The organism is Paramesorhizobium endophyticum (genome assembly GCF_014640615.1).
GTDB lineage: Bacteria > Pseudomonadota > Alphaproteobacteria > Rhizobiales > Rhizobiaceae > Paramesorhizobium > Paramesorhizobium endophyticum.
In genome coordinates this window covers 1-101220 of record NZ_BMHH01000018.1, presented here as the reverse complement: position 1 = coordinate 101220, position 101220 = coordinate 1, and the positions used below count along the sequence as shown (strand labels likewise).

At 60.6% G+C, this 101220-nt stretch carries 99 protein-coding genes and 2 pseudogenes; 54 read left to right on the top strand and 47 right to left on the bottom strand.

Annotation, left to right across the window (positions count from 1 at the left end; all coding sequences use genetic code 11):
• Positions 1–167: 167 nt before the first annotated feature.
• Positions 168–872, bottom strand: a complete 705-nt coding sequence (gene ctrA / locus IEX53_RS18540; RefSeq protein ID WP_188825664.1) for a response regulator transcription factor CtrA — start codon at positions 870–872, stop codon at positions 168–170.
• A gap of 508 nt (positions 873–1380) precedes the next feature.
• On the opposite strand from ctrA, the gene IEX53_RS18535 reads away from it, so the two are divergent.
• Positions 1381–1770 carry a flagellar export protein FliJ gene (locus IEX53_RS18535; protein WP_188825663.1) on the top strand — a complete coding sequence of 130 codons (390 nt, stop codon included), beginning with the start codon at positions 1381–1383 and terminating at the stop codon, positions 1768–1770.
• A gap of 152 nt (positions 1771–1922) precedes the next feature.
• Here IEX53_RS18535 and IEX53_RS18530 read toward each other — a convergent pair whose 3' ends face one another.
• Positions 1923–2207, bottom strand: coding sequence for a GNAT family N-acetyltransferase (locus tag IEX53_RS18530; protein ID WP_188825674.1), 285 nt, complete (start codon positions 2205–2207; stop codon positions 1923–1925).
• A 119-nt stretch (positions 2208–2326) separates the two neighbouring features.
• Positions 2327–2602, bottom strand: coding sequence for a CtrA inhibitor SciP (gene sciP, locus IEX53_RS18525; RefSeq protein WP_068882250.1), 276 nt, complete (start codon positions 2600–2602; stop codon positions 2327–2329).
• Between the two features lie 298 nt (positions 2603–2900).
• Here sciP and mnmA point away from each other — a divergent pair, with 298 nt between their 5' ends.
• The 5 genes from mnmA (at position 2901) to IEX53_RS18500 (ending at position 7726) form a co-directional block, all read left to right on the top strand.
• Positions 2901–4079, top strand: coding sequence for a tRNA 2-thiouridine(34) synthase MnmA (gene mnmA / locus IEX53_RS18520; RefSeq protein ID WP_188825662.1), 1179 nt, complete (start codon positions 2901–2903; stop codon positions 4077–4079).
• A gap of 193 nt (positions 4080–4272) precedes the next feature.
• A complete protein-coding gene (locus IEX53_RS23985; protein ID WP_236016266.1) occupies positions 4273–4776 on the top strand; it encodes a pentapeptide repeat-containing protein in 504 nt (167 codons plus the stop codon).
• A gap of 57 nt (positions 4777–4833) precedes the next feature.
• Positions 4834–5508, top strand: a complete 675-nt coding sequence (locus IEX53_RS18510) for a DUF2268 domain-containing putative Zn-dependent protease (protein WP_188825661.1) — start codon at positions 4834–4836, stop codon at positions 5506–5508.
• A gap of 99 nt (positions 5509–5607) precedes the next feature.
• Positions 5608–6696 carry a YjgN family protein gene (locus IEX53_RS18505; protein WP_188825660.1) on the top strand — a complete coding sequence of 363 codons (1089 nt, stop codon included), beginning with the start codon at positions 5608–5610 and terminating at the stop codon, positions 6694–6696.
• Positions 6686–7726, top strand: coding sequence for a M48 family metallopeptidase (locus IEX53_RS18500; RefSeq protein ID WP_188825659.1), 1041 nt, complete (start codon positions 6686–6688; stop codon positions 7724–7726). The genes IEX53_RS18505 and IEX53_RS18500 overlap by 11 nt, the downstream gene beginning before the upstream one ends.
• Here the strand turns inward: IEX53_RS18500 and IEX53_RS18495 are convergent.
• Positions 7727–7913 (bottom strand): annotated as a pseudogene (locus IEX53_RS18495) (TrmH family RNA methyltransferase); the annotation flags it as partial.
• A 148-nt stretch (positions 7914–8061) separates the two neighbouring features.
• Between IEX53_RS18495 and IEX53_RS18490 the strand changes: the two are divergent.
• Positions 8062–8958 (top strand): DMT family transporter, encoded by an 897-nt coding sequence (locus IEX53_RS18490; protein ID WP_188825658.1) that lies wholly within the window; start codon positions 8062–8064, stop codon positions 8956–8958.
• Between the two features lie 32 nt (positions 8959–8990).
• Here the strand turns inward: IEX53_RS18490 and IEX53_RS18485 are convergent, their stop codons facing one another.
• Positions 8991–9875: a TrmH family RNA methyltransferase gene (locus IEX53_RS18485; protein WP_188825657.1), complete on the bottom strand. Its 885-nt coding sequence runs from the start codon at positions 9873–9875 to the stop codon at positions 8991–8993.
• 81 nt (positions 9876–9956) lie between these two features.
• A complete protein-coding gene (locus IEX53_RS18480) occupies positions 9957–10292 on the bottom strand; it encodes an ArsR/SmtB family transcription factor (RefSeq protein ID WP_188825656.1) in 336 nt (111 codons plus the stop codon).
• 614 nt (positions 10293–10906) lie between these two features.
• Here IEX53_RS18480 and IEX53_RS18475 point away from each other — a divergent pair.
• The 5 genes from IEX53_RS18475 (at position 10907) to IEX53_RS18455 (ending at position 16206) form a co-directional block, all read left to right on the top strand.
• Positions 10907–12502, top strand: a complete 1596-nt coding sequence (locus IEX53_RS18475; RefSeq protein ID WP_188825655.1) for an ABC transporter substrate-binding protein — start codon at positions 10907–10909, stop codon at positions 12500–12502.
• 64 nt (positions 12503–12566) lie between these two features.
• Entirely contained in the window at positions 12567–13574 is a 1008-nt protein-coding gene (locus IEX53_RS18470) for an ABC transporter permease subunit (RefSeq protein WP_188825654.1), read from the top strand.
• 7 nt (positions 13575–13581) lie between these two features.
• A complete protein-coding gene (locus IEX53_RS18465) occupies positions 13582–14505 on the top strand; it encodes an ABC transporter permease subunit (RefSeq protein WP_188825653.1) in 924 nt (307 codons plus the stop codon).
• Positions 14506–14509: 4 nt separating this feature from the next.
• Entirely contained in the window at positions 14510–15358 is an 849-nt protein-coding gene (locus IEX53_RS18460; RefSeq protein ID WP_188825652.1) for an ABC transporter ATP-binding protein, read from the top strand.
• Complete coding sequence (locus IEX53_RS18455) at positions 15358–16206, top strand: dipeptide ABC transporter ATP-binding protein (protein ID WP_188825651.1); 849 nt, start codon at positions 15358–15360, stop codon at positions 16204–16206. Before IEX53_RS18460 ends, IEX53_RS18455 begins: the two co-directional genes overlap by 1 nt.
• A gap of 263 nt (positions 16207–16469) precedes the next feature.
• Here the strand turns inward: IEX53_RS18455 and choV are convergent, their stop codons facing one another.
• The 3 genes from choV to IEX53_RS18440 form a co-directional block, all read right to left on the bottom strand.
• Positions 16470–17507: a choline ABC transporter ATP-binding protein gene (gene choV / locus IEX53_RS18450; protein WP_188825650.1), complete on the bottom strand. Its 1038-nt coding sequence runs from the start codon at positions 17505–17507 to the stop codon at positions 16470–16472.
• A 1-nt stretch (position 17508) separates the two neighbouring features.
• Positions 17509–18345: a choline ABC transporter permease subunit gene (gene choW / locus IEX53_RS18445; protein ID WP_188825649.1), complete on the bottom strand. Its 837-nt coding sequence runs from the start codon at positions 18343–18345 to the stop codon at positions 17509–17511.
• A 217-nt stretch (positions 18346–18562) separates the two neighbouring features.
• Positions 18563–19510 (bottom strand): choline ABC transporter substrate-binding protein, encoded by a 948-nt coding sequence (locus IEX53_RS18440; protein ID WP_236016265.1) that lies wholly within the window; start codon positions 19508–19510, stop codon positions 18563–18565.
• A gap of 400 nt (positions 19511–19910) precedes the next feature.
• Between IEX53_RS18440 and IEX53_RS18435 the strand changes: the two genes are divergently transcribed.
• Complete coding sequence (locus tag IEX53_RS18435; protein WP_188825647.1) at positions 19911–20873, top strand: small ribosomal subunit Rsm22 family protein; 963 nt, start codon at positions 19911–19913, stop codon at positions 20871–20873.
• 35 nt (positions 20874–20908) lie between these two features.
• On the opposite strand, the gene IEX53_RS18430 is transcribed toward IEX53_RS18435, so the two are convergent.
• The gene (locus IEX53_RS18430; RefSeq protein WP_188825646.1) at positions 20909–21484 is read right to left on the bottom strand and encodes a YdeI/OmpD-associated family protein; all 576 of its coding nucleotides are present in this window, start codon (positions 21482–21484) and stop codon (positions 20909–20911) included.
• Positions 21485–21586: 102 nt separating this feature from the next.
• Here IEX53_RS18430 and IEX53_RS18425 point away from each other — a divergent pair, with 102 nt between their 5' ends.
• Positions 21587–21799, top strand: coding sequence for a DUF4287 domain-containing protein (locus IEX53_RS18425; RefSeq protein WP_188825645.1), 213 nt, complete (start codon positions 21587–21589; stop codon positions 21797–21799).
• A 162-nt stretch (positions 21800–21961) separates the two neighbouring features.
• Here the strand turns inward: IEX53_RS18425 and IEX53_RS18420 are convergent, their stop codons facing one another.
• Both IEX53_RS18420 and IEX53_RS18415 read right to left on the bottom strand, forming a co-directional pair.
• Complete coding sequence (locus IEX53_RS18420; protein WP_188825644.1) at positions 21962–23272, bottom strand: hypothetical protein; 1311 nt, start codon at positions 23270–23272, stop codon at positions 21962–21964.
• Between the two features lie 114 nt (positions 23273–23386).
• Complete coding sequence (locus IEX53_RS18415) at positions 23387–23848, bottom strand: Lrp/AsnC ligand binding domain-containing protein (RefSeq protein ID WP_188825643.1); 462 nt, start codon at positions 23846–23848, stop codon at positions 23387–23389.
• A 205-nt stretch (positions 23849–24053) separates the two neighbouring features.
• Here IEX53_RS18415 and putA point away from each other — a divergent pair, with 205 nt between their 5' ends.
• Positions 24054–27170, top strand: coding sequence for a bifunctional proline dehydrogenase/L-glutamate gamma-semialdehyde dehydrogenase PutA (gene putA, locus IEX53_RS18410; RefSeq protein WP_188825642.1), 3117 nt, complete (start codon positions 24054–24056; stop codon positions 27168–27170).
• Positions 27171–27792: 622 nt separating this feature from the next.
• Here the strand turns inward: putA and IEX53_RS18405 are convergent.
• Positions 27793–28077, bottom strand: a complete 285-nt coding sequence (locus IEX53_RS18405) for a type II toxin-antitoxin system Phd/YefM family antitoxin (protein WP_188825641.1) — start codon at positions 28075–28077, stop codon at positions 27793–27795.
• A 276-nt stretch (positions 28078–28353) separates the two neighbouring features.
• Here IEX53_RS18405 and IEX53_RS18400 point away from each other — a divergent pair, with 276 nt between their 5' ends.
• From IEX53_RS18400 to IEX53_RS18380, 5 genes are all read left to right on the top strand, one after another.
• Positions 28354–30540 carry an anthranilate synthase gene (locus IEX53_RS18400; RefSeq protein ID WP_188825640.1) on the top strand — a complete coding sequence of 729 codons (2187 nt, stop codon included), beginning with the start codon at positions 28354–28356 and terminating at the stop codon, positions 30538–30540.
• A gap of 84 nt (positions 30541–30624) precedes the next feature.
• Positions 30625–31533 carry a cation diffusion facilitator family transporter gene (locus tag IEX53_RS18395; protein ID WP_188825639.1) on the top strand — a complete coding sequence of 303 codons (909 nt, stop codon included), beginning with the start codon at positions 30625–30627 and terminating at the stop codon, positions 31531–31533.
• Positions 31534–32071: 538 nt separating this feature from the next.
• A complete protein-coding gene (gene leuA / locus IEX53_RS18390) occupies positions 32072–33775 on the top strand; it encodes a 2-isopropylmalate synthase (protein ID WP_236016264.1) in 1704 nt (567 codons plus the stop codon).
• A 108-nt stretch (positions 33776–33883) separates the two neighbouring features.
• Positions 33884–34525: a hypothetical protein gene (locus IEX53_RS18385; RefSeq protein ID WP_188825638.1), complete on the top strand. Its 642-nt coding sequence runs from the start codon at positions 33884–33886 to the stop codon at positions 34523–34525.
• Positions 34526–34961: 436 nt separating this feature from the next.
• Positions 34962–35726, top strand: a complete 765-nt coding sequence (locus IEX53_RS18380; RefSeq protein WP_188825637.1) for an SDR family oxidoreductase — start codon at positions 34962–34964, stop codon at positions 35724–35726.
• Positions 35727–35959: 233 nt separating this feature from the next.
• Here IEX53_RS18380 and IEX53_RS18375 read toward each other — a convergent pair whose 3' ends face one another.
• Positions 35960–36895 (bottom strand): metallophosphoesterase family protein, encoded by a 936-nt coding sequence (locus IEX53_RS18375; RefSeq protein WP_188825636.1) that lies wholly within the window; start codon positions 36893–36895, stop codon positions 35960–35962.
• 50 nt (positions 36896–36945) lie between these two features.
• On the opposite strand from IEX53_RS18375, the gene IEX53_RS18370 reads away from it, so the two are divergent.
• Positions 36946–37416: an NUDIX domain-containing protein gene (locus tag IEX53_RS18370; RefSeq protein WP_188825635.1), complete on the top strand. Its 471-nt coding sequence runs from the start codon at positions 36946–36948 to the stop codon at positions 37414–37416.
• A 256-nt stretch (positions 37417–37672) separates the two neighbouring features.
• On the opposite strand, the gene IEX53_RS18365 is transcribed toward IEX53_RS18370, so the two are convergent.
• On the bottom strand, positions 37673–38347 hold the full coding sequence (locus IEX53_RS18365) for an OmpW/AlkL family protein (protein ID WP_373288686.1): 675 nt from the start codon (positions 38345–38347) through the stop codon (positions 37673–37675).
• Positions 38348–38866: 519 nt separating this feature from the next.
• Here IEX53_RS18365 and IEX53_RS18360 point away from each other — a divergent pair.
• Complete coding sequence (locus IEX53_RS18360; RefSeq protein WP_188825634.1) at positions 38867–39373, top strand: GNAT family N-acetyltransferase; 507 nt, start codon at positions 38867–38869, stop codon at positions 39371–39373.
• A gap of 160 nt (positions 39374–39533) precedes the next feature.
• Here the strand turns inward: IEX53_RS18360 and IEX53_RS18355 are convergent, their stop codons facing one another.
• The 4 genes from IEX53_RS18355 to IEX53_RS18340 form a co-directional block, all read right to left on the bottom strand.
• A complete protein-coding gene (locus IEX53_RS18355; protein WP_188825633.1) occupies positions 39534–41612 on the bottom strand; it encodes a glutamine amidotransferase in 2079 nt (692 codons plus the stop codon).
• Positions 41613–41674: 62 nt separating this feature from the next.
• A complete protein-coding gene (locus tag IEX53_RS18350; RefSeq protein WP_188825632.1) occupies positions 41675–44512 on the bottom strand; it encodes a DUF4159 domain-containing protein in 2838 nt (945 codons plus the stop codon).
• Positions 44509–45405, bottom strand: a complete 897-nt coding sequence (locus IEX53_RS18345) for a DUF58 domain-containing protein (protein WP_188825631.1) — start codon at positions 45403–45405, stop codon at positions 44509–44511. The genes IEX53_RS18350 and IEX53_RS18345 overlap by 4 nt, the downstream gene beginning before the upstream one ends.
• Positions 45405–46412, bottom strand: coding sequence for an AAA family ATPase (locus tag IEX53_RS18340; protein ID WP_188825630.1), 1008 nt, complete (start codon positions 46410–46412; stop codon positions 45405–45407). Before IEX53_RS18340 ends, IEX53_RS18345 begins: the two co-directional genes overlap by 1 nt.
• 299 nt (positions 46413–46711) lie before the next feature.
• Here IEX53_RS18340 and IEX53_RS18335 point away from each other — a divergent pair, with 299 nt between their 5' ends.
• The 4 genes from IEX53_RS18335 (at position 46712) to IEX53_RS18320 (ending at position 50291) form a co-directional block, all read left to right on the top strand.
• The gene (locus IEX53_RS18335) at positions 46712–47338 is read left to right on the top strand and encodes a DUF1285 domain-containing protein (protein ID WP_236016263.1); all 627 of its coding nucleotides are present in this window, start codon (positions 46712–46714) and stop codon (positions 47336–47338) included.
• 259 nt (positions 47339–47597) lie between these two features.
• Complete coding sequence (locus IEX53_RS18330; RefSeq protein ID WP_188825628.1) at positions 47598–48869, top strand: CCA tRNA nucleotidyltransferase; 1272 nt, start codon at positions 47598–47600, stop codon at positions 48867–48869.
• Between the two features lie 73 nt (positions 48870–48942).
• Positions 48943–49779, top strand: coding sequence for an ornithine lipid ester-linked acyl 2-hydroxylase OlsC (gene olsC, locus IEX53_RS18325; RefSeq protein ID WP_188825627.1), 837 nt, complete (start codon positions 48943–48945; stop codon positions 49777–49779).
• A 257-nt stretch (positions 49780–50036) separates the two neighbouring features.
• On the top strand, positions 50037–50291 hold the full coding sequence (locus tag IEX53_RS18320; RefSeq protein ID WP_188825670.1) for a YjhX family toxin: 255 nt from the start codon (positions 50037–50039) through the stop codon (positions 50289–50291).
• A gap of 286 nt (positions 50292–50577) precedes the next feature.
• Here the strand turns inward: IEX53_RS18320 and hemF are convergent, their stop codons facing one another.
• Positions 50578–51492, bottom strand: coding sequence for an oxygen-dependent coproporphyrinogen oxidase (gene hemF, locus IEX53_RS18315; protein WP_188825626.1), 915 nt, complete (start codon positions 51490–51492; stop codon positions 50578–50580).
• 159 nt (positions 51493–51651) lie between these two features.
• Between hemF and IEX53_RS18310 the strand changes: the two genes are divergently transcribed.
• Positions 51652–51912, top strand: a complete 261-nt coding sequence (locus tag IEX53_RS18310) for a hypothetical protein (protein WP_188825625.1) — start codon at positions 51652–51654, stop codon at positions 51910–51912.
• Positions 51913–52191: 279 nt separating this feature from the next.
• Here the strand turns inward: IEX53_RS18310 and IEX53_RS18305 are convergent, their stop codons facing one another.
• A complete protein-coding gene (locus tag IEX53_RS18305; protein WP_188825624.1) occupies positions 52192–52710 on the bottom strand; it encodes a tRNA (cytidine(34)-2'-O)-methyltransferase in 519 nt (172 codons plus the stop codon).
• Positions 52711–53088: 378 nt separating this feature from the next.
• Between IEX53_RS18305 and IEX53_RS18300 the strand changes: the two genes are divergently transcribed.
• The 8 genes and pseudogenes from IEX53_RS18300 (at position 53089) to IEX53_RS18265 (ending at position 66565) form a co-directional block, all read left to right on the top strand.
• Entirely contained in the window at positions 53089–54948 is a 1860-nt protein-coding gene (locus tag IEX53_RS18300; RefSeq protein ID WP_188825623.1) for an ABC transporter ATP-binding protein, read from the top strand.
• 360 nt (positions 54949–55308) lie between these two features.
• Positions 55309–57156: an ABC transporter ATP-binding protein gene (locus tag IEX53_RS18295; protein ID WP_188825622.1), complete on the top strand. Its 1848-nt coding sequence runs from the start codon at positions 55309–55311 to the stop codon at positions 57154–57156.
• Between the two features lie 239 nt (positions 57157–57395).
• Complete coding sequence (locus IEX53_RS18290; protein WP_188825621.1) at positions 57396–61802, top strand: autotransporter outer membrane beta-barrel domain-containing protein; 4407 nt, start codon at positions 57396–57398, stop codon at positions 61800–61802.
• Between the two features lie 562 nt (positions 61803–62364).
• Positions 62365–62738 (top strand): annotated as a pseudogene (locus IEX53_RS18285) (HVO_A0114 family putative DNA-binding protein).
• Positions 62739–63101: 363 nt separating this feature from the next.
• Positions 63102–63665 carry a ubiquinol-cytochrome c reductase iron-sulfur subunit gene (gene petA / locus IEX53_RS18280; RefSeq protein ID WP_188825620.1) on the top strand — a complete coding sequence of 188 codons (564 nt, stop codon included), beginning with the start codon at positions 63102–63104 and terminating at the stop codon, positions 63663–63665.
• 24 nt (positions 63666–63689) lie between these two features.
• The gene (locus IEX53_RS18275; RefSeq protein ID WP_188825619.1) at positions 63690–64973 is read left to right on the top strand and encodes a cytochrome b; all 1284 of its coding nucleotides are present in this window, start codon (positions 63690–63692) and stop codon (positions 64971–64973) included.
• 27 nt (positions 64974–65000) lie between these two features.
• Positions 65001–65864: a cytochrome c1 gene (locus tag IEX53_RS18270; protein WP_188825618.1), complete on the top strand. Its 864-nt coding sequence runs from the start codon at positions 65001–65003 to the stop codon at positions 65862–65864.
• A 155-nt stretch (positions 65865–66019) separates the two neighbouring features.
• Entirely contained in the window at positions 66020–66565 is a 546-nt protein-coding gene (locus IEX53_RS18265) for an adenine phosphoribosyltransferase (protein WP_188825669.1), read from the top strand.
• 93 nt (positions 66566–66658) lie between these two features.
• Here IEX53_RS18265 and IEX53_RS18260 read toward each other — a convergent pair whose 3' ends face one another.
• From IEX53_RS18260 to IEX53_RS18230, 7 genes are all read right to left on the bottom strand, one after another.
• Entirely contained in the window at positions 66659–67123 is a 465-nt protein-coding gene (locus tag IEX53_RS18260; protein WP_188825617.1) for a MaoC family dehydratase, read from the bottom strand.
• On the bottom strand, positions 67120–67602 hold the full coding sequence (locus IEX53_RS18255) for a MaoC family dehydratase (protein ID WP_188825616.1): 483 nt from the start codon (positions 67600–67602) through the stop codon (positions 67120–67122). The genes IEX53_RS18260 and IEX53_RS18255 overlap by 4 nt, the downstream gene beginning before the upstream one ends.
• 247 nt (positions 67603–67849) lie before the next feature.
• Positions 67850–68950: a redox-regulated ATPase YchF gene (gene ychF / locus IEX53_RS18250; RefSeq protein WP_188825615.1), complete on the bottom strand. Its 1101-nt coding sequence runs from the start codon at positions 68948–68950 to the stop codon at positions 67850–67852.
• Between the two features lie 98 nt (positions 68951–69048).
• Positions 69049–69489, bottom strand: coding sequence for a PIN domain-containing protein (locus tag IEX53_RS18245; RefSeq protein ID WP_188825614.1), 441 nt, complete (start codon positions 69487–69489; stop codon positions 69049–69051).
• The gene (locus IEX53_RS18240) at positions 69479–69706 is read right to left on the bottom strand and encodes a hypothetical protein (protein ID WP_188825613.1); all 228 of its coding nucleotides are present in this window, start codon (positions 69704–69706) and stop codon (positions 69479–69481) included. Before IEX53_RS18240 ends, IEX53_RS18245 begins: the two co-directional genes overlap by 11 nt.
• Before the next feature lie 78 nt (positions 69707–69784).
• Entirely contained in the window at positions 69785–70495 is a 711-nt protein-coding gene (gene pth, locus IEX53_RS18235; RefSeq protein ID WP_188825612.1) for an aminoacyl-tRNA hydrolase, read from the bottom strand.
• Positions 70496–70522: 27 nt separating this feature from the next.
• A complete protein-coding gene (locus tag IEX53_RS18230; RefSeq protein ID WP_188825611.1) occupies positions 70523–71152 on the bottom strand; it encodes a 50S ribosomal protein L25/general stress protein Ctc in 630 nt (209 codons plus the stop codon).
• 228 nt (positions 71153–71380) lie between these two features.
• On the opposite strand from IEX53_RS18230, the gene IEX53_RS18225 reads away from it, so the two are divergent.
• Positions 71381–71860, top strand: a complete 480-nt coding sequence (locus IEX53_RS18225; protein WP_188825610.1) for a VOC family protein — start codon at positions 71381–71383, stop codon at positions 71858–71860.
• A 1-nt stretch (position 71861) separates the two neighbouring features.
• Here IEX53_RS18225 and IEX53_RS18220 read toward each other — a convergent pair whose 3' ends face one another.
• On the bottom strand, positions 71862–72758 hold the full coding sequence (locus tag IEX53_RS18220; RefSeq protein ID WP_188825609.1) for a LysR family transcriptional regulator: 897 nt from the start codon (positions 72756–72758) through the stop codon (positions 71862–71864).
• Between the two features lie 106 nt (positions 72759–72864).
• Here IEX53_RS18220 and IEX53_RS18215 point away from each other — a divergent pair, with 106 nt between their 5' ends.
• The 8 genes from IEX53_RS18215 (at position 72865) to IEX53_RS18180 (ending at position 77854) form a co-directional block, all read left to right on the top strand.
• Entirely contained in the window at positions 72865–73383 is a 519-nt protein-coding gene (locus tag IEX53_RS18215) for a nuclear transport factor 2 family protein (protein ID WP_188825608.1), read from the top strand.
• A 31-nt stretch (positions 73384–73414) separates the two neighbouring features.
• Entirely contained in the window at positions 73415–73729 is a 315-nt protein-coding gene (locus IEX53_RS18210; protein ID WP_188825607.1) for an Atu4866 domain-containing protein, read from the top strand.
• A 24-nt stretch (positions 73730–73753) separates the two neighbouring features.
• Positions 73754–73978: a hypothetical protein gene (locus IEX53_RS18205; protein ID WP_188825606.1), complete on the top strand. Its 225-nt coding sequence runs from the start codon at positions 73754–73756 to the stop codon at positions 73976–73978.
• Between the two features lie 31 nt (positions 73979–74009).
• Positions 74010–74741 (top strand): SDR family oxidoreductase, encoded by a 732-nt coding sequence (locus tag IEX53_RS18200; protein ID WP_188825605.1) that lies wholly within the window; start codon positions 74010–74012, stop codon positions 74739–74741.
• Between the two features lie 71 nt (positions 74742–74812).
• Positions 74813–75136, top strand: coding sequence for an ArsR/SmtB family transcription factor (locus IEX53_RS18195; RefSeq protein ID WP_188825604.1), 324 nt, complete (start codon positions 74813–74815; stop codon positions 75134–75136).
• Positions 75133–75555, top strand: coding sequence for an SRPBCC family protein (locus IEX53_RS18190; protein ID WP_188825603.1), 423 nt, complete (start codon positions 75133–75135; stop codon positions 75553–75555). Before IEX53_RS18195 ends, IEX53_RS18190 begins: the two co-directional genes overlap by 4 nt.
• Before the next feature lie 44 nt (positions 75556–75599).
• Entirely contained in the window at positions 75600–75965 is a 366-nt protein-coding gene (locus tag IEX53_RS18185) for a DoxX family protein (RefSeq protein ID WP_188825602.1), read from the top strand.
• Positions 75966–76342: 377 nt separating this feature from the next.
• Positions 76343–77854: a helicase HerA domain-containing protein gene (locus tag IEX53_RS18180; protein WP_188825601.1), complete on the top strand. Its 1512-nt coding sequence runs from the start codon at positions 76343–76345 to the stop codon at positions 77852–77854.
• A 345-nt stretch (positions 77855–78199) separates the two neighbouring features.
• Here the strand turns inward: IEX53_RS18180 and IEX53_RS18175 are convergent, their stop codons facing one another.
• Positions 78200–79132: a ribose-phosphate pyrophosphokinase gene (locus IEX53_RS18175; protein WP_188825600.1), complete on the bottom strand. Its 933-nt coding sequence runs from the start codon at positions 79130–79132 to the stop codon at positions 78200–78202.
• Between the two features lie 210 nt (positions 79133–79342).
• On the opposite strand from IEX53_RS18175, the gene olsE reads away from it, so the two are divergent.
• Complete coding sequence (olsE, locus tag IEX53_RS18170) at positions 79343–80308, top strand: ornithine lipid hydroxylase OlsE (RefSeq protein ID WP_188825668.1); 966 nt, start codon at positions 79343–79345, stop codon at positions 80306–80308.
• 101 nt (positions 80309–80409) lie between these two features.
• Here the strand turns inward: olsE and IEX53_RS18165 are convergent, their stop codons facing one another.
• The 5 genes from IEX53_RS18165 to lgt form a co-directional block, all read right to left on the bottom strand.
• Positions 80410–80955, bottom strand: a complete 546-nt coding sequence (locus IEX53_RS18165; protein WP_188825599.1) for a hypothetical protein — start codon at positions 80953–80955, stop codon at positions 80410–80412.
• An 83-nt stretch (positions 80956–81038) separates the two neighbouring features.
• On the bottom strand, positions 81039–82190 hold the full coding sequence (locus IEX53_RS18160; protein ID WP_188825598.1) for a M24 family metallopeptidase: 1152 nt from the start codon (positions 82188–82190) through the stop codon (positions 81039–81041).
• A 10-nt stretch (positions 82191–82200) separates the two neighbouring features.
• Complete coding sequence (gene pgeF / locus IEX53_RS18155; RefSeq protein WP_188825597.1) at positions 82201–82992, bottom strand: peptidoglycan editing factor PgeF; 792 nt, start codon at positions 82990–82992, stop codon at positions 82201–82203.
• A gap of 265 nt (positions 82993–83257) precedes the next feature.
• Positions 83258–84337 (bottom strand): class I SAM-dependent methyltransferase, encoded by a 1080-nt coding sequence (locus IEX53_RS18150; RefSeq protein WP_188825596.1) that lies wholly within the window; start codon positions 84335–84337, stop codon positions 83258–83260.
• Between the two features lie 2 nt (positions 84338–84339).
• Positions 84340–85182 carry a prolipoprotein diacylglyceryl transferase gene (gene lgt, locus IEX53_RS18145; protein WP_188825595.1) on the bottom strand — a complete coding sequence of 281 codons (843 nt, stop codon included), beginning with the start codon at positions 85180–85182 and terminating at the stop codon, positions 84340–84342.
• Positions 85183–85329: 147 nt separating this feature from the next.
• On the opposite strand from lgt, the gene IEX53_RS18140 reads away from it, so the two are divergent.
• The 3 genes from IEX53_RS18140 (at position 85330) to IEX53_RS18130 (ending at position 86999) form a co-directional block, all read left to right on the top strand.
• A complete protein-coding gene (locus tag IEX53_RS18140; RefSeq protein WP_188825594.1) occupies positions 85330–85650 on the top strand; it encodes an accessory factor UbiK family protein in 321 nt (106 codons plus the stop codon).
• Between the two features lie 342 nt (positions 85651–85992).
• Positions 85993–86493 (top strand): type III secretion system chaperone family protein, encoded by a 501-nt coding sequence (locus IEX53_RS18135; protein ID WP_188825593.1) that lies wholly within the window; start codon positions 85993–85995, stop codon positions 86491–86493.
• A gap of 164 nt (positions 86494–86657) precedes the next feature.
• Entirely contained in the window at positions 86658–86999 is a 342-nt protein-coding gene (locus IEX53_RS18130; RefSeq protein WP_188825667.1) for a tRNA-binding protein, read from the top strand.
• A 287-nt stretch (positions 87000–87286) separates the two neighbouring features.
• On the opposite strand, the gene IEX53_RS18125 is transcribed toward IEX53_RS18130, so the two are convergent.
• From IEX53_RS18125 to IEX53_RS18105, 5 genes are all read right to left on the bottom strand, one after another.
• Entirely contained in the window at positions 87287–87595 is a 309-nt protein-coding gene (locus tag IEX53_RS18125; protein WP_188825592.1) for a HigA family addiction module antitoxin, read from the bottom strand.
• A 21-nt stretch (positions 87596–87616) separates the two neighbouring features.
• Entirely contained in the window at positions 87617–87895 is a 279-nt protein-coding gene (locus tag IEX53_RS18120; RefSeq protein ID WP_188825591.1) for a type II toxin-antitoxin system RelE/ParE family toxin, read from the bottom strand.
• Between the two features lie 40 nt (positions 87896–87935).
• Positions 87936–89276, bottom strand: a complete 1341-nt coding sequence (locus IEX53_RS18115; protein ID WP_188825590.1) for an ATP-binding protein — start codon at positions 89274–89276, stop codon at positions 87936–87938.
• Positions 89277–89494: 218 nt separating this feature from the next.
• Positions 89495–90199, bottom strand: coding sequence for a response regulator (locus IEX53_RS18110; protein ID WP_188825589.1), 705 nt, complete (start codon positions 90197–90199; stop codon positions 89495–89497).
• A 45-nt stretch (positions 90200–90244) separates the two neighbouring features.
• Entirely contained in the window at positions 90245–90742 is a 498-nt protein-coding gene (locus IEX53_RS18105) for a MarR family winged helix-turn-helix transcriptional regulator (RefSeq protein WP_188825666.1), read from the bottom strand.
• 354 nt (positions 90743–91096) lie between these two features.
• Here IEX53_RS18105 and IEX53_RS18100 point away from each other — a divergent pair, with 354 nt between their 5' ends.
• From IEX53_RS18100 to IEX53_RS18085, 4 genes are all read left to right on the top strand, one after another.
• The gene (locus tag IEX53_RS18100) at positions 91097–91987 is read left to right on the top strand and encodes a branched-chain amino acid aminotransferase (RefSeq protein ID WP_188825588.1); all 891 of its coding nucleotides are present in this window, start codon (positions 91097–91099) and stop codon (positions 91985–91987) included.
• A gap of 231 nt (positions 91988–92218) precedes the next feature.
• Positions 92219–92503, top strand: a complete 285-nt coding sequence (locus IEX53_RS18095) for a hypothetical protein (protein WP_188825587.1) — start codon at positions 92219–92221, stop codon at positions 92501–92503.
• A 231-nt stretch (positions 92504–92734) separates the two neighbouring features.
• Positions 92735–93460: a class I SAM-dependent methyltransferase gene (locus IEX53_RS18090; RefSeq protein ID WP_210311661.1), complete on the top strand. Its 726-nt coding sequence runs from the start codon at positions 92735–92737 to the stop codon at positions 93458–93460.
• Positions 93461–93515: 55 nt separating this feature from the next.
• Complete coding sequence (locus IEX53_RS18085) at positions 93516–94160, top strand: MBL fold metallo-hydrolase (RefSeq protein WP_188825586.1); 645 nt, start codon at positions 93516–93518, stop codon at positions 94158–94160.
• Positions 94161–94200: 40 nt separating this feature from the next.
• Here the strand turns inward: IEX53_RS18085 and IEX53_RS18080 are convergent, their stop codons facing one another.
• The 4 genes from IEX53_RS18080 to IEX53_RS18060 form a co-directional block, all read right to left on the bottom strand.
• Entirely contained in the window at positions 94201–94644 is a 444-nt protein-coding gene (locus IEX53_RS18080; protein ID WP_188825585.1) for a BA14K family protein, read from the bottom strand.
• A gap of 68 nt (positions 94645–94712) precedes the next feature.
• On the bottom strand, positions 94713–95219 hold the full coding sequence (locus IEX53_RS18075) for a BA14K family protein (RefSeq protein ID WP_188825584.1): 507 nt from the start codon (positions 95217–95219) through the stop codon (positions 94713–94715).
• Positions 95220–96077: 858 nt separating this feature from the next.
• The gene (locus IEX53_RS18070; RefSeq protein WP_188825583.1) at positions 96078–96293 is read right to left on the bottom strand and encodes a cold-shock protein; all 216 of its coding nucleotides are present in this window, start codon (positions 96291–96293) and stop codon (positions 96078–96080) included.
• 355 nt (positions 96294–96648) lie between these two features.
• Positions 96649–97584, bottom strand: coding sequence for a lytic transglycosylase domain-containing protein (locus IEX53_RS18060; RefSeq protein WP_236016261.1), 936 nt, complete (start codon positions 97582–97584; stop codon positions 96649–96651).
• A 153-nt stretch (positions 97585–97737) separates the two neighbouring features.
• Here IEX53_RS18060 and IEX53_RS18055 point away from each other — a divergent pair, with 153 nt between their 5' ends.
• The gene (locus IEX53_RS18055; RefSeq protein WP_188825581.1) at positions 97738–98193 is read left to right on the top strand and encodes a Kazal-type serine protease inhibitor family protein; all 456 of its coding nucleotides are present in this window, start codon (positions 97738–97740) and stop codon (positions 98191–98193) included.
• 18 nt (positions 98194–98211) lie between these two features.
• On the opposite strand, the gene IEX53_RS18050 is transcribed toward IEX53_RS18055, so the two are convergent.
• From IEX53_RS18050 to IEX53_RS18040, 3 genes are all read right to left on the bottom strand, one after another.
• Positions 98212–98679, bottom strand: a complete 468-nt coding sequence (locus tag IEX53_RS18050) for a hypothetical protein (protein WP_188825580.1) — start codon at positions 98677–98679, stop codon at positions 98212–98214.
• Positions 98680–98784: 105 nt separating this feature from the next.
• Positions 98785–99249 carry a hypothetical protein gene (locus IEX53_RS18045; protein WP_188825579.1) on the bottom strand — a complete coding sequence of 155 codons (465 nt, stop codon included), beginning with the start codon at positions 99247–99249 and terminating at the stop codon, positions 98785–98787.
• A gap of 135 nt (positions 99250–99384) precedes the next feature.
• Entirely contained in the window at positions 99385–99792 is a 408-nt protein-coding gene (locus IEX53_RS18040) for a winged helix-turn-helix transcriptional regulator (RefSeq protein WP_188825578.1), read from the bottom strand.
• Positions 99793–99908: 116 nt separating this feature from the next.
• Between IEX53_RS18040 and IEX53_RS18035 the strand changes: the two genes are divergently transcribed.
• On the top strand, positions 99909–100925 hold the full coding sequence (locus tag IEX53_RS18035; protein WP_188825577.1) for a zinc-binding alcohol dehydrogenase family protein: 1017 nt from the start codon (positions 99909–99911) through the stop codon (positions 100923–100925).
• Positions 100926–101220: the final 295 nt, after the last annotated feature.

The following is a 101220-nucleotide window of genomic DNA, read 5'->3' as shown; positions in this document are numbered from 1 at the left end:
CAATGTCATGCACCTTGTCCAGAAATTTAAACCGGACAGCAGTGGGACAAGCCCGAGGATGACGGCAGGACTACGCATTTTTTACAGCGTTTCAGTTGAGTTCTGACAGGCCATAAACGAGAAAAGCCCCTGTCGGGGCCTTCCAAATCAGCAATTGAAACGAGAGATCAGGCGATTTCGCGCATTTCGCTGGCGGTTTCCGGCTCGCGCAGCACATAGCCGCGGCCCCAGACCGTCTCGATGTAGCTCTGGTTGCCGGAGACGGCGTCGAGCTTCTTGCGCAGCTTGCAGATGAACACGTCGATGATCTTGAGCTCCGGCTCGTCCATGCCGCCATAGAGATGGTTCAGGAACATCTCCTTGGTCAGCGTGGTACCCTTGCGGAGCGAGAGCAGCTCCAGCATCTGGTATTCCTTGCCGGTCAGATGCACGCGCTGGCCGCCGACTTCCACCGTCTTGGCGTCGAGATTGACGACGAGGTCGCCCGTGGTGATGACCGACTGCGCATGGCCCTTGGAGCGGCGGACAATGGCATGGATACGTGCGATCAGCTCATCCTTGTGGAAGGGCTTGGTCATGTAGTCGTCCGCGCCGAAGCCCAGGCCGCGCACCTTGTCCTCGATGCCGGCCATGCCGGAGAGGATAAGGATCGGGGTCTTGACCTTGGAAAGGCGCAGGGTCCGCAGAACCTCATAGCCGGACATGTCCGGCAGGTTCAGGTCGAGCAGGATGATATCGTAATCATACAGCTTGCCGAGATCGACACCCTCTTCTCCGAGGTCCGTCGTATACACATTGAAGCTCTCCGACTTGAGCATCAGCTCGATGCTCTGCGCCGTCGCACTGTCGTCTTCAATCAAAAGGACGCGCATCTTTTTTAATCCTCTTTTCCGCCGCCGAAACAGGTTGATCCCTCAAAGCAGCACACGGAACAGTCGTTGCCTTTATGTGAAGGTTGCCAGCAAATGGTTAACAAAATCTGATTCCGCTTGGCAAGCGGGTTTCGATTTTAATTAAAAATTTGCCGTATTTATATGATTCACCTCGCAAAATCCCGTGTGAAAAATTTTCGTTTTCACATTAAGAACCTTCCTTAAGTGACTCATTCGACTCAGTGTTTTTATGTTGCTGGAAAGCCACACCGGATTTACCGAGCCTTAAGTCCTAACGCCTATGATTAATGCTGCTCGTAAAGAAAAGGTTACCGAACGGGCGAACCTTTAATTTTTTGTTGCGCTTCGGATGGGTGATTCTGATGCGCGGCGGGAGAGCGCTTCGAAACGTGAAACCCTTGGCCGGTTCCGTTTCGGGTCGAATTTTTAAAGCCTTCGAACGGCTCGTTGGGCGTTCCGAGGTTCCGGTGTTCAAGGAGTATTGCGTATGAAACCGCGTGAGAGCCTCGTGAGGCTTAAACTGTTCCAGGTGAAGGAGAAGCGCCGGCAGCTCGGCCAGCTCGATCTAATGATGGGCGAATTCGAGCGCATGGCTGGCGAACTCGACGCGCAAATCCAATCGGAAGAAAGGAAGGCGGGCATTACCGACATGTCGCACTTCGCCTATCCGACCTTTGCGAAGGCCGCCCGCCAGCGCCGCGACAACCTGTTCGTCTCGATCCGTGATCTGCAGGCCCAGAAGGAAGCCGCCGAGGCGGCCCTCGCTGAAGCCGAAGCGGAACTCGCGAAGGCGGAAGCACTGGAGAACCGCGACGGCAAGCCCCGCGACGTGGAAGAACGTCCGGCAACGGTCGACCGGCGTGCGATGATCGGCTGAGTATATCCCTCCCCCTTGCGGGGAGGGTGGCCCGTAGGGTCGGGTGGGGGTGGTGACGCTTGCGCCATCGCCTTGAGCAAAAGCGAAAACGTCACCACCCCCATCCGCCCGCTAACGCGGGCACCTTCCCCGCAAGGGGGAAGGAGGGGGCGTCACCGCTCCTGCAAAACGTCGCTCCAGTCGGGATGACGCGTGAATTGCACGCGCATGAAGGAGCACAGCGGCAGGATTTTCCAGCCATTTTTCCGCGCATCCTCCACCGCATGGACCGCCAGGGCCTGCGCTATGCCCTGGCCGCGCAACGCGTCGGGCACGCCGGTATGGTCCACGATGATGAGCCCGGCATTGACCCGCGAATAGGTCATCTCCGCCACGTGGCTTCCGATTTCCGCCACATAACGGCCGCCTGAGCCGGTTTCTTCCTTGCGGATCGTCATCTTTTCGCTCACGGCGACCTCCATTTTTCCTGGGAATCTATAGCCAAAACCAAAAATGGCCAGCCCAAAGGCCAGCCATCTGGTAATCATGGATATAAATCTATGATTAATAGCAATATTTAATGACGATATTGCTGGATTCGGGTCGTCCGAAGACCTGCGAGACCATGCTCGTCGATCGAGGATTGCCAGGATAGAAATTCCTCCACCGTCAACGTGTAACGCTGGCATGCTTCCTCAAGGCTGAGCAGGCCGCCGCGAACAGCGGCGACAACCTCGGCCTTGCGGCGTATGACCCAGCGCCGCGTATTGGCGGGGGGGAGATCGGCAATGGTCAGCGGGCTGCCATCGGGGCCGATAACGTATTTAACTCGTGGTCTTACCAGATCGGTCATTGTACTCTCTACACAACACTCAAGGACCTAATCGCCGATCACGATAAACACACAGCTTTAAAAATTGGCTAAGCACCCGGTAAGATACTGGTAACGAAACACTTTTCGTATCTTAATCTTTTTTTATTCAATTGCGGGCGGTTATATAAACTCGGATAGTTGCGCGCCGGCTCCTCGCGGGATATCGATGTCGCAAATGAACACGGCATCTTGGCAAACCGCCCGCATTCGGCCTATATACAGACATTATTATCGACTGAAGAAAACAGTGGGCACAGGCCCACGGACCGGTCCGCTCATGAAACTCAACAGCCTCGATCTGCCGGGAAAGCCGGAAGAAACCCGTATCGTCGTCGCCATGTCGGGCGGTGTCGATTCCTCCGTCGTGGCAGGAATCCTGAAACGCGAGGGTTATGACGTCGTCGGCGTGACGCTGCAGCTTTACGACCATGGCGCGGCGGTGCATCGCGCCGGCTCCTGCTGCGCGGGGCAGGATATCGAGGATGCGCGGCGTGTCTGCGAAGCCTTGAGCATTCCGCATTATGTGCTCGATTACGAAAAGCGTTTCCGCGAGGCGGTGATCGATCCGTTCGCTAACAGCTATGTCAGCGGCGAAACGCCGATTCCCTGCGTTTCCTGCAACCAGACGGTCAAGTTCGCCGACCTCCTGCAGACGGCGCAGGATCTGGGCGCGGCGGCGCTCGCCACCGGACATTATATCCGCAGCCATGCCAATGGGGCGCATCGCGCGCTCTATCGCCCTGTCGATACGGACCGTGACCAGAGCTATTTTCTTTTCGCGACCACGCAGGAGCAGATCGATTATCTGCGTTTCCCGCTGGGACATCTGCCGAAGGCGCAGGTGCGCGAAATCGCCGAGGAGATGGGGCTGGTCGTGGCGAAGAAGCAGGACAGCCAGGACATATGCTTCGTGCCGCAGGGCAAATATTCCGACATCATCGCCAAGCTGAAGCCGGAGGCGGCCAATCCCGGCGAGATCGTGCATATGGACGGGCGGGTGCTTGGGTCTCACGAGGGCATCGTGCATTACACCATCGGCCAGCGCCGCGGCATCGGCGTGGCGACGGGCGAGCCGCTCTATGTGGTGCATCTCGACGCCGCGCAGGCGCGCGTGATCGTCGGCCCGCGCGAGGCGCTGGAGACGCACAAGGTCTATCTTCGGAACGTCAACTGGCTGGGCGACGGAGCGCTGGAGGATATTCCGGCATCCGGTTTCGAGGTCTATGCCAAGGTTCGCTCCACGCGCCCGCCACGCCCGGCGGTGCTGCACCACGCCAATGGTGAAACCTGGGTGGAACTGGTGGACGGCGAAAGCGGCATCGCGCCGGGCCAGGCCTGCGTGCTTTATTCCGACGACACCAATGCCGCCCGCGTCTACGGCGGCGGCTTCATCGGTCGCTCCGAGCGCTCGCACCAGGCAGAGGAGATGCTGCGGCGGCTGACACAGGCGGCGTAAGGTGGCTTGATAGGCCAAGGGGATATTGACAATTCAATGCAGGCCTATAGATTTTTCAGTGGCCTGTGCAGCCTGCCGCTCGCCCCTATTGGTTGGTGAATGCACTTAAGGGTACCCACTTCGACCTCCAACTTCCGGAGCAGTCGGTCAGCAACGCGAGCACTGACATGAGACTGCCGACAAGGAATTTGGAATGTTCAATACCCTCAGCATTAAAGGCATGGCGAAGATCCTGCGACACGCTCTGCGTGATCGTCAAATCGAACTCTCTCATGGCGAGTGCCTGGAGGTCATCTCCAAGCTGTTCGGTCTGAAAGATTGGAACGCGCTTGCCGCGGCCATCGGGCAGAAAACGGCAGACAAACCACTATTCTTTGCGCCTGTCGGCGAAGAAATGAAGCTCCACAGGGCGACGCAAAAGCTGGATGTGAATGACACTGATCTCTCTGGATCCACGTTCAACGATGCGAATCTTTCCGGATCGACATTCAACCAGATCAATTTTTCGGGTGCCCGGTTTAACGACAGCAACATGAGCGGGTGGTACGTCAACGACGTAAATCTCTCAGGAAGCTGTTTTCATAATATAAATTTATCCGGTGCCGAGTTTGCAAATTGCCGGCTGACAGGCGCGACATGGGATGGTGTGCTCTTGGGCGATATGCTTGCGGCCTATAAAGCAGCCCGCAACGCTTGATATCGCTGGCAGCTTCGCGCCATATTCCCCCGACAATTCCATTGCCGGGGGAATCTCATGGATGGCTGGACATTGCACTGGCTGGAAGCGTCAGGCGAACTGGGCGGTTTCCGGGCGGAAATCATCGGGAATTTTGAAGCAGCCCGTCGCCTTTTATCGGCGTTCCTGGCGCCGCCGCGTCTCGATATCCTCGTTCAGCGGCTGACGGGCGAAACCATCCCGGAAATGGGTATCGTCGGCCACGCCTATCGGGGAACGCTGTTCGCGATGACGGTCGACCCGGACAACCTCAATTTCGCGGACAGCCTCGAAAACGGCGCGCTTCAGCGGCAGATTATCCACGAAGTCCATCATTGCATGCGCATGGCGGGGCCTGGCTATGGCTGGACCCTCGGGGAGGCGCTGGTGAGCGAGGGGCTTGCCGGCCAGTTCGTGTGCAAGCTGTTCGGATCGGCGCCGGAGCCGTGGGAGAGGGCAGTGCCGCTGGAACGGCTGCTAAGCAATCCTGTCGATATGAAAAGCTTGAGCGCGAAGGGTTACAATCATCCCGCATGGTTCTTCGGAACCGGCGCGTATCCTCGCTGGCTCGGTTATACCCTGGGATTCGAAATGGTGGGCAACTGGCTGAAAGAAGCGGGCGAAATCGACGCCGGGACTTGGATAACCGTTCCTGCTGCGACTGTGATCGAGGTTGCCGCGAAGAGCGAACTTATCCAGCCCTTCACGGATTGATAACTTCAACAGAAATGAATTTACCTGTTTGAGACAACTCAGGCTTGCATGCGCAAATGTCGCCGGATAGTAGGGCAAAACTACTATTCCGGAGGGGACATGAACTATATATCGACCGCTCAGGGCGCGCCGGTGGAGAGCCGGCTTGAGCAATTCCATTTTACCGGCAAGGCAGGGGAATATTTCGGCGTCTGGATCGTCAATGTGGTGCTGACGATCCTGACGCTTGGCATTTATTCCGCCTGGGCGAAGGTGAGGCGCGAGCGTTATTTTCACGGCAGTACTTTTCTTGCCGGATCGAGCTTCGAATATCACGCAAGCCCGAAGCAGATCCTGATCGGCCGGATTATCGTCTTCGCGCTGTTCCTGGCTTACAACCTCATCGTTACGATCTTTCCCCTTACGGCGGTGGTGTTCTTGCCGCTGTTTCTGATCGCCATGCCGTGGTTTATCGTGCGGGGATTGCGCTTCAATGCCCGGGTGACGAGCTATCGGAATGTCCGGTTCGATTTTGTCGGCGGTTATTGGGGCGCATTCAAAGCGATTTTCCTCGCAAGTCTCGTTGCCGTGATGTCACTCGGGATCATGGCGCCGTTCGCGTCGCGCTGGGCCTGGCGCTATATTCTGGACAATCTGCGGTATGGTGGGCGCCCGTTTGACAGCGATCCGCGTCTTGGCGACCTATACCGACAATGGCTGCTGCCGGCGGCTCTTACCGTCCTCGGCTTCGGGCTCATTCTCGTGCCGGCAGTGCTGTATCGTGATGCTGCAATTGTTCTCCTGGCGAAAAACGTTGCCCCCGACCATATTATCGGAGCGTATTACGCGGCGATCTACGGATGCCTCATAGCGCTCGGCCTGATTTACGTGGTTGCGGGACTTCTTTACCGCGCGGGCGTCCATAATGTCGTGCTGAACGCCACAGTTCTCGACGGGCACCATCGTTTCGTCTCGCATCTGGGACGGGGGCGTTATGCCTGGATCGCCATCACCAATTTCCTTGCAACCATCCTGACCCTTGGGCTGGCCCGCCCCTGGGCGGCGGTGCGCGTGGCGCGCTTTATTGCCGCAGCAGCGGCGATTCAGGTGCGCGGGCCGCTGGAGGATTATCTCAGCACCGTCAGCGATACGGGCACGGCGGTAGGTTCCGAGTTCATGGAAATGGAAGGCATCAGCCTTGGCATCTGACCAGATTGCGGGCGCCTGGTATCCGCCAAAATCCAGCCGCGCTGTGCCCGCCACGCTCGGAGTAAGGGAAGGGCAGGCGGCTGTGACGGGGGAGGCGGACGGGGGGCCTCTTGTCGTGGGCACTCTCGACGGGCTCAATGTTTCGAGCCGCGTCGGCTCCATTCCGCGGCGAATCACTTTTCGGGATGGCAGCCTGTTCGAGACGTCGGACAATGATGCGGTGGACAGCCTGCTTATGGGGCACGGAGGGCTCACCGTTCGCGCCATATATGAGCTCGAGCGATTTCACCTCCGGCTAGTGCTGTTCGTTGGGCTCGCCATCCTGCTTGCGGCTGTCATCTACCGCTATGCGGTGCCTGCCATGGTCGAGGTGGCCGTCGCGCTGACGCCGCCTGTGGCGCCTCAATTGATGAGCCGGGGTGTGCTGGCCTCGCTCGACCAGACGGTTTTCTCGCCCTCCAAGGTTGAGGCAGAGCGCCAGAAGCGTATATCGGAAGATTTCCGCTCGCTTGCGACCCTTACGGAGAAGGGCGTGGATGGCTACAGCCTGCAATTCCGCCAGGGCGGCATTATCGGGCCGAACGCCCTGGCATTGCCTGATGGAACGATCATTGTGACGGACGAACTGATGGCGCTGGCCGACGACGAGACGGTGCTGGGGGTGCTTGGTCATGAAATTGGCCATGTGGTGCACGAGCATTCGCTGCGCCGACTCTACCGGGCGGCAGGGGTTTCGGCGCTGATCATGCTGATCGGCGGTGATATCGGCTCCGGTATGGAAGACGTGCTGATGCAGGGCTCGGCGCTTCTGACCCTTTCCTATTCGCGCGAACAGGAAACAGACGCTGACCGCTACAGCGTCGAGCTTATGGCCAGGGCCGGGCGCGACCCAGCCGCCATCGTCCGCTTCTTCGAGATCATGCGCGACAGGCTTGGCGATGAGGGGCCACAGAATTTCCTTTCCACCCATCCGGCCACCGTTGACCGTATAGAGAAAGCGCGCCGCTATGTGGGGGAAATCGGGAATTAATCACCCAAACCGGCTGAAGCGGGAGAGAGCGATGCCGGAGGCGGTGGCGACGTTGAGGCTGTCGAACTGCGCTGACATGGGGATGCGGGCGGTGTTCAGCCGTTCGAGCAATGGCTTCGGCCTTGCGGTAGAGCGGGTCGCAACAGGTTTCGTCCTTCAGCACGCAATCGGCCTCGAAAGCGATGGCGGCTGACGCAGGCGGTCTGAGCGCTCGGGTGGGGAAACGCCTTGCGAAACCAGCGCCGCTGACGCTCGATAGTTCAGTCACCACCGAAGCATTTCATTCCGGTTCCCGCTAAAGGAAGAGGGTAGAACCACTTCAGCGGGAACAGGATATGAAGACAGCCAACACGAGCACGGCAACGGAACTGGCGTTGCTGCTGACGCTCTCGACGCTTTGGGGCGCGTCCTATACCTTCATCAAGATCGGCGTTGAAACCATACCGCCGATCACATTGATTGCTGTACGTACGCTGATCGCGGGTATCGTTCTCGTTGCTATCATTCGGCTCCGTGGGCGGAAACTTCCGAATGACCGCCGAATCTGGGTACGCTTCCTGTTCCAGGCTTGCCTCAATAGCGTTGTTCCCTTTACGCTGATTGCGTGGGCCGAGCAGACCGTGGAGGCGGGGCTCGCCGCGATTCTGAATTCCACTACCCCGATTTTTGCCTTCCTCCTGACGGCGCTGATCACGCGTCACGAAACTCTCCCGGCTCGCAGACTGTTCGGCGTTGTGGCGGGGTTGGCCGGAACATGCCTTGTTATCGGCATCGGGGCGCTCGACGGCTTCGGGCACGCGCTTTGGGCGCAACTTGCTATCGTCGCCGCGACGATCTGCTATGCCGGGGCCGCAATCTTCGGCAAGAATTTTGGGGGGCTCGATCCGATGATGCCCGCCGCCGGCTCATTGATCTGCGGCGCGATGATCCTTATCCCCGCCAGCCTTATAATCGATCACCCGTGGACATTGGCTCCAAGCCTCGAATCCGTTTTGGCGCTCCTTGCGCTTTCCATCTTTTCGACCGCGTTGGCCTTCGTGATCTATTTCCGGCTGGTTCAGACGCTCGGCTCGGTCGGAACGACGGCGCAAGCCTATCTCCGGGTTCCCATTGGTGTTCTGATCGGCGTCCTGTTCCTTGGAGAAACGCTTTCATCGACGGCTTGGCTTGGGCTGATATGCATAATGGCCGGCGTTGTTGCCATGACGCTGCCGCACCGAAAGTACGGATGAGCATTGCATTCAGGGGAACCAAAAACGCTCGATCACCCAAACCGGCTGAAGCGGGAGAGGGCGATGCCGGAGGCGGTGGCGACGTTGAGGCTGTCGAACTGCGCCGACATGGGGATGCGGGCGGTGTTGAGCCGTTCGAGCAGCGGCTTCGGCAGGCCTTCGCCTTCGGTTCCCATCAGCAATGCCTGCCGCGGGGCAGGGGGCACTTCATAGATGCTGCGCGCGCCCGAAGGACTCAGCGCCCATATCTCGAACTTTTCTTCAACCAGCGCGGCGATGATGTCATCGATCGAGCCGTGCCTGATATAGGGAACCTTGAGCGTGGCGCCCACCGAAACCCGGATTGCCTTGCGGTAGAGCGGGTCGCAGCATGTTTCGTCCATCAGCACGCACCCGGACTCGAAGGCGGCGGCGTTGCGGAAGATCGAGCCGACATTGTCATGGTTGGAGATGCCGCAGAGAACGGCGACGAGCGCCCGTTCCGGCAGGGCCGCGAGCAGTTCCGCGGGGGAGGGGATCGCCTTGCGTCGGCCCACCGCCAATATGCCGCGATGGACATGGAAGCCGGAAATCCGGTCCATGACCTCCTGCGGCACGCAATAGACAGGCAGATCCTCCGGGCAATTGCGCAATTGCTCCTCCAGGCCGCCCAGCCGGTTCTCAACGACGAGAATCGATTCCGCCTCGAACCGTGCAGGCAAATTTGGTCGCAAGTCCGGACGGAAAACCGCTTCACACTTTTCCTGGACTTGCTCCAGAAGCACGTTGAGGACGACCTTGCCCTCCGCGATGAAGCGCTGGCCGCGTCCGACCAGGTCCCGCTCGCGAATATCGCGATAGGGCGCAAGGCGCGGATCGCCGGCATCCTCGATTTTCAGAACACGCACGTGGGGATGAAAGCTGTTGTCTGCCTGCATCCATCCTCTTTAGAGCCGCATTTCAGCGACGCCAAGCGATTCTCTATCCTGTAAGAAATCTCGGCGTCCGTGGCTGCCGCGTCATTGCCGAATCGACTCGGCTGCGGACCTCGAATTCTCGTAAAGGCCGTCGAGCGTGGCGAGCATCTGCTCGATGCGATGTGACGACACCATATAATAAATCGTCTGCGCGTCACGGCGCGTCGTAACCAGATTGAGCGCCCGCAATTTCGCGAGATGCTGGGAAAGCGCCGACTGGCTGAGATTGACGGTCTTGGCCAGATGGCCCACCGACATCTCGTTCTTCAGCAATTCGCACAAGATAAGCAAACGCTTGTTATTGGCCAGGGCGGAAAGAAAGCCCGCCGCCTGATCAGCGTTTGCAACCAAATCCGCATAATATCTCTCGGATCTCATAAAGCCGTCCTACCCCCGTATGACTGCATGAAGTGTTGCTTGATAAGCGATTGCCGCGAAGCTTGTACACAACTAACGATAGAATTTTCAGTTGCAAGAGCCTAACACGACAAATCCCAATAATTTACTCACACCTGTCAGGTTGCCCGATCCATATCCCATTCCTCCCGTTCCGCCGTTTTCACGGCTTATAAGACAAAACTGTATCAGAACACAATTATTTTTTGAATAGAACTTTGTGCTTCGAGTCAAGTAGACTTAACAATAAAAGTAATTTTTGAAACATATTGAAACATATTTATGTATCTCCCTGTTTACTACTTCATAACGGATAAAGTTTCCATCGTAGAATGCGAGAGGTTTCTCACCTGCCCTCCTGCCGCTGTTCAGATTTTATTAACCGGCGTAGGGGCAATCATCGGTGATGTGAGTCCCAAATTTTCGCTCCCAATTGGTTTGGTAGAAATTTTTTCCACAGGTTACCCTTACGTCAACTGCAAATTTGTCACTTTCTTTCAATAATTGGGCTTGCAAAGAGTCGCGTCAGGAGCTTCCATGGGGCCAAGCTGCGGGCAAGGGGTGTCCGCGGCGCTAGTACCTCTTGGAGGCGGAAGATGAAAACTTACAAAAAAATACTGGCTGCGACGGCGATTTCGCTGTTGATGGCCGGGGGCGCATCGGCCAAGACGTTCGTCTATTGCTCGCCGGCCTCGCCGGAAGGCTTCGACCCGGCGGCCTACACCGGCGGCGACACCTTCGACGCGTCGGCCCATCCGGTTTACAACCGTCTTGCCGAATTCGAAAACGGAACGACGAAGGTCGTGCCGGGCCTTGCCGAGAGCTGGGAAGTCTCCAAGGACGGTCTCGAATACACCTTCCACCTGCGCAAGGGCGTGAAGTTCCATTCGAGCGAGCGTTTCACGCCGACCCGCGATTTCAACGCGGATGACGTGATCTTCTCCTTCGACCGCATGCGCAACAAGGATAATCCCTGGCACGCCTATACCGCCGGGATCACCTATGAATATTTCGACAGCATGGAGATGGGCACGCTGATCAAGGATATCGTCAAGGTCGACGATAACACGGTCAAGTTCGTGCTGAACCGCCCCGAGGCGCCGTTCCTCGCCAACATCTCGATGCCGTTCGCTTCGATCATTTCGAAGGAATACACCGACAAGCTCGCTGCCGAAGGCAAGCAGAGCGACCTCAACCAGTATCCGGTCGGCACCGGTCCGTTCCAGTTTGTCGCCTATCAGAAGGACGCTGTCGTCCGCTTCAAGGCCAACGACAATTACTGGGGCAACCGCCCGAAGATCGACGATCTGGTTTTCGCGATCACGACCGATCCGGCCGTGCGCGCCGAGAAGCTGAAGGCTGGCGAGTGTCATTTGATGTCCTATCCGGCTCCGGCCGACATCAAGGGCCTGCAGGCCAACCCCAACCTGAAGGTTGACGAGCAGGCCGGCCTCAACGTGGCTTACTTCGCGTACAACACGCTGAAGGCTCCGTATGACAAGCCGGAAGTGCGCAAGGCGCTCAACATGGCGCTCAACAAGCAGGCTATCGTCGACGCCGTGTTCCAGGGCCAGGGCCAGGTTGCCAAGAACCCGATCCCGCCGACGATGTGGGGCTATAACGATGCCGTCAAGGACGATCCGTACGATCCGGAAGCGGCCAAGAAGGCGCTCGAGGCTGCCGGCGTCAAGGACCTCAAGATGAATATCTGGGCGATGCCCGTGAGCCGTCCTTACATGCCGAACGCCCGCCGCGCCGCGGAACTGATGCAGTCGGACTTCGCCAAGATCGGCGTCAAGGCCGAGATCGTGTCGATGGAATGGGGTGAATACCTCAAGAAGTCGTCCGAGAAGGACCGCGACGGCAACGTGATCATGGGCTGGACCGGCGACAATGGCGATCCGGACAACTTCCTCGGTACGCTCCTCGGCTGCGCCGGCGTCGGCAACAACAACCGTGCGCAATGGTGCTACAAGCCGTTCGACGATCTGATCCAGAAGGCCAAGGTCACCTCCGACCAGGCCGAGCGCGCGAAGCTCTATGAAGAGGCTCAGGTCATCTTCAAGGAACAGGCGCCTTGGGCGACGCTCGCTCACTCGACGGTCTTCGTGCCGATGTCAAAGAAGGTCACCGGCTTCAAGCAGAGCCCGCTTGGTGACTACGTCTTCGACGGCGTCGACATCTCCGAGTAATTGTACCTAACACCAGCGGCCGGGAGCAGGGTGATACCCCTGCTCCCGGTCGGAGTTTATTTCCATGTTGCGTTTTGTTCTGAACAAGTTGGCGTATCTGGTGCCGACATTCATCGGCATCACCATCGTTGCCTTCGCCTTTGTGCGCGTCCTGCCCGGCGACCCTGTACTCCTGATGGCGGGTGAGCGGGGTGTGAGTCCCGAACGGCATGCCGAACTGATGGCGCAGTTGGGCTTCAATCGCCCGCTGTGGGAGCAGTATCTGAGCTATGTCTGGAATCTGCTGCACGGCGATTTCGGCCAGTCGATCGTCACCAAGAAGCCTGTCATCGCGGAATTCTTCACGCTGTTTCCAGCGACCGTGGAACTCGCCATCTGCGCGATCATACTCGCGGTGATCGTTGGCATCCCGGCGGGTGTCATCGCCGCCGTCAAGCGCGGTTCCTGGTTCGACCAGTCGCTGATGGGTGTAGCCCTTGTCGGCTATTCGATGCCGATCTTCTGGTGGGCGCTGCTGCTGATCATCTTGTTCTCGGGCATTTTGCAGTGGACCCCCGTTTCGGGCCGCATTTCGCTTCTTTACTATTTCCCCTCGGTCACCGGCTTCATGCTGATCGACAGCCTGCTGTCCGGCGAGAAGGGCGCTTTCGCCTCTGCGGTTTCTCATCTTATCCTGCCGACCATCGTGCTGGCGACCATTCCGCTGGCTGTCATCGCGCGGCAGACACGCTCGGCGATGCTGGAAGTGCTGGGCGAGGATTATGTGCGCACCGCGCGCGCCAAAGGCCTGCCGGTGCGCCGCGTCGTCGGGCTCCATGCTCTGCGCAACGCCATGATTCCGGTTATCACCACCATCGGCTTGCAGGTGGGTGTGCTGATGGCGGGCGCGATCCTGACGGAGACGATTTTCTCCTGGCCGGGCATCGGCAAGTGGATGCTCGATTCCATTTCGCGCCGAGATTATCCGGTCGTCCAGAGCGGATTGCTGATCATCGCGATCATCATCATGCTGGTGAACCTGATCGTCGATCTGCTTTACGGCCTCATCAATCCGCGTATCCGGCACAAGTGAGGGTATCATGACAGACACTGCCATTCAGCCGGAAGCAACGCAGCCGGACACCATGAGCAATGCCGGAAAAATGCGCGCCTTGCAGGATTTCTGGTTCTATTTCAGCGTCAATCGCGGCGCGGTCATCGGTCTTTTCGTCTTCGTGGCGCTTGTTCTCGTTGCCATCCTGGCGCCTCTTGTCGCGCCGCATAATCCGACGGAGCAGTTCCGCGAATTCATGCTGGCGCCGCCATTCTGGCAGGAAGGCGGCTCGACCCGGTTCCTCCTGGGAACGGACGCCGTCGGGCGCGACATCCTTTCGCGCCTCATCTATGGCGCGCAGTACTCGCTGCTGGTCGGCTTTATCATCGTCATTATTTCGATGTGCGTCGGCATCACGGTCGGCCTCCTCGCGGGCTATTTCGGCGGCAGCGTGGACTCGGTCTTCATGCGCATCATGGATGTGATCCTGGCGTTCCCGTCGCTGCTGTTGGCGCTGGTGCTGGTGGCGATCCTTGGGCCGGGCCTCACCAACGCCATCATCGCCATCACGCTCGTGCTCTTGCCACACTTTTCGCGCCTGACACGCGCGGCTGTGATGGCGGAGAAGAACCGTGAATATGTGACGGCGGCGAAGCTCGCGGGCGCGGGCAAAATGCGGCTGATGTTCAAGACCATCCTGCCGAACTGCCTTGCCCCGCTGGTGGTGCAGGCGACGATGTCGTTTTCCAACGCCATTCTCGACGTTGCGGCTCTTGGCTTCCTCGGCATGGGCGCGCAGCCGCCGACGCCGGAATGGGGCACCATGCTTGCCGAAGCGCGCGAATTCATCATGCGCGCCTGGTGGGTCGTCACTTTCCCCGGTCTTGCGATTCTCATCACGGTTCTCGCCATCAACCTGATCGGCGACGGCCTGCGCGATGCGCTCGACCCCAAATTGAAGAGGAGCTGACGGAATGGCTCTGCTCGAAATCAAGAACCTGACGGTTTCATTCCAGACCTCCACCGGCCAGTTCAAGGCGGTGGATGGCATCGACCTCTCCGTGGACAAGGGCGAGGTGCTCGCCATTGTCGGCGAGTCCGGTTCCGGCAAATCGGTCGGCATGCTGGCGATGATGGGCCTTCTGCCCAAGACGGCGACCATTACCGCCGATCTGATGACGTTCGACGGCAAGGATCTGCGGTCTTTAAGCGACAGCCAGCGGCGCGCCCTCATCGGACGCGATATGTCGATGATCTTCCAGGAGCCGGTTGCGAGCCTCAACCCGTGCTTCACGGTCGGCTTCCAGCTCGAGGAAGTGCTGCGCTTCCATATGGGCCTTGGCCGGGCGCAGCGCCGCAAGCGCGCCATCGAACTGCTCGAGTCCGTGGGTATCCGCGATGCCGAATCGCGGCTTGGCGCTTTCCCGCACCAGATGTCGGGTGGCCAGTGCCAGCGCGTAATGATCGCCATGGCGATTGCCTGCAATCCGAAGCTGCTCATCGCTGACGAGCCGACCACTGCGCTCGACGTGACCATCCAGAAGCAGATTCTCGACCTGCTCATGAACCTCCAGGCCGAGCATGGCATGGCGCTGATCATGATCACCCATGACATGGGCGTGGTAGCGGAAACGGCGGACCGCGTGATCGTGCAGTATAAGGGCCGTAAGATGGAGGAAGCCGACGTGCTTTCGCTGTTCGAGGCGCCGAAGAGCCCCTATACACGGGCGCTTCTTTCCGCGCTGCCGGAAAACGCCACCGGCGACCGCCTGCCGACTGTCTCCGATTTTGTGCTGGGCGAAGCCGCAGCGGGAGCCGCATAATGACGCAAACCGTTCTCGATGCGCGCAATCTCGTGCGTGATTATCATGTGTCGGGCGGCCTGTTCGGCAAGCAGAAAACGGTCCACGCCGTCAAAGGCGTGAGCTTCACGGTGGAGAAGGGCAAGACGCTCGCCATTGTCGGCGAATCGGGCTGCGGCAAGTCCACGCTCGCGCGTATCCTGACGCTGATCGACGCGCCGACCGCAGGCGAGCTCTTCATCGACGGCATGAAGATCGACATCGCCAAGGATGGCCTGACGCGCGAGATGCGCCAGAAGGTGCAGATCGTCTTCCAGAACCCCTATGGCTCGCTCAATCCGCGCCAGAAGATCGGCGACGTGCTGGCCGAGCCGCTGCTGCTCAACACCAACATGCCGGCGTCCGAGCGGCGCGAGCGCGCCATGCAGATGCTCATCAAGGTTGGACTGGGGCCGGAGCACTTCAACCGATATCCGCACATGTTCTCCGGCGGCCAGCGCCAGCGCATCGCCATTGCGCGCGCGCTGATGCTGAACCCGAGCCTCCTGGTGCTGGACGAGCCGGTCTCGGCGCTCGATCTCTCCGTGCAGGCGCAGGTGCTGAACCTCCTCGCCGATTTGCAGGACGAACTGGGGCTGACCTATGTCTTCATCAGCCACGACCTCTCCGTGGTGCGCTACATCGCCGACGAGGTGATGGTGATGCATTTCGGCGAAGTGGTGGAATATGGCACGCGGGAAAAGGTGTTTTCCGACCCGCAGCACCAGTACACGAAGACGCTGTTCGACGCGACGCCCCGGGCCGATGTCGAGGCGATCCGGGCAAGGGTGGCGGCGCGGCAAAAGGAAAAGGTGGGGGCAGCGGCTTAATTCTTGAACGCTGGCCCTCCTGTGGGCAGGCATCTCCCAACTTGCCGTCATCCTCGGGCTTGTCCCGAGGATCTGCTGCCGCCGAAAACTAATCCGCCGACGCTGTCGCGGCTGCGTGTACCACGTCCGTCTCCTTATGGTAGATCCTCGGGACAAGCCCGAGGATGACGACGGGAGGAGGTACCGCTCACTCCGGAGGCGCGCCCATCAGCGCATCGATAAAGACGGCCTTCTTAGCCAGATATTCCTGAATAGCCTCACCGCTATCTCTGATGCCGCGTCAGCCCTCTGACAATATCATCCGCTGAAATCTTGCCGATGATCTGGCCATTCTCGATCACGCCGACATCGCCATCGTTTCGCGCCACTGCCTGCATGATTTCGCGCACCGGGGTCTCGTAGTGCGCGGTGGCGGCGAAGGGGCGGGTGGAAGACACGCGGACGAAGCGCGACATGATATCGCCGGCCCTGAGCACGCCGAGCGGGTTCATATGGGCGACGAAATCCGCGACGTAATCGTTGGCGGGGTTGATGAGAATTTCCTGCGGCGTGCCGCACTGGACGATGCGGCCGCCTTCCAGAATGGCGATGCGGTTGCCGATCTTCATCGCCTCGTCGAGATCGTGGCTGACGAAGACGATGGTTTTGCGCAGGCGCGCCTGCAGGTCCAGAAGCTCATCCTGCAGCCGGTTGCGGATCAGCGGGTCGAGCGCGGAGAAGGGCTCGTCCATCAAGAGGATCGGCGCGCCGGTGGCGAAGGCGCGGGCAAGGCCGACGCGCTGCTGCATGCCGCCCGAGAGTTCGCCCACCTTGCGCACGGCCCAATCCTTGAGCCCGACCAGCTCCAATTGCTGGCGCACCGCGGCAGTGCGGTCTTCCCTGGAGAGGCCGGCGATTTCCAGGCCAAAACCAACATTCTCTTCCACCGTGCGCCAGGGGAGGAGACCGAATTGCTGAAAAACCATCGAGACCAGATGGGTGCGCAGATGGCGCAGCGCCGCCGCATCCGCCTTGCCTACATCGATGGAGCGCCCGCCATTATGCACCACCACCCGGCCCCGCGTGATCGGGTTCAGGCGGTTGATGGCGCGCAGGAGCGTCGATTTGCCGGAGCCGGAGAGGCCCATCAGCACCAGGATTTCGCCCTCCATGATATCGAGCGAGCACTCATGCACGCCCAATATATGGCCGGTCTCGCTTTGGATCTGCGCGCGGGTGGCGCCGCGGTCGGCGAGAGACAGCGCCTCGCCGGTCTTTTTGCCGAAGATGATGGAAACCCGGTCGAGCGTGATGGCGGTCATCCTAGTCTCCCTTACTCGGACGGAATATACGGTCGAGCACGATGGCGACGACGACGATGACGAGACCGGCCTCGAAGCCGAGCGCGGTGTTGACCGAGTTCAGCGCTCGCACGACGGGCACCCCGAGGCCATCGGCCCCCACAAGCGCGGCGATGACCACCATGGAAAGCGAGAGCATGATCGTCTGCGTCAGTCCGGCGAGGATTTGCGGCTTGGCGGAGGGCAGCTCAATCTTCCACAAAAGCTGGCGGGGCGAGGCGCCGAAGGCTTCGCCCGCCTCGATCAGATGGCGCGGGGTCGAGGAGATGCCCAGATGCGTCAGGCGTATGGGGGCGGGGAGCACGAAGATGGCGGTGGCCAGAAGGCCGGGAACCATACCGATGCCGAAGAAGACGATGGCCGGGATCAGATAGACGAAGGTGGGCAGCGTCTGCATCAAATCGAGCACGGGGCGCATCGCAGCATAGAGCCTCGGCCTGTGCGCGGCGGCGATCCCGAGCGGCACGCCAAGCCCCATGCAGAGGATGCAGGAGGAGAGCACCAGCGTCAGCGTCTCCATCGTCTGTTTCCAGTAACCCTGGTTGAGGATGAAGAGGAACCCGAGCACTGTGAGCGCCACGACGGAAAGCCGACGCTGCAGGAACCAGGCGATGGCGGCGAAAATGGCGATCGTCACCAGCGGGGGCGGGGCGTTGAGCACGAACAGGAGGCCGTCGATCATGGCCTGCATCACCGCAGCCAGCGCATCGAACGCCCAGGTCAGATGGCTCGTCAGCCAGTCGACCACACCCTTAGCCGTGCGCCCGACGGGAATTTTGTACTCAGTCAGCCAGTTCAAATTTCTGGTTCCCCTTTGTTATTTGGCAACGATGAAGGGGCCGCGCCTTGCCGGGCTCGCGCCCTCCCTCCCCCTTGCGGGGAGGGAGGCCCGAAGGGTCGGGTGGGGGTGGTGACGCTTGACGCCACGGCTTTCGTAGCAAGCGCAAACGTCACCACCCCATCCGCCCGCTAACGCGGGCACCTTCCCCGCAAGGGGGAAGGAGGGCGCTTGGCACTTACAGCCCCAGATACCCCTTCACCGCCGCAATTCCATCGCCGCCATCCTTCGTCGTCACTCCGGCCAGCCACTTGTCCAGCACGGCCGGGTTGGCCTTGAGCCAGTCTTTCGCCGCCTTTGCCGGGTCCTCGCCCTCGTCGAGGATCTTGCCCATGATCTCGTTTTCCATCGGCAGGGAGAATTCCAGATTGGCGAGGTACTTGCCGACATTGGGGCATTCGGTGGTGTAGCCGGCGCGGACATTGGTGTTGACGGTCGCGCCGCCGAAATCGGGGCCGAAGAACTCGTCGCCGCCGGGGAGATATTCGATCTCGAAATTCTTGTTCATCGGGTGCGGCGCCCAGGCGAGAAAGACAATTGGCTTCTTGGCTTTAACATCGCGCGCCACCTGCGCCAGCATGCCCTGCTCGGAGGATTCCGCCAGCTCGAAGCCCTTCAGGCCAAAGGCGTCCTTGTTGATCATGTCGAGGATCAGGCGGTTGCCGTCATTGCCGGGCTCGATGCCGTAAATCTTGCCATCGAGCTGATCCCTAAATTTGGCGATGTCCTTGAAATCCTTGAGGCCCGCCTCATAGGCGTATTTGGGCACGGCGAGGGTGTATTTCGCGCCGGTGAGATTGGTGCGCAGCGTCTCCACCGTCTTGTCATCCAGATAGGGCTGGAGATCGGCATTCATCGACGGCTTCCAATAGCCGAGGAACACGTCGATATCCTTCTTGGAGAGCGAGGCATAGGTGACGGGGACGGAGAGCACCTTGATATCCGTCTGGTAGCCGAGGCCTTTCAGGATTTCCGTCGTCACTGCCGTGGTGGAGGTTATGTCCGTCCAGCCGACATCGGAAAAGCGCACCGTGGAACAACTGGCGGGCTCGGCGGCCTGCGCCGCGCCAAGGCCCAGCGAAAGGGCGAACAGGGATGAAGCGATTGCGATCTTGAAGGGTCTCATAGCGGTCTCCATTGCCGGGCGCGTTTTTCTCCGGTCTCCTCAAACAGAACCAAGCACCAAAGCGGCGGGTGTTCAAGCACCGGCGCGACAGAATGTTTCTTGTTAGAGGCAATTGGGCGCTCGGGGCAAGTCTGGGGAGGGCATTTCTGGAAATGTCGCGGGACAGCGCCCCCCTCTGTCCTGCCGGACATCTCCCCCGCGAGGGGGGAGATTGGCTGGCGCCGATGACGGCGCCTTTCCTGCGGCGTTGACGATTGGCGCAAGCGTAGATGAAGGCCAATCTCCCCCCTTGCGGGGGAGATGCCCGGCAGGGCAGAGGGGCGCGCTGTCCCGCCAACGGTTCCATTTCTATGCAAAACCCTCTATCTCCAACGCCAAACGCACCGGAAACCCATCGCCCATGGAACTTCCCACCCCATTAAGGCAGGCCGTCGAGCAGGCGCTGGAAGGCATTCCGCTGGCCGAATTGAAGCGCGCGGCGGATATCCTCTCGCGCCGCTACCGGGCGGAAACGCGTGACGGCGCCTTGCATCTATCCAGCGACCTTGCGGCGCGGGCCTATCTCGCCACAAGGCTGCCCGCGACCTATGCGGCGGTGCGGGCGAGCATGGGCTATGCCGCCGAGCTTGCCCCGGATTTCGCGCCCAAGACGCTGCTCGATGTAGGGGCGGGGCCGGGCACGGCGCTATGGGCGGCGGCGGATTGCTGGCCGTCGCTGGAAAGGGCCGTGATGCTGGAGGCGAGCCCCGCGATCCGCGCGCTGGGCGAAGCGCTCTCGCGCCATTCGCGGCTGACAGGGCTGGAGTGGCGGGCGGCGGATGTGGTGCGGGACGTGCCGGGCACGGAGAGCTTCGACCTCGTGACGCTCGCTTATGTGCTGGACGAGCTTTCGCCGGAGGAGGGGCAGAGGCTGACGAACACGCTCTGGCAGGCGGCGCGCGGGATGCTCCTCGTGATCGAACCCGGCACACCCGCCGGCTGGCGAAGGATGATGGCGGTGCGCAAGCTTCTCACCGAAAACGGCGCGCACCTCATTGCGCCCTGCACCCACACCGCGCCATGCCCGTTGAGCGAACCCGACTGGTGCCATTTCTCCCGCCGCGTCGCCCGATCCCGCCTGCACCGGCTGGCAAAAGGCGGCGAAGTGCCGTGGGAAGACGAGAAGTTCATCTATCTCGCCGCGGCGCGGTTTTCGGGGGTGAAGGCGGAGGCGCGCGTGCTGGCGCCGCCGAGGGTGAGCTCCGGAAAGGTGGGGCTGAAACTGTGCCTTGCGGACGGGCAGGTGGAGGAAAGGCTGGTGACGAAGCGGGACGGGGAGGGATATCGGTGGGCAAGGCGGGTGGAGTGGGGGGATGCGGGGTAGAACGGCCTAACCCACGGCCAAAAGCCAATATTCCATCAACGGAAGGCTTCGCCGCGCGCGAGGCTGCCCAGCATTTTCTCCATGAGCTTCTGGCGGGTTTCCTCCTTCTTTGCGGAATGAAGGCGGTAGTACATCGAAAATAACTGGCTGCGGTTGAGCCGTTCGAACGTTTCCCTGGCCGCCGCATTTTGCCCAATTGCGGCCAGAAAGCTTTCAGGAAACTCCATCGCGGCGCTGCCCGAATAAGCAGCGTCCCAGCGCCCGTCCGCCTTGGCCGCGGCGACTGCCTTCATGCCGGGTTCCTGCATTCTTCCTTCCGCAATCAGCCGTTCAGCATGGGCGCGATTGGTTTTGGACCAGGCCGAGCGGGGTTTTCGAGGCGTAAAGCGCTGGAACCACGACTGGTCGTCATGCGATTTCTTTATGCCGTCGATCCATCCCCAGGCCAGCGCTTCGACAACGGCTTCCGCCCAACTCACCGAGGGTATTCCGGAGGATTTCTTATAAAGCTTCAGCCAGACTTCCTCCTGTTGCGCATGGTTCTCCGCCAGCCACGCACAAAACGCCGCCGCATCCGCAAATGCCTGCACGCGTTCGACATTCACATCCATCAGGAAACTCCCCACCGCGACAAGGATCGCGCATCTTCCAATCACGCTCCAGCGACAGCATATTCATCGGATATGATTCCCGCAAAGCCAGGAGCTACGCCGATGCCGGAAGACAAGATCAAAGGCCCCGCTTCCTATTTCCCCTCCATCGAGAAGACCTATGGCCAACCGATCAGCCATTGGCTCGAAGTGCTGGACGGATTGAAGGGAAAGAAGCACATGGAGATGGTGGCGGTGCTGAAGTCGGAGCATAAATTGGGGCATGGCCATGCGAATGCGCTGGTGGCGTATCATTTGGGGAGGGAGAAGGGGTGAGGGGCGGGCGCTGAGTGGCGACGGATGCGCGCGTTCTTGCTTCGCCCAAGGTGAGTTCAGGGACGGTTGGATTGAAGTTGTGCCGCGCGGATGGCGGGTGGTGACAAAGCGGGACGGAGAGGGGCATCGGCGGGAGCGGGCGCTGAGCGGGATTCCTGATTTTTATGCCTTAAGGCTATGAACAATAAGAGGGGCTAGAACGTTCCAAAGGGCGGTCAAATGCTCCGGAGATGGTGCGAAACCAGGAGAATGAATGTACCGATGAAGTGTATCAGCAGAAATCAATCGGTCTGAATGTTGGAATTTTTTTAATTCTCCAACATATTTCGCGTCGATTTTTCCTTTACTGCGAAGGTCTTCTGCCACTTTTAAAACACGAAGAGCTAGCTTATCATTTGAGCCTACGGGAAGCTTCGTTTGAAGAATGTAGTTTTCAATCGATAATTCTAATAGTACGCGAAATAGTGTAGATATCGCATTCAGATGATCGGATAAAACGAGGCGGAACTGCAATTCCTCCCAAATCGCACGATGTCGCTGGAGGCGGCCCGGCCATTCAATCCCGTAGTCCGTCCTGGGTATCAAGTTGACTTGCCGCGTTGGACTAGGAGCGCGTGGTGGACGCACGATTGATTTTATGTGGCTCGAACTCAAAGACGCCGATTTTTGTTTGTTTAGTCTGTCCTTTGCAGTTGGAAGAAGCCCCTCTGTCTCTAATTTATCAAGATAAGCCCGTTTTCCGTCATTATCCCAGATGTCGTTAAGAACGATTTCGCGCCGAGCTAAGTCATCGGCAATTCGTTGTAATGCGTTGAGTACAATAGGCTCTTGATGCGTGTACTCAAATCGACGTCGGTTAATACTGAAGCCAACGCGGTTACGGAATGTCTCTGAAGATAGTAACCGATTCATCGTGGAACGTGGCAGCTTTCGACTCTCCGGCATCATACCAGCGTCCGAAAGGCGACGTTCGATTTCGTCGGCAACGCTTATAGCATTGCCCATTCCTGTCCGATTGATGAAATTCGCCTTCATCCGGTCATCCCAGGTGCTTTGGCCCACGCCTGACTGGGTTCCGGTATGTCTCCGAAAAAGAATATCGTCGACACGATCTCGATCTAATTCGATTTGGCACAAAATTCGGTCGGGAAATTTCCCTTTCCAGTTTGCTTTGAGAGTTGAAAAATAGGCTTGGAGTTCAGTTGTTGGTGCACGACGCGAATCTTCGAGGGTTTTGAGGCAAGTTATGCGCCTGTTTCCATCGAATACGAGGAACTTTGTCCCTTCAGGTGAAACAAGGGGCGGTTCGTAAATTTCACCAGCCTGTGCGATATCCTTTGCAAGCGCTTTCATATGCGCTTCGCGATTATTAAATAACCATGCGATCGCTGCGGTTTCGTTTTCAAGCTCGCCGTGCCTGTCGTTGGCCCGATTAATTAGTAAGTCTTCTATTGCCAGAAACTGATATGACATATCATGTCCCCCACTCGGTAATTTCAATTGTTGTAATAAAACAAGAATGGGTCAATGCAAGGTCCTGTTCGATTGGACTGCCCGCCTTGCGTCTCATTACGATATTAGCTCCCCTCACACCGGAATATTCGCCGTCTCCTTCACCTCCTCCATCACCGCATAGGTATGGGTCTCCCGTATCCCCGGCAGCGACAAGAGCGCATCCGATAGAAACCGGCGGTAGTGTTCCATGTCGGCGACGCGGGCCTTTACGAGGTAGTCGAAGCCGCCTGCGACCATGTGGCATTCCATTACATCAGGGTTCTTGCGCGTGGCTTCGGCGAAGATGTCGAAGACCTCAGGCGTGGTGCGGTCGAGCTTGATTTCGACGAAAACCAGCATCGAGCGGTTGAGCAGGCGCGGGGAGAGCCTGGCGGCGTAGCCCAATATATAGCCGTCGCGCGTCAGGCGCTTGACGCGCTCGGCCGTGGCCGTCTGCGAGAGGTTGATGTATTCGGCCAGTTCCGTGTTCGTCAGCCGGCCATTATCCTGCAGGGCGCGCAGGATCTTGCGGTCCATCGGGTCGAGGTCTTTCATTCCCTAAAAATTCCCCTTTTTATGGATTATTCACCAAATCCATCTCCTTAATTGGTGAGAACCTCCATGTAAAATGAAATATATGGGTGAAACCAATGGATCGGATCGATATTGGCGAAAAATCCGCTCCATTCCCATATTTACAATCGAAACCCGCGAAGGGCCTTCCATGGCCGCTTCCGGTTCCGCTCAAGGAGAGCATTTCATGACGGCCCAGCCCGTGTCTCTTTCTTCGCATAAGCCTGTGATCGAGCCGTTTTCGGCGCCTTATGCGCCGGAGGACGATGTGCTCGTGCCTGCGCTTCTCAAGGATGTCACCTTCAGCGCGGAAGCCAACCGGCGCATCGACGAGCGGGCCGGGGGCTATATCGCCGCCATCCGTAAAGAGGCGAGCGGCATTGGCGGGGTCGAGGATTTCCTGCGCGAATATGGGCTTTCCACGCGCGAGGGGCTGGCGCTGATGGTGCTGGCGGAGGCGCTTTTGCGGGTGCCGGATGCAGCGACGCAGGACAAGCTCATCGAGGACAAGCTGAAGCAGGGCCGCTGGTCGGAGCATGAATCCTCGGGCGATACCTGGTTCGTCTCGGCTTCCGCCTGGGCGCTGGGGCTTTCGGCCAAGGTAATCAAGCCGGGCGAGACGCCGGAGGGCGTCGTCGCGGGCCTTATCAAGCGCATGGGCCTGCCGACGGTCCGCGCGGCGACCAAGCAGGCGATGCGGTTTCTGGGCCATCATTTCGTGCTGGGCGAGACCATCGGCGAAGCCTTGAAGCGCGCCCGTGCGAGCGAGGCCAAGGGCTATCGCCATTCCTTCGACATGCTGGGCGAAGGCGCGCGGACGCGGGCCGATGCCAAGCGCTATTTCAAATCCTATGCCGATGCCATCGACGCCATCGGCAAGGCGGCGGGCAAGAACCCGCTGCCGGACCGGATGGGCATTTCGGTGAAGCTTTCGGCGCTGCATCCGCGCTATCTCGCCACCCATAGCGAGCAGGTGCTGGAGGAACTGGTGCCGGATGTGCTGGCGCTGGCACAACAAGCCAAGTCCTATGATCTCAACTTCACCATCGATGCGGAGGAGGCGGACCGGCTGGAGCTTTCACTGGATGTGATCGACCTCGTGTTCGCCGATCCGTCACTCGAAGGCTGGGATGGGTTCGGCCTCGCCATCCAGGCCTATCAGAAGCGGGCGCTGCAAGTGATCGAGCATATCGATGCGCTGGCGGCGCGGCTCGGGCGGCGCATGATGGTGCGGCTCGTCAAGGGCGCCTATTGGGACACGGAGGTGAAGCGCGGGCAGGAGCGAGGGCTGCCGGATTATCCGGTCTTCACCCGCAAGCCGGCGACGGACGCCTCATATCTCGCCTGCGCCAAGCGGATGCTCGCCGCGCGGCCACGGCTTTTCCCGCAATTCGCCACGCATAATGCGCTGACGGTGGCGACCATCCTGGAGATGGCGGGCGGCGACAAGAGCGGCTTCGAGTTCCAGCGCCTGCATGGCATGGGCGAGAGCCTTTATAAGCAGATCACCGAAAAGGGCGAAAAGATCGCCTGCCGCATCTATGCTCCGGTCGGCGGTTATCGCGATTTGCTCGCCTATCTCGTGCGGCGGCTTCTGGAGAATGGCGCGAATTCCTCCTTTGTTTCCATGGTAGGGGATGAGAATGTGCCGATTGCCGACCTGCTCGTGCGCCCCGCGCAGAAGCTGGAGGATGGGCGCGGCTATCGCAACCCGTCCATTCCGCTGCCGCCGCAGCTTTACGGCCCGTCGCGGCGCAATTCGGCGGGGCTCGAATTCGGCGACCGCAAGGAACTGGCTGGGCTCCTCACCGGCATTGCTAGCGTACGGCGCAATGTCGATGCCGTGCCGCTCATCCCCGGCGTGACGGTGCTCAACCAGACGGAGCGGGTGGCCTCGCCGGTCGATGGCTCGCAGGTGGGCACGGTGGTGCCGGCGGGCAAAGAGCAGGCGGAGCGGGCGGTGGAAGTCGCGCGCAAGGGCTTCGCCAAATGGTCGCGCACGCCGGTGGAGGAACGCGCCGCGGCGCTCGACCGCGCGGGCGACCTCCTGGAGGCGAATCGCGACCGGCTGATGGATCTGCTCTCCCGCGAGGCGGGCAAGACGCTGGATGACGGCATTGCCGAAATCCGCGAGGCGGTGGATTTCTGCCGCTATTACGCGGCGGAAGCGCGCCGCCAGTTCGGCCACGACATGGTCATGCCCGGCCCAACGGGCGAGGACGACCGGCTGCGCCATCGCGGACGCGGCGTGTTCGTCTGCATCTCTCCATGGAATTTCCCGCTGGCGATTTTCCTGGGCCAAGTGACGGCGGCGCTCGCCGCTGGCAATGCGGTGGTCGCCAAGCCCGCCGAGCAGACGCCGCTCATTGCCCATGAGGCGGTGAAGCTGCTGCATGAGGCGGGCGTGCCGCAGGATGCCGTGCTCTACGTGCCTGGCGATGGCTCGGTCGGCGCGGCCTTGACGGCGCATCCGGCCATCGGCGGTGTCGCCTTTACGGGTTCGACCGAGACGGCCTGGGCGATCAACCGGACGCTTGCGGCGAAAAACGGCCCCATCGTGCCGCTCATCGCCGAGACGGGCGGCCTCAACGCCATGGTGGTGGATGCGACGGCGCTTGCCGAACAGGTGACCGACGATGTCGTCACCTCCGCCTTCCGTTCCGCCGGGCAGCGCTGTTCAGCATTGCGCATTCTCTATCTGCAGGAGGATGTGGCCGATTCCATGCTCGAGATGATCGAGGGCGCGGCGCGGGAACTGGTGCTGGACGATCCGGCGCTGCCTTCCACCGATATCGGGCCCATCATCGATGAGGCGCAGCGCACGATGCTCGCCGAGCATATCGAGGAGATGAAGAAGACGCAGAAGGTGCGCTTTGCCGGCGTGGCGCCAAAGGAGGGCATTTTCTTCGCGCCGCATATCGTGGAGCTCGACCGGCCGGAGGCGCTGACGCGCGAGGTGTTCGGGCCGATCCTCCATGTGGTGCGCTGGAAGGCGCGCGATCTCGACAAGGTGTTCGATTCGATTGCGGCCACCGGCTATGGCCTCACCTTCGGCCTGCACACCCGCATCGAGGCGACGGTGGCCAAGGCGGTGGACCGGCTCGATGTCGGCAATATTTATGTCAACCGCAACATCATCGGCGCGGTGGTGGGCACGCAGCCCTTCGGCGGCTCCGGCCTGTCCGGCACAGGGCCGAAGGCGGGCGGGCCGACCTATCTGACGCGTTTTGCGCTGGAACAGGTGGTGTCGGTCAACACGGCTGCGGCGGGCGGCAATGCCAGCCTGATTGCCATGGGCGATTGAGACGGATTTTCCGAAGTATGCAGCCGGCTTTCTATTGGAAATGCGTGGAAAAAAAGCATTGAAGCGACTCACATCTATTATGATGAGAATCGTTTCAATGCTCGCGTCGGTAGTATTTTAGAAAGGTTAACTTCAACGTCAATGCGAAAAAAGCTTCTCGGCGAAGCTTTTTTCGCTTGCGAATCTATGCAACCTCCGATACTAATAATCCCGTACTGAATGACTTTTAGCACGTGCCAGTTGCAGTTTCCGGGTATCTGAATATAAAATTTTAGATATTCGGCTAATAGATCAGGTTCAGGGTTCCGCCCCCGCCTAATACCTTGGGCCTGATATTGTCCCATTCTGGAGGACAAGGAAAGTCCGGATCGCTTCCACGATCCGGACTTTTCGTTTGCTTCAAGGCAAGACTGCAAGCGCTGGCGGGACAGCGCCCCCCTCTGCCCTGCCGGGCATCTCCCCCGCAAGGGGGGAGATTGGCCGACACACGCTTCCGCTCTCACCCTGCAACGTTGGCGATTGGTGCCGCGCGTCTATGAAGGCGCAATCTCCCCCCTTGCGGGGGAGATGTCCGGCAGGACAGAGGGGGGCGCCTAGAACCGTCGCTTAAACAAGACCGCAATCATCCGGGCAAACCGTCTTCGTTATAGAGAAAGTCCTGGCTGCGCGCCGCGCTCGGTCCCGGAGTAGGTTTCGCCTCCGCTTGAATCCTATTAAGGATGGCCATACGCCGCTTGAACTCTTCCGGCGATACTTCGAGTTTCGGCACCGCCTCCGCGGCGGTGGATTCGGGCACCAGCCGCACGGCCGCTTGGCCATTACCGGTAAGTATCACCTCATCTCCAGCCTCGGCGCGCTGAATGAGTTCGGGAAGATGATCTTTTGCTTCTGCTACGGATATGCGCATTGCTTTTCTCCGCTGTCGAGCCTTTCCAACAGCCTATCATATGGTGCCTTCCCGGGTAAGAGCACAAACTTTCCAGTTGCAAGTGACGCAACTGGGCGCTAACAATTCCATCCATGTACAACACGCGCATGATCATCAATGGCTGGTGGTGGGTCCGCTGAAAGCGGCCACGCTAGGCTTTTGCATGCGCGCAAAGGATCACAGGGCCGCAACGGAATTTCCGGGCGGCCTTTTTGTTTAGCCGTCCGCAAGCTAAATGTCAGGAGCTAGAGGACGATGGCGATGACTGCCGAAAATGAAGTGCATGACTATGTAACCGCCGGCGGCGTCGCCATCAGGCGAACGCGGGTGCCGACGCCCTATGCCGGGGCGATCGAGGCGAGCATCGACGCGCTCGACGGGCGGCGCGGGGCGGTGTTCTCCTCCAATTATGAATATCCGGGCCGCTATACGCGCTGGGATACGGCGATCATCGACCCGCCGCTGGCCATCACCTCGAACGGGCGGGAGATGAAGATCGAGGCGCTCAACAAGCGTGGCGAGGTTATGCTGCGCTCGATTCTCGATGTGATGAAGGGCCTTGCCGATGTGACGGTGGCCAGGGCGGAAGAGGGGCTGATCGAGCTTACCATCGCAGAGCCGCAGCGGCATTTCACCGAGGAGGAGCGCTCGCGCGCGCCTTCGGTGTTCACGGCGCTGCGCGCCATTGTCGGGCTGTTCTTTTCCGAAGAGGACGGCAGCCTCGGGCTTTACGGCGCGTTCGGCTATGATCTTGCCTTTCAGTTCGACCCCATCACCTTCAAACTGAAGCGGGCGGACAGCCAGCGCGATCTCGTACTTTATCTGCCGGACGCGATCCTGGTGGCGGACCATTATTCCGCCAAGGCGTGGTTCGACCGCTATGAGTTCTCCTATCAGGGCGCTTCGACTGAGGGCCTGCCGCGCGAGACGGTGGCCGAGCCGTTCAAGCCGTCCGACCGTATCCCGCCGCGCGGCGATCATCAGCCCGGCGAGTTCGCGCGGCTGGTGGAAAAGGCAAAGGAGAGCTTCAAGCGCGGCGATCTCTTCGAAGTGGTGCCGGGGCAGACTTTCTATGAACGTTGCGAAACGAAGCCTTCGGAAATCTCCCGGCGATTGAAGTCGATCAACCCATCACCCTATTCCTTCTTCATCAATCTGGGCGATGGAGAATATCTTGTCGGCGCTTCGCCGGAAATGTTCGTGCGGGTCAGCGGGCGGCGGATCGAGACCTGCCCGATATCAGGCACGATCAAGCGCGGCGATGACGCGATTTCGGATTCGGAGCAGATATTGAAGCTGCTCAACTCCAAGAAGGATGAATCCGAGCTCACCATGTGCTCGGATGTGGACCGCAACGACAAGAGCCGGGTGTGCGAGCCGGGTTCGGTGCGCGTCATCGGGCGGCGGCAGATCGAGATGTATTCGCGCCTCATTCACACCGTTGATCATATCGAAGGCCGGTTGCGCGAGGGCATGGACGCGTTCGACGGTTTCCTCAGCCACGCCTGGGCGGTGACGGTGACGGGCGCACCCAAGCTCTGGGCCATGCGCTTCATCGAGGAAAATGAGAAGAGCCCGCGCGCCTGGTATGGCGGGGCCATCGGCATGGTGCATTTCAACGGCAATATGAACACTGGCCTGACGCTGCGCACAATCCGCATCAAGGATGGCATCGCGGAAGTGCGCGCCGGGGCGACGCTCCTCTATGATTCCGTGCCGGAAGAGGAAGAGGCGGAAACGGAGCTCAAGGCATCTGCCATGCTCTCGGCCATTCGTGATGCGCACAAGCCCAACGCCGGAGGTGAGGCGCGCGCGGCGGCCCGCGTCGGCGAAGGGCTGTCGATCCTGCTTGTCGATCATGAAGATTCCTTCGTCCACACGCTGGCGAATTATTTCCGCCAGACCGGAGCGAATGTCTCGACGGTGCGCTCGCCGGTGGCGGAAGAGCTTTTCGACCGTCTGAAGCCCGATCTGGTGGTGCTGTCGCCGGGGCCGGGCATGCCGAAGGATTTCGACTGTAAGGCGACGATCGCCAAGGCGCGGGCGCGTGAACTGCCGATCTTTGGCGTGTGCCTCGGGCTGCAGGCGCTTGCCGAAGCCTATGGCGGGACGCTGCGGCAATTGCACGAGCCGATGCATGGCAAGCCCTCGCGTATCCGTGTGCTGAAGCAGGGCCGCATCTTCTCCGGTCTGCCGAAGGAAGTGACGGTCGGGCGCTACCACTCGATCTTTGCCGATCCGGTGCGGCTCCCAGATGAGTTCATCGTCACGGCGGAGACGGAGGATGGCGTCATCATGGCGTTCGAGCACAAAAAGGAGCCGATCGCGGCGGTGCAGTTCCATCCCGAATCGATTATGACGCTGGGCCACGACGCCGGAATGCGGATGATCGAGAATGTCGTGGCGCATCTGCCGCGGCGGGCGAAAGAGCGAGCGGCGTAGTGAGTAGGGAATAGTGAGTAGTGAGATAGTGAAAGCCCACTACTCACTACCTCACCGTTCACTATCTCACTCGGGGGACCCAATATGGACGCGAAGTCAAAGATTCAGCTTCTCTCCGTCTGGTCGATCCCGGTCGCGCTGGGCGTGCTGGCGCTGAAATATGCCGCCTTCGCCGTCACCGGTTCGGTGGCCCTTTATTCGGATGCGCTCGAATCCATCGTCAATGTGATTGCAGCGGTGGCGGCGTGGTGGGCGATCCGCGTCAGCCACATGCCCGCCGACCAGAACCATCCGTTCGGCCATCACAAGGCCGAATATTTTTCGGCTGTGCTGGAAGGGGTGCTCATCGTCGTTGCTGCGCTTTTGATCTTCCATCAGGCGTGGGGCGCGCTCCAGGCGCCGCGCAATCTCGCGGACCCCTGGCTCGGCCTTGCCATCAACGGCGTGGCCGGCGCTGTCAATCTGGTGTGGGCGCTCGTGCTTATCCGCGCGGGCACGAGCGAGAAATCTCCGGCGCTTCTTGCCGACGGCAAGCACATCATGACCGATGTGGTGACCTCGGTGGGTGTCGTCATCGGCCTTGTCGCGGCGGTATACACCGGCTGGGACGTGCTCGACCCGCTGCTCGCCGTGATCGTCGCGCTCAACATTCTCTGGCAGGGCTGGCATGTCATCAATTCCTCGGTGCAGGGGCTGATGGATGTCGGCGTCGATCTCGACGAGACGATCCGCATCCGCGATGTCATCTCAGCCAATGCGGGCGGGGCAATCGAGGTGCACGATCTCAAAACCCGCATCGCCGGTCGGGCCACCTTCATCGAGTTCCACATGGTGGTGGCGGCGGAGATGAGCGTCGGCGACGCGCATGTCATCTGCGACCGCGTCGAGAACGCGCTGATGGAATTGATCCCCAGCGCCCGCGTGGTCATCCATGTCGAGCCCGAGGAAGAGGCGAAACTGCCGCGCGGCACGGCGGCAGTGCCGTTTGCTTGATAGAGGGTGAATTAAATGGAAACGTCGGCGGGACAGCGCCCCCCTCTGTCCTGCCGGACATCTCCCCCGCATGTGGGGAGATTGCGCCTTTATAGATGCTCGGCATAGATGCTCGGCGTCAATCGCCAAGGTTCGTTGTAAAGTGTCCTCATTGATACCAGCCAATCTCCCCCCTTGCGGGGGAGATGCCCGGCAGGGCAGAGGGGGGCGCTGTCCCGCCAACATCTCTATCCGCATGCACTAATTTTCTTGCGTCTTTCTCTAGTCTCGATTATCGATTGTTGCCATGAACACGCGCGCTGCCATTGCTGCCTCTGCCCGCTCCGTTTCCACGGATGCGAATGCGCGCGCTCTCCTACGCTCGCTTCTTCTCGGCCTTATCGGCGACCGTCGGGCTCGTTAAGGAGCGTCCGGCGGTCGAATGGTCCCGCCAGGCCCCTGCTCCTTGCCCTCAATCGATATTCGTAGAGATTAATGCCGTCGCCATCCGGTCATAAGCCGCCGGTATGCTGCGCGGCCTGCAGAAACGAGAACAGCCATGAATGAGACCAAAGCTTCTTCCAGCTTCAAGGGAATGCCCGTCGCGGCGAACAAATATCAGCCCTATCCGGCGGTGGACCTGTCCGGCCGCACATGGCCCGGCAAGCGCATCGAGAAGGCGCCGGTCTGGTGCTCCGTGGATTTGCGCGACGGTAACCAGGCGCTGATCGATCCGATGGGGCATGACCGCAAGGCGCGCATGTTCCAGTTGCTCCTCGACATGGGCTTTCGCGAGATCGAGATCGGCTTTCCCTCCGCCTCGCAAACGGATTTCGATTTCGCCCGCTGGTGCGTGGAGGAGGGCGGCGTACCCCTCGCCGTATCGCTGCAGGTGCTGGTGCAGTGCCGGCCGGAGTTGATCACCCGCACCTTCGAGGCGCTGGAAGGGGCGCATCGCCCGATCATCCATTTCTATAACTCCACCAGCGAGTTGCAGCGCCGCGTCGTGTTCGGCAAGGATGTGGCCGGCATCAAGCAGATCGCCACCGATGCCGCCAAGATGATCACCGACATGGCGGCGAAGGCGGGGGGCGGCTACCGCTTCGAATATTCGCCGGAGAGTTTTACGGGCACCGAGCTGGAAGTGGCGCTGGAAATCTGCAACGCCGTCACCGAGATCATCAAGCCGACGCCTGAGAACAAGCTGATCATCAATCTGCCTTCGACGGTAGAGATGGCGACGCCGAACATCTATGCCGACCAGATCGAGTGGATGTGCCGCAATCTCGACAATCGCGAGAACCTCATCGTCTCCTTGCATCCGCATAACGACCGTGGCACCGGCATCGCCGCCACCGAACTCGGCCTGATGGCGGGCGCGGACCGGGTGGAGGGCACGCTGTTCGGCAATGGCGAGCGCACCGGCAATGTCGATGTGGTGACCCTGGCGCTCAACATGTTCACGCAGGGCGTCGATCCGGAACTGGACTGCTCCGACATTGTCAGGATGAAGGACGTCTACGAATATTCGAACCAGCTGCGCATCCCCGAGCGGCATCCCTATGTGGGCGAACTGGTCTATACGGCCTTCTCCGGCTCCCATCAGGACGCCATCAACAAGGGCATGAAGGCGATCCGGCAGGCCAACAAGCCCTTGTGGGAAGTGCCTTATCTCCCCATCGACCCGCAGGATGTGGGGCGTTCCTACGAGGCGATCATCCGCATCAACTCGCAGTCGGGCAAGGGCGGCATCGCCTATATTCTGCAGGCCGATTACGGCCTCAACCTGCCGCGCAATTTGCAGGTGGAATTCCGCGACGTGATCCAGAAGATCACCGACGAGGAAGGCAAGGAGCTGCCCTCGAAGCGCATTCATGACGAATTCCAGAAAATCTATGTGACGCAGCCCGATGCACGGCTGAAATTCGTCGATCACCACACCTATCCAGACCCCGAGCGCAAGGGCCGCCGGATCATGGCCGCCGAGATTTTCGACGGTGGGGTGACCAAGCGGATCGAAGGCCACGGCACGGGTCCCATCGACGGCTTCGTCGACGCGCTGTCGCATTATCTCGGGATCAAGCTCTCGGTCGTCGATTATTCCGAGCATTCGCTGGGGCAGGGATCCGACGCTTCGGCCATCTGCTACATGGAAATCGCGCATCCGGGCGGGAAGATCTTCGGCGTCGGCATCAACGATAATATCGTGACGGCCTCGCTGGAGGCAATCGTCGCTGCGGCGAACAGGATATTAGGGGAGTAAGGGAATAGGGGAATAAAGCAGGGAGATTGCTTACTCTCTACTCACTTATTCCCTTGCTCCCTTCCATGGGTTAATGTTCCATTAACTGGAGCAACCTGGGAAGCCCCCATGAGCGAGACGAGCGATAAGGCCAGTTCACCCGGCGCCGCCGTGCGCCGACTGTCGGATGCGATCCGCACGGTGAAAATCGCCGCTGCCGACCGTGGCGATGTCGTGGTGGACATGAAGGAAGCGGACCGCATCCGGCTGGAACTGCTGGCGCAGGACCTCCAGCCGGTGTTCGATGAAGTGCCCGCCGACGACTGGCAATGGGACTTCGCGCTTTCCACCGGCCTGCAACCGCGCCTGTGGATCGACGCGACCGCGCATGTGATGATGGGCCGCGACCGGCGCACCTACCGCTTCGTCCGCGACACGCGGGTGGGCCGCGTCGTCATGGCCGAGTCGACCGAAATCAAGCCCATCTCCGATTCCGTCACCGCCTATATCGCCGAGCGCATCGTCGAGCGGGAGCGGCTCATGGAAGGCGAGCGCGTGGATCTGCGGGCGGGCCGTCCGGTCGCAGACGGCGCGGCTGCAGAAGAAAACCCCGCGCCGGTTTCCGTGCAGGCGGCGGCGCTAGCCGAACCGCGCAAACGCAGCCGGTGGACGGGTTTTGTGACGGGGTTTGTCTGGTTCCTCATCGGCGCGCTCGTCGCCTGCGGGCTGCTGATGGTGGTGCTGAAGGACCGGATTGGTCTGGTGGTTTAATTTCCACTTTGCTGGATCAGCGCCAAGGGTCCTCTTGGGTATCGAGGTTCCCCTTCGACAGGCTCAGGTCACACCTCACCATGTGGGATGCGGCCATGCCACCGTAGAGGAATGGATCCCAGTGACAAGCACTGGGATGACGGGTTGCTTGGCTGTTGGCAGTCAAATATTCAACCTCTCCGCTTGGCAGAAGCATATACGGTAGCGGAAAAAAACAGCCCGACCCCCGTCATCCCAGTGCTTGTCACTGGGATCCATTCCTCTACCTCTCCATGAGGACAGGGGTACCAAATCGGAATTCAGGCGATCCCATCAAAACATGATCGCTCTATAGGACAAGTTTCCATCAAACCGTGAGTATCAAAGCAAGAACCGGATAGCTGGGCTCGTCGCCCGCCCGTAGACCTCCTGTTGCAAACCGACAGGAGATCACATCATGGAACTAAAAAACAAATCGATCATCATCACCGGTGCGAGCAGTGGGATTGGCGCGGCGGCAGCGGTGTTGTTTGCGGCGGAGGGGGCCAATGTGGTTCTCGGCGCGCGCCGGGCGGCGGAGCTGGAAGCGCTTGCGGATGAGATCAACAGAGGCGGCGGCGAGGGCAGGGCGGTGTTGCTTGCAGGCGACGTGCGCGAGGAGGGCTATGCCGCTGCCCTCGTGGATATGGCGGTAACGACGTTCGGCGGGCTGGACGGGGCGTTCAACAATGCGGGCATTGTCGGGGAAATGCAGCCGGTGGGCGAGATGACGCTTGCCAATTGGAGCGATGTCATTGCGATCAACCTGACGAGCGCATTTCTCGCCGCCAAGGCACAGATACCGGTCATGAAGAAGCAGGGCAGAGGCTCGATCGTCTTCACCTCCAGCTTTGTCGGGTTCGGCAATGGCGGGCTGCCGGGCATGAGCGCCTATGCGGCATCGAAGGCGGGACTCATCGGCTTCACACAGTCGCTTGCGTCAGATCACGGGCCGGATGGCGTTCGTATCAACGCGCTGCTGCCGGGCGGAACGATCACGCGTGTCGCCGGGGATGCCAAACCAGAGTTCCTGGAGTTCGTCGGCAATCTGCATCCGATGAAGCGCATGGCGGAGGCGAGGGAAATCGCACAGGCGGCGCTGTTCCTGTTGTCGGACCGGGCGAGCTTCGTGACGGGAAGCCCGATGCTGGCCGATGGGGGGATGTCGGTGCGGCTGGTTTAGCGGACTGTATGTATAGAACATCTGGGACCGTTGGCGGGACAGCGCCCCCCTCTGTCCTGCCGGACATCTCTCCCGCAAAGGGGGGAGATTGGCTGGCATCAATGACGGTTCTCTATTCTTCAACGTATGTGATTAGCTTCGCGCGCCCATGAAGGCTAATCTCCCCCCTTGCGGGGGAGATGGGCGGCAGCCCAGAGGGGGGCGCTGTCCCGCCGAGATTTCCGTTTATTGGATTAACCGCGATCCGCCGACAGATGCAGCGGTGCGCCTACCCTCAACTCATGCTCCCCAATCGTCACAATTTTCCCGCTCGCATCCACGATCCCGCGTTCGGTCCAGTGGCAGATCCACGCGCCATTCTTTTTCCCGATATTGAACAGATTGAACCGCGCGGCGGGGCGGCTGGCGCCGAAGCCTTGCGAGGCGGAGGGCACGCAGATGACGGGCACCGGCCCTGAGGGACCGTCGATCTCGTAACGGGTCGCCCGATGGGTGTGGCCGTGCAGGATCAATTCCGCGCCGTGCTGGCGGATCACTTTCTGGAAGCGGCCTATGCCGAACAATCTTTTATGGGCTCGCGCCGCCCCGCGCACGGGCGGGTGATGAATCATGACGACGCGGAAGAGGCCGCGTTTGCCCGCTTCGTCCAGCATCTCCGCCAGCCGCACGGCCTGGCGGCGGCTGAAATCGCCGCTCGCCAGAAAGGGCGCGGTGGCGCGGGCGGAGGAGACGCCGATCAGCGCCACGCCCTCGCGCGCGCGCATATAGGGAAATTCGACCCGGTCACCTTGATTATCGACGCCGTCGCCGCGCATCCATGGCTCCCAGGCGCGGCAGGCCTTGTCGAGCGCGCCCGGCACATAGGCGTCGTGATTTCCGGGGACGAGCGAGACATTGGCGGGATCGCCCAGCGTCTCCAGCCACAACCGCGCCGCCTCGATTTCCAGATCAAGCGCGAGATTGACGAGATCGCCCGTGACGGCAATATGGTCGGGCTTCTCGGCGTGCATGGCGAGCGTGAGGTTGCCGAGCGCATCGCCCGTCATCGTGCCCCGCCGGTGGCGGATCCAGTTGACATAGCCGGTGATACGCTTGGACATCAATTCCCGGTAGGTAACGCCGGGCAGGGGCGAAAGATGGATGTCGGATATGTGGGCCAGCTTGAACATGCCTTACGGTGTAGCCTTTGATATCAGATAAAAGCAAGGAAAGGCCCGGTATGGCGGATATTGCAACGAGGCTGCGGCGCAGGCTTTTCCACACCTGGTTTCTCCTCAGGCGGTCGATGACGCTGGGCGTGCGCGCGGTGGTGCTGGACGAAAAGGCGGGGACGGTCTTCCTCATCCGCCACACCTATGTGCCGGGCTGGCATTTTCCGGGCGGCGGGGTGGAGACGGGCGAGACCTTCGGGCAGGCGCTTGCCAAGGAACTCAGCGAAGAGGGCAATATCGAACTGACCGGCCCGGCGGAGCTTTTCGGTCTTTATATGAACGCCCATGCGTCGCGACGCGACCACGTGGCGCTGTATGTTTGCCGGAAGTGGCGGCAGACTGCGCCGAAGCTGGCGGACCGCGAGATTGCCGAGGCCGGGTTCTTTGCGCTGGACGATCTGCCCGAGGGCGTTACACCTTCGACGCGGCGGCGGCTTAAGGAAATACTTGAAGGGGAGACGCCGTCCGAGACGTGGTGAAAAGGCGAGTCGTTTGAATCGGTTGGGCGGACTTGTTGGGAAAGTGATTCAGCGTTTTCGCGTGTGAGACCCCCCTCTGCCCTGCCGGGCATCTCCCCCACAAGGGGGGAGATTGGCCTTCATTGATGACGGCGCTTTCTTCTGCGACGTATGCGATTGGAGGCGAGGCGAATGACAGCCAATCTCCCCCCTTGTGGGGGAGATGTCCGGCAGGACAGAGGGGGGTACTGTCCCGCCGGGGTTTATTATGAGCGCATTAAAACCGATACGTCACGCCCGCGCCGATCAGCCATGGATCGAGCTTGGCCTCGCCGGAAATCGCCGTGCCGTCGGCCAGTGTTGCGTCGAAGTCGGGCTTCAGGAACAGCTTCTTCACGTCGAAGTTCACGCCCCAGTGCTGGTCGATCATGTAGTCGAAGCCGACCTGCAGCGCCGCGCCGAAGGTGTTTTTCACGTCGAGATCGCGCAGGGCGCCGTTGCCGTCCTGGTTATAGAAGATCGTGTAGTTCACGCCCGCGCCGACATAGGGCTTGAATGCGCCGAAATTGGTGAAATGGTACTGCATCGTCAGCGTGGGCGGCAGCAACCAGACTTCGCCGATCTTGCCGAGCCCACCGATCGCGCCTTCGCCGTTCACATTGGCCTTGGTGGTGCCGAGGATCAGTTCAGCCGCCAGATTGTCGGTGAAGTAATAGGTGATATCCAGCTCCGGCACGATCGTGTCCGAATAGGAGAGGTCGGAGCCCGGAATCTGGTCGACGCTGCCGCTGTCATTGGTGACGACCCCCAGCGCCCGTAGACGGAACTGCCACGGGCTCAATGCCGCCGGCGCTTCCGCCTGTGGGGCTTGCGGTGCGGCCACCACCGCGTCCGCCGCATTGGCCTGCCCCGTGAGGAAAAGCGCCGCCGCCGCTGCCAGCCCCCGCGCCATGCCATTCAACTCTTTCATGATCCTCTCTCCTTGATCGTTGATTATTTATGCGGGCACCATGGTCCCGCGGGGGAGGAGGGCGTTTGACGCAGGTCAACGATGGGGGCGGTGATGCGAAAGGCGGAGAATGGTGTGATAAATCTGCAACGGACGCCCCTCCAGCCGTCATTCTCGGGCTTGTCCCGAGAATCTGTCCTAAGGAAGAGATAAGTCGTTCCCGTACTGATGGATTAAGCCTTGGTGGATTCTCGGGACAAGCCCGAGAATGACGGTTGGAGGCGCGGGGCCGGATGGAAACGGTCCGGCAACCACTTGAGATTTATTTTATTTACGCTGGCGTCTTTTGATGCTAAGGAGCCGAACGATCCAATGGGCCGAGATGGCCCGCATTTGGGAGAGATGTTTTGACAGGGATGCTCTTCATCCGACGATGAACCGGACCGGCGCTGAAAAGTGCTGTTGCACCTGTCTGCGCGGCCTGAGGGTTGCGCCCGATTTCTCCAATTGCGATTTGTTGCCATGCAGCCCCTTGAACTAACCTACGCGCAGGAAGAATCTGCGCATAATCCTGAAATCGAAGCCATCAATGCCGAGGCCTTCGGGCCGGGGCGTTTCGTGCGCGCTTCCTATCGCATCCGCGAGGGCGGGCCGCATGACCGCGCGCTGTCCTTCGTCGCGCTGCATGGCGGTATCGTCATCGGCTCGGTGCGCATGACGCATGTGGTGATCGGCACGACGCCGGCGCTGTTGCTCGGGCCCTTGGCGGTGCGGTCGGAATGGAAAAGCCGCGGAATTGGCCGCGCGCTGATGCGCATGACGATGGAGGCGGCGCGGGTGGCTGGGCATAGGCTGGTCGTGCTCGTCGGCGATGAGCCTTATTACGGGCCGTTCGGCTTTCGCAAGGTCGAGCCGGGGAAGATTTTGATGCCTGCACCCGTCGATTCCAATCGGCTGCTGGCGTGCGAGCTTTATCCGCGCGCGCTGGAGAAGGTGGCGGGGATGGTGAAGCATAGGGATAGGGCGTAAAAGGCTCGCGCCCTCCTTCCCCCCTGCGGGGAAGGTGCGCGTTAGCGGGCGGATGGGGGTGGTGACGTTTGCGCTTCCTTCGAAAACCTTGGCGGCAAGCGTCACCACCCCCCACCCGACCCTTCGGGCCACACTCCCCGCAAGGGGGAGGGAAGAAAAATCACCGCCCCTCGCGATACCACACCCCGCCCAGCACCAGCAGCATGGCGGCCAGAGCCAGGAAGCCGGAGAAGAGTGGCAGGCGGTTTACGCTTTTCAGCGCCGTATCGCCGGTTTCGCGCAGGCCGATCCAGCTTGCGCCGCTTGCCGCGCCTGAACCGCGCACGGTGATGATGCCGGGAACGTCGATGCTCGTCTGGCCTGCTTCCGGACGCAGCCGCCGCACGCTACCGCCGGTCTCCGACGCCAGCGGCTCCAGCTTCGCCATGGTCGAGATGCTATCGGCGAATTCGGGGGCGTCTACGGGGCCGACATGGGCGAGCGTGCTCAAATCGCCATTGGCGATCTGGAACAGGCCGATTTCGCCCGTCTCCAGCGTGCCGGTGAAGATGCCCGGCGCGGATTGCGTCAAGTTCACCTCGGCGGTTTTGCCGGAGGGCGTGACGACGCTCGCCTTGCCGGGATTGTCGCCCAGCGTCTGGCGGCGGATCTGTAGCGTGCCGCCATTGTCGTCGGCGGTCAGCTGCTCCTCCTCCAGTTCCGGCTCCTGCATCAGCCAGTGGGCGATGCGGCGGTAGAGCGCGGCATAGGGCCCGCCGCCTTCGAAGCCGCGCGCCCAGAGCCAGCCCTGATCGGACATGAACATGCCGACGCGGCCCTGGCCGACGCGGTTCAAGACCAGAAGCGGCTTGTTGTCCGCGCCGCTCATGATCACCTGCCCCTCCGGCTGGTCGATGCCGACGATGCGGAACCAGCGGCTCCAATGCGGCGGTTCCTGCGCTCCGCCTTCGAGACCGCGTGTCACCGGATGGCGTTTGCCCAGATCGGTCAGGCGCGGATAAAACGCCTTCTCGGTGACCTCGCCGGTCGGCATCGCCGGAAGCGTGCTTACCAGCGGGGTCTGCGCGATCGACTGGTCGCCGGCATATTCCGAGCCGGCGGCGATGAGAAGCGCGCCGCCATTTTCCACATATTGGCTGATAAAATCGTAATAAATCAATGGCATCACCTCGCGGTGCTGGTAGCGGTCGAGAATGATCAGGTCGAAATCCTCGATCTTCTCGACGAACAGCTCGCGGGTGGGGAAGGCGATGAGCGATAATTCGTGGATCGGCGTGCCGTCCTGCTTTTCCGGGGGGCGCAGAATGGTGAAATGGACGAGATCGACCGACGCGTCGGATTTCAGCAGATTGCGCCAGGTGCGCTCGCCATTGTGCGGCTCGCCGGAGACCAGCAGCACCTTCAGATTGTCGCGGATGCCGTCGATCTTCGCCACGGCGCGGTTGTTGGCGCCGGTGACTTCGCCGGGGAGGGTGTCGGTCCTGATTTCGACGATGTTGACGCCGGCGCGGGGCAGGGTGATCTCGGCTTTCATCTCAGTGCCAATGGTGGCGTTTTCCTCGCTAACCACTTGGCCATTCACGAGAATTTCGACGCGCGCGGTTCCCGTCGCGGCTTCGGATTTTCCTTCGTCGGTAACGGTATAGGTCAGTTCCAGCGGCTTGGTGGCGATGCCGAAGCGCGGTGCGTTGACGAAGCGGATGCGGCGGTCGAATTCATCAGGCGTGCCGGTGATGAGGGCGTGCAGCGGCGCGCTGAAGCCGAGGCCGGCGATGTTCTGCGGGATGTCGTGGACCTGCCCATCGGTGATCAGGATCGCGCCGCCGACGCGGGAGGGGGGCACGTCGCGCAAGGCACCGCCCAGCGCCTGGAACAGCCGGGTGGAGGTGCTGCCGGAACGCCCGGCATCGACCACGCGCACGTCGAATTGCGGGAAATTGCCGAGTTGTTGCCGAACATTCGCCAGAGTCTGGGTGCTATCCGCCTGCCTATTTCCCAAATCCTGGCTCTGACTGCGGTCGACAACGACGGTTACGACGCTTTTCAGCGGCTCGCGCTCCTCATTGACGATGACCGGATTGACGAGGGCAAGCGCCAGCGCGGCCAGCGCGAGAAAACGGATGAACGCGCCGCGACTGCGCAGCACGAGTCCCGCCAACACGAGCAAGGTGAGTGGTGCCAGGATCGCGGCGAGGGTGACCCATGAGAACAGCGGCTGAAAATCGAGGGACGTATGCATAGGTGTTAATTCCTTGGTCGCATGATCTTATCCAAAAAGTCTGCAACTTTTTGGGATCATGCTCAGTTCCCCAGCCGCTCGAGCAGGGCGGGCACGTGCACCTGATCGGATTTATAATTGCCGGTCAGCATGTACATCATGATGTTGACGCCGCCGCGCATGGCATAGGCGCGCTGCATGGGGTCGTTCGGCACGGTGGGAAGCAGCGGCATGCCTTGGCCGTTCACCGCCCAGGCTCCAGCCAGATCATTGGCGGTGATGAGGATGGGGCTGACGCCGTCGCCGACGCGCACCGGGCGATCTTCCCGTTTTTCGCTGTCGGGCGAGGATTGCACCCAGAGCGGGCTGCCGCGATAGCGGCCGGGGAAGTCGGGCATGATGTAGAAGGATTTCGTCAGGACGTGATCATCAGGCACCGGCTCCAGCGGCGGCACGTTCATGCCGTCGAGAATGGCGCGCAGGCGCTGGCCGTTGGGCGTCGTACCGCCGGGTACGGCACCCGCCGCAAGCTCGTCGCGCGTGTCGAAGAGGACCGTTCCCCCGTTCTGCATATAGGCATCGACGCGGGCAATCGCCGCCTCGCTCGGCATGGCAGCGTTCGCCTCCACCGGCCAGTAGATGAGCGGGTAGAAGGAGAGCTCGTCCCGCGCGGGGTCGAGGCCGATGGGCTCGCCCGGCTCCATCGCGGTCTTGTCCTTCAGGAACTGTGTCAGCCCTTCCAGCCCCGCTTTGCTGATGTCGTCCACCGCCTTGTCGCCGGTGACGACATAGGCGAGGTGGGTGGAGGAGACGGCATCGATCATCGCCTTGTCGCCGGGCTTCTCGTCATTATGCGCCTGCTCCTGCGCCAATGCAGGTAAAGCCGTAACGAAGGGTACGGCAGGCAGCAGCAGCAAAAGCGTAACGCCGAGTAGGGCGGCTTTACGCGACGGCAGGCGCAGATGGCCGCCGAGCCAGAGCATCAGCAGCGTATCGAGCGCCAGCAGCAGCGCGGCGGCGGCAAAGAGCGGCCCTCGCAGCGGGAAAGAGGTGTCGGCGGCATAGGCCGTGGTCGTCAGAGGCAAGGAGAGTTTCGGCTCCATCAGCGGCTTTAGCTCGGATTTCGGGCCAAGCAGGTTCAGCGCCCGCAGCGCCTCTTCCGAGCCGTAGAAGCCGGGCGGGTTTTCATAGCTGACCGAGGGGGTGGCATCGGGACTGACGGCGAGGGGCTTCACGTCAGGCGTGGGCGGCGTCATCGCGCCATCCGCTGCCAGAACCAGATAGGGCGGCAGCGAAACATTGGCCGCGCTGGTCTCGGCCCCCACCGCGCCGCGCGAGAGGACGACGAGGCGGCGCAGCATTTCGACGAATGTGCCGCTGATCGGCAGGTTGGACCATCCGGCATCAGGGGCGACATGGAAGAGCACGATGCGGCCCTGATCGCGCGTTTCGCCCGATATGAGCGGGGTGCCATCGGCAAGGCTCGCCCAGGTCTTTTCGATGAGGTCGGCGGCGGGCTCGGCCAGCACCTGCCTGGTGACGGTGACGTCCTTGGGCGTCGGGAGGCCCGCGAAGGGACCCGTCGCCGGGAAGGCCGCGAGGGGCTGCGGCTGCGACCATGACAGCGTGCCGCCCAGCGAGCGCTCGCCGCGCCGTAGCGTCACGGGCAGCAGGGAATCGTCGCTGCTCGCCCCGGCAAGCTTTGGCCCGGCGAAACGGATCAATGTTCCGCCTTTTGACACCCAGTCGACGATCCGCTCCTCGGCGGCCTGCGGCAGCTTGCCGATATCGGCCATGATGAGCACGGACGGCTTCTGGTCGAGAAGCTCCGGCACCGCCTCGCTCAAATCCGTGGTGCGCGGCTCGATCAGATCGGCATAAGGCTGGAGCGCGCGGGAGATGTAATAGAGCGGTGATAGCAGCGGCTGGGCGGCGGCGACATCGGCCTCTGTGCCGGAAAGGAGCGCCACGCGGCGGCGCTTGGAGTTGTCGTCGAGAAGATGCGTCGCTGCAGCCTGCCCGGCGCTCTCGATGCGCACGCTGGCGAAATCATTGCGCAGTTCGATGGGGGCCTGGAGGCGGGCCTGCGCCGTGGTTTCTCTGGGTGCGAAGACAAGCGGCGCTTCGGCAATGTGGCGGCCCTTGGCGTCGAGCGCGGCGACGGTGGCGCGCATGGGCGCGGCGGAACCGGCGGGGCGCACGGCGTTGACGGTGAGTGCGTCCGCGCCATTCTCGACCGAAACGATGCCTGCAAGGTCGCTGGTATCGGGCTTGTACCAGAGCATGGAGGCTGCGCCGCTGCCATCGAGCTGCTGGACGGCGGCTTCCGCACCAGGCGTTTCGATGCCGTCATTCAAATAGGCGATTCGCGTACCCGGCGTTACGGTGATTGCGGCGGCGAGGCGCTTGAACGCTTCCTCGCGATCGACCGGGATGGGGCGGGGCTGCAACGCCTGCAGGCGTTCGCGCGCGCCTACGGCGTCGAACGGGCCGATTTCGGCATTGGGCCGCTCCGCCGTGCCGATAAGATAGATCGGCGCGCCCGAGCGCTCAGCATCGCTGATCAGCCGCTCCGCCGCAGCCTGCCGCTCGGTCCAGTCCTTCGCCGAGGCCCAGCCATTGTCGAGCACGATGGCGACGGGCTCATTCCCCGACAGCGTGGCGGGACGCGGATTCCATACGGGTTGGCTCAACGCCAGGATGACCAGCGCGGCGATAACGAGACGCAGCAGCGTCAACCACCACGGGCTGCGGTTGGGCGTTTCCTCGCTTTTCAGCACATGGGCGAGGATTTTGAGTGGCGGAAATACTTCCTTTTGCGGCGGCGGCGGCGTCATGCGCAGCAGCCACCAGATCACCGGCAGGGCGATCAGCCCGGCGAGAATGGCCGGCGCGCCGAAGGCGAAGGGGAGCGCGTTCATGCCGCGCCTCCGCCCAAATGCATATGCACCCGCATCAGCGCTTCTGAAGCCGGGCGGTCGGTGCGGTTGACGGTGTAGCTCCAGCCAAGCCTGCGGCAGAAAGCGGCGAGCGTGTCGCGGCGGGCGAGGTAAAGCCGCCGGTATTCCTCGGCGTAGGATTCCGCCCGGCCCGCCGTGATCCGTGCGCCGGTCTCGGGGTCGCGAAATTCGGTGCGGCCGGAATAGGGGAAGGCTTCCTCCGCCGGGTCGGCGATTTCGACGAGGTGGGCATGGGCGCCGCGCCGCGCCAGGCGGTCGAGCAGCGCCAGCGATTCATCAACCGGATGGAGAAAATCGCTGACGAGCACGACGTCGGAAAAGCGCCTGATATTGCCGACATCGGGCAGGGGGGCGAGATTGGCGGAGTGGGAAAGTGCGGTCGCAAGTCTCTCTGCGCCGTTGCGGGCCGAGAATGGATCGATGACGCCCGGAAAGGCGATGCGCTCGCCGCCGCGCGACAGAAGCTCCGCCAGCGCCAACGTGACGATCAGCGAGCGCCACTCCTTGGAAACATCGGTATGGCTGGACTGGTAGAGCATGGAGGCGGAAGGATCGGCCCAGAGCCAGACCGTATGCGCCGCTTCCCATTCGCGGTCGCGCACATAGGTATGGTCGTCGCGGGCGGAGCGCCGCCAGTCGATGCGCGACAGCGCCTCGCCCTGGGTATAGGGGCGGAACTGCCAGAAATTCTCGCCCATGCCGCGCCGCCGTCGGCCATGCCAGCCGGAAACGGCGGTATTCGCCACGCGCCGGGCCTCGACCAGGAGGTCGGGCACCATCGCGGCGCGCTGCCTGGCGCGGGCAAGCGCGTCGCTTTTGGCGACCGGCTCAACCTCTCGCCCGAGCGCCGCCATCAAATGGCTGCCTTCACAAGATTGCCGATGACGTCACGGACATTCATGCCATCGGCACGGGCGGCGAAGGTCAGCGCCATGCGGTGCTGGAGCACGGGCTCGGCCAGCGCCTTCACATCGTCGACGGAGGGGGCGAGGCGGCCATCGTAAAGCGCGCGGGCGCGGGCGCAGAGCATCATCGCCTGGCTGGCGCGCGGGCCGGGGCCCCAGGCAATATGGCGGTCAGCCTCGGCATTGCCCGCGCCGGGGCGGGCGGAGCGCACCAGTTTCAGAATGGCGTCCACGACCGTTTCCGAAACCGGCATGCGGCGGATGAGCGTCTGCATCTCCTTCAACCTTGTGGCACTGATGACAGTGCTCGCCTTCGCCTCCGAAGTACCGGTGGTTTCCAGGAGAATGCGCCGCTCGGCCTCGAGTTCCGGATAGAAAATGTCGATCTGCATCAGGAAGCGGTCGAGCTGCGCCTCGGGCAGCGGGTAGGTGCCTTCCTGCTCCAGTGGGTTCTGCGTCGCCAGCACGTGGAAGGGCGAGGGGAGGTCGTGGCGCTCGCCTGCGACCGTCACATGATATTCCTGCATCGCCTGCAAAAGCGCGGACTGCGTGCGCGGGCTGGCGCGGTTGATCTCGTCCGCCATCAGCAACTGGGCGAAGATTGGACCTTTGATATAGCGGAAGGAGCGGCGGCCATCGGCATCCTGCTCCATCACTTCCGAGCCGATGATATCAGATGGCATCAGATCGGGGGTGAACTGGATGCGGCGCTCATCGAGGCCCAGCACCGTGCCCAGCGTCTCCACCAGCTTGGTCTTGGCGAGACCGGGGAGCCCCACCAGCAGCGCATGCCCACCCGCCAGCAGCGCCACCAGGGTGCGCTCGACCACGCTTTCCTGGCCGAAGATGACGGTGCCCACGCCTTCGCGGATTTTCGCGATGTCGGCCAGCGCGCGCTCGGCTTCGGCAACGAGGGCTTTGGGGTCGATGGTGCCGGTCTTTTCAATAACGCTCATATTTCCCTCTCAATCTTCCGCCGCCAAGCGCCCTCGTGGTTCGAGGCGAATTCCGCTGCGCTCCATTCGCACCTCACCATGAGGGCTATTGGAGCGTCGATGCTCTCATCCTCACAGTGAAGCCGCAAGGCGCCCTTTCACCCTCATGGTGAGGTGCGACCGAAGGGAGCCTCGAACCACGAGGGTGAAAGGGCATCATAGTCCGCAAATAGGTTAAACGACTGTGACCTGCTGACAAGCCGTGAGACGGTGACTATTTGATGGCGTATCCTTAACGATCGATGGATAATTCGAGTCGCATGGAAAAGGGCCAGGGACATTCTCAAGCGGACGGCGAAAAGGTTTCCGGGCTGGAGGCGCTGATTTCGCGCGCGCGGGCCGAGGCGGGCGAAAAGGGCCTGCCGCCGGTGGAGATGTGGAATCCCGATTTCTGCGGCGATATCGACATGGAAATCCGCGCCGACGGCACATGGTTCTACATGGGCACGCCGATTGGCCGCCAGCCCTTGGTGCGGCTGTTTTCGACTATCCTGCGCAAGGATGAGGACGGTCGGACCTATCTCGTCACGCCTGTGGAAAAAGTCGACATCAGGGTGGAGGATGCGCCGTTCCTGGCCGTCGAGATGAGCGTGACGGGAGAGGGCGCGACTCAGGCGCTGACCTTCCGCACCAATGTGGGCGATGTGGTGGAGGCCGGGCCGGAGCACCCGCTGCGTTTCGAGATCGCGCCGGAGAATGGCGGGCTGAAGCCGTATTTGAGGGTGCGCGGGCGGTTGGAGGCCTTGCTGGCGCGGCCAGTGATGTATGATCTGGTGGCGCTGGGAGAGGAAATGGAAATTGAGGGGCGGTTGATGTTCGTGGTGCGGTCGCGGGGGGCGGTGTTTACGATTATGGCTGCGGAAGGGTTGAAGGGGGATATGGTTTGATGGCAGCGCAGTTTACCCCCCTCTGTCCTGCCGGACTGGCCGCGCGCCCTCCCTCCCCCTTGCGGGGAAGGTGGCCCGAAGGGCCGGGTGGGGGTGGTGACGTTTGCGCCACTTTCTCCAGCAAAAGCGCAAACGTCACCACCCCCATCCGTCCGCTAACGCGCCCACCTTCCCCGCAAGGGGGAAGGAGGGCGCCAGCGCGGCCCCCTCGGGCAGAGGGGGGTATCGCCTCGCCGACATTTCCATTCAAGGGGAACGCATGAACGACACCATTTCCATCTCCGACCGCGCGCCATGGCTTGCCAACAAACATTTGCAGGCGCTGCTGGCGGCGCTTTGCGAGGGCGGGGAGGAGGCGCGAATTGTCGGCGGGGCGGTGCGCAATACGCTGATAGGCGAGAAAGTGGGCGATATCGATATCGCGACGACCACCTTGCCTGACGAAACCGCGAGGCGGGCCACCGCGCTCGGCTTCAAGGCGGTGCCGACCGGGATCGACCACGGAACGGTGACGGTCGTGGCCGCGGGCAAGCCCTATGAGGTGACGACGCTGCGCGCCGATGTGGAGACTGATGGCCGCCGGGCCAAGGTCGCCTTCGGCCGCGACTGGAAGGCGGATGCGGAGCGCCGCGACTTCACCATCAATGCGCTTTACGCGCGGGCGGACGGAACGGTGATCGACCCGGCCGGTGGCCTCAAGGATATCGAGGCGCGGACGCTGCGCTTCATCGGCGACGCGGAGACGCGTATCCGCGAGGATTATTTGCGCATACTGCGTTTCTTCCGCTTTTTTGCCTGGTACGGCTCGGGGCGGCCCGAAACGCAGGGGCTCAAAGCCTGCAACCGGCTAAAGGATGGGCTGACTGGTCTGTCCAAGGAGCGGGTGTGGGAGGAGATCAAGAAGCTCCTCTTAGCGCCCGACCCTTCGCGCGCGCTGCTCTGGATGCGGCAGACGGGGGTTCTCACCCTTATACTGCCCGAAAGCGAGAAATGGGGGATCGACGCCATTCATGGCCTGGTGCGCGCCGAACAGGATCTGGGCTGGCCGGCTGACCCGCTGCTGCGGCTGATGAGCATCGTGCCGCCGAACGCGGAGCGAATGGAGGCGCTGGGCGCGCGGCTCAAAATGTCCAATGCCGAGCGGGCGCGGCTAGAGGCTTGGGCGCGGGCCGGTACGGTGGGGCCGGAATTTTCCGAACAGGCGCTGAAGAAGATCGTCTATCGCGGCAACAAGCAGGCCGTGCGCGACCGCATCCAACTGGTCTATGCGGCGGCGCGGCAGGAGGCAATCGGCAGCGACAAGGCGATGATCCGCGCTGGCGGCTTCGCGCGCCTTCTAGAGGCTGTGGATGGCTATGAAGCGCCCGTGTTTCCGGTGACGGGCGGCGATCTGCTGGCGCTGGGTGTCAAAAAGGGACCAAGGCTTGGAGAGATGCTGCGGTCGCTTGAGACAATCTGGATCGATTCCGGTTTTAAACTTGACCGCGAGGCGCTGCTGGGCAAGGTTAACGGAAATGAAACGAACAGTTGATGGCCGGCAAAACTAAGCCGCAATCGTTCTCTATTGCGCCCGGCGCAGAGTGTTCTTGTTGGAGTTGAGTGAAATGACCAGTCTCGATCCATCGATACAGCAACAAGCCTCATCCGAAGCCCAGCAGAAATTCGGAACCGAGGGCATCGCGCCCATGGAGCGGCCAAGCCCGATCACCCGCTTCTTCATGGCCATCGTTGCCTGGGCCGAGCGGCTCAATCTGAAATATGCCAAGCTCGGTAATCCGCCGGTTTATGACAACGCGACCTTTCCCTGGGCGGCTGACATCGAGAAGGAATGGCCGCTCATCCGCAGGGAATTGGACAAGGTGCTGGAGCGCCAGAGCGAGCTGCCCTCCTTCCATGACATTTCGACCGATGTGAAGACCATTTCCTCGGACAATCGCTGGAAGACCTTCTTCCTGCTCGGCTTCGGCGTGAAGTCGGAGCAGAACATCAAGGCCTGCCCGGAAACCTGGCGCATCGTCAACAAGATACCGGGCCTGACGACGGCGATGTTCTCGATCTTCGAGCCGGGCAAGCACCTGCCGCCGCATCGCGGGCCTTATAATGGCGTGCTGCGGCTACATCTGGGGCTGATCGTGCCGGAGCCGAACGACAAGCTCGCCATCCGCGTCGACAAGCAGGTATGCCACTGGCACGAGGGCAAGGTGCTGATCTTCGACGACGCCTATGAGCACGAGGCATGGAACCATACGGACAAGACGCGCGTGGTGCTGTTCGTCGATTTCGTCAAGCCGCTGAAATTCCCGGCGCGTTTCGTCAACTGGTGCCTGATGAACCTCGCTATCTTCACGCCCTTCATCAAGGAGGGGCTGGACAACCACAATGAGTGGGAAAAGAAATTCTATGCCGAGGCCGAAAGGCTGCGCAACCAGCCGAAGACGTGAAGCATTTGACTTCCGGCAGCGGCGCTTTTAGATGAGCGGAAGGAGCCTTTTAGGCCCCTTTTGCCTCGAATACGGAATTGTTGATGTCTCAGATTGTGGGAAGCCTCTGATCGTTCCGAACGATTGCCGCGTTGAGCGACGCTGACGGCGTTCTCTTCGGTTACGTTCAGGAGCGGAAACAGCATTGGCCGAGGGCGGGTGTTTCCTGTCCGCGCGCGCCGGTGCTTGTCATGGTTTCCATCCAGGCATTAACGACGATGAATATCTCACGCATTGAACAGCGCGTGCTGCACGTGCTGGCGCAAGGCGGCTATATCCGCCATCTGCGCGAAGACGGACGCATCACCGAAATCGAATGCTTCACCCGCGAAGGCTATGTGCTGGCCGACTGCACGATGGCGGTCTTCCAGCAATTGCGGCGAAAACGGCTGATCGAATCCCGCTCCGGCGGTCCCTATCGCATTTCCATGCAGGGGCGGCTGAATGTGCGGGCGCAGGCTAATAACAGGTGAAGGGGAGGGGCCGGGTGACCGGCTCCTTTCATTTCTTTAGGAGGGAATCGAGCTTTTAGCAGTTCTGATTTGAGATGCTGGCGGGACAGCGCCCCCCTCTGCCCTGCCGGGCATCTCCCCCGCAAGGGGGGAGATTGGCTGGCACGACGATCACCGCACATATTGCGACATTTGCGATTGGTGCGGGACGGCTATGACAGCGTAATCTCCCCCCTTGCGGGGGAGATGTCCGGCAGGACAGAGGGGGGCGCTGTCCCACCGAGCTTTCAATGGAGGCGCCCGCCACTCACGGCCACTTCACCGCCGGCGGCATGGACGACAGGATCGCATCGACATTCCCGCCCGTCTTCAGACCGAAGATGGTCCCGCGGTCGTAGAGCAGGTTGAACTCGACATAGCGGCCGCGGCGGACGAGCTGTTCGTGCCGGTCCTCCGCGGTCCAGTCGAGGTTGAAATTCTGCCGCACGATATGCGGATACATCACCAGGAAGCCGCGCCCGACGTCGCGGGTGAAGGCGAAATCTGCGTCCCAGCCGCCGGCTTCCTCGGGCGAATGCAGCCAGTCGAAGAAAATGCCGCCGATGCCGCGCGGCTCGTTGCGGTGGGGCAGGAAGAAATATTCGTCGCACCATTGCTTCAACTTGTCGTAATCGGCGACATGGGCGTGGCGGTCGCAGACGAGCTTGAACGCCTTGTGGAAGGCGATGCTGTCGGGGTCTTCCTGCGTGCGGCGCCGGTCGAGCACCGGGGTAAGGTCCGCGCCGCCCCCGAACCATTGGCGCGAGGTGACGACCATGCGCGTGTTCATGTGCACGGCGGGGACGTTGGGGTTCTGCGGATGGGCGATGAGCGAAATGCCTGACGCCCAGAAACGCGGGTCTTCTTCCGCGCCGGGAATTTGCGAACGGAATTCGGGGCTGAACTCGCCGAACACGGTCGAGACATGGACGCCGACCTTCTCGAAGACGCGGCCATACATCATGGACATCACACCGCCGCCGCCCTTGCCCTCGTCGCGCTGCCAGGGGGTACGCACAAAACGGCCGGGCTCGCGGTCGGAAAGCGGGCCTTCGAGCTCGTCCTCGATCTGCTCGAAGGTCGCGCATATCTTGTCGCGCAGTTCCTCGAACCAGGCCCTGGCGATGGCTTTCTTCTCTTCGAGGTCGGGGGGGAGGATGGCGGGAATTTCGGGACGCTGCATTGGAAATTATATCCTTTTTTATGACTTTCTAACAAAATAATCGATATGCGGCAAAGGGATAAAGGCTGGCAGGGTTAACCGCGCCTGCGCATAAATGACTCGTATTTCGGGTTTTTCCACGCTAGGCTCAACCTAGGAAGGGTTAGTCAAGGGTTCGTCATGATTGCCAATCTGCCCCGCCCGCCGCTCAACGGCCTGCGCAAGCGCCTGCGGGAAAGCCGCGCCCAGAAGGAGCGCCTGCCGCGCGACGGCTTCATCCGCGAGACATTCACCTTGCCGCGCCACGACGCCCGCGAAAAGGCGCGCGAATGGTTCACCCAGTTCCCCAAAGCCGCCTATTGGACCGAAATCGAAAGCTGGTGCGAGCGCCCGGACGATGTGATCGAGTTTACGATGCGGCGGCTGCCGACGGCGGATTAATATCTCTCATGGTTTGACGGAACAGCGCCAAGCGCCCTCGTGGTTCGAGGCTCTCCTTCCCCTTCGACAAGCTCAGGGTCAGGGTCGCACCTCACCATGAGGGCTACTGAAACGCTGCGACCCCTCCGCCATCGTTCTGAAGCGCCGGGGCGTCCCTTCACCCTCATCCTGAGGTGCTCGCGCAGCGAGCCTCGAAGGGCGAGGGTGAAGGGGTTGCCAGGGCTGCGCGTTCTCTCTGGCCACTTGGGCATGACGGCAGTAGTGCGCCGCAACGTGGTTCTAAGTGTCTCCGTGGATATTGCCGGGCGTGATATCCGCCAAGAGTCCTTCAAGCCTGTCTTCCCGCTGGTCAAGCTGCCGCAGAGCCTCTCCCGCCGCCATTGCCGCCGTGAGGGCGAGATTGAGCGAGCGGGCGTTTTTCACCATGGGAATCAGCAGCCGCGCGTCGGCGCTTTCATGCACATGGTCGGGGACGCCGGAGGATTCGCGACCGAACAGCAGCACGTCGCCGGGCTTGAAGGCGAAGCGGGTATAGGGTTCGGCGGCCTTGGTGGAGAACAGCACCAGACGGCGGTTTTCGCGCTTGCGCCAAGCTTCGAAATGCGCCCAGTCGAGATGGCGGGTGAGGGCGGCCTGCTCCAGATAGTCCATCCCGGCGCGTTTCAAGGCCCGGTCGGAAATGTCGAAGCCGGCGGGTTCGATCACGTCTACGGCTATGCCAAGACAGGCCGCCATGCGAAGGATGGTGCCTGTGTTGCCGGGGATGTCGGGCTGGTAAAGGGCGATGTGGAGGGGCATGGGGATGTCTCAGGGAGGGACTTAATGCGGAAACGCCAGCGAACAGCGTTGGATGACCGTTCGCGCCTTCCCTCCCCCTTGCGGGGAGGGTGGCCCGAAGGGTCGGGTGGGGGTGGTGACGTTTACTCTATTGTCTCCAGCAAATGCGCTAGCGTCACCACTCCCATCCGCCCGCTAACGCGGGCACCTTCCCCGCAAGGGGGAAGGAGGGTGCGAACTTGTCTGCGCTCATTCGCAGCCATCAGCCTGCCTCCAATCAGTGGATGACAATGTGATGCATCCGCCACAAAAGAGCAATGCGCGGGGTAATCTGAGTGCAAACACTCGCCAAGTTCAACGGAATTGGCTATGCCGAGGCCCGATATTTGAGGTTTCGTCATGTTCCGCTGGTTCGAAGACAGAATTTACCCCTATCCCGAGGCTGAGCTTGAAACGCCGCCGCGCACGCTTCTTGCGTTCTGCCTTTATTATACCAAGGGCATGCGGCTGTGGCTCGGGCTGATGGCGCTTGGGGCGGCTTCCATTGCCGTTCTCGAAGTGTCGCTGTTCGCATTCATGGGCAATATCGTCGACTGGCTCTCGCACCAGTCGCGCGAGACGTTCCTTGCCAATGAAGGCTGGCGGCTGGCGCTGATTGCGGGCGTGGTGCTGGTCCTGCTGCCGGGCGTGGTGCTCCTGCACAACCTCGTGATCCACCAGACGCTACTCGGCAATTTCCCGATGCGCGTACGCTGGATGATCCATCGCTATCTCATCCGTCAGTCGATGGCCTTCTTTCAGGACGAGTTCGCGGGGCGCGTCTCGACCAAGCTGATGCAGACGGCGCTCGCCGTGCGCGAGACGGCGATGAAGCTGCTCGACGTGCTCGTCTATGTCATCGTCTATTTCAGCGGCACGCTCATCATCGCCGCCTCGGCGGACTGGCGGCTGATGGTGCCGTTCGTGCTGTGGCTGCTGAGCTATATCGGGCTGCTGCGCTATTTCATCCCGCGCCTGCGCGTCATCTCCGAAGAGCAGGCGAATGCGCGCTCGTCCATGACGGGCCGGATCGTCGACAGCTACACCAATATCGCCACGGTCAAGCTTTTCTCGCATTCCCGGCGGGAGGAAGAATATGTCCGTGAGAGCCTCGAAAGCTTCCAGGATACCGTCAACCAGCAGATGCGGCTGGTAACGAAGTTCTCCTTCTCGCTCTATTTCATGAACTGCCTGCTGCTTTTTGCGGTCGGCGCCGTGGGCATCGCGCTGTGGCTGGGGGAGGCCGTGGCCATAGGCGCGGTTGCGGTCGGTATTGGACTCGTGATCCGGCTCAACGGCATGTCGCAATGGATCATGTGGGAGATGTCGGCGCTGTTCGAGAATATCGGCACGGTGGAGGATGGCATGAGCACGATCGCCCAGCCGCATCTCATCACCGATGCGCCGGGCGCGCCCGCGCTCCATGTCAAAAAGGGCGAGATCGTCTATGACCATGTCCGCTTCCATTACGGCAAGGACAAGGGCGTGATGGACGATCTGTCGCTGACGATCAAGCCGGGCGAGAAGATCGGCCTTGTCGGGCGCTCCGGCGCGGGCAAGTCGACGCTCGTCAATTTGCTGCTGCGGTTCTACGATGTGGAGGGCGGGCGTATCCTCATCGATGGGCAGGACATTTCCAAGGTGACGCAGGACAGTCTGCGCGCCAATATCGCCATGGTGACGCAGGACACGTCGCTCCTCCACCGCTCCGTGCGCGACAACATCCTCTATGGCCGTCCCGATGCCAGCGAGGAGATGATGCTGGAGGCGGTGAAGCGCGCGGAGGCTGGCGATTTCATCCAGTCGCTGACCGACGCGAAGGGCCGGCGCGGCTTCGACGCGCATGTGGGCGAGCGGGGCGTCAAGCTTTCGGGCGGCCAGCGCCAGCGCATCGCCATCGCCCGCGTCATCCTGAAGGACGCGCCGATTCTCATCCTCGACGAGGCGACCTCCGCGCTCGATTCCGAGGTGGAAGCGGCGATCCAGGATAATCTCTACCGCCTGATGGAGGGCAAGACCGTCATCGCCATCGCGCACCGTCTTTCCACCATCGCCGCGCTCGACCGGCTGATCGTGATGGACAAGGGCCGCATCGTCGAGGACGGCACCCATGAGGCGCTTATCGCCAAGGGCGGCATTTACGCCGGGCTATGGGCTAGGCAGTCGGGCGGGTTCCTGGGGTTTGACGATGAGGCGCAGAGGGAGGCGGCGGCGGAGTAGGGGGCAATAGCGTTTAGAGCCGTTCATGCTTTGCGGGATTCGCCTGAATCTTGTTTTGGCTGGTTGTGGTAATGGAGAGGTAGAAGAATGGATCCCAGTGACGAGCACTGGGATGACGGATTGGATTAGCTGTTGGCTCGCATACCTTCACCCTCTCTACTTGGCAGAATCATATCCGGTTGGCGGAAGCATATCCGGCAGTGGAAAGAACCTCTCCACTGCGTCATCCCAGTGCTTGTCACTGGGATCCATTCCTCTACGGTGACGCGCCACAACGATAGTAGAACGAGACCGTTTCTCTGGAGAGGAAATGCTCCAGGTTCTACTCGCTATTCGCCGTTAACACCCTAAATTGACAATATGAACGCCATTTACCGCCTTTTCGAGCGCTGGGTCGATCCTTTTCGCAAGACGGATGATCTCCGCCCGCCGGGCACGATCATTCGGTTTCTCTGGCACTATGGCCGCCAGGCGAAAGGGCCGCTGGCGCTGGCGCTCGTCGTCGGCGGGCTGATGCCGCTGGTGGAAGCGGGGCTGTTCTACTTCATGGGGCGGCTGGTCGATATATTGAATGAGACGCCGGACCGCAGCTGGGATGCGCTCGTCGCCAAGGCCGGCCCGGAATTCGTCTTCATGGCGGTGACCGTTCTCTTCATCCGTCTTGCCGTGACCATTCTCAACACGCTTCTCGACTGGCAGACGCTGACGTCAGGAGTTTACACCCTGATCCGCTGGCAAGCCAATGCGCATGTGCTGCGCCAGTCCTATGCCTTCTTCCAGAACGATTTCGCAGGACGCATCGCCACCAAGGTATGGCAGGCGGGACAGGCGGCGGGTGATTTCATCCTCGATTTCATCCAGACCGTCTGGTTCATGCTAATTTATAGCGTCACGACGCTGGTGTTGGTCGGCAGCCTCGACTGGCGGCTGGCGGCAATCGTCATCCTGTGGATCGCAGCCTTCGGGATCATCGCGCGCCATTATCTGCCGGTGATCCGCCGGCGCTCCGAAGCGGCCTCCGAGGCCGGGTCGATGATCAATGGCCGCATCGTCGACAGCTATTCCAACATCCAGACGATCAAGCTCAATACGCCCGATGCGGACGAAGCCTATTTGCGCGAAGGGTTCGATCGCTTCCTTGGCGCGGTGCTACCCTTCTACCGTTCCCTGACCGGCGTGCGCGTGGCGCTTACCGCGCTTTCCGGCGTGATGATCGTGGCCGTGGCCGCTTTCTCCATCGATCTGTGGACGCAAAACCTCATGACGGTCGGGGAGCTTTCCTTCACGCTCGGGTTGGTGCTGCGGCTCAACATGCTGCTCCAGCAATTGATGAACCGCTTCAACAGCATGTTGCGGGAGCTGGGTGTGATCGAGAACTCCATGCGCCTCGTCGCCGCGCCGCTGGGGCTGGAGGATCGGCCGGGCGCGAAGCCGTTGAAGGTAAAAAAGGGCGCGATCAAAGTGGAGCACGTCACCTTCCATTATGGCAAGGAGGGCGGGGTGCTCGACGATATCAGCCTCTCGATCAAGGGCGGCGAGCGCGTCGGCCTCGTCGGGCATTCGGGCGCGGGCAAGACGACGCTGATCAATCTGATTCTGCGGCTGTTCGATGTGGAAAAGGGCCGTATCCTCATCGATGGGCAGGATATTCGCGACGTCACCCAGGTCTCGCTGCGGCAGGCTTTCGCGGTGGTCAGCCAGGAAACGGCGCTGCTGCACCGCTCGCTCAGGGACAATATCCTGATTGCGCGCAGCGATGCGACGGAGGAGGAAGTGCTCGCCGCCGCGCGCCAGGCGGAAGCGGAGGAATTCATCGCGTCGCTGGAGGATTTCAAAGGCCGGAAGGCACTGGAGGCCTTTGTCGGCGAGCGCGGGGTGAAGCTTTCCGGCGGCCAGCGCCAGCGCATCGCCATTGCCCGCGCCATTCTGAAAAACGCGCCGATCCTCATCCTCGACGAGGCGACTTCGGCGCTCGATTCAGAGGTGGAGGCGTCGATCCAGGAGAATTTGCGCCGCCTGATGGAAGGCAAGACCGTGATAGCCATCGCCCACCGGCTTTCCACCATCGCCCAGCTCGACCGGCTGATCGTGATGGACCATGGGCGGATCGTGGAGGAGGGGACGCATGAGGAATTGCTGGGGCGAGGCGGGATTTATGCCGGACTGTGGGCGCGGCAGTCGGGCGGGTTTATTGGGGTTGTGAAGTAACGTCCTCGTTCATTTGTTGTTATTTCATGAGTTTTATTGTGCATTTACAATTTATATTTACTTTTTTAAACAAATTGTTCTATTAGTCTATTCATTGGTTTTGCTTTGATGTTGAATTCGGCCGGGGGATTGGAATGACTTCCCATAATACATTGTCTGCTTCTGTGAATATTAGCTCCCCCCTCAGCAGCAACAGGATTTGGGAATTTAGCGGGTGCGTAGCTTTCTGCCTCGCCTTGATGGCGGGGAGTGCGCTGTTTGCTGCCGCGCCCGCGCTTGCGCAGAGCACCAATGGTGGCGGGAAGGGCGGTACGGGACCGGGCGGCGTTGGCGGTGATGGCGGTAGCAGCAGTGGCGGCGGCGGCGGTAGCGCGGGCACGAGTGCAGGCGGGGCGGGTGTTGGGGGAAAAGGCGGTAATGGCGGCGGCGGTGCTCTCGGCGGAACTGGCGGTGGTATCGGCTTTGCTTATCCAAGCGGCGGAAATGTTGGTGTTGGAATAAATAACTATGACCCACGCATCATCGGCGGCGACGGCCAGAATGGGGGTGGTGGCGGCGGCGGCGGCACCGCACTGACCGCGGGCGGCTCATTGACTTTTACGGGATCAATCCTTGGTGGAAAAGGCGGGGTCGGAGGTGGTTCCGCAGGCTGGGGCGGCGGCGGCATCGGTTTGCTCTTCACCGGCCCCGGCACCCTCACCATTGGCCCCACTGCCGGGCTCGCGCCAACTTTTATAAAAGGTGGTAATTCGACGGCAGCCAACGGCATTGCCACCTCCACGGGTGGTGGTGGTGTCGGCGTTTATATGCAGGGCGGGAGTACCTTCGGTACTACCTTGGATAACAGCGTTGGCGGCCAGCTTTGGGGCGGCGATTCCGACGGGGTAGGTGGGGCGGAGGGCGGTGCGGGGGTGGTCCTAACCGATCATGTGACGTTCATCAATGGCAACAGTGGGTGTATCTCGACAGGGTGTATCACGGGTAGCGTCATGGGCGGTAACAATAATACCCCAAGCTCTTTGCCTGGTGTCGGAGTGTTGGTGCTGGGCGACCACAACGTGATCAACAATATAAATGGCGGCATTATACAAGGCGGCACAATATACGCGGACACAGGAATCCCGCAGGTTCCGGCCATCCGGGTGACTGGAAGCAACAATAGGATCGTCAATGCCGCCCAGGTATGGGCAAGTAGTAACCAGAAAACGAATAGCTGGGGATCGCTTGCCGTTGAAATCAAGGGCTCTAATAATATTCTCGAAATGCAGAGTGGTTTCCGTTTCTATGGCAACGTCGTCTCCACCGCCGGAAACGGCAATATCCTCGCACTCGGTGGCGCGACTGATGTCCTGAATTTCGATCTTGCCGCACTCGGTCCCGCCGGCGGCAATACACTTTTTCAAGGTTTCGACGCATATCAGAAGACCGGCACGAGCACCTGGACAGTGCTTGGCAAGGTCGGCACGGACGGCGCCTGGAGTATCGATCAAGGCACCTTGAAACTGGGTGTAAATGGCGATCTTAGCCCGGCGAGCAGCGTCACGATCAATGGCGCGGGGGCTGGCCAAAACCCCGGCACGCTCGATATTTCCGGTGTAACCAGCAGTTATATTGCCCTTAAGAGTCTTTCCGGCGACGCGCAGGGGAAAGTCGTTCTGGGCAGCAACACGCTTTCTATCACCGCTGCGAATGGAGGTGATTTTGCGGGCGTGATTTCCGGAACAGGGGGCCTTACTCTGACCGGCGGCACGCAAATCCTGTCGGGCAGGAACACTTATGCAGGCGATACCAACGTCACTGCCGGCACCCTGATCATCAATGGCGACAACGCGGCGGCGACGGGTCTGATCACGGTGACCGGTGGCGCGACGCTGGCAGGCGGTGAAGACCAAAGCGTCCTGAACGGCGGCAGGATCGGCGGCAGCGTGGTGCTGGATGGCGGTACGCTGCTCTCGCAGGACAGCAGCGGCAATGGCGTCAACAAGGTGGAGATCCTTGGCGATCTCACCGTGCAGAACAGCGGTATACTGAGCTACGATTACGGCCTGTCGCCGAACGGCGATCATGATGCGCTGCAGGTGCAGGTGGGCGGCACGGTCAATCTCAATGGCGGCATCGTGAATGTCGCCAACAATTCCGGCGTCCCACTCGATCCGGTTCATTATGGCCTTGTCTCCGGAACGATCAACAACCCCACCGGAAGCGGCCTGCAGCCCGGCACCCTGCCGCCCGGCACGAGCCTGCTCATTACCGGCGATCATGTGTATCTGAACGCCGGTTCGACTCCTGTCGGCACGTTCAATTACTGGGACGGCAGCAATCTTGCGCCCACCCATGTGGCCGGCGGCTCGGGCGGAACGGGCACATGGCGAGGTTCCCAGGGCGGAACCCCTCCGACCAACTGGACCAATCAAGACGGCTCCCAGAATGGCGCCTTCACCGATGGCAGCTTTGCCTATTTCATGGGACAGGGCGGCGGCGTGACGGTCGATAGCCAAAGTTTCGGGCGGGTCGCCGTCTCAGGCATGCAATTTGCGGTGGACGGCTACACTGTGACGGGGAGGGCGAATGACGCCATCACCTTGCTGCCTGATGCGAGCGGACAAACGATCATCGACGTCGGCAACCAGACGAGCGAAAGCACGGGGATGACCACGGCGATCTCGGCGGTGCTCACCGGCGCGTCCGAACTGCGCAAGACCGATGGCGGCACCCTGGTGTTGAGCGGCGCCAACACCTATACAGGCGGCACGGAATTCGACGCTGGCGTGTTGCAGGTCGCTTCCGATTGCAATCTCGGCTGCACCGGCACCACCCCGACGGGGGCGCTGACTTTCGACGGCGGGACGCTGCGCGTGACCGGCACGAGCTTCACGCAGACACCGCGCACCATCAATTGGGGCGCTTTTGGTGGCGGGTTCGATATCGCCGACAAGGCCAATATTTTCACCCTCTCGGAAACGCAAGCGCTTGGCGGCACGGGTCCGCTTACCAAGCTTGGCGAGGGTACGCTCGTCATGTCCGGCGCCAACAGCTATACCGGCGCCACTGATGTCGAGGCAGGCACGCTGAAAGCCGCCGCGGCCCGTGTGTTCAGCCAGGGTTCCGCATTTTCTGTCAGCAGCGGCGCTACGCTCGATCTGGCGGGATACGATCAGAGCCTCGGTTCGCTCGCCAATGCGGGGGCTGTCAGGCTGGGTGTTTCGGACCCCGGCACGACGCTCACCATTGCCGGCGATTATGAGGGGCAGGGCGGTACGATCTATCTCAACACCGTGCTCGACAAGGACGATTCACCGACCGACCTTCTGTACGTGAAGGGAGACACTGCGGGCACGGGCTTCCTGCAGGTGAAGAATGCAGGCGGCACGGGCGCTCAGACCACTGCGAACGGCATCAAGGTCGTCGAGGTCGACGGCGCTTCCACCGGCGTGTTTACGCTGAAGGGCGATTTCACCACCACCCAGGGCGACCCGGCAGTGGTGGCGGGGGCCTATGCCTACCGGCTCTTCAAGGGCCCCAAGGGAAGCACCGGCAGCGTCGACGCCTCGGCTGACGGCGACTGGTACCTGCGGTCAGAATTGAAAAATCAAGGGCCTCCCCCCTGCGAAGGGGCCGGCTGCAATCCGCCGCCGCAATACAATCCCGGTGTGCCGGTCTACGAGGCCTACTCGCAAGTCCTGCAGGAGCTGAACGATGTCGGCACCCTGCGCCAGCGTGTCGGCAGCCGCTACCGCAGCGGCGCGGGGCAGGCCGGTGAAGGCGCGGGGCAGGGGACGGTGGCTCCCGGCGGCGAGATCAGCACCGACTCCTATGTCTGGGGCCGCATCGAAGGCGCGCATGGCCGCTTCGAGCCAAAATATTCCACCAGCGCCACGCGGTTCAACACCAACACCTATGGCATGGAGGCCGGCATCGACGGCAAGCTCTATGAGACACCCATGGGCAGCGTGATCGGCGGGTTCACCATGCATTACGGCTATGCCAAGGCCAATATGGGCTCGGTGCATGGCCTGGGCGGGGTCGATGCCAATGGCTACGGTTTCGGCGGCACACTCACCTGGTACGGCGATGACGGGGTCTATGCCGACGCCGTCGCCCAGACGACCTGGTACACAAGCGACCTGACGTCGGACACGGGACGGCGCACGCTCGCCAGCGAGATCGACGGCTTCGGCTATGCGCTGAGCCTGGAAGCGGGCAAGCGTGTCGCCATCACACCCGAATGGTCGGTGACGCCGCAGGTGCAACTCACCTGGTCGGCGGTGCGGTTCGACGGTTTCTGGGACAGCTTCAACGCCCATGTCACCCATGATGAGACCCAGAGCCTGAAGGGCCGGCTCGGGCTGGCCGCCGATTACAGCCAGGCCTGGCGCGACAGCCAAGGCAGGCTCACCCAGGCCGACCTCTACGCCATCGCCAACCTCTCCCACGAATTCGGCAGGGCAACCAAGATCAAGGTATCGGACGTCCTCTTCGCCGCCCAGAACGACCGTTACTGGGGCGGCCTCGGCGGCGGCGGCACCTATAGCTGGGCCGACGGAAAATATGCCCTCTATGGCGAGGTCACCATCGACACCAGCCTCGAACACTTCGCCGACAGCTACAGGCTGAATGGGAATATCGGGCTGAAGGTGAAGTGGTAGGGGGTAAGTATTGCTGGCTTCTTCCTCCGGCGCCTCACATGAAGAGGGCGTTGTCGTGATTGACATCGTCGCGATGAAGTCAGAAATTACCTTACTAAAGCCGTTCATGTTTTGATGGAATCACTTGGGTGCCATTTGATACCGTTGTTGTAGCGGAGCGGGAGAGGAATGGATTCCTGTAACAAGCACAGGAATGACGGCTGCTTTGCTGTTAAAGCGTGTTGCATTTTATCGCATTCATGGAACACGCTTTAAGTTTTTGTTTTTGCGCATGTCTTTACCCCAAAACCGGTTCCCACTTTTGGGAGACATGCTTTAGTGGCTATTCTCCGACCTCTCCGCTTGGCAAGAGCGATCCTTAATAGAAGAAACATCTCTACCCCGTCATTCCTGTGCTTGTCACAGGAATCCACGCCTCAACAGTTCTGCTGCCTCGACGAGGAAGAATACGCGATCGTTTCCATCAAAAAGTGAAATGTTCTCTAAGAAATCATGTTTTGAGGGCAGAGGGGCGACGTAGAGCGTCAGCGTTTGAACTTTTAAAATTGGAAATACGGAAGCAATGAGCCGGGCAGTTATCCAAATTCGCCATGAAACAGACGATATGGCGGCAATCAAAGCGATGGGGGAGCGTTTCGCTGCCGCGTGGAAATCCGGTCAGCAGCAGGATTCCGTTGCCGTTCTCACCTTCAGTTCGCCGGCGCAACTATTCTCTGTCCTCACGCCGAAGCGCTGGGAACTCATCGAGCATCTGCAGAAAATTGGTCCCTCCAGCATTCGCGGCCTGGCCCGTTCGCTGGATCGCGGCATCAAGCGGGTGCATGAAGATTAACGGCTCTCATGGAATGGGGTCTGATCGAGAAGACAGAACATAATAAAATCCGGGTTCCGTATGAGGAGATCGAAGCGGATTTTATCCTGAAGGCCGCTGCATAGTTTTTCGACAAAGCCACGGCAAACGACGCAGAAGGTGCCTCCAGGCTGCGGCCGTGATTGCGGTATAGGAAACCGGCCTCGTTTCTTCAAACCGGATTGAATAATATCATATTGTTTGAGCCAGCTCAGGTATCCATCCGTTATTATATGGCAGCGTCGCCGGCCTTGCTGTCCGAGTCGGGCATTTTCCTTAAGAATAGCCTGCGACATCGTGCCGTCCCACCGTTCCGCCGTCTGGACAAGCTTCCGTATCACGCCTAGAAACCTCGCAACATGCCGGGGGAATCCGCCGGCCCATTCGCCATGGGTCGTTCTCATGAGGGGGTGCGGAACCCCGCGGGAGTGAAGGAAAGGATGGGTCTCGTGAGCGCACACGATACGGTGGAGCCGACACGGCGTGATTTTCTCTACATAGCGACCGGTATGGCGGGGGCTGTCGGGGCGGCCGGCCTCGCCTGGCCTTTCATCGACCAGATGCAGCCCGACGCCTCCACGCTGGCGGCGGCCTCGATCGAGGTGGATATCTCCTCGGTCACCGAGGGCATGTCGCTGACGGTCAAGTGGCGCGGCAAGCCGATTGTCATCCGCAACCGCACGCCCAAGGAAGTCGGGGATGCGGCCAACACGCCCATCTCCGCCCTGAAGGACCCGGTTGCGCGCAACGCCAACCTGCCTTCCGACGCGCAGGCGACCGACCTTGACCGCTCCGGCGGCAAGGGCAAGGAAAACTGGCTCATCATGATCAATGTGTGCACCCATCTCGGCTGCATTCCGCTTGGCGAGCAGGGGGAATATGGCGGCTGGTTCTGCCCGTGCCATGGCTCGACCTACGATACGTCCGGGCGCATTCGCAGCGGCCCGGCGCCGGAGAACATGCACATTCCGCCGTATGCGTTCCTTTCAGATACGCACATAAAAATCGGCTAATGTAGGGCTTTGGGGAGACACAACATGAGTGGCGGACATTCCACCTATACGCCGAGCACCGGCATCGAAAAATGGATAGACGCAAGGCTGCCGCTGCCGCGCCTCGTCTATGATTCCTTCATCGCCTATCCGGTTCCGCGCAATCTGAATTATGCCTATACGTTTGGCGGAATTCTGGCGATCATGCTGGTTTCGCAGATTTTGACCGGCGTGGTGCTGGCCATGCATTATGCGGCCAATTCCGGCATCGCGTTCAACTCGGTCGAGAAGATCATGCGCGACGTCAATTATGGCTGGCTCTTGCGCTACATGCACGCCAATGGCGCGTCGATGTTCTTCATCGCCGTCTATGTCCACATCATGCGCGGCCTTTACTACGGGTCCTACAAGGCGCCGCGCGAGCTGCTCTGGATTTTGGGCGTGATCATCTATCTCCTGATGATGGCGACGGCGTTCATGGGCTATGTGCTGCCCTGGGGCCAGATGTCCTTCTGGGGCGCGACCGTGATCACCGGCTTCTTCACCGCCTTCCCTGTTATCGGCGATCCGATCCAGCAATTGCTGCTGGGCGGCTTTGCGGTGGATAACCCGACGCTCAACCGCTTCTTCTCGCTGCATTATCTGCTGCCGTTCATGATCGCGGGCGTCGTCATCCTGCACGTCTGGGCGCTGCATGTGACCGGCCAGACCAACCCGACCGGCATCGAGGTGAAGTCGAAGACGGACACTGTGCCGTTTACGCCCTATGCGACCGTCAAGGATGGCTTCGCCATGGTGCTGTTCTTCATCCTCTTCGCATACTTCATCTTCTACCTGCCGAACTATCTCGGCCATCCGGACAATTACATTCCGGCCAATTCGATGAAGACGCCGGCCCACATCGTCCCGGAATGGTACTTCCTGCCGTTCTACGCGATGCTGCGCGCCATCACCTTCAATATCGGGCCGATCGATTCCAAGCTTGGCGGCGTGCTGACCATGTTCGGCTCGATCGCCATCCTGTTCCTGGTGCCGTGGCTCGATACGTCCAAGGTGCGCTCGGCGGTCTATCGCCCGTGGTACAGGCTGTTTTTCTGGCTGTTCGTGATCGACGCCATCCTGCTCGGCTGGCTCGGCTCGCGTCCGGCGGAGGGTGTCTACGTCGCCATGGCGCAGGGGGCCACACTCTACTACTTCGCGTTCTTCCTGATCATCATGCCGGTTCTCGGCCTGATCGAGACGCCGAAGCGGCTGCCGAACTCGATCACCGAAGCGGTGCTGGAGAAGAACAAGGGCGCCGGGGCTGTGTCACCAGCGGCTCAGGGTTGAGCGAACGAGAGAGATAAGGACTGTCCCATGAAAACGATCCTCACCGGTCTCGCCACGCTCGGCCTTGGCTTCATGCTTGCCGTCGGCGGCGCTTTCGCGGAAGGCGAAGAGCACAATGCGGCGGAGCCGACGCACTTCCCTATTCAGAAGCCGAAGCAGGAAGACTGGTCCTTCGCGGGCCCGTTCGGCACCTATGACAAGGGCCAGCTGCAGCGCGGCCTCAAGGTCTACAAGGAAGTATGCGCCAACTGCCATTCGATGAGCCTGGTGGCGTTCCGCTCGCTGACGGAGCTTGGCTATACCGAAGACCAGGTCAAGGCCTTCGCCGCCGAGTATGAAGTCCAGGATGGGCCGAACGACAGCGGCGAGATGTTCACCCGCAAGGGCATCCCGACCGACTATTTCCCGTCGCCATTCCCGAACGAACAGGCGGCGGCGGCCTCCAACAATGGCGCGGCTCCGCCGGACTTTTCGCTCATCGCCAAGGCGCGGGCGGTGGAGCGGGGCTTCCCGACCTTCATCTTCGACATTTTCACGCAATATGCCGAAGGGGGCCCGGACTATATCCATGCGCTCCTGACCGGCTATGGCCATACGCCGCCGGAGGGGATGCAGATCCCCGAGGGGACGCACTACAACCCGTATTTCATCGCGGGCAAGTCGCTGGCCATGCCGAAGCCGATCGAAGACGGGCAGGTCACCTATGACGACGGCGCGCCGCAGACGGTAGACCAATATTCGCGTGACGTCTCGGCTTTCCTGATGTGGGCCGCCGAGCCGCATCTGGAAGCGCGCAAGCAGACCGGCTTCCGCGTGATGGTGTTCCTCGTGCTCTTCGCCGGCATGGTCTATCTGGTGAAGCGCCGCGTCTGGGCGAATGTTCCGCATTAGTATTCGCGCGCATGATCTTACCTGGAAGTCTGCAACTTTTCGGGATCATGCCAGACAAATCATGTATATGAATCATGCGAAGGGGCGCCGATGGCGCCCTTTTCCTTGCGGCGATATTATTTGCGTCTGGTGGCGATGCTACGAAAGGAAATATGATGGACCCGGTGCTGTGCGAGACATTGAAAGATTCCATCCGGACCATTCCGGATTATCCGAAACCCGGCATCATGTTCCGGGATATCACCACGCTGCTGGGCGATGCGCGGGCATTCCGGCGGGCTGTGGATGAACTCGTTTATCCCTATGCGGGGGGCAAGGTGGACAAGGTAGCCGGCATCGAGGCGCGCGGCTTCATCCTGGGCGGCGCGGTGGCGCATCAGTTGTCGGCCGGTTTCGTGCCGATCCGCAAGAAGGGCAAACTGCCGCACGACACGGTGCGCATCGCCTACAGCCTCGAATATGGCATCGATGAAATGGAAATGCACCGCGACGCCATCGTGCCGGGCGACAAGGTTATACTCATCGACGATTTGATCGCCACCGGCGGCACGGCGGAAGCCGCGGCGAAGCTGCTACAACAGATGGGCGCTGAGATCGTCGCCGCCTGCTTCATCATCGACCTACCGGACCTGAGCGGACGCAAGAAGCTGGAAGCGCTCGGCGTGACGGTGCGGACGCTGGTGGCGTTCGAGGGGGAGTGAGGGCGCGGTTCCCAAGTTTAGAGAATAAGAGCGATTTATATTTGATGGAATCGCGAGGCGCCCCCCTCTGTCCTGCCGACGTTTCTATTTAAGCTAAACCTTCACCAGCGCCGCGCTATCGAACTCCAGCACCTTCGCGCCATTCTGGTTAAACGCCTCTGAATGCATGGTCAGCATCGACCAGCCGGGGCGGGAGACGAGGGGGCGGATCGCCTTGATGGTGCGTTTGTAGGTGATGGTGTCGCCGGCATAGACGGGCTTCAGCCACTTCAAATTCTCAAAGCCGGGGGAGGGGCCGAAGACAGGCAGCGGCTCCCCGCGCTGCTTGGCCTCTCTCAGCGCTTCTCCTATCGACTGGACGTTGAGCTTCATCCAGACGGCGGTGGTGTGCCAGCCTGAGGCGCAAAGCGCGCCGAAATTGCTGTTCTTCGCCGCTTCCGGATCCGTGTGGAAGGGTTGCGGATCGTAGAGGGAGGCGAAACGGATGATGTCTTCGGCAGTGAATGTATAGCTGCCGAGCGTCTGCTCGACGCCGATCTGCTCTTCGAGCAAACTCATTGCACCGTCTCCCGAGGTTGCGGATCGCGCAGCAGAAACATGGCACTGTGTTGCGCCTCGCAGACGCTTTCGCCCTTCTGGTTGAGCAGTTCGTGGTGCAGCGTGACGAGGCCCAGACCGGGTTTCGACCGCGAGAGGCGACGGTCGATGACCCTGGTCCTGCCGGTGAGTGTATCGCCGGCCAGAACGGGCTTTTTCCATTTAACGAAATCGGCCCCCGGTGCGCCTTGCGAGGTGGAGCCGGTGATATAGGCGTCGCACATCATGCGCATCAGCATGGAGACGGTGTGCCAGCCGGAGGCGGCAAGGCCTCCGAGAATGCTGGCCTTTCCTGCCGCCTCGTCGAGATGGAAGGGCTGGGGATCGAACTCGCTCGCGAAGGCGATGATTTCCTGCGCAGTCACCTCCTTCGGCCCGAGCGGCAGTTCCAGCCCTGTGGTGAAATCCTCATAGGCGTAATTGTAAGGTTTTGTGTCCATTCCGTCTCCTCCATCCGGGGCTGGATCAGTGCATTTCAATCAAGATGGAAACGTAGTGCGTCCTTCACCCTCGTGGTTCGAGGCTCCCCTTCGAGGCTCGCTTCGCGAGCACCTCAGGGTCGCACCTCACCATGAGGGTGAAAGGACCGCAACGCTGCGGTAGCCCTCATCCTGAGGTGCGGAGCGAAGCGGAGCCTCGAAGGGCGAGGGCGCTTGGCAGAGCATTTCCATCAAACATGAACCGTTTCTAGGTGTTGAACCTGAACAGCAGCACGTCGCCGTCCTGCACGACATATTCCTTGCCTTCGTCGCGGGCCTTGCCTGCTTCCTTGGCCGCGACTTCGCCGCCGAGCGTGACATAGTCATTATAGGCGATCGTCTGGGCGCGAATAAAGCCGCGCTCGAAATCCGTGTGGATGACGCCTGCGGCCTGCGGCGCCTTGGTGCCGCGCTTGATGGTCCAAGCGCGGGTTTCCTTCGGACCGGCGGTGAAATAGGTGATGAGGTCGAGAAGCTTGTAGCCAGCGCGGATCAGCCGGTCGAGGCCGGGTTCCTCAAGGCCCATGGCGTCGAGATATTCCTTCGCTTCCTCATCGGCAAGCTGCGCCACTTCGGCCTCGATGGCGGCGGAGATGATGACTGTTTCCGCGCCCTGTTCCTTGGCCATGACTGCGACGGCTTTGGTATGCGCGTTGCCCTTCGCCGCGTCGCCTTCGGCGACATTGCAGACATAGAGCACGGGCTTGGAGGTAAGCAGATTCAGGCCCTGCAGGATAACAAGGTCATCAGGGGCGATATCCTTCAGCATGCGGACGGGCTTGCCGTTCTGGAGCAGTTCCAGCGCCTGTTCCATCATCGGCAGGACGGTCACCGCTTCCTTGTCCTTGCCGGTGGCGCGCTTGCGGATCTGCACGATGCGGCGCTCAAGGCTTTCAAGGTCGGAGAGCATCAGTTCCGTCTCGACCGTCTCGGCGTCGGATACCGGGTCGATGCGGCCCTCGACATGGGTGATGTCGTCGTCCTCGAAGCAGCGCAGCACATGCACGATGGCGTCCACCTCGCGGATATTGGCGAGGAACTGGTTGCCCAGCCCTTCGCCCTTCGACGCGCCACGCACGAGACCGGCGATATCGACGAAGGAGATGCGCGTCGGAATGATGTTCTGCGACTTGGCGACGCCGGCAATCGCCTTCATGCGCGGATCGGGCACGGCCACTTCGCCGGTGTTCGGCTCGATGGTGCAGAAGGGATAATTAGCGGCCTGTGCCGCCGCCGTCCTGGTCAGCGCGTTGAAAAGCGTCGATTTGCCGACATTCGGCAGGCCGACAATGCCGCATTTGAAGCCCATCTTTCCGTTCCTTGTCTGTTTTGTTTTGGCCGCATGATCTTATCCGAAAAGTCTGCAACTTTTTGCTGACGCTGACCTTCGGTTCGGGATCATGCTTCTCAAGCGAGAATTTTGTCCGCTGTGTGCAGGAAAGGATTGATGATCGTCAAGCCTTCAATTGCATGGCCGTCATGCATGTCCTCGGAAAGGAAGTAGCGGCATTTCAATTCGATGGCGGAAGCGAGGAGAAGGCAGTCCCACCAGGAGTATGCCGTGATTAAGCGCAACTGGCGGGCCAGCATCGCGGTGCCTTCGGATATAGGTGTAGTTCCTAATGGCCGCAATTGATCGATGGCTTCGAATACTTCCGATGCACTCATGTCCTTCCGCTTTCGCAAAAGGACATGCGTCATCTCGTTCAAAACCTGTAGATTGATGCAGCCGCGCTGGGTTTTGGCCAGCAGCCGGAGCCATGCGATGGCACGCTCAACTTTCGGCGTTGACTCTATTTGGCGGGCATAAAGAAGAACGTTCGCGTCAATGAAACAATCAGCGCTCATTGCGCTCTTCCGCAGTGGGCATCCGCCCGTCTGTCATAACGTCCCACTTGGGGCCCGCAAGAAAGCGCTCTATTGCTGTCAACTGGGGGTTGAGCGCTTTTTTTATGTTGGGTTTCGCTGCGGTCTGCGTCTTCAGCGTATCGGCAATAAAACGCGACATGCTTTTGCCCGCCTTGGCGGCCTGAGTGCGGACTTCCCGCTCCAGTTCGTCGTCCATGGAAACAATAACGCTTTTCATTGTGGCCTCACGGGGAACGTGGATTGCTCCGCAATATAAGGGCGGATGAGAGCGCTATCAATCTTTCTTCCCGAACAGCTTCTTCAGCATATCGGCCATCGGGCCGCTTTCCGGAATATTGACGGCGGGCTTTGCCGGGCGGGCCTGGCGGATGTGGCTCTGCGCCTTGGGTTCGGCTGCTTTGCGACTTTCCGGCTGGCCGCCACCCATGGCGAGGGATATGCGGTTCATGAAGCCGTTGTCATCGCCCTTGACGAGCATGCCGGCATTGTCGGCCACCGCCGTCAGCAGCGGCTCCAGCCATTCGCTGTCTGCCTTGGCGAAATCACCGAGCACGTAATTGTGCACCAATTCCTTCGCGCCCGGATGGCCGATGCCGAGCCGCACCCGGCGGTAGTCCTTGCCGCAATGGGCGTCGATGGATTTGATGCCGTTGTGTCCGCCCGAGCCGCCGCCCGTCTTGACGCGCAGCTTGCCGGCAGGGAGGTCGAGCTCGTCATAGACGACGATGAGATCGGCAGGGGAGAGCTTGTAGAAGCGCATGGCTTCGCCGACCGACTGGCCGGAAAGGTTCATGAAGGTCTGCGGCTTGATGAGCAGCGCCTTTTCACCGTCGATGGCGCCATCGGCGATCTCGGCCTGGAATTTCTTCTGCCAGGGAGAAAAGCGATGGCGGCGGTGTATTTCATCCGCCGCCATGAAACCGATATTGTGCCGGTTTTTGGCATAGCGGGGGCCCGGATTGCCAAGTCCTGCGATGAGCAGCATGGATCGGGTCCCCCGTATGGAGAGCGATTACTCGCCGTCTTTCCCTTCAGCCGCTTCCGCAGCTGCTTCGGCAGCTTCCTCGGACTTGAGGCCAGCCGGAGCAGCAATGGTGGCGATGGTGAAATCGCGGTCCTGGATGGTCGGCGTCACGCCCTTCGGCAGCTTCACCGCCGAAATGTGGATGGAATCGCCGAGGTCTAGGCCGGTCAGGTCGATCTCGATGAAATCGGGGATCGCATTGGCCGGAACGGTGGCGTCGATCTCGTGGCGCACGATGTTGAGCACGCCGCCGCGCTTGATGCCCGGAGCCGCTTCCTCATTGATGAAGTGGACGGGGATATTGACGTGGACAACCGACTTTTCCGACACGCGCAGGAAATCGACATGGATCGGGAAGTCCCGGACCGGATCGAGCTGGTAGTCCTTCGGCAGAACCTGATACTTCTTGCCATCTACATCGATCGTGGCAATGGTCGTCTTGAAGCCGCCGCCATGGATCTTGTAGTAAATGTCCTTGTAGGACAGGGCGATGGAGACGGGCTCCTGCTTGTCACCATAGATGACGGCAGGCACTTTACCGTTGCGCCGAAGTTCCCGGGCGGACCCCTTACCGACCCGTTCGCGCGCCTCGGCCTTGAGCTCGTATGGCTTGCTCATGGCATTTCCTTTCGAGGTTATATGGAGAATCTTTCCCATTGGGGGAAAGCATGAAACGGCCGGAACCGCCCCATTCCGCGTTGCCTCCAAGGGTGTCTACACGGATGGCGGCTCTATAACGGAAAGGTAGCGGGGGTGCAAGTTTAAGCGAAGGATATGGGTGCTCCATTGCGGTTCTGCCCGCAAACCTGCACACTGATCGAAATAGTTTCAAGGGAGGATATGAGAATGGCCATTGCGAAGAACACCATCTGCGTCTGGTACGACAAGGAGGCCGAGGAAGCCGCACGCTTTTATGCCGCGACATTTCCCGACAGTGCCGTGGGCAAGGTGTACCACGCGCCCGGCGACTATCCCTCCGGCAAGGAAGGCGATGTGCTGATGGTGGAGTTCACCGTCGCCGGCATTCCCTGCGTCGGGCTCAATGGCGGGACGGCGTTCAGGCAGACGGAAGCCTTCTCGTTCCAGATTTCCACCGAGGATCAGAAAGAAACCGACCGCTACTGGAACGCCATCGTCGATAATGGCGGACAGGAAAGCGCCTGCGGCTGGTGCAAGGACAAATGGGGCGTCTCGTGGCAAATCACGCCGCGCGCGCTGATGGAGGCGATGGCCGCCGGTGGCGATGAAGCAAAGCGTGCATTCGCGGCGATGATGGATATGACGAAGATTGACGTGGCGGCGATCGAGGCAGCGCGGCGGGGGTGAGCTACGCCTGCAGAAATTCCCTGATATGCTCCACCAGCGCCCGTAGCTTCAGCGGCTGCCGGTGCCGCCGGGGGTAGTAGAGATAAAAGCCGGGGAAGGGCGGGCAGTATTCTTCCAATAGCGGGACGAGTTCGCCGTGCGCGAAATAGGGCTCGAATGTTTCGACCATGCCGAAGGTGATGCCCGCGCCGGCGCAGGCCATGCGGATCATCATGCCCATGTCGTTGGTGGTCATGGCCTCGTTGACCGCGACGTTAAAATCCCTGCCGTTTTCGGTGAATTCCCAGCGGTAGGGCGCGCTGTCGGGCCTTGGCCGCCAGCCGATGCAGATATGCTCCGTCAGCTCGCGCGGATGGCGGGGCGTGCCGCGCCGCGCGAGATATTGCGGCGAAGCCACAGGGCATTGCCGCTGTTCCGGGGAAACGGGGACGGCGATCATATCCTGCTCGATCACCTCGCCCAGCCGGACGCCCGCGTCGAACCCCTCGCTGACGATATCGAATTCCTCGTCTGTAATGGTGATGTCGAGCTTAACGTCGGGGTATTCAGCCATGAAACCCGCCAGCAGCGGCCCCGAAATGAAGCGCTCGGCGATGGATGACACCGCGATTCGGAGCAATCCCGTGGGGCGCGCCTGCATGTCTCTGATAGCCCGCACGGCGTCGAGCACTTCGCGGGTCGAAGGCTTTACCAGCTCATAGAACATCTCGCCCGCTTCCGTCAGCCGCACGCTGCGGGTCGTCCGCTGCACGAGCGCCACGCCCATGCGATCCTCGAGACGCTGCACAGCCTGGCTCACCGCCGAGCGCGTCACGCCAAGGCGTTCGCCGGCGACGCGGAAATTGCGTGTTTCCGCGACGGCCAGGAATACGGAGATGCCTTCGAACTCATCCATCATTGGTTAGATTTTCTAACCAGACTATCCGCGATTGGCAAGTCGATCAGGCGGGTCGACACATCTATGTTTCTCAGCGGGCCCACCCCTAAGAAAGGAAAAACCGCTAATGAGCACGTTCCGAATAAACCGAAACCTCTCCCATGTAGCCGGATTACTGCTGGTTACGTTGGTCTTTGCCGCACCTGCGGCCGCGGTTCACGCCGAACGGGCGGATGTAAGCGCCCGAAACGAAGCAATCGTGCGCCAGGCCTTCGATAAGTGGCAGGCGGGCGGCAATGTCTTCGCCGAATTGCTGGCTCCGGATATAAAGTGGACCATTCACGGCTCCGGTCCGGTGGCGAGGACTTATACGGGTCTGGAAGATTTCACCAAAAATGCTTCCGGCCCGCTGGTCAGCCGTCTCGCAACCCCGATCACCCCTAGAGTGCATAATATCTGGACATCGGGCGATGCGGTGATCGTCCGCTTCGACGGCACGGCCACCACCACGTCCGGCGAGCCCTACAATAACCAGTTCGTCTGGATTTTTCGCATGGCCGACGGCCGAGTGACCGAGGCCGAGGCCTTTCTCGACCTCGCCGCCTATCAGGCGGTCGTCGAGAACAACGCACCGCGCGTGGACTGAAATTTCCAATCGCAAAACCAGGAAACAGAAGATGTCAAAGCAACTGGCCGCGCTTGTAGCAGTCGCCTTCCTTGGCCAATCGGCTGGAGCAGAAGAAACAAATGCGACAGCAGAGCATCCCTATGTCGGCATGTGGGTGACCGATGACGGTCACGTCAGGCACGAACTTCTACCCAATGGCCGATACGACGAAGCCCGCGGCACAAGAGAAAGCGCATATCGGGGCCGCTACGAAGTCACCGGCACGCATATCGAATATTGGGACGACACCGGCTTCACCGCAGACGGCGATTTCGTCGACGCGAATACGCTTCATCACGCCGGCATGATCCTGCGCCGCCGCTAATTCCACACAGATAGGAACATCATCATGAACAAGATCATCCTTACCCTCACCACGCTCATCTTTGGCGCGGGCGTTGCCTTCGCGGAAAATCCGTCCTTCGGCACGCCGGACGATCTCTACGCCAAGCCCAGCGCGCCGGTCGCCCAGCCGAAGACCGACTATACCGCGCCGGCTTCGATAGGCACCATCGCTGAGACCAATCCGGCGGCCCGCCGGTTCGGCGACGCTTCCCCTGCAAACCAGCAGTAATCGCAATCAACTCTCGTCAAAGGAAACAAACATGCACGGAATCGAAGGAAAAGTGGTCGCCATCACCGGGGCGAGCAGCGGGATCGGCGAAGCCACGGCCCGCGTTCTAGCCGCAGCAGGCGCGCATGTCGTCATCGGCGCGCGGCGGGGCGACCGGCTGCAGAAGCTCGCCGAGGAGATCGCCATCGCGGGATCCGTCCGCGCCCGTACGCTCGACGTAACGCAGCGTGCGGATGTCGAAGCCTTCGCGCAGTATGCGGTGGAGGAATTCGGCAAGCTGGACGTGATCGTCAACAATGCGGGCATCATGCCACTGTCACCGCTCGAAGCGCTCAAGGTGGACGAGTGGGACCGGATGGTGGACGTCAACATCAAGGGCGTTCTCTATGGCATCGCCGCCGCCCTGCCGCTGATGAATGCGCGGGGCCATGGGCAGATCGTCAACCTCTCCTCCATCGGCGGGCATAAGGTCTGGCCCACTTGCGCCGTCTACTCCGCGACCAAATTCGCGGTGCGGGCGATTTCGGACGGGTTGCGGCAGGAGACGGACCGTATCCGCGTCACGGTGATTTCACCGGGTACGACGACTTCCGAACTTGCCGGCACGATCACCGACCCGGGCGCACAGGAGGCAATGGTCGCTTTCCGCGCCATCACGATCAGCGCGGAAGCCGTCGCCAACGCCATCGCCTATGCCATCAGCCAGCCTGAGGATGTCGATGTGAGCGAGGTCGTCATCCGCCCCACGGCCAGCCCGCATTGAGCTTATAAGGCTTGACAGACCTATAACTCGTTGGTTATGAGTTGATCAATAACCAGCGAGTTATAAGTTTCATGTCCGAGAGCCACGAAATCCTGTTCAGAACGCTCGCCGATCCCACCCGGCGGACGATCTTCGAACGGCTGTGCAGGGAAGGCGAGCAGACGGTTGGGGCTTTGACGGCCCGGGCCGGCATCTCGCAGCCTGCCGTGTCGAAACATCTCGGCATATTGAAGGAGGCCGGGCTGGTGCATGACCGTCCTGAGGGGCGGCAGACGCATTACAGCGCCCGGCCCGCCGCGCTCACCCCCCTCATCGACTGGACGACCGAGATGGCCGGCTTCTGGGAGAAGCGGCTCGACGGTCTGGAAGATTTACTCAAAAGGATGGACCAATGACCGCCGAGACGCGCACCGTCACCGTGACACGCGAGTTCGATCATCCGCCGGAAAAGCTCTGGCGTGCGCTGACCCAGCCGCATCTGATCGCGGAGTGGTTGATGCAGAACGATTTCAGCCCGGCCGTGGGCCATCGCTTCAATCTTCGCGGCGAATGGGGCGGGGTGCTGGACTGCGAGGTGCTCGTCGTCGAGCCGGCGCGGACGCTCTCCTATACCTGGAATTTCGCGCATGACGATCCGGCGTTCGACCTCAGAAGCGTCGTGACGTTCACGCTTACTCCGACGCAGGGCGGGACCTCCTTGCGCGTCGAGCAGAAAGGCTTCCGTCCGGATCAGAAACAAGCTTTCGGTGGCGCCAAAGCCGGCTGGCCGAATTTCCTCGAGAAGCTGGATCAGGTCGCGGCGCGGGCGGGCTGATTTTGCCGCAACGTCTTTGAAAAACCATCAAACAGGAAACGGCCATGAATATTCTCTTGTGGGTTCTGCAAGTCCTCCTCGCGCTCCACACCGCCACCGGCGCGGTGTGGAAATTCTCCAACCCCGCGCAAACGATGCCCTCCTTGAGCGCGATCCCGCATGGGGTGTGGCTGGGAATGGCCGTTGTCGAGCTCATCTGCAGCCTCTGCCTGATCGTGCCTGCCGTCTACAAGCCGCTCGGCTTCCTCGTTCCGCTCGCCGCGCTGCTGATCGCCGTGGAAATGCTCGCCTTTTGCGGGCTGCATCTGGCTTCGGGGAACCGGAATTTTGGTCCGATGGGGTATTGGCTGGTTGTCGCGGCGTTTTGTGCGTTTATTGCGTATGGGAGGTTTGCGGTGCGGCCGTTGTAGTTCAGACGCTTTCCGGAAATGTCGGCGCTATTCACCCCCCTCTGCCCTGCCGGGCATCTCCCCCACAAGGGGGGAGATTGCGCTGTCATTGTCGCTTTCGCCAATCGCAGACGTTGTAAGGGAAGCGCCGTGACCGATGCCAGCCAATCTCCCCCCTTGTGGGGGAGATGCCCGGCAGGGCAGAGGGGGGTATCTCGCGCCGAGGGTGACAACATTTTTCACCGTCACCTTGTTGTGGGTTTCGCGACAGAAAAGGCGCATCGGCGGATAGGGGGTGCTAAAGGAGGCGCGGCGTGTTTTAACGCATGGGCGCTGCGCCGGATGATTCCCGTCCGCTCGCATGCGATCTGGCAAAATCAGCAATTTCAGGAGGCAGGATGAAGGTCGGCATCGACATGGGAACCACGTCCGGCGGGACCGCGGCCATGCTCGATCTGGAGGAGCTGCTGGCGACGCGCCTGCTGGTACAGGGCAATTCCGGCTCGGGCAAGTCGCATCTGCTGCGCCGCCTGCTGGAGCAGAGCGCCTCCTGGGTGCAGCAATGCATCGTCGATCCGGAGGGTGATTTCGTCACGCTCGCCGATGCCTTCGGCCATGTGGTGGTGGACGCCCAGCGCAGCGAGGGGGAACTGACCCGCATCGCCGCGCGCATTCGGCAGCATCGTGTCTCGGTGGTGCTCAATCTCGAAGGGCTTGACGTCGAGCAGCAGATGCGCGCCGCAGCGGCCTTCCTGGGCGGTATGTTCGATGCGGAGCGCGATTACTGGTACCCGATGCTCGTGGTGGTGGACGAGGCGCAGCTTTTCGCGCCTGCCGCCGCAGGGGAGGTGTCGGACGAGGCGCGCAAGCTTTCGCTGGGCGCGATGACGAATTTGATGTGCCGCGGGCGCAAGCGCGGGCTTGCCGGAGTAATCGCCACGCAGCGTCTGGCGAAGCTCGCCAAGAATGTGGCGGCGGAAGCCTCCAATTTCCTGATGGGGCGCACCTTCCTCGATATCGACATGGCGCGTGCCGCCGACCTGCTCGGCATGGAGCGGCGGCAGGCGGAAATGTTCCGCGACCTGCAGCGCGGGCATTTCGTGGCGCTTGGCCCGGCGCTGGCGCGGCGGCCACTGCCCATCAAGATCGGTGTGGTGGAAACCTCGGCCCGCTCTTCAAGCCCGAAGCTGATGCCATTGCCGGATGCGCCGGAGGATGCGCGCGGGTTGATCTTCACTCCCGCGCCGGAGGAAATCCGCCCGGTGGTGCGCCGCGCGCCCGTCGCCCCGCCGCCACCCTCGACCACCGAAATCCTCGCGCAGCTGACCAAGGCAAAGCCGGAACCCGAGGCCCCTGTGGAGCCGCTCTTCCCCGGTCTCGTCGAGGCGGAGCGGGAGACACTTCTCGACAAGGTGATGCGCGAGATCATCGGGGACCCGGAAGCCTCGTTCCGCTCGGTCGCGGTGCTTTATCAGGATTTTCTCGTGCGCTGCCGCATCCACCGCGTGCCGGGCGAGCCGCTGGCGCTGCCGGCCTTCCGCCGCAGGCTGGCGCTGGCGCAGGCGAATATCGACAGCGAAACCGCAGCCGGCAAGACCTGGCAGGAGGCGCTGAACCTCTCGGAAACGCTGACCGACGACGTGCAGGGCGTGTTCCTCATCGTCGCGCAGGCGGCGGTAAAGGGTGCGCCATGCCCGTCCGATGCAGCGCTGGCGCGGGCTTATGGCACCCATTCGATCAGCCGCGCGCGGCGGCTGCTGACCTATTTCGAGGAGAGGGGGCTGCTTGTCTTGCGCACCGATTTTACGGGCAAGCGCATTGCGGCATTTCCGGATTTGGAATGCGAGACCGCGCCGGGTGATCCGAACGCGCCGGATGAGGGCGGCGAGGAGAGAACGGCGGCGGAGTAGAATCGAGGGAATAGGATTTGGCAACCGAATGTGCCGACGAATATTCTATTCGCTGACCATTTTACCTTGAAATAGAAACGGTCTCGTTTTTTTCGATCGGCGCGGCCACGTCACCGTTGAGGAATGGATCCCAGTGACAAGCACTGGGATGACGGGGTGGGGATGTTTTTTCCGCAACCGGATATGCTTCTGCCAAGCGGAGAGGTTGAAGATTGGGTTGCGAATAGTATTGCAACCCGTCATCCCAGTGCTCGTCACTGGGATCCATTCCTCAACGTCTCTACAACGACTACGGTCCCGAACGGAATTCAGGCGATTCCATCAAAACATGGGCGCCAGTTTGCCTCAGTCGAACAAACTCGACACCGACTCTTCCGAAGCCGTGCGCGAAATTGCTTCGCCAATCAGATCGGCAATCGACAGCACGCGGATATTCGGCGCGGCGAGGATGGCGGCGGTGGGCTGGATGGAGTCGGTGATGACAAGTTCCTTCAGCTTCGACGAGGTGATGCGCGCGACCGCACCCCCTGAAAGCACGCCGTGGGTGATATAGGCGGTGACGCTTTTCGCGCCCTTGGCCAGCAGCGCTTCCGCCGCATTGCAGAGCGTGCCGCCGGAATCGACGATATCGTCGAACAGCAGGCAATCCTTGCCGGTGACGTCGCCGATGACGTTCATGACCTCCGACTCGCCTGGCCGCTCGCGGCGCTTGTCGACGATAGCCAATTGCGCGTCGAGGCGCTTGGCGAGCGAGCGGGCGCGCACTACGCCGCCCACATCGGGTGAGACGACCATGATGTTATCGAGCGCATAGCGCGTTTTGATGTCGCGGGCGATAACCGGCACGGCGTAGAGATTGTCGGTCGGGATATCAAAAAACCCCTGGATCTGGCCGGCATGGAGATCGAGGGTCAAAACGCGGTTCGCGCCCGCTTCGGTGATGAGATTGGCCACCAGCTTCGCCGAAATCGGCGAGCGCGACGTCGGTTTGCGGTCCTGCCGCGCGTAACCGAAATAGGGCATGACGGCGGTGATGCGGCGGGCGGAGGAGCGGCGTAACGCATCGATCATGATGAGCAGTTCCATCAGATGATCGTTTGCGGGATAAGAAGTGGACTGGAGAACGAACACATCCTCGCCGCGCACATTTTCCTGGATCTCGACGAAGATTTCCTGATCGGCGAAACGCCGCACGCTGGCCTTGCCCAAGGGGATATCAAGATATTTCGCTACGGCTTCAGCCAGCACACGATTGGAGTTGCCCGCGAAAAGTTTCATGCCTGATCGATCCCTGGCTGGTCGTCCCTCGGATGAGCGGCGTTTTACCGCGAGTCCGGCTGAATGCAAGCACGCAATCGTGGTATGTGGCTAACAATCACTGAAAAGTGCCCAAAGGGACACGCCACGGGGCGGTTGTCCATAATCCTGGCTACGTTATTATCCACCTGGGTTCAGCGGGTGCCACCCTCTTTCAGGATATCGAAATCCATGCCGAATTTAACAGAAGTAAAATCCATTCTCTCTTATTGCGCGTGGCCGCTGGTTTTCTTTTCAGGTCTTGCCGGTGCGTATTTTGCTTTTGCCAGCAACCATCCCATCGCAGCGTTCTCGGCTGTCTATGCGGGTGAAATTGCCTTCCTGTTCTTTCTCGAGCGTCTCATTCCCTATGAGGGAAGCTGGCTGCAGCCGGATGGCGAAACGGTGAACGATATCGGGCACACGCTTCTCACCAAGGGTAGTTTGCAGATCTTCGCTCTCCTGGGAGCCATTTTCCCGATGCTCGCCGCTGGTTTCCTGCACACGATCTCCGCTATGCAGTTCAATCTTTGGCCGACCGGGCTGCCGATGGTGGCGCAGGTCGCGCTGGCTGTGACGATCGCGGAATTTGGTCTCTACTGGTCGCATCGCATTGCGCATGAAAAGCTGTTCTTCTGGCGCTTCCATGCGCTGCACCACAGCGTGACCCGCCTCTGGGTGGTCAATACCGGACGTTTCCATGTCGTCGACTCGCTGTTCAAGGTCGCGCTCAGCCAGATTCCGCTGTATTTTCTGGGCGCGCCTCTTGAAATGTTTTTGTGGCTTGGCGCCGTCACCGCATTCATCGGCATACTCACGCACTGCAATGTCGAGATGAAAACCGGCCTTTTCGATTTCGTGTTCAGCACGCCGCGTCTGCACCGATGGCATCATTCGAAGGAGCTTCGCGAGGGCAACACGAATTACGGCGAGAATATCGTCCTCTTCGACCTGCTGTTTGGCACCTATTATAATCCCGATCGCGCGTCTTCCACGGATATCGGCATCAAGGGGCAGATTGCGCGGGGATTTATGGCGCAATTGGCGCAGCCCTTCACGAAGGAAGGGATTCGCCAGATCTTGGGGCGGCATACGAAGGGCAACCAAAACCCTGACACGCCCATCGCCGATTCCGTCCGAACCGCGCCTGAAATCTAGGCTAGGGCGTTTCTTTCTTTGACGGAACCTGGCGCGGTGCCCAATCGGATGGGGACAGGCAGGATGCCCCCATCAAAAAGTGAAATGTTTACCGGTCGCCTTCATGTCGGCTTCCGGTTTGCCGCCAGCCATGTGGAATATTCCTGCATGGTGCGGTCGGCGATGGCTTCCATGGCCGAGGCGGGGACCGCGCTCCAGGCGTCGGGCGCGGTGGCGGCTACCTTTTCCTGCCCTTGAATGCGGTGCAGTCGGTTGCCGGCGGGGTCGAGAATGTCCCAAACATAGAGCACGGTCGTCTGCCCGGCTTCGGCCATGGCGGAGAAATAGCCCTTCATGACATAGGCCTGCCCCGCCTCGGTGGCGGCGGCGAGGGTGACGCCTTTCGCCTTGGCATCCGCAGCCAGCCGCTGGGAGAGGGGCGTGACCACGCTGACGGGGGCGCCGACGATGGGCGCGATCTGGAGCTTGTCGAGGCGCAGCGTGCCCGAGGCCTGCGGCGCGCCGGTGGTTTGGACGGCGCCCGCCGTGGCCGTCGCAGAGGACGCAGCGTCACCCGAACCCGGCACCGACAGGGTCGCTTCCGTGCTGTTGCATCCGGCGAGCGCACCGGCGATCAACAGGACAATCGAAGGGAACTGTTTTCTCATTTTGCAGACGCTTGCTCCCTAACTTGCGGTATTGTTCCCGCCCTCTTCACCTCAGCCCGCGCCCAACTTACCCGGATTCCTTTTCACTTGACAATCAGGTCGAGCGAATGGCGCGAAAGCGGCTCGGCGGAAGCGCTCGTGGTCAGGTAGGTGCGGCCCAAAGTCATGGCCGTGCCGCTGTCGGAATCCATGATGATCATGTGGGCGAAAAGCGTCATGTCCGGCTCGATCCGCTCCGGATTGCCGGAATAGAACATTTGCGGGTCCATCCATGACGGCGTGAAGCGCGCGCCGACAGAATAGCCGCAGGCGTTGAGCCGGTGGCGGGTCAGGTCATGGGCCTCCAGCACCTTCGCATGGGCGTCGAACACGTCGCCGAAAGTGTGGGCCGGGGTCAATGTCGTCTCGACCGCCTCCAGCGCCTCGCGGGCGGCGTCATAGAGCTCCATATGGCGCTTGGACGGCTTGCCGGTGAGGACCGTGCGCATCTGTGGTGCATGATAATGCCGGTAGACGCCGGACCATTCGAGCGTCAGCTGGTCGTTCTTGGTCAGCTTGCGCCGTCCGGCCTTATAGCGGCAGAGCAGGGCGTCGGGACCCGAGCCGATGATATATTCATTGGCGGGGAAGTCGCCGTCGCCCTTGAAATTGGCGCTCATCATGGCGGCGAGGATATCGGCTTCGCTCGCGCCCATTTTGGTGATTTCCAGCGCCGCGTCGAGCGCATCGTCGCTCAAGCTCGCGGCCTTGCGGGCGAAGGCGATCTCCGCCGGGCTTTTCAAAAGCCGAAGGCGGCTGACAACGCCCGACGCATCGCTGATTTTCGCGAAGGTGGTCAGCTGCTCGTCGAGCTTGCGGCCATTGGCGGCGGTAAGGCCATGGGTCTGGTATTCGACGCCGATATGGCTGCCGAGCAGGTCGAGATCGTTGAGGAGATTGCGGAGGTCGACGGCGGGATTGGCATTTTCCCGGTCGGTCCACAGCATGATATTGTCGATATTGGAGGTATGGCGCGCCTGACGCAGATCCGCCGAGCGGGTCATCAGCACCATGGAGCCGTCCGCCTTCACCACCAGGCACTGGAAAAAGCAGAAGCCGAACGTGTCATAGCCGGTCAGCCAGTACATGCTCTCCTGCGAAAAGAGCAGCAGCGCGTCGAGTTTGTCTTCCGCCATTTTCAGCAGCAGGCGGTCCAGCCGCGCGGTATATTCCTCCGGCTCGAAATGAAGACCCATCCCTTTTCCCCTATCCTGTAATCGCTATCGCTGAAATCTGTCTGCCGTAATCCGGTTCCCCGCGGTGGGTGGCGCGGCGGTAGGAAAAGAACCGCGCCTCATCCGCATAGGTGCATTCATTCAAACCTTCGGCCTTGACGCCTGTCATCTTCAATCGGTCGAGGATGAAGCTCCAGAGGTCGAACATGTGGTGGTTTTCCTGGGCGGAGGGGCGGAAATAGCGCTCGTAGGCAGCATCTCGCGCGACGAACTGCGCAAAAAATTCCGGTCCGACCTCGTAATTCTCCGGCCCGATGGTCGGTCCCAGCACGGCCACGATGCGCGAGCGCTTCGCGCCGAGCCGGGTCATCGCCTCGACGGTATTCTCCAGTACGCCATCGATGGCCCCGCGCCAGCCGGCATGTGCAGAGCCGATGACGCGCGCTTCCGGGTCGGCGAAAAGCACCGGGCCGCAATCCGCGCTGAGCGCGCCGATGGCGAGGCCGGGGACATTGGTGACCATGGCATCCGCCTTCGGCCTTTCGCCCGCAAACGGGCCGGTGACGGTGACGACATCGGGGGAGTGTATCTGATGGACGGTCAGGAGATTCTCCGGCGTGACGCCCAAGGTTTCGGCCACCCGGCGGCGGTTCTCCGCGACGTTTTCCGGCGCGTCTTTGGAGCCCGCGCCGATGTTGAGGCCCTGGTAGATACCTTGAGAAACGCCGCCCTGGCGGGTGAAGAAGCCATGCACGATGCCTTTGCCGCGGCCTGCGTCGAGCAGCGGCGAGCGGATCGGGGCAGGGCGGTTGTTGGTCAGCATGATGGGCTCCTGAAAGTGCGGCGATGGTGAGCGAGGGGGGCGGGGATGTCAATTGCCCAGAGAGTTAAGTAAACGATAGGTGTGTGCGCTCGAGGTTAACCCCCCTCTGTCCTGCCGGACATCTCCCCCACAAGGGGGGAGATTGGCCTGCATCGATGACGGCTCTCATTATGCGACGTTGGTAATTGGCGAAAGGGGAACTGACATCCAATCTCCCCCCTTGTGGGGGAGATGCCCGGCAGGGCAGAGGGGGGTGCCCGACGGTTCACGCAAACGGAAATATCCGCCTCTTCCCATCGCTCACGCATAACATCTTGAACAGCGTCCCCATCTGGTCCGGCGCGGCGAGGCGCTCGACATCATTGCGGATTTGCTCCTGCGCGGCCTTGTCCTTGCCAGCGCCAAGCTGTCCGGCGCGGTCGAGGAGGCCCATGGCGAGCAGGAATTCGCCTTGCGTCATCGCGCCTGTATGGCAGCGGCAAGCACGGGCGGTTTGCGCCAGGGCGGCGAAATCCACATGGCTGGTGAGGTCGGCCTCGCCGGGATTTTCGAATACATCCGCGAATGTATGTTTGGACATGGCCTGCAGCGTATCGCCGAAGCCTGCTTCGAGATGGCCATAGTCGATGAGAAGCGCCGCGCCCTGCGTGGCTGTAATGCGCTCGGCGATCAGCTGCATCAGCGCGGTGCGGGCAGGGGCGGCTTCGAAAATGGCTCCTTCTGGGGCGGTTTCATAGCCTGCGGGAAGGAGGGCGGGATCGATGGAGCCGGCGCCTGATGTGAAGCACAGCTCGCCGTTTACGACCGCGACGACCCGCTCGACGAAGCGGCCATTCAGCTTTACATATTGGCGGATCGGCAGCGCGTCGAACAGCTCGTTGGCAACGAGGATGAGCGGGCCATCGGGAAGCTCTTCAAACGAAGTGCGCCAGTCGATGGACGCCGCGTGGCTTTTCAGCTTTTCCCGCTGGATTTCGATGAGCCGCGGGCTGGTCTCGACCATGGCAATTCGGGCCGTGCTGAGAAAGGCGGCCGCGAGCTTTTCCAGCGTGCGCAGCATATCGGCCATCAGCGTGCCGCGCCCGGGGCCGATTTCGCATAACACGGCGTTTTCCGGCTTGCCCAGCGCCTGCCATACGCCGATGCACCAGACGGCGATGAGCTCGCCGAACATCTGGCTCACCTCAGGCGCGGTGATGAAATCGCCCTCGCGCCCGAAGGGTTCGCGCGTCGTGTAATAGCCAGCATCACGGTCGCCGAGACAGGCGGCCATATATTCGGCGAGGCTGATCGGGCCTGATGTTTCGATGAGCCGGATGAGGCGCTGTTTCAGGGGCACAGTCATTTCTATGCCCGAGCGGCCCGCTTCGCGCGCCAGATGGCCCAAAGTCCGATCAGCACCATCGGCACCGACAGCACCATGCCCATGGTGAGCCAGCCGCCGAAGAGATAGCCCAATTGCGGGTCGGGCTCGCGGAAGAACTCGACGAAGATGCGGCTTAGGCCATAGCCGGTCACGAAAACGCCGGTGACATAGCCGGGGATCTTCAGCTTGAGACCCTTCCAGACGAGAAGCCACAGGACGGCGAAGAGCACCAGACCTTCCAGCCCCGCCTCATAAAGCTGGCTTGGATGGCGGGGCAGGGGGCCGCCATTGGGAAAATAGACCGCCCAAGGCACATCGCTGACGCGGCCCCATAGCTCGGAATTGATGAAATTGGCGATGCGCACCACGCCAAGCCCGACCGGAACGCCCGCCGCGATGGTGTCGAACATGCTCCAGATGCCGATGCCGCGCGAGCGGGCGAAGAGGATCATGGCGAGCGTGGTGCCCAGAAAGCCACCGTGGAAGGACATTCCGCCATCCCACACCGCCGGGATCGAGAGCGGGTTGGCGAGGTAATAATCGAAATTATAGAAGAGCACATAGCCGATGCGCCCGCCCAATACGACGCCGAGCGCCGCCCAGAGCACGAAATCATCGAGCGCATCCGGCTCGATCGGCGCCTTGTCATGCCGCCAGAGGCGCGGGGTGGAGAGCAGGCGCTTGCCGTACCACCACGCAAAGAGGATGCCGACGACATAGCCCACCCCATACCAATGCACCTGCAGCGGCCCGATGGAGAAGATCACCGGGCTGATATCCGGAAAGGGCAGGCCGGAATGGAGGGGCGGTAGCGTCTCGGTCATGGATTTCTCCTGAAAATTCAGCGGACCATGGTAGAGCATGGAACTTAAAGTCAAGCGCGGCGATTTCATTGCGATTCTAACCGGATGCTTGCAACCGATAACATGGAAGCCTATCTGAAAATCAACGCACAACAGAGGTACATAGTCATGAACAGCGGAACGAACAGGGTTCTGGATGAACTCGCCAAGCTTGTGACCGATGCGGCAGGCGCGGCCCAGGGCGTGCGGCGCGAGGTGGAAACCGCCTTTCGCGGGCAGGCCGAGCGGTTGCTCAATTCCATGGATGTGGTGCAGCGCGAGGATTTCGACGCGGTGCGCGAAATGGCCGTCCGGGCACGCACGGAAAACAGCGCGCTGACCGCGCGGATCGAAGCGCTGGAGACGCGTCTTGCCAAAATCGAGGCGGAGCAGACGGCCAAATCCGCCAAATCTTCCTCTGCCGCGACGAAATCCAAAGATAATTCCTAAAAAATTATCAACAGGCTGCGAGCGCCAAAAACCGTTTTCTTAGAGTCGGTTATTGGCCTCGCGCCAGCCTCCGCTACAGCCTCTGTCCACATGCTTTCGCCGCTTGTTGCGAAAAGGGACTAGCGCTCTGACTCAGCATCAATAGACTGAAATCACTACATGATTCGAAGCAGTCATGTGGTGACGGCGCGAGGGGTGTTAGCGGGTTCAGTGCCTACAGGCCGTTCTCCAGTATCAGTGAAGTGTTGACGTGTGCTTTCGGGCGGGCGTGCGGTGCGCTCGTCCCAAGATATCGAGTATGGCCTTTTTTTGAAGGGCCTGCTCCAGATACAGGAAATGGTCATGAGCCTTCTTGAGCTTGCAATCGCTCGCGATGCACATCCGGTGGATGTCATTGAGCAGGTCGCGTATTCAAACGACTGGTCGTTCGAGCGTACAGGCGACGATGAAATTGCCATGTCGGTGGCGGGATCGTGGACGGATTACCACGTCTCCTTCTCCTGGATGGAAGATTGCGAGGCGCTGCATCTGGCCTGCGCCTTCGACATCCGGGTGGGTGAGGCGCGCATCAACGAGATGATGCGGCTGCTTTCGCTCATCAATGAGCAATTGCTGATGGGGCATTTCGACTATTGGCAGCAGGAAGGCGCGATCATGTTCCGCCAGTCGCTGCTGCTTGCCGGCGGCGCGGAGCCGACCAACCGGCAGGTGGAAGTGCTCCTCGGCTGCGCGCTCGAAGCCTGCGAGAATTATTTCCAGGCTTTCCAGTTCGTCGTCTGGTCGGGCGTAACGGCGCGCGAGGCGCTGGACAGCGTATTGTTCGAGACGGTAGGACACGCCTAGGATACGCTGATATTCAGGTAAGGACGGTCTGCAAATGGCGTTTTCTGCGCTTCCGGTGCTCACGTACGGGAGTACGCTGCGCTCCGGTTCTCGAAAGCACCATTTTCGCCTCGTCCTAACCTGAATCTCAGCATATCCTGGTGCTGAACTGATTGGGTGGGATGATGAGTGATACGATCAGCTGGGACGATTTCGAGAAGGTGGACATACGCTGCGGCACGATTGTCGAGGCCGCGCCCTTTCCGGAAGCCCGAAAACCAGCCATCAAGCTGAAGATCGATTTCGGCGCGGAGATAGGCGTGCGCAAATCCTCGGCGCAGATCACCAGGCATTATACGCCGGAAGAGCTGGTGGGCCGCCAGGTGCTGGCGGTCGTCAACTTCCCGCCACGCCAGATCGGCCCGTTCATGTCGGAAGTGCTGACGCTCGGCTTGCCGGACGAAGAGGGCGCGGTGGTGCTCGCCGCGATTGATAAGCCTGTGCCGAACGGGGGCAGGCTGTTTTAGGGCGTTTCATTTTAGTGGAATCGCCTGAATTCCGGTTTGGGACCGTTGTTGTCGTGGAAGCGTGGAGGAATGGATCCCAGTGACAAGCACTGGGATGACGGATTGCTTTGCTGTTGGCAAGCAAACCTCGGAACTCCCCGCTTGGTAGAAACATATCAGTAGTGGAGAAACATCTCCACCCCGTCATCCCAGTGCTTGTCACTGGGATCCATTCCTCTACGGTGACGTAGCCACAACGATAAAAGAACGAGACCGTTTCATCTAAAGGTGAAGCGCATTAGCCCGCTTCACGCAGCGTGCAGGGTTGGGATATTCGAAACATCCACCTCGCGCGCGACATGCCAGGCATCATAGGCGGCCTGCATCCGCAGCCACACCGCCGGACCATCGCCAAACATTTTGCCGAGGCGAGCGGCAATGTTCGGCGAAACCGGCTTTCTCTCCCGCAGAATATCGTAAAGCTGCTGGCGCGATATGCCGAGCAGATGGGCGATTTCCGCCTTGGTTTTCCCTGTGGCCGGGATGATGTCTTCAAGCAGCGCCCCGGGATGAGACGGGCAGCGCTCGATTGGACGCTTTGCTTCATGCGCGGTCATCTTGCTCTCCTTGGGCAGCGGTCAATGATATTGCTCGAAATCGACGCGAACCGCATCCTTTCCATCGAATTCAAACGTAATGCACCACGGCCCATTTACATGAACCGTATAGCGGGTTGGATCATAACCGTTCAGCGCATGAAAGTTGAATCCAGGAAGGTTCATATTTTCCGGTCGTTCGGATTGTTCCAGCCGGTCGAGACGCACCAGAATCCTTTTGTGCAATTTGGCATCGATCTTGCCGGATTTGCCAGTTTCGAACAGGGTTTCCAGCGCTTTGTTCCTGAACGATTTGATCATGGTCTATGTAAGCAAAAAACTTACAGTAAATCAAGATGGGTCACACAGGTATCCGCACCACGGCTCTCAGTCCCCCCAGCGGGCTGTCGTGAAGGGTGATGTCGCCGCCGTGGCTGCGGGCGATGTCGCGGGCGATGGCGAGGCCGAGGCCGGTGCCGCTGGAATCCTGGTTGCGGGCTTCGTCGAGGCGGACGAAGGGCTTGAACACATCGTCGCGCTTGTCCTCGGGAATGCCGCTGCCGTCATCGTCGATGGTGACAGTCAGCGACGCGTCGTCATGCACCGCCGTGATCTCGACATTCTGCGCGTAGCGGAAGGCGTTGCCGACGAGATTGCCGATGAGGCGGGTGAAGGCTTTGGGGCGGACTTCGACGGTGCTGTCGCCTTCTATCGTGGAGCGGAACCCGCGGTCGCGCAGTTTCGCCTCCTCGGCGAGCTTGTCGAAAAGGCGGGTGAGGTCGAAATTGCCCTGTTCCTCCTCCGCCTCGCCGCGCGCGAAAGCGAGATAGCCTTCGAGCATGTTCTGCATGTCCTCGATATCCTGGTTGAGCGGCTCGGTATCGATATTCGAGCCGGCGAGGGCCAGTTGCAGCTTGAAGCGGGTCAGGATGGTGCGCAAATCGTGGCTCACGCCTGACAGCATCGCGGTACGCTGCTCGATCTGGCGCTCAATGCGCTCGCGCATCTGTATGAAGGCGATGCCGGCGCGGCGGACTTCTTCCGCGCCGCGCGGGCGGAAGCCTTCGGGCATCGGCTGCCCTTTGCCGAAGCTTTCTGCGGCTTTGGCCAGCTGCTGGATAGGCATGATCTGGTTGCGCAGGAAGAGGATGGCGATGGAAAGCAGCACCAGCGCGGTGCCGACCATCCAGGTCAGGAAAATCAGCGTGTTGGAGGCATAGGCCTGGCTGCGGCGGGCGAAGACGCGCAGGACCTTGTCCTCAAGCTGGATGCGGATTTCGATCAAATCGGAATCGCCCACCGTGTCCAGCCAGAACGGCCGGTTGATCTGGCGGGTGATCTCCTCGCCCAGAAAATCGTCGAGGATGGAGAAGAACGGCTTCGGCCCCGGCGGGGGCAGGGGGTTGGGCGGCAGGATGGAGATGTTCAGCCCGAGGCGCTGCTGGGCAATGCGGATGATGTTCTCATAGCCCGGATCCTGCGGATAGGTCTCGATGATGTCGATGATGGCGGAGATATCGCGCACCACGGCCATGGAAAGACGCTCCGTCACCATCTGCCAATGGCGCTCCATGAAGACGAAGGCGATGACCGATTGCAGCAGCACCATCGGCACAATGACGATGATGAGCGAGCGGGCATAAAGCCGCTTCGGCATCTGGTGCGCCAGCCATCGGGCGAATTTCGTCCAGAGGGATTTCATTTCGCCGGGAGTCGCTTTCTGGATTTACCCCCCTCTGCCCTGCCGGGCATCTCCCCCACAAGGGGGGAGATTGGCTGACACCACCGTCCGCCTCTATTCTGCGAAGTAAGAGATTGGTGCCGAAGGCCAATGACGGCTGATCTCCCCCCTTGTGGGGGAGATGCCCGGCAGGGCAGAGGGGGGTGGTGGAAGGAAATGGCGCCCATGTTAAAGCCGCATCACTCTATACTGAGCTTATACCCGATGCCCCGCACGGTCTGGAGCCACACCGGGTTGGCCGGGTCCTGCTCGATCTTGCGGCGCAGGCGGTTGATCTGGACGTCGATGGTGCGCTCGCCGACTTCGCCTTCACTGCCGGTCAGCTCGTGGCGCGGGACCGTTTCGCCGGCGCGCTCGGCGAAGATGGCCATGATGTCCTGTTCGCGGTCGGTCAGCTTGATGTTCTCGCTGCCCTTGCGGAGCTCCTTGCGCGGGATGAAGAAGGTGTAGGGGCCGAACACGACCTGCTCGATCTTCGGCGTCTGCGGGGCCGCGCCGCGGCGCAGGATGTTGTTGATGCGCAGGATCAGTTCGCGCGGATCGAAGGGCTTGGGCAGGTAATCATCCGCGCCCGCCTCGAGACCGTCGATGCGGTTGTCGGTTTCCGACAGGGCGGTCAGCATCAGGATCGGCACGTCCTTGGTCTCGCGCAGCGATTTGGTCAGCGTCACGCCGGTTTCGCCCGGCATCATGATGTCGAGGATCAGGAGGTCGAAATCGATGCCTTCCAGCTTGCGCCGCGCTTCCGCCGCATTGGCGGCGACGGTGACGCGGAAGCCGCTGCCGGTCAGATATTGCGACAGGAGGCTGCGGATGCGGGTGTCGTCATCGACAACGAGAAGGTGCGGCGCGTCGTCGGAAACCGGCTTCTGTTCCATGGCCATCTCTGTACCCCTTGTGCTCATCTCATCCCTCTACTGTTCGCAATTCTAACCCGCCGCGGGCAAACTGTCGATCTGCGCCCGCTGGTCCGGATTGACCATGGCTTTCAGGAAGTGCTCGATCGCCGCGCGATTCTCGGGCCCGCTTTCATTAAGCGCCCGCGCGATACGGCGGGACTGTGGCAGGGCGAGGGCGAGGGCTAGCTCGCGGCCCTTCGGTGTCGGGTAGAGTTCCCGCTGGCGCCGGTCGCGCGGGCCGGTCAGCTGCACGACATGCTCCGTGTCGATCAATTGCTTCAGCACCCGGGCCAGGCTCTGCTTGGTGATCTTCAGCACGTCCAGAAGCTCGGCCACAGTCATGCCCGGTTTGCGGTTGATGAAATAAAGCACCCGGTGATGGGCGCGGCCGAAACCGATCTTCTCCAGAATCAGGTCGGGATCGGCGGTGAAATCCCGGTAAGCGAAGAACAGAAGCTCGATAATATGGAGCTCGGGAGCATCCTCACCGGAGAGGGCTTTGGCGATGTGGCTGGCTTCATCTTTCATTGATGTCACGCGGCGAACTCCATCAAACGAGAAAAATATGTCAGCCTTGTTGACATATTTTCGAGGCGCTGGTAATTTTTGCCAAGCTGACGGCCATCTTTTGAACGAAAGATAAAGTTTATACGGCTTTTCAAGACATAATCCCTCTTGGAAATGTGTATAATTCACCCTGTCCGGCAGCCTGCCTTCCGTTGGCCGGAAACGGATGGTACCGCACAGATCCGGTCTTAAAGCAACGCATGATCTTGCGCAAAACCCTGCGACTTTCGGATCATGATTCAATTTTAAACAGCGTATAATCCGAAAGATCTGAACTTTTCGGTATATGCTTAGGGGAAACGCCTGGAGGTTAACATGGCATCCGTTCCGTTCGATCAGCTTGAGGGCACCATCTGGATGAATGGCGAATTTATTCGCTGGGCGGATGCGAAGCTGCATGTATTGACCCATGGCCTGCATTACGGCAGCGCCGTGTTCGAGGGCGAGCGCGCCTATGGCGGCGAGATCTTCAAGCTCAACGAGCATACCGAGCGCCTGCACGAATCCGCCCGCATCCTCGGTTTCGAGGTTCCGTACTCTGTGGCCGAGATCAACGACGCCTGCCGCCAGCTGCTCGCCAAGCAGGGCTTCGAGGATGCCTATGTGCGCCCGATCGCCTGGCGCGGCAGCGAATCGATGGGCGTTTCGGCGCAGCAGAACCGCATCAATGTCGCCATCGCGATCTGGCAGTGGCCGAGCTATTTCGATCCCGAGCAGAAGCTGAAGGGCATCCGCCTCGACATCGCGCAGTACCGCCGCCCCGACCCGCGCACCGCGCCGTCGAAATCCAAGGCGTCCGGCCTTTACATGATCTGCACCATCTCCAAGCACGCGGCGGAAGCCAAGGGCTATGCGGATGCGATGATGCTGGACTGGCGCGGGCAGGTGGCAGAGGCGACCGGCGCCAACATCTTCTTCGTCAAGGACGGCGTCATCCATACGCCGACGCCCGACTGCTTCCTCGACGGCATCACGCGCCGCACGGTGATCGACCTCGCCAAGCGCCGTGGCTACGAGGTGGTCGAGCGCGCGATCATGCCGGAGGAGCTTGATGGATTCGAGCAATGCTTCCTCACGGGCACTGCGGCGGAAGTGACGCCGGTGGCTGAAATCGGGCCGCATCGCTTCACGGTCGGCGATATCACCGCCAATCTGATGCATGACTATATGGCTGAGGTGACTCCGAAGAGGGCCGCGGCGGAATGAGGGAATAAGTGAATAGGGGAGTAAGGGAGTATACAAAACATATTCCCTATCCCCTACTTCTCCTCTATTCTGGAAATGTTATATTAAGTTACAAACAAGAAAAGCGGCGGATTCCGTCGCTTTTTTATTGTTGAATGTATGATCTTGTTTGACTTTATCCACAAACCGTCCAACATCCATCTTGCCGGAGATTCTGCTGCGGCGAGGAAACACTTAGACGGGGTGACAATTATGGAATCTCAACTTATTCCCATCATCATCCAGCTGATATCCGGCGCTGTCGGTGGCAATATTGCCGGCGCAGCCAAGAATTTGAGTCTCGGTACGGCTGGAAATACCGTGGCGGGCGGCATTGGCGGCATCCTGCTCAGCCAGCTTCTGCCGCTCTTGAGCAATGGCAGCCTCGATTCCGCGCTCAGCGGAGCCGTGGGCCACATCGCAGGCGGCGGTATCGGCGGCATCGTGCTCACCGCCATCATCGGCCTCATCAAGAACGCGGTTGCCAAGCAGGCATAAGCGTGAGGACAATCGAGAGGCTTGCTCGGGTCGAGCCTGATGAGGGCTCGCCCGGGTGGCTTTTTTGCGTGATGGACTGCCACTGCTGCGGTGGTGGCGCGGCGTCCGGCGTTCGCGAGGCTTCTCTGCAGGGAAGGCAGCGATATATATATTCCGGCACGCATTTCTTTTTCAAAGCAAGCGGGTATTTAAAGACGTTGTTCAAGGGAATTGACTGAGAAAGACCGATCAATGGATTCGCGCGACCCGGACGAGAACGGCTGGCTGAGTTCATCCCAAGCCTGGATTGCCAGAATGCCGGAAGCGGGCGATTTTGCGCGCCAGTTCATTCTTGATAAGCCGATGCTGGAGCGGGTGAGGGTGTCCGGTGCGCAAAGGATGCTCGACATCGGCTGCGGCGAGGGCCGATTCTGCCGGATGGTGAAGGAACTGGGTGTCGCGGCCACAGGGATCGACCCCGTCGAGCCATTTATCAAGCAAGCAAGAATACGGGATCCTGAAGGCGAATATTTTACCGGCTTTGCCGAGCGCCTGCCGTTCGATGATAGCGCTTTCGATCTTGCGGTTTTTTATCTGAGCCTCATCGATATCAACGATATGCGCGCGGCCATTCGCGAGGCGGCGCGGGTCTTGAAACCAGGCGGCACGATGTTGATCGCCAATCTCTCGAGCTTTGTTACATCCAATGGAACGATTGGCTGGATCAAGGGCGAGGATGGTCGGCTGCACCGTCCGCTCGGACATTATCTCAAGGAGAGGGCAGACTGGGTCGAGTGGGACGATATAAGGGTACGCAACTGGCATCGGCCATTGAGCGCTTATATGACGGCCCTGCTCGATGCGGGATTGACCCTGACTTTCTTCGACGAACCTGCGCCGTTGGGCGCACCGGAAGACAGGGAGCGCAAATATCAGCTGGCGCCATTCACAATGATGATGGAATGGCGGAAACTGTGAGCGACTCCATCCTTCAAATCAGCGGCTTATTTGCTTATTTCACAGGAGACATGTCATGGGCCAGTTGAAGGCGCTCGTCATTCCCGTCACCGCTTTCGAGCAGAATTGCACGGTTCTGTTCGATGACGAGAGCAAGAAGGGCGTGGTGATCGATCCGGGCGGCGATGTGGATCGCATCCTGGAAGCCTTGCAGGCGAACGGGGTCACGCCCGAGGCGATCTGGCTCACCCATGGCCATATCGACCATGCGGGCGGGGCGCTGGACCTCAAGGAAGCGCTCGATATCGAGATCATCGGCCCGCACGAGGCCGACAAGTTCCTGCTCGACAATCTGGAGATGATCGCGCTGCGCTATGGCATCAGCGGCGGCGTTCGCAACATGACGCCGGATCGATGGCTGCTGGAGGGGGACAAGCTCTCCTTCGGCAGACATGTGTTCGAGGTGCTGCACTGCCCCGGCCACGCGCCGGGCCATGTGGTCTATTTCAACCGCGATGCAAATTTCGCCCATGTGGGCGACGTGCTTTTCAACGGCTCCATCGGACGCACCGACCTGCCCGGCGGAGACCATGCGGCGCTGATCCGCTCGATCAAGGAAAAACTGCTTCCGCTCGGCGACGAGGTTGGCTTCATCTGCGGCCATGGGCCGGGAGGCCGGTTCGGTGAGGAGCGCAGGACGAACCCGTTTCTAGGGCAATAGGGCATGAACATATGCCTTGCTGCGGCGTCGCATCGCTGCCTCAATTGGCCGTGCAGAAATGATACTGCCCGTCGTAGCCCAAGAACGTGCCCGTGCGCGGATTGAACGAGCGGTAGCGCCGGACGCAATAGTTATACCAGCCGCGCGTCCAAGGCTGATAGGTCGGATAGCTCGGATAGGACGGCGGGTAGTATACCGAGGGCGGTGGCGCGAAGGGTTGATATACGGGAGGTGGCGCGGCGTACGGATCATACATGACAGGCGGGGGAGCGTAAGGATCATACGCGATTGGCGGAGGCGGCGCCGCGTAACCGGGGCGCGATAGGGCACCGCCGACGATCGCGCCTAACGCGAGACCGGCCGCGCCCGCTGCCCAGGCGTTTCTCTGCCTTTTACCCGCCGATGCGCTGTCGATTGACATGGGAGCCAATATTACGGCTCCCGATGCCGTGGCCAGAACTGCTGCCTTCAAAAAGCGGTTCATCGCGATCGCTCCTCTCAGATATGGGCAGGGAAGCGGCGAGTGGCGGCGTCCCCGCCTTCCTATCTCGTTCAGTTGGCCGTGCAGAAATGATACCGCTGGTCATAGCCTAAGAACGTGCCTGTGCGCGGATTGAACGAGCGATAGCGGCTGAAGCAATAATTGTACCACCTCTTTGTCCAAGGCTGCAGGCCGTAGCGCGGCGCGGGGACGTAGCGGCGCTCATAGGTGATGACGCGCGTCTGGGGCTGCGAATAGTATACCACCGGGGGCTGCTGATAGACGACCGGAGGCGGGGCCGCATAGGCCGGCTGCGACATCGCGCTGCCGAGGATCGCCCCTGCTGCGAGGCCGATGGCGCCGGCTGCCCACGCATCGCGGTTGCGATTGCGATGATAGCGCCAGTAAGGGCCGGGGCCGCCCCAATAGGGGCCGGGTCCACCCCAGCGAGGGCCACCGCCCCAATAGTGATAATGATAGCCCCATCCGCCCGCCGAGGCGGCGCTGATCGAGATGGGAGCGAGCATCGCCGCCGCGGATGCCGTGGCCAGAACTGCTGCTTTGACAAAGCGGTTCATGTAGGTGCCTCCTTCAGAAGCATAGAATTCGCCGACCGGATAACGTTTTTGTTCCAGCCTTGGTTCCTCTTCTACGGAATGCAACATGAACAGAAGCTGAACGGTTTACAAAGGGTTAACGGGAACGAGGCATCCGCGTCGACTCCCCACCAAGGGAACGGGCATCTATTGACGGAGCCGTTTGGATATTATTTGGCGCCGGTGTGGCGGTGGAGCGGCTGAGGCATATCCCGAAACCCATTCCTGCCGGGTGGAGACTGGAGCTTGACCGCAACATCCCAGCAACGGTTATTCGTGGGCTGGTCACTGGAACCCAGGCCTCTGTGCAACAATTCTCGCAATGATGCAGAATATGCGACTGTTTCTGGCTAAAGCGCGTCGCGTTCAATTGAACTCATGCGCTGCGCTTTAGGTCTTTGTTTTTGCGCATGTCTTTGTCCCAAACCGGTTCCCACTTTGGGAGACATGCTTTAGATGTTTGATCCATATTATAATGGAATCGCTGGATTTCGTTTTGGATCGTTGTTGTGCTGAAGGCGTAGAGGAATGGATCCCAGTGACGAGCACTGGGATGACGGCTGCATTACTATTGGCAAGCCACACCTCAAACCTTGCCGCTTGGCAGAAGCATACCCAATAATGGACAAAACATCTCCACCCCGTCATCCCAGTGCTCGTCACTGGGATCCATTCCTCTACGGTGACGCGGGTGCAACGGTAAAAGAATGAGCCATCCGTTTCCACCTAAGGGAAAGCCTGGCTACTCCAAAAAACGCCAGGCACCCCGCGCCACGCTTTCCTCCAATAAAAAAACCCCGGCGCGGAGGCCGGGGCTCATAAAATCCGGATGATTGAAGCTCAGCCGGTAACCGAAATATTGACTGCCTTCGGGCCCTTGCCGCGGCGATCGGGCTCGGTATCGAAGGAGACCTTCTGGTTGTCGGCGAGGCCGTTGAGGCCGGAGGCCTGCACGGCAGAGATGTGGACGAAAATGTCCGGGCCGCCATTGTCCGGCTTGATGAAGCCGAAGCCTTTTTCAGTGTTGAAGAATTTGACCAGACCGGTCTGTGCCATTGGATCCGTTCCTTTTCCTTAGGCGCTGCTCCTCTTGCGAAGAGCGGATTTAGTAGAACCGCCATGCATGCGCACCACGCCCGGCGGATGGTATGCAGGCAGTTCTCGAAATCAGGGAAGGAGCCGATCATTGCCGGGAAAATCCCGACCCGAAACTTATAGCGGTTCCGGCACGCCCGTTCTTCCAGTCTTCCATTGTTCGCAAAATGCCCGAACAACGAGAGACTGATCTATGAAGCGAATTTTGGCAAGCAAATTTTCGTGAATTTCAGAATGATGAAAGTTTTGGAATAATCTTGCGCCATATCGGCCATAAGCTTTGTATAATGGAAATAGTCTTCATTATCCTGTCATTCTACTGGTTTTTTAAAACGATGCACGCGCCGCCCGCCGCGCGCAGGCGCGTGCAGATGCTGTCCGCCTGCGCGCGGCTGTCGGCACCGATTCTGACGGCATAAATGCCGCGCCTGCCCATGGGCGAGCGGACGCGGCTGACCACGGCGGATTGCCCCTTGAGCACGGCGGCGAACCGGCGCTTCGTCCGTTCCCATTGTCCCATCGCGGCGATGCGGCGGAAATTCCCCGCTATCTGTATGCCCCAGGGCTTGGGCTTGATCCGCGCCATGGGGATGGTGGCGGCCTTGATGACGGGAAGACGGCGGCAGGCCTCGTCGAAGGATAGTTTCGCGTCGAGCGGACGCGGCTCCAATTGCGCACCGGCGGCGAAGTCGTCCGCGGTCAGGCCGGTGATGTCGCGCACATAGCCTTCCGTCTCGAGCGGAAGGAAACCGCCCGACTTCAACCAGGACGAGATACGGGCAGCCCCGGCATTGTAGGCCGCCGCCGCCAGGCCCCAATTGCCGAATGCTTTGCGCAAATCCTTCAGCAGCGCCGCCGATGCCGGAATGGCCTGCTCGACATCGAAGGGATCGGCAAGCCCGCGCTCCTTCGCCGTATAAGGCATGAACTGGGCAATGCCCTGCGCGCCGACAGGGCTGACGGCCCGGTGGTCGAAACGGCTTTCCTTCCAGATCAGCCGGGCGAAGAATTCGCGCGGCAGACCGTGGCTATCGGCATTCCTGGCGATGAGCGAGCATATATGATCGACCGATGGCGCCGGCATTTCGGGCTTCTGCAGCGCGACCGTCTCTTCAATCGCCGGTTTTTGCGGGGTGGGGGAATAGGGGCGTGCGGGCAGCGGATCAGCCGACGCATTGGTCGAGCCGATGGCCAAAGCCAGAGTAAATGCAACGATGCCGGAAAGTCTTTTGCCCAAAGCCTCTTGCCCCATGCGCGGAAACCGCCTGTTCCTCGTAAAAGAAGCATAAGATTGAGCATAGTGTGGCAAAAAACAAAGCTTGCAACGTCTTTCTTGCGCTTTCCATCTACTCGCTTACCATGAAGCGGGGCCAGAATCGCGGGCATTTGACGAGGAGAGGATTTGATGACGATCTTCAGCATGAAGATGCCCGGGCTGAGCGTGCTCGCCCTGTTCCTGCTGGCGGGCTGCGCGGTGGCGGAGGATGGCGGGCGTCCCGGGCCGCGCCCCGGCGGGCCGGTCATGTGCCCGATGATCTATGCGCCGGTTTGCGGCGAGCGTGGCGGGGTGCGCCAGACCTTCGGCAATGCCTGCCAGGCAGGGGCGAAAGGGTTCCGCGTGGTGCGGAAAGGCGAATGCGGCGCGCGGCGTCCCTCCTCGGGCATTCCGAAATGGCCGGCCATTGCCGGTCCGGGCCCCGTCCTGCCGCCGCAATTGCGCAGGCCTGCGCGTCCGCAGATGTGCACGGATGAGTATGCGCCGGTGTGCGCCCGGCGTGGACGCTCGGTCAAAACCTTCCCGAACGCCTGCTATGCAAAGCGCGACGGCTATCGCGTCGTTCGAAGAGGCGCTTGCCGGTGAACAACCGCAAGGGGCGAGCTAACTGGCGGCGATCCTGATGGAGCTGTTGAGCCGCCAGTAAAAATACCCGTAGAGAAAGCAGGTGTCGAAGAAATAGAAAAGTGGGAGGTTCGTAAAATTATCCTCCGGGTCGAGAAATGACCTGATCGTCATGAGAAGTGCCTCAATGACGATAAACATGATTATCACTTGAACTAAGACGGGGAATCCAATGCAGACAATTCTTTCGATAAATTCCTTGTCGTCTCCGGCTTTGTTCGTTCTGTAGCAGATGGAAATGCCGATCATGTTTATCAGAACAGCTGCGATATCAGTGAGATAATGCCAATGATTTGGATCGTATTCGTAGAATTCCGTGATTATGTACGAGCTTAAGGTGGCGGACAATACGACCGTGTATATGAAATAATACCAAAACCGCTCTTTGGAAGGAACGGAATCGCTCTTGAACCGCCGCGCGAGTTCCCTGTCGTTAATGAAGTTCATTTCACCTCTCCCGGGAGGGAATTGAAATTACAGCATATAATTGTAGGGCGCGACGCATTTCCGGCAAGGATATTGCCGTAACTGCCCGTGCGAGCGGTACCGCCGCTAATGGGCGGCGATCCTGATGGAGTTGTTGAGCCGCCAGTAAAAAAATGCCTGGAAAACCAGCATCACGATAAAATCAGAAAGTGTGGTGTCCATAAATGCGGAATTTCCAGTTGTTTCAAGTATTATGAAATATAATATGGTGAAAAATATTAATATAATGAGCATTGTAATGATGACTGGAAATCCAATGCAGATCATTCTTTCTATAAATTCTTTGTTGTCTCCAGATTTGTTTGTTCGATAGCAAATGGATATACCTATTATAGTTATTGCAATATTGGTGATATCGGAAAGATAATTCCAGAGGCTCAAATCCGTTTGCGGCGATTGGTGTAGTATTATCTTGCTTGCGAAAATATTCATCAACAGCATGGTTGCAAGGTAATACCAGAAGCGCTCTTTAGGCGGAACGGAATTGCTTTTGAACCGCTGCGCCAGTTCCCTGTCATCTATGAAGTTCATTTCACTTCTCCTGAGAGAGCAAATTTATCCTTCATATCGCCACAGAAATACGGCGCAATTCCGGCGGGAGATTTGGCGTAACTGCCGGAAGATATTCAGCTATTTGCTGATTTTCCTTCTATTGTCCGGTTCTCTCTATAAGGCTCGGATCATGGGGATGGGTGCTTCCGCCGCCGGGGCGGGCGCCGCGACCGTCACGGGCTTGCCGAAGCGGCTGATATTGGCGTCGCCCCATTCCTTCAGCGCCATCAGGATCGGCCCGATGCTGCGGCCCAGCGGCGAGAGGCTGTATTCCACCTTCGGCGGCACCTGCGCATAGACCTTGCGTTCGACCAGCCCGTCCTCCTCCAGTTCGCGCAGCTGGTTGGTCAGCATGCGCTGGGTGACGCCGGGCACTTGGCGGCGGATTTCGTTGAAGCGCATGGTGCCGCCCAGCAGATGGAACAGCACGACGCATTTCCATTTGCCGTCGATGAGGCTGATCGCGGCTTCCACTGCGCAGCCGGGATTGCATTCGATGCGGGAATGACGGACCTTGGCCATATTAGTATCCAAAAGAAACTAAGTTCAGTTATGCGCACTATGGGCGGTGTTTGTGCGTATTTACGAACTGTGAGGATAGTCGCATATCCGCTCCATAGCAAATGGAGCCCATGATAATGAAAGCAGTTGCCTATCAGAAACCCGGAAGTCTCGACCGCGCCGATGCGCTGGTGGACGTGATATTGGAAAAGCCCGCCGCGCAGGGGCGGGACCTCTTGGTCAAGGTCGAGGCGATTTCGGTCAATCCGGCGGATTACAAGGTGCGCGCCAATGTGGCGCCGCAGCCTGGCGAGTGGAAGGTACTGGGCTGGGATGCGGTCGGTACGGTGGTCGAAACGGGCGAAGCGGTGAAGAATTTCAAGCCGGGCGACCAGGTCTGGTATGCAGGCGCGATCAACCGTCCCGGCGCGAACAGCGAATATCATCTGGTGGATGAGCGGATCGCCGGCCATAAGCCCGCCTCGCTCTCCGAGCGGCAAGCCGCCGCCCTGCCGCTCACAGCTATAACGGCGTGGGAGGCTTTGTTCGACCGGCTGGACGTGAAGAAGCCCGTGCCGGGTGCGGCCAATGCCATATTGATCGTTGGCGGAGCAGGGGGCGTCGGGTCGATCGCCATTCAGCTGGCGCGCGCCCTGACGGATCTCACCGTCATCGCCACGGCGTCACGGCCGGAGACGAAGGAATGGGTGAAGCAGCTTGGCGCGCATCATGTGGTGGATCACAGCAAGCCGCTGGCGGCGGAGGTGGAAGCGCTCGGCATCGGCAAGCCGGCCTTCGTGTTCTCGACAACGGAAACCTTGCGCCATCTGGCCGAAATCATCGAACTCATCGCGCCTCAGGGCCGTTTCAGTCTGATCGACGACCCTGATGTGCTGGATATCGCGCCGTTCAAGCGCAAGTCCGTTTCGGTGCATTGGGAGCTGATGTTCACCCGCTCGCTGTTCCAGACGGCGGATATGGATGCGCAGGGAGCCTTGCTCGATGAGGTGGCGCGGCTGGTGGACGAAGGCCGGGTGCGCACGACGCTGACGGAGGCGCTGTCGCCGATCAATGCCGCGAATTTGCGCAAGGCGCATGAGGTTCTGGAAAGCGGCAAGGCGCGGGGGAAGATTGTGATGGAGGGGTGGGCGTAAGCGGGAAAGTGCGCCGCGTATAGGTGGGAAATGTCGGCGGGACGGCAACACCTCTACCCCGCCGAACGGGCTCGCACCCTCCCTCCCCCTTGCGGGGAGGGTGGCCCGAAGGGTCGGGTGGGGGTGGTGACGTTTAGTCCATTGTCTCCAGCAAATGCGCAAACGTCACCACCCCCACCCGCCCGCTAACGCGGGCACCCTCCCCGTAAGGGGTAGGGCTATCGCATATGAGTAATGAGGGTGAGGAAATCCTGGTCGGCCCATCTTGCCTTGAGCCGTTTGTGGCTGAGGGGAA

Coding starts and splice junctions, on each gene's coding strand:
- ctrA (WP_188825664.1), bottom strand. CDS start 872: ATGCGCGTCCTTTTGATTGAAGACGACAGTGCGACGGCGCAGAGCATC.
- IEX53_RS18535 (WP_188825663.1), top strand. CDS start 1,381: ATGAAACCGCGTGAGAGCCTCGTGAGGCTTAAACTGTTCCAGGTGAAG.
- IEX53_RS18530 (WP_188825674.1), bottom strand. CDS start 2,207: ATGACGATCCGCAAGGAAGAAACCGGCTCAGGCGGCCGTTATGTGGCG.
- sciP (WP_068882250.1), bottom strand. CDS start 2,602: ATGACCGATCTGGTAAGACCACGAGTTAAATACGTTATCGGCCCCGAT.
- mnmA (WP_188825662.1), top strand. CDS start 2,901: ATGAAACTCAACAGCCTCGATCTGCCGGGAAAGCCGGAAGAAACCCGT.
- IEX53_RS23985 (WP_236016266.1), top strand. CDS start 4,273: ATGTTCAATACCCTCAGCATTAAAGGCATGGCGAAGATCCTGCGACAC.
- IEX53_RS18510 (WP_188825661.1), top strand. CDS start 4,834: ATGGATGGCTGGACATTGCACTGGCTGGAAGCGTCAGGCGAACTGGGC.
- IEX53_RS18505 (WP_188825660.1), top strand. CDS start 5,608: ATGAACTATATATCGACCGCTCAGGGCGCGCCGGTGGAGAGCCGGCTT.
- IEX53_RS18490 (WP_188825658.1), top strand. CDS start 8,062: ATGAAGACAGCCAACACGAGCACGGCAACGGAACTGGCGTTGCTGCTG.
- IEX53_RS18485 (WP_188825657.1), bottom strand. CDS start 9,875: ATGCAGGCAGACAACAGCTTTCATCCCCACGTGCGTGTTCTGAAAATC.
- IEX53_RS18480 (WP_188825656.1), bottom strand. CDS start 10,292: ATGAGATCCGAGAGATATTATGCGGATTTGGTTGCAAACGCTGATCAG.
- IEX53_RS18475 (WP_188825655.1), top strand. CDS start 10,907: ATGAAAACTTACAAAAAAATACTGGCTGCGACGGCGATTTCGCTGTTG.
- IEX53_RS18470 (WP_188825654.1), top strand. CDS start 12,567: ATGTTGCGTTTTGTTCTGAACAAGTTGGCGTATCTGGTGCCGACATTC.
- IEX53_RS18465 (WP_188825653.1), top strand. CDS start 13,582: ATGACAGACACTGCCATTCAGCCGGAAGCAACGCAGCCGGACACCATG.
- IEX53_RS18460 (WP_188825652.1), top strand. CDS start 14,510: ATGGCTCTGCTCGAAATCAAGAACCTGACGGTTTCATTCCAGACCTCC.
- IEX53_RS18455 (WP_188825651.1), top strand. CDS start 15,358: ATGACGCAAACCGTTCTCGATGCGCGCAATCTCGTGCGTGATTATCAT.
- choV (WP_188825650.1), bottom strand. CDS start 17,507: ATGACCGCCATCACGCTCGACCGGGTTTCCATCATCTTCGGCAAAAAG.
- IEX53_RS18440 (WP_236016265.1), bottom strand. CDS start 19,510: ATGAGACCCTTCAAGATCGCAATCGCTTCATCCCTGTTCGCCCTTTCG.
- IEX53_RS18435 (WP_188825647.1), top strand. CDS start 19,911: ATGGAACTTCCCACCCCATTAAGGCAGGCCGTCGAGCAGGCGCTGGAA.
- IEX53_RS18430 (WP_188825646.1), bottom strand. CDS start 21,484: ATGGATGTGAATGTCGAACGCGTGCAGGCATTTGCGGATGCGGCGGCG.
- IEX53_RS18425 (WP_188825645.1), top strand. CDS start 21,587: ATGCCGGAAGACAAGATCAAAGGCCCCGCTTCCTATTTCCCCTCCATC.
- IEX53_RS18420 (WP_188825644.1), bottom strand. CDS start 23,272: ATGTCATATCAGTTTCTGGCAATAGAAGACTTACTAATTAATCGGGCC.
- IEX53_RS18415 (WP_188825643.1), bottom strand. CDS start 23,848: ATGAAAGACCTCGACCCGATGGACCGCAAGATCCTGCGCGCCCTGCAG.
- putA (WP_188825642.1), top strand. CDS start 24,054: ATGACGGCCCAGCCCGTGTCTCTTTCTTCGCATAAGCCTGTGATCGAG.
- IEX53_RS18405 (WP_188825641.1), bottom strand. CDS start 28,077: ATGCGCATATCCGTAGCAGAAGCAAAAGATCATCTTCCCGAACTCATT.
- IEX53_RS18400 (WP_188825640.1), top strand. CDS start 28,354: ATGGCGATGACTGCCGAAAATGAAGTGCATGACTATGTAACCGCCGGC.
- IEX53_RS18395 (WP_188825639.1), top strand. CDS start 30,625: ATGGACGCGAAGTCAAAGATTCAGCTTCTCTCCGTCTGGTCGATCCCG.
- leuA (WP_236016264.1), top strand. CDS start 32,072: ATGAATGAGACCAAAGCTTCTTCCAGCTTCAAGGGAATGCCCGTCGCG.
- IEX53_RS18385 (WP_188825638.1), top strand. CDS start 33,884: ATGAGCGAGACGAGCGATAAGGCCAGTTCACCCGGCGCCGCCGTGCGC.
- IEX53_RS18380 (WP_188825637.1), top strand. CDS start 34,962: ATGGAACTAAAAAACAAATCGATCATCATCACCGGTGCGAGCAGTGGG.
- IEX53_RS18375 (WP_188825636.1), bottom strand. CDS start 36,895: ATGTTCAAGCTGGCCCACATATCCGACATCCATCTTTCGCCCCTGCCC.
- IEX53_RS18370 (WP_188825635.1), top strand. CDS start 36,946: ATGGCGGATATTGCAACGAGGCTGCGGCGCAGGCTTTTCCACACCTGG.
- IEX53_RS18365 (WP_373288686.1), bottom strand. CDS start 38,347: ATGGCGCGGGGGCTGGCAGCGGCGGCGGCGCTTTTCCTCACGGGGCAG.
- IEX53_RS18360 (WP_188825634.1), top strand. CDS start 38,867: ATGCAGCCCCTTGAACTAACCTACGCGCAGGAAGAATCTGCGCATAAT.
- IEX53_RS18355 (WP_188825633.1), bottom strand. CDS start 41,612: ATGCATACGTCCCTCGATTTTCAGCCGCTGTTCTCATGGGTCACCCTC.
- IEX53_RS18350 (WP_188825632.1), bottom strand. CDS start 44,512: ATGAACGCGCTCCCCTTCGCCTTCGGCGCGCCGGCCATTCTCGCCGGG.
- IEX53_RS18345 (WP_188825631.1), bottom strand. CDS start 45,405: ATGGCGGCGCTCGGGCGAGAGGTTGAGCCGGTCGCCAAAAGCGACGCG.
- IEX53_RS18340 (WP_188825630.1), bottom strand. CDS start 46,412: ATGAGCGTTATTGAAAAGACCGGCACCATCGACCCCAAAGCCCTCGTT.
- IEX53_RS18335 (WP_236016263.1), top strand. CDS start 46,712: ATGGAAAAGGGCCAGGGACATTCTCAAGCGGACGGCGAAAAGGTTTCC.
- IEX53_RS18330 (WP_188825628.1), top strand. CDS start 47,598: ATGAACGACACCATTTCCATCTCCGACCGCGCGCCATGGCTTGCCAAC.
- olsC (WP_188825627.1), top strand. CDS start 48,943: ATGACCAGTCTCGATCCATCGATACAGCAACAAGCCTCATCCGAAGCC.
- IEX53_RS18320 (WP_188825670.1), top strand. CDS start 50,037: ATGAATATCTCACGCATTGAACAGCGCGTGCTGCACGTGCTGGCGCAA.
- hemF (WP_188825626.1), bottom strand. CDS start 51,492: ATGCAGCGTCCCGAAATTCCCGCCATCCTCCCCCCCGACCTCGAAGAG.
- IEX53_RS18310 (WP_188825625.1), top strand. CDS start 51,652: ATGATTGCCAATCTGCCCCGCCCGCCGCTCAACGGCCTGCGCAAGCGC.
- IEX53_RS18305 (WP_188825624.1), bottom strand. CDS start 52,710: ATGCCCCTCCACATCGCCCTTTACCAGCCCGACATCCCCGGCAACACA.
- IEX53_RS18300 (WP_188825623.1), top strand. CDS start 53,089: ATGTTCCGCTGGTTCGAAGACAGAATTTACCCCTATCCCGAGGCTGAG.
- IEX53_RS18295 (WP_188825622.1), top strand. CDS start 55,309: ATGAACGCCATTTACCGCCTTTTCGAGCGCTGGGTCGATCCTTTTCGC.
- IEX53_RS18290 (WP_188825621.1), top strand. CDS start 57,396: ATGGCGGGGAGTGCGCTGTTTGCTGCCGCGCCCGCGCTTGCGCAGAGC.
- IEX53_RS18275 (WP_188825619.1), top strand. CDS start 63,690: ATGAGTGGCGGACATTCCACCTATACGCCGAGCACCGGCATCGAAAAA.
- IEX53_RS18270 (WP_188825618.1), top strand. CDS start 65,001: ATGAAAACGATCCTCACCGGTCTCGCCACGCTCGGCCTTGGCTTCATG.
- IEX53_RS18265 (WP_188825669.1), top strand. CDS start 66,020: ATGGACCCGGTGCTGTGCGAGACATTGAAAGATTCCATCCGGACCATT.
- IEX53_RS18260 (WP_188825617.1), bottom strand. CDS start 67,123: ATGAGTTTGCTCGAAGAGCAGATCGGCGTCGAGCAGACGCTCGGCAGC.
- IEX53_RS18255 (WP_188825616.1), bottom strand. CDS start 67,602: ATGGACACAAAACCTTACAATTACGCCTATGAGGATTTCACCACAGGG.
- ychF (WP_188825615.1), bottom strand. CDS start 68,950: ATGGGCTTCAAATGCGGCATTGTCGGCCTGCCGAATGTCGGCAAATCG.
- IEX53_RS18245 (WP_188825614.1), bottom strand. CDS start 69,489: ATGAGCGCTGATTGTTTCATTGACGCGAACGTTCTTCTTTATGCCCGC.
- IEX53_RS18240 (WP_188825613.1), bottom strand. CDS start 69,706: ATGGACGACGAACTGGAGCGGGAAGTCCGCACTCAGGCCGCCAAGGCG.
- pth (WP_188825612.1), bottom strand. CDS start 70,495: ATGCTGCTCATCGCAGGACTTGGCAATCCGGGCCCCCGCTATGCCAAA.
- IEX53_RS18230 (WP_188825611.1), bottom strand. CDS start 71,152: ATGAGCAAGCCATACGAGCTCAAGGCCGAGGCGCGCGAACGGGTCGGT.
- IEX53_RS18225 (WP_188825610.1), top strand. CDS start 71,381: ATGGCCATTGCGAAGAACACCATCTGCGTCTGGTACGACAAGGAGGCC.
- IEX53_RS18220 (WP_188825609.1), bottom strand. CDS start 72,758: ATGATGGATGAGTTCGAAGGCATCTCCGTATTCCTGGCCGTCGCGGAA.
- IEX53_RS18215 (WP_188825608.1), top strand. CDS start 72,865: ATGAGCACGTTCCGAATAAACCGAAACCTCTCCCATGTAGCCGGATTA.
- IEX53_RS18210 (WP_188825607.1), top strand. CDS start 73,415: ATGTCAAAGCAACTGGCCGCGCTTGTAGCAGTCGCCTTCCTTGGCCAA.
- IEX53_RS18205 (WP_188825606.1), top strand. CDS start 73,754: ATGAACAAGATCATCCTTACCCTCACCACGCTCATCTTTGGCGCGGGC.
- IEX53_RS18200 (WP_188825605.1), top strand. CDS start 74,010: ATGCACGGAATCGAAGGAAAAGTGGTCGCCATCACCGGGGCGAGCAGC.
- IEX53_RS18195 (WP_188825604.1), top strand. CDS start 74,813: ATGTCCGAGAGCCACGAAATCCTGTTCAGAACGCTCGCCGATCCCACC.
- IEX53_RS18190 (WP_188825603.1), top strand. CDS start 75,133: ATGACCGCCGAGACGCGCACCGTCACCGTGACACGCGAGTTCGATCAT.
- IEX53_RS18185 (WP_188825602.1), top strand. CDS start 75,600: ATGAATATTCTCTTGTGGGTTCTGCAAGTCCTCCTCGCGCTCCACACC.
- IEX53_RS18180 (WP_188825601.1), top strand. CDS start 76,343: ATGAAGGTCGGCATCGACATGGGAACCACGTCCGGCGGGACCGCGGCC.
- IEX53_RS18175 (WP_188825600.1), bottom strand. CDS start 79,132: ATGAAACTTTTCGCGGGCAACTCCAATCGTGTGCTGGCTGAAGCCGTA.
- olsE (WP_188825668.1), top strand. CDS start 79,343: ATGCCGAATTTAACAGAAGTAAAATCCATTCTCTCTTATTGCGCGTGG.
- IEX53_RS18165 (WP_188825599.1), bottom strand. CDS start 80,955: ATGAGAAAACAGTTCCCTTCGATTGTCCTGTTGATCGCCGGTGCGCTC.
- IEX53_RS18160 (WP_188825598.1), bottom strand. CDS start 82,190: ATGGGTCTTCATTTCGAGCCGGAGGAATATACCGCGCGGCTGGACCGC.
- pgeF (WP_188825597.1), bottom strand. CDS start 82,992: ATGCTGACCAACAACCGCCCTGCCCCGATCCGCTCGCCGCTGCTCGAC.
- IEX53_RS18150 (WP_188825596.1), bottom strand. CDS start 84,337: ATGACTGTGCCCCTGAAACAGCGCCTCATCCGGCTCATCGAAACATCA.
- lgt (WP_188825595.1), bottom strand. CDS start 85,182: ATGACCGAGACGCTACCGCCCCTCCATTCCGGCCTGCCCTTTCCGGAT.
- IEX53_RS18140 (WP_188825594.1), top strand. CDS start 85,330: ATGAACAGCGGAACGAACAGGGTTCTGGATGAACTCGCCAAGCTTGTG.
- IEX53_RS18135 (WP_188825593.1), top strand. CDS start 85,993: ATGAGCCTTCTTGAGCTTGCAATCGCTCGCGATGCACATCCGGTGGAT.
- IEX53_RS18130 (WP_188825667.1), top strand. CDS start 86,658: ATGAGTGATACGATCAGCTGGGACGATTTCGAGAAGGTGGACATACGC.
- IEX53_RS18125 (WP_188825592.1), bottom strand. CDS start 87,595: ATGACCGCGCATGAAGCAAAGCGTCCAATCGAGCGCTGCCCGTCTCAT.
- IEX53_RS18120 (WP_188825591.1), bottom strand. CDS start 87,895: ATGATCAAATCGTTCAGGAACAAAGCGCTGGAAACCCTGTTCGAAACT.
- IEX53_RS18115 (WP_188825590.1), bottom strand. CDS start 89,276: ATGAAATCCCTCTGGACGAAATTCGCCCGATGGCTGGCGCACCAGATG.
- IEX53_RS18110 (WP_188825589.1), bottom strand. CDS start 90,199: ATGGCCATGGAACAGAAGCCGGTTTCCGACGACGCGCCGCACCTTCTC.
- IEX53_RS18105 (WP_188825666.1), bottom strand. CDS start 90,742: ATGAAAGATGAAGCCAGCCACATCGCCAAAGCCCTCTCCGGTGAGGAT.
- IEX53_RS18100 (WP_188825588.1), top strand. CDS start 91,097: ATGGCATCCGTTCCGTTCGATCAGCTTGAGGGCACCATCTGGATGAAT.
- IEX53_RS18095 (WP_188825587.1), top strand. CDS start 92,219: ATGGAATCTCAACTTATTCCCATCATCATCCAGCTGATATCCGGCGCT.
- IEX53_RS18090 (WP_210311661.1), top strand. CDS start 92,735: ATGGATTCGCGCGACCCGGACGAGAACGGCTGGCTGAGTTCATCCCAA.
- IEX53_RS18085 (WP_188825586.1), top strand. CDS start 93,516: ATGGGCCAGTTGAAGGCGCTCGTCATTCCCGTCACCGCTTTCGAGCAG.
- IEX53_RS18080 (WP_188825585.1), bottom strand. CDS start 94,644: ATGAACCGCTTTTTGAAGGCAGCAGTTCTGGCCACGGCATCGGGAGCC.
- IEX53_RS18075 (WP_188825584.1), bottom strand. CDS start 95,219: ATGAACCGCTTTGTCAAAGCAGCAGTTCTGGCCACGGCATCCGCGGCG.
- IEX53_RS18070 (WP_188825583.1), bottom strand. CDS start 96,293: ATGGCACAGACCGGTCTGGTCAAATTCTTCAACACTGAAAAAGGCTTC.
- IEX53_RS18060 (WP_236016261.1), bottom strand. CDS start 97,584: ATGGGGCAAGAGGCTTTGGGCAAAAGACTTTCCGGCATCGTTGCATTT.
- IEX53_RS18055 (WP_188825581.1), top strand. CDS start 97,738: ATGACGATCTTCAGCATGAAGATGCCCGGGCTGAGCGTGCTCGCCCTG.
- IEX53_RS18050 (WP_188825580.1), bottom strand. CDS start 98,679: ATGAACTTCATTAACGACAGGGAACTCGCGCGGCGGTTCAAGAGCGAT.
- IEX53_RS18045 (WP_188825579.1), bottom strand. CDS start 99,249: ATGAACTTCATAGATGACAGGGAACTGGCGCAGCGGTTCAAAAGCAAT.
- IEX53_RS18040 (WP_188825578.1), bottom strand. CDS start 99,792: ATGGCCAAGGTCCGTCATTCCCGCATCGAATGCAATCCCGGCTGCGCA.
- IEX53_RS18035 (WP_188825577.1), top strand. CDS start 99,909: ATGAAAGCAGTTGCCTATCAGAAACCCGGAAGTCTCGACCGCGCCGAT.